This is a genomic window from Nocardioides sp. AN3 (genome assembly GCF_054653495.1).
Genome location: NZ_BAAIGC010000003.1, coordinates 1 through 110,966 on the forward strand (window position 1 = coordinate 1; position 110,966 = coordinate 110,966).

The window sequence follows — 110,966 nt, forward strand, 5'->3', positions numbered from 1 at the left end:
TGCTTGGCCGCGGCGTTCCTCGAGCGTGTAGGGCCGTCCGGTCTCGGGATCCTCGAATCCGATCGGGTCGGGCCGGTTGGGGTTGAGTAGGGCTTGCAGCATCCGTTCCAGCTTGATCCCGCTGAGCAGGGGCAGCTTGAACCGTCCCTGACTGCTCGCGGTGGTCTGGTCGTGGCCGAGGGTGAAGCAGGCCTGGCGGGCGGCCTTCTCCTCGGCGCGGGCGAGCTGTTCGGCCAGGCGTTCCTCGGCGCCGTCGGGGTCGATGACCTCCTCCACATGCGCCGCCAGGCGGCGCAGCGCGGCGGTGTCGTGGAGGTGGGCCTCCCCGGCCAAGAACTCCTCCGCCTGGACGCGTAGCCCTGGGTCGATCTCATCAGGGAGGGCGTCGACGGCCTCGGTGATCACCGCCGCCGAGGCGGCCGGGAACCCACCCGCCGTGAGTGCTTCCCGGGTCACCTGATGGGCCTCGAGGGCCTTCGCGAGCCTGACCTGGCGTTTCGCCTCCCCGGGGGCCAGCCGGACCTGGACCCGCAGCCAGGCCGGCAGGCTCACCGCCCCCTCGTGGGAGGCCAGATCGTTGAGGTCAGCCTGGGCCACCAGCCGCAACGTCAGCGCCTGCAACCGCGCCTGGGCGGCGTAGGCCTCGCGTAGCGACTCGGCCAGCTCCTGCTGGCTCAACGCCCAGACGGTGTCAGTACTGACCTCGTCCAACACCTCACCCAGCCGGCCCAGGAACCGGTGCACCTGATGCGACCGCGTCACAGCAGGCCGGCGAGGCGGTTCCGGAAAAGGAGAGGTCATCAGGGCTCCACGGACAGCAGACGGACAAGTCAGCAGATCGACGTGGAGGGACCGGCGAACCGGGCGATCTACCTCAATCGTACACCTGTTCGAACAGGACGCCAAGCACCTCTTCAGAGGTGTGCACGAGTGAACTGGAAGACGCCATCCACGTCGGCACGGCTCGCCTGTCCTCGGGCGACGAGCAGCTCGAGATGCGCCTTGGTCTCCATCGAGGCGAGCGCCGCGTTGAAATTGTCGAGCGTCGAGAACGCGTGCTCGTGTCGCGTCCACGACAGGTCGCCTGCGACGTCGTACGCCGAGCGTCCCTCACCGGACAGCGCCGCCAGGCACTGCGCGAGCCGCTCCTCGTGGAACTCCACGAGCTGGTCGACGCGGGCGTGCACCGACGGCGCGACCGGCCCATGGGCGGGCAGCAGTTTGAGGTCGGGCAACGCACGAAGCTTGGCGAGCGAGGCCATGAAGTCGCGCAGCGGCTGCGTCACAGCGGCCGGCTCGAAGCCGATCGACGGCGTGATGGTGGGCAGCACGTGGTCGCCCGCGAAGAGCAGGCCGGCGCCGCGCTCGGCGAAGACGTAGTGCCCCTGGGTGTGGCCGGGCGTGTGGATGGCGGCCAGCGTGCGCTCGCCGACCGGCACCTCGCGATCGCCCTCGAGCCAGGTGTCGGGGTAGCGGATCGCGGCTCGGTCGCGCCCGTCGTCGGCCGGGTCCCGGCCGATCGCTCGAGCGAGCTCGGCCGCTCCGCTCTGGCGCAGCTGCGCGGCCATCGGGAACTCGTCAGCAGCGGTCGACCCGAGCATCACGTCGAGCGTCGGCTTCTCCCCCAGCCCGAGCGTCACGTCGGCACCGACCTCGGTCCCCAGGGCCGCGGCGAGCGAGTAATGGTCCCGGTGGACGTGAGTGACGAGGAAGCGGCGGATGTCGGTGAAGCTGCGGCCGAGCTGGCGCAGGCCCTTCTCGAGCGCCTCCCGGCCCTCGGTGATCGCCCAGCCACCGTCGACCAGCGTCAGGCCCTCCTGGGTCTCGATGACGTAGACGTTGACCGCCTTCAGCCCGTCCATCGGCAGCGGCAGCGGGATCCGGTGGATCCCGTCGGCGACCTCGAAGGCGCCGGGGGCGGACCAGTGCTCGCCGGAGTCGGGGGAGATGGCGTACGCCGTCGGGGTGCTCATGCGTGCTCGCTCTCGTGTCGTCGGATGGTGTCGGCGGGCGACGTCGTCCGGTGCAGCCACAGCAGTCCGGCGATCGGGAGGATCGCCGGCACCCAGCCGTAGCCGCCGCCGTAGTCGGACCACACCGAGGCGTCGGGGAACCAGTCAGTCTTGATGAGCGACAGCGTCCCGATCACGACCACGCCACCGAGCTCGACCCCCAGCATCACGCGCGCGAGCTCGGGGCGACCGTGCGCCGCCCGGCGGATGGCGAACCACCCCGCGACGTAGGTCAGCGCGGCCACCAGCGAGAGGACGTACGCCACCGGCGCGACGTGGAACTTCGTGGCGATCTGGACGACCGCACGCGAGCCGGACGCCAGGATGAAGAGGGCGTAGACGGCCAGCAGGACCAGGTGCGGTCCTTGCCGGGGCTTCGAGTCGCTCACCGGGTCATCATGATCCTCACCGCGACGACGCCCGTCGCCAGGGCTGCCACCGCGACCACTCCGGAGGACCACGACCCCCGGTCCTCGCGCACGGAGCCCATCGCGATCGGGACGATCACGACGACCGCCGCGACATAGCCGAGGTGGGTCGTCAGCTCGTCCGGACGTCCCTCGGAGAGGGCGGCCAACGCGCCGACCGCCAGCACCACGGCCAGCAGCTCGAGCATCCACGCAAGCTGGTCGAGCCAACGGGGTCGAGGTGCCCGGAGAGCAACCCCGATGGCCGCCGCGACCGTGACGAGGAGCGCGTAGGCGACCACGATCCAGGCGATGGGGATCAGCGCGCCGGACATGGGAGCATCCTTGCCGATGACGTCCTTCGCCCCTGAACCGGCCGACGCCGCGCTCGTGAGCCGCCTGCGCGCGGCGGGGTGCGTCTTCGCCGAGGAGGAGGCGGCGCTGCTGCTTGCCGCCGCCGACTCCGCGGACGGCCTCGAGGCGCTCGCGGAGAGACGCGTCGCCGGCGAGCCGCTCGAGACGGTGCTCGGCTGGGCCGAGTTCGCCGGCATCCGGGTCACGTGCGCCAGCGGGGTCTTCGTGCCCCGGAGGCGGACCGAGCTGATGGTCAGGCTGGCGGCTGAGCTGCTGGGTGGGCAATTCCCCGACGGCGCCGGCGGGCGCGCCCTCGATCTGGGCTGCGGGACAGGGGCGATCGGGGCCGCGCTCGCCGCGCGGGCTCCGCAGCTCGAGGTCTGGGCGGTCGACATCGACCCGGACGCGGTGACCTGCGCGCGACTGAACCTCGGCGACGACCGCGTGCTGCAGGGCGATCTCTACGAGCCGCTGCCGGAGAGGCAGCGCTTCGACGTCATCCTCGCGAACGCGCCCTACGTGCCGACCGACGAGATCGCGCTGATGCCGCCTGAGGCCCGCGATCACGAGCACCGGGTGGCCCTCGACGGCGGTCCGGACGGCCTCGACGTGCAGCGGCGAGCGATCAGCGGCGCGACGGCCCGGCTGACGCCCCGTGGCGCGATCCTCGTCGAGACCGGTCGTCGGCAGGCTGCGACCTCGGCCGCGCTGATGCGCACGGCCGGCCTGACGACACGGGTCGAGACCGACGACGACATCGGCGCCACCGTCGTCGTCGGAACGCGCTGAGGCAGGTGACGAGGGATGACGGAGGTCGCCCACCCCCCACCAGTGGGCGACCTCCGCTCACAAGACGACGATCGCAGCTCTCCATGACGAGATCGCGTCAGACGACGGGCAGCACACCGGTCTCGTCGTACGCCGCCAGCGCGTCGGCGTACGGCGCCAGGTCGATGCCCTGGGCGGCCAGCCAGTCGTCGGAGTAGTAGGTGGTGGAGTAGCGATCGCCTCCGTCGCACAGCAGCGTCACGACGCTCCCGAAGTCACCGGCGGCGCGCATGCCCTCGATCACCTGCAGCGCCGCCCAGACGTTCGTGCCGGTCGACCCACCCACGAGGCGACCGAGCCGCTCGGAGACCCAGCGCATCGTGGCGATCGACGCGGCGTCGGGCACCCGCATCATGTCGTCGACGACCCCGCCGACGAAGGACGGCTCGACCCGCGGACGGCCGATGCCCTCGATCCGGGAGCCGGCGCCCGTCGCCGTGGAGACGTCCTGCTCCCAGCCGTCGTAGAACGCGGAGCCTTCGGGGTCGGCGACCAGGAGCCTGGTGGCGTGGCGACGGTAGTGGAGGTAGCGCCCGATCGTGGCGGACGTGCCGCCCGTGCCCGCCGAGACGACGATCCAGGCCGGGACCGGGTGGGGCTCCAAGCGCAGCTGGGAGAAGATCGACTCGGCGATGTTGTTGTTGCCCCGCCAGTCCGTCGCGCGCTCGGCGTAGGTGAACTGGTCCATGTAGTGGCCGCCGCACTCGGCGGCCAGCCGGCGGGCCTCGTCGTAGACGGCACCCGCCGAGTCGACGAAGTGACAGCGGCCGCCGTACCACTCGATGAGCGCGACCTTCTCCGGCGACGTCGAGCGCGGCATCACCGCGACGAAGGGCAGGCCGATGAGACGGGCGAAGTAGGCCTCCGAGACCGCGGTCGAGCCGGAGGAGGCCTCGACGACCGTGGACCCGGCGCGCAGCCAGCCGTTGCAGAGCGCGTAGAGGAAGAGCGAGCGAGCCAGCCGGTGCTTCAGGCTGCCGGTCGGGTGGACCGACTCGTCCTTGAGGTAGAGCGTCACGTGCGGCGTCGGCAGGGCGAGCACGTGCAGATGAGTGTCCGCGCTTCGGTTCGCGTCGGCTTCCACACGGCGGACCGCCTCGTCGATCCAGGCGCGATGGTCGGCGCGAAGCTGCGGCACGGCGGTCAGGATAGGCCGAGCAAGTCGACGCTTCGCTCGCGCATCTCGACCTTGCGGATCTTGCCGGTCACGGTCATGGGGAACTCGTCGACCACCAGCACGTAGCGCGGGATCTTGTAGTGGGCCAGCTTGCCCTCGGCGTACGCGCGGACGGCGTCGGCGTCGAGCGGCGCCGCCTCGGCCTTCATCCGGACCCAGGCGCACAGCTCCTCACCGAGGCGCTCGTCGGGCACGCCGACCACCTGGACGTCCTCGATGTCGGGGTGGCTGTAGAGGAACTCCTCGATCTCGCGCGGGTAGATGTTCTCGCCACCGCGAATGACCATGTCCTTGATCCGCCCGACGATGTTGCAGTAGCCGTCCTCGCGCATGACAGCGAGGTCGCCGGTGTGCATCCAGCCCTCGTCGTCGATCGCCTCCGCGGTCTTCTCAGGCTCGCCCCAGTAGCCCAGCATCACCGAGTAGCCGCGAGTGCAGAACTCGCCCGGCTCACCGCGCGGCACGCATCTGCCGGTCGCCAGGTCGACGATCTTGATCTCGACGTGCGGGGCGGCCCGGCCGATGGTGGCCGTACGCCGCTCGAGGTCGTCGTCGACCCGCGTCTGGCAGGAGACCGGCGAGGTCTCGGTCATGCCATAGGCGATGGAGACCTCGCCCATACCCATGTCGTTGACGCAGTGCTTCATCACCTCGACGGGGCAGATGGAGCCCGCCATGATGCCGGTGCGCAGGCTGGACAGGTCGTAGTCGGCGAAGTCAGCAAGGTTCTGCTCGGCGATGAACATCGTGGGGACGCCGTACAAGGCCGTGCAGCGCTCGTCCTGGACCGCCTTCAGCGTCGCGGCGGGGTCGAAGCCCGGCCCGGGGATGACCATCGTGGCGCCGTGCGTGGTGCAGCCGAGGTTCGCCATCACCATGCCGAAGCAGTGGTAGAACGGCACGGGGATGGCGAGCCGGTCGGCCTCGGTGAAGCCGATCGTCTCGGTCACGAAGTAGCCGTTGTTGAGGATGTTGCGGTGCGAGAGAGTCGCGCCCTTGGGGAAGCCGGTCGTGCCGGAGGTGTACTGGATGTTGATCGCGTCGAAGGGGTCCAGCGTCGCCATCCGCTCCGCCACGGCGCGCGGCGGCAGCTCGCGGCCCTGGTCGTTGAGCGCGCGCCAGCCGTCGGAGTCGATGTAGACGACCCGCTCGAGCGTCGGGCACTGGTCGGCGGTCTCGCGGATCATCGCCCGGTAGTCGCTCGTCTTGAACGAGCTCGCCGCCATCAGCAGCCGCATTCCGCTCTGGTTGGCGACATAGACGAACTCATGGGTGCGGTACGCCGGGTTGACGTTGACCAGGATCGCGCCGATCTTGGCGCAGGCGAACTGCACGATCGTCCACTCCGGACAGTTGGGCGCCCAGATCCCGACACGGTCGCCCTTCGCGACGCCCGCCGCGAGCAGACCCCGCGCCAGCCAGTTCACGGCGTCGTCGAGCTGCTGCCAGGTCCAGCGCCGACCCGACGGCACGTCGACGAGGGCCTCCCGATCACCGTAGGCCCGGACCGTGCGCTCGAAGTTGGCTCCGATCGTCTCCTCGAGCAACGCGAGGTCGGTCTCTCCGGCGGCGTACGACTCCATGGAGCATCTCTACCACCTCTGTGGCCCACGTCACAGGGACCCATCGACGTATGACCTCTGCCACATATCGGCCCCCGACGGCGGACCCGATTTGCCGCTCGGCACCTCGATGGCCGATACATGAAGGGTGGAGACACCTGTCGACGTTGTTCTCATCGGTGGCGGCATCATGAGCGCCACTCTGGGCACGCTCCTCCAGGAGCTCGAGCCGGCCTGGAGCATCAAGGTCCTCGAGCGACTCGACTCCCTCTCACTCGAGAGCTCGGGCCCGTGGAACAACGCCGGCACCGGCCACTCCGCCCTCTGCGAGCTCAACTACACCCCCCAGAACGACGACGGCAGCGTCGACATCTCGAAGGCGGTGCAGGTCAACGAGCAGTTCCAGGTCTCCCGCCAGCTGTGGTCCTTCCTCGTCGAGAGCGGGCGGATCCCGGACCCGTCGGCCTTCATCAACCCGATCCCCCACATGAGCTTCGTGTGGGGGGCCGACAACGTCGACTACCTGCGCCGGCGGTTCGAGGCCCTCGCCGCCCACCCGCTCTTCGCGGGGATGGAGTTCAGCGACGACCCGCAGGTCATCGCCCAGTGGGCACCGACCCTCATCGAGGGCCGCGACCTGTCCGTCCCCGTCGCCGCGACCTTCACCGAGACCGGCTCCGACGTCGACTTCGGCCGGCTCACCGAGATCCTCAGCGACTCCCTGGTCGCGCGGGGCGCCGACCTCGAGCTCGGCTCCGAGGTCCGCAAGGTCCAGCGCGACGCCGACGGCCTGTGGGAGGTCAGCGGGCGCCGCGTCGGCAGCGGCGAGCGGTTCGCCTACACGGCCCGGTTCGTCTTCGTCGGTGCGGGCGGCTTCGCGCTGCGCCTGCTCCAGGGCGCCAAGATCCCCGAGATCAAGGGCTTCGGCGGCTTCCCGGTCTCCGGTGAGTTCCTCCGCACGACCAAGCCGGAGCTCGTCAAGCAGCACCAGGCGAAGGTCTACGGCAAGGCGGCCGTCGGTGCGCCGCCGATGTCGGTCCCGCACCTCGACACCCGTTTCGTGGACGGCTCCCAGGCGCTGATGTTCGGGCCGTACGCCGGCTTCAGCCCCCGGTTCCTCAAGTTCGGCTCCTTCTTCGACCTCTTCGCCTCGATCCGGCTGCACAACATCTGGCCGATCCTCAAGGCCGGGCTGACCAACATCGGCCTGACGATCTACCTGATCCAGCAGCTCATCGCGCGGCCCTCGACGAAGTTCAAGGACCTGGTCGACTTCTTCCCGGAGGCGCAGCCGCAGGACTGGGAGAAGATCACCGCGGGCCAGCGCGTCCAGGTCATCCGGCCCAACGGCGTGCTGCAGTTCGGCACCGAGGTGATCACCGCCGCCGACGGCTCCATCGCCGGGCTGCTCGGCGCCTCGCCGGGGGCGTCGACCGCGACGCCCATCATGCTGCAGGTCCTCGAGCGCTGCTTCGCCGACCGCTGGGACGACTGGCAGCCCACGCTGCGCCAGCTCGTCCCGAGCTTCGGCGCCTCGCTCTCCGACGACCCCGACGCAGCCCAGCAGACGCTCGTGCGGACCGGGCGCGCGCTGGGGCTGGTGACTCCCGAGCAGCGCTCGCACGTCCGCTCGGCCTAGAGCGGCCGGGAACGGCCAGCCTCAGGCGGCGATCGGCTTGCCGTCGGGGGCGATGCTCTCGCGCAGCTTGCCGAGGATGCCGGCCAGCAGGCGCGAGACCTGCATCTGCGTGACACCGATCCGCTCGCCGATCTCGGCCTGCGTCAGGTCGTCGACGAAGCGCAGCCGCACGATCACCTGCTCGCGCTCGGTCAGCTTGCCGAGCGCCGGAGCGAGGAGGGCTCGGGCCTCGGCCACGGACAGGTCGGCGTCGTACTCCGGGAGGAGGTCGCCGAGGCTCGCGGCCTCCGGCTCCCCCGAGCTCACGGGCGCGTCGAGCGACAGCGGCGTGAAGCAGCCCTCCGCCGTCAGGGCCTCGACGACGTCGCTCTCGTCCACGCCGAGCTTCGTGGCGATCTCCGCCGGGGTCGGGACGCGGCCGCTGTCGTCGCGGAGCGTCTCGCGCATCCGCAGGACGCCGGTCTGCAGCTCCTGGATGCGGCGAGGCGGACGCACGGTCCAGCCGAGATCACGGAAGTGGCGCTTGATCTCGCCGCGGATGGTCGGCACGGCGTACGTCAGGAAGTCGTCGGCCTTGTCGCCGTCGAACTTGCGGGCAGCACGGACCAGGGCCAGGTAGGCGACCTGCTCGAGGTCCTCCAGCGGGATGCCCCGCCCGACGTAGCGACGCGCGATGGAGCGGGCGACACCGGTGTTCATGAGAATGACCTGCTCGATGAGGTCCTCGCGCTCGATACGCCGCGCACAGGTCGCCTCATCGAAGAGTCGTGTCGTCTCGCGGCGCCGGGTCTCTCGGGGCACATCGTGGTGGAGCGTCGCTGTGATCGTCATGCCTGAGTCGTCCCCGGCCCGAGGACCGCCGTAACCGCCACCCGGGCCTTTTGGCCCCTCCGGGTGGGGAATCAGCAGGCCCCACCCACCCTTGCGGGTGGGCACGCTGTGGACGTCCACAGCGTGCGCCGCCGTCGGGGGTCCGCATCGGTCTCCTCGAGTGTGTCGACGCGGGACGGTACCCCGGTGAGCGGAAGCGATATTCGCCGTCCCTTCGCGGACGCTAGTGCGGCGGACCGAGGGGGTCCGGCGGGGCGAAGCCGTGCTGCATGCACCAGGCGACCGCCTGGGCGCGCGAGGAGACGCCGATCTTCTTGTACGCCTGCCGGATGTGGCTCTTCAGGGTGTTGATCGTCAGGAAGAGCCGCTCGGAGATCTCCTGGTTCGACATGCCCTGGGTGACGAGGGAGAGCACCTCGACCTCGCGAGGCGAGAGCCCCGCCTCCTGGCCGATCCAGTCGACCTGCTCCTCCTGCGGCTTGCCGTCGGCGACGCGCTCGATGGCCGCGAGCAGCTCCGGCGCGTGCTTGCTCATCGAGACCCAGCCGTCGGCGCCGCGCGCCAAGGCGCGCGCACGCAGGTCCGGCCTCATGTCGCGGCTGTAGATGAGCACTTTGGCGTCGGTCTTCTGGATCAGGTGGTCCAGGTCGGCGCCGTCGGAGCGGTGCAGCCCGTGGCTGTCGTAGAGCACGACGTCGATGCCCTTGGCCTTGCTGTACACGCTGGCCATGGCGACGACTGTCACCCGGTCGGGGTAGTCCGCGAGCATGGCCGTCAGGCCACGCGCCACTACTTCCTGTCGGCTGACGATGGCGAGGCGGATGGGCTGCTCAGGCATTAGCGACATCCATGATGAAAGCGTGCCAGACGCGGTGAAGGAACGCGACAACCGCCTTTACTTTCGATTGCGACGGTCGACGATGCGGCGCATCTTGCCGACCGAGCGCTCGATCTCGTAGGGCTCCTTGACCTCGACGCCGACGGTGACGCCGATCGTCCGCTTGACGAGCTGCCGCACGTGGTCGGCCGCCGCGGTCGCCTCGGCGCTCGTCGCCTGCTCCGAGCGCTCGATGATCACGGTCATCGCGTCCATGTTGCCCTCGCGGGTGAGGACGCACTGGAAGTGCGGGGTCAGGGCGGGGACCTTGAGGACGAGCTCCTCGATCTGGGTCGGGAAGAGATTGACCCCGCGCAGGATGATCATGTCGTCGGTGCGCCCGGTGATCTTCTCGATCCGCCGCATGGGCCGCGCGGTGCCCGGCAGCAGCCGGGTGAGGTCGCGGGTGCGGTAGCGGATGACCGGCATGGCCTCCTTGGTCAGCGAGGTCAGCACCAGCTCGCCCTCCTCGCCGTCCGGGAGCACCTCGCCGGTCATCGGGTCGATGATCTCGGGGTAGAAGTGGTCCTCCCACACGTGCAGGCCGTCCTTGGTCTCCACGCACTCCTGCGCGACGCCGGGCCCGATGATCTCCGACAGGCCGTAGATGTCGACGGCGTGCATGTCGAGGCGCTCCTCCATCGCCACGCGCATCTCGTTCGTCCACGGCTCGGCACCGAAGATCCCCACCCGCAGCGAGCTGGCCCGCGGGTCGAGACCCTGGCGCTCCATCTCGTCGATGATGTTGAGCATGTAGGACGGCGTGACCATGATCAGGTCCGGCCGGAAGTCCGCGATGAGCTGCACCTGTCGCTCCGTCATCCCGCCGGAGACCGGGACCACCGTGCAGCCGAGCTTCTCGGCGCCGCCGTGCGCACCGAGCCCGCCGGTGAAGAGCCCGTAGCCGTAGGCGTTGTGGAGGATGTCACCCGGCCGTCCGCCGGCCGCACGGATGCTGCGGGCCACGACCGTCGCCCACACGTCCAGGTCGCCGCGGGTGTAGCCCACGACCGTCGGCTTGCCGGTCGTCCCGGACGAGGCATGGACCCGGACGACCTCCTGGCGCGGCACGGCGAACATGCCGAACGGGTAGTTCTCACGCAGGGTCGCCTTGCTCGTGAACGGCAGCCGCGCCAGGTCCGCGAGGTCGGTCACGTCGTCGGGGTGGACCTGGGCGGCCTCGAACGCCTTGCGATAGTGCTCGACGTGGTCGTAGGCGTGCCGCACGGACCACTGCAGCCGTTGCAGCTGCAGCGCCCGGAGCTCGTCGACGGAGGCGGTCTCGATCGGCTCCATGCCGTGGTCGGGTGGGATCGGGGCAGGCAACGTGACTCCCTGGGTCGGTTCGGGCGGGTGGTTCTCAGCGGCCGGCGAAGACCGGCCGTTCCTTGTGGAGGAAGGCCGCCACCGCGGCGGCGTGGTCCGCGGTCGAGCCGGCCCTGGCCTGCGCGGCTCCCTCGGCGGCGAGTGTGGCATCGAGATCGCGCGACCAGGTCTCGGTCAGCAGCCGCTTGCTCTCGGCGTACGCCGCGGTCGGCCCCGCCGCGAGCCGCTCGGCCAGCTTGGTGGCGGTGACCAGCGTGCTCCCCGGGCCGGAGACGTCGCAGTCGACGCCCCACTCGACCGCCTGGGCCGCCGTGAACGGCTCGGCGAGGAGGACGAGCCGGCGCGCACGGGCGTCCCCGACCGCACGCGGCAGGGTGTAGGAGAGGCCCGAGTCGCAGGTCAGGCCGATCGAGCTGAAAGCTGTGGCGAGGGTCGCGTCCGACGCGATGACGCGAAGGTCGCACGCGAGCGCGAACCCGAGACCGGCACCCACGCAGTTGCCCTCGATGGCGGCGACGACGGGCTTCGGCATCGTCGCCAGGCTGTGCACGATCGGTGCGTAGTGGTCTGCCACGGTGGCGAACGCGCTGGTCGCACCCGCCTGCAGTCCGTCGGCGTGCTCCTTGAGGTCCTGCCCGGCGCAGAAGTGCTCCCCGGCGCCCGTGAGGACCACGGCCCTCACCTCTGCGTCGGCGCCGACGTCGTCGAGGGCGTCACGAAGCGCGTCCTTGACCTCGGCGTTCAGCGAGTTGCGGCGCTCGGGGCGGTTGATCGTGACCGTGGCCACGGCGTCACGCCGCTCGACCAGCACAGAGTCCATGGATCCCTCTTCCGAATTCCTGACCTTTCGGTCAGTATTACAGCATGGGACGTTCCGCCGCTAGACCCAGCGCGCGTCCGTCGGTCCCCGTGTGGGAGCCTGCTGACATGACGACCGACGCCGCGCCCACGCCGCGACGCGGGCGCCCGGGCTACGACCAGGCGACCGTGCTCCGGCGCGCCGTCGACCTGTTCAACCGGCAGGGGTACGACGCCACGAGCATGGGCGACCTCGCGGCCGAGCTGGGCTTCACGAAGTCGGCGATCTACCACCACGTGCCGAGCAAGACCCACCTGCTCAAGGAGGCGCTCGACGAGGCGCTGGACAACCTCAGCGCCGTGCTCGACCGGGCCGATGCGGACCCGTCCGGGTCGGCGTACGAACGCCTGCGCGGCGCGGTCCAGGGCAGCATCGAGGTGCTCGTCGAGCACCTGCCGGCGGTGACGCTGCTGCTGCGCGTGCGCGGCAACGGCGAGGTCGAGCTCGACGCGCTCCGCCGCCGGCGCGTCATCGACGACCGTCTGGCCGAGCTGGTCCAGGCGGCGGTCGCCGAGGGTGCCGTGCGCGACGACGTCGACCCCGACCTCATCAGCAGGCTGCTCTTCGGCATGGTCAACTCACTCGTCGAGTGGGTGCGACCCGAGGGCAGGTACGACGCCCACCAGCTCGCCCAGGCGGTCGCGACCGTGGCCTTCGACGGACTGCGACGCTGATCGGTCAGGCTCTGGCGAGCGACCGGCTGCGGCCGCGGAACTCCGCGATCACCGTGTCGCCGCTGCGAACCGTGACGTCGTAGATCCCGGAGCGCTTGCGCCGAGCTCGCTCGACGGCGGTGGCGACGAGCACGTCACCGAGGCGCGCCGGCTCCAGGAAGTCGATCTCGAACCCGGACGCGACCGTGACCTCGCCGTAGGTGTTGCACGCGAGCGCGAAGGTGCTGTCGGCGAGCGTGGCGATCAGTCCGCCGTGGCACAGGGCGTGGCCGTTGACCATGTCGTCGCGGACGGCCATGACGACCTCAGCCAGGCCAGGTGCGATCGAGCGGATCTCCATGCCGAGCCCGCGACTCGCGGCGTCGTCGGCCCACATGGCCTCGGCCGAGGAGCGGGCGAGGTCGTCGGCGCTGTCGCCTGAGGAAGGCATCGGGCTCACCACCGGTAGAAGCCCTCACCGGTCTTGCGCCCCAGCTTGCCGGCCGCGACCTTCTCGCGAAGGACCGCCGGCGGCTCGAACCGCGGCCCGAGCTCGCGCGCCAGGTGCTCGGCGATGTCGAGTCGGACGTCGAGTCCGACGATGTCCGTCGTGCGCAGCGGCCCGACCGGGTGGCGGTAGCCGAGCGTCATCGCGGTGTCGATGTCCTCGGCACTCGCGACACCCTCCTCGAGCATCCGCATCGCCTCGAGCGCCAGCATCACCCCGAGCCGGCTCGACGCGAAGCCGGGCGAGTCGGTCACGGTGATCGCCGTCTTCCCGAGGTCGGCCACCCACTGCTGGGCACGCGTGACCAGCGCCGGGTCGGTGTGGGTCCCGACCACGATCTCGACGAGCGCGCTCGCCGGCACGGGGTTGAAGAAGTGCAACCCGATGAGCCGGCGCGGGTCGGCCAAGGTCGCGGTGAGCCAGTCGATCGAGAGCGAGCTGGTGTTGGTGGCGATGTCGGCGAGCGGGGCGACCTCCTCGATCCTCGCGAGCACGTCGGCCTTGAGCTCACGCACCTCCGGCACCGCCTCGACGACGAGCTCGGCGACGGAGAGGTCGTGCACCGACGTCGAGACGGCCAGCCGTCCGACCGAGGCGGAGGCGACGCCCCGCTCAGCGGCCTTGGCGAGACTCGCCTCGACCCGGCCACGGGCGGCCTCGGCGCTCTCGGCCGAGGCCTCGAGGACGATGACGTCGGCACCGGCCGACAGGAACGCGTGGGCGATGCCGGCGCCCATCCGGCCGCCGCCGTACACGCCGACGGTCTGCGGGAGACTGCTCACTTCTTCTCCTTCCGGCGCTCCAGGAACGCTGTCATCCGATCATGCTTCTCCGTCGTCTCGAAGAGCACCGCCTGGGCGATGTCGTCGATCATCGGGTGTGCCTCGCGCGGCGCATGGAACACGGCCTTCGTCAGTCGTACCGCCAGTGGCGCCTGTTGCGCGATCCGGTCGGCCCAGCGGTGACCGGCCGCGAGCAGCTCGTCGGGCTCGACGACCTCGTTGAGGAGCCGCACGGCGTGGGCCTCCGCGGCGTCGAGCACTCGGCCGGCGAGCAGGATCTCCTTCGCGACCGGCTCCCCGACCAGCTCGACGAGCCGCCAGGTCGCACCTGCTGCGGCGATGATGCCGAGGCCCGGCTCGGGGTTGCCGATGCGCGTGGTCGGCGTGCCGATCCGGAAGTCGCACGCGTAGGCGAGCTCTGCTCCGCCGCCGAGCGCGTAGCCCTCGACCAGCGCGATCGTCGGCATCGGCAGCCGCCGGATCCGGTCGAAGAGCCCCGAGTTGATCCCCCGGAGGGCGTCGTCGCGGCGCCGCTCACGGAGCTGGGCGATGTCGGCGCCCGCTGCGAAGGTGCCCCCGGAGCCGGTGAGCAACAGGATGCGAGGGTCGGTCTCCAGCGCGGTGCAGACGTCGTGCAGCTCGCTCACCATCGCCTGGTCGATGGCGTTGCGGACCTCCGGTCGGTCCAGGCGTGCGACGACGCGGTCGGCGCTCTCCTCGACCGAGATCGTGGCCGTCGGGGTGCTGCTCACGGGCGCTCCAGGAGCAGGGCGGCGCCCTGGCCGACCCCGACGCACATCGTGGCGAGCCCGCGATGGCCATCACCGCGCTCGAGCCTCCCGAGGAGGGTGAGCACGATGCGGGTGCCCGACGCCCCGAGCGGGTGGCCCAGCGCGATCGCACCCCCGTCGGCGTTGACGATGTCGAGGTCGAGAGCCAGGTCGCGGACACACGCCAGCGACTGCGAGGCGAACGCCTCGTTGAGCTCGACCGCGTTGAGGTCACCGACCTGCCAGCCGGCCCGGGCGAGCGCCTTCTGGGTGGCCGGGACCGGACCGATGCCCATGATCGCCGGCGCGACACCGGCGCTCGCGGCGGCCACGAGACGGGCGCGCGGCTGCAGCCCGTGCTCGGCCACGAAGCGCTCGCTGGCGACGACGACCGCGGCCGCCCCGTCGTTGAGCGAGCTGGAGTTGCCCGCGGTCACCACGCCGTCCGGCTTGTTGACCGGTCGCAGCCGGGCGAGGCGCTCGAGGCTGGTGTCGGCCCGGGGCCCCTCGTCGACGGCGACCTCACCGTCGGCGGTCGGGACCGCGACGATCTCATCGGCGAACCGCCCGTTCTTGATCGCCTCGACCGCCCGCTCGTGGGAGCGCAGTGCGAAGGCGTCGAGCTCCTCGCGGGTCAGCGACCACTGCTCGGCCACGCACTCGGCCGTCTGCGGCATCGACAACGTGGTCTCGGCGTCGAAGCGCGGGTTGGTGAAGCGCCACCCGATCGAGGTGTCGAAGGCCTCTCCCGGCTTCGCCCACGCGCGGTCCGGCTTCGCCTGGACCCACGGCGCACGCGTCATCGACTCCACGCCACCAGCCACGACCACGTCCGCATCACCGGCCGCGATCATCTGCCGGGCGGTCGCGATCGCGGTCAGCCCGGACGCACAGAGCCGGTTGACCGTGAAACCGGGCACCGCCTCCGGGAGCCCCGCGAGAAGCGCCGCCATCCGCGCGACGTTGCGGTTGTCCTCACCGGCCTGGTTGGCGGCGCCGAGGACGACCTCGTCGATGCGCTCGCGGTCGATGCCGGCGCGGCGTACGGCCTCCCCGACGACGAGCGCCGCCAGGTCGTCGGGCCGCACGCGGGCGAGCGCGCCGCCGTAGCGGCCGATCGGCGTGCGCGCTCCGGCCAGGATGAAGGACTCGGTCATGGCTCTCCTCAGGCTCAGGCGTCGAAGTCGACGGTGACGGTGTCGCTCACCGGGAAGGTCTGGCAGGTCAGCACGTATCCGGCCGCCACCTCGGACTCCTCGAGGGCGTAGTTGCGCACCATGTCGACCTCGCCCTGGTTGACGTGGGCGCGACAGGTGCCGCAGACGCCTCCCTTGCAGGCGAAGGGCAGGTCGGTGCGATGGGTCTGCGCGGAGTCGAGGATGCTCTGGGTCCGAGCCATCGGCGTGGTCGTGCTCCGGCCGTCGAGCACGACGGTCACCTCGCTCGTCACCCCCTCGAGACGGGGGTCCTCGTGGCGCAGCTGCGGCGGCGGCTCGTCGACGAAGAACAGCTCGAAGTGCACCCGCTCCGGCGCGACGCCGAGGGCGGTGAGCACTCCGCGGGCGTCCTCGATCATGCCGAGGGGACCGCACAGCCAGACGTGGTCGACCTCGTCGAGCGGGACCAGAAGCCTGAGGATCGTGCGCAGCCGGTCCGCGTCGAGCCGGCCGGAGAAGAGCTCGACGTCACGCGGCTCGCGCGAGAGCACGTGGACCAGGTCGAAGCTCGGACCGTGAAGGTTCTTCAGGTCGGCGAGCTCCTCGGCGAACATCACGGTGTTCGTCGTGCGGTTGCCGTAGAGCAGGGTGACCGACGCGTCCGGGTTCGCGAGCACCGTCGCCGCGATCGAGAGCATCGGCGTGACGCCGGAGCCGGCCGCGATGCACAGATGCCGTCCTCCGGCCCCCGGATCGGCCCGGAAGCTGCCGGACGGCGCCTGGACCTCGACAGCGTCGCCCGATCGCACCTCGTGCACCAGCCACGTCGAGAAGAGGCCGTCCGGGATCTCACGGACGCCGATCCGCGGCGCGCTGCCGGCCGGCGAGCAGATCGAGTAGGTCCGCCGGTGCTCGACGCCGTCGATCACCCGTCGCAGTGTCAGCGACTGCCCCGCGTCGAAGGCGTACACCTCACGCAGCTCTTCGGGCACGTCGAAGGTCACCGCGACGGCGTCTTCGGTGAGCCGCTCGACAGTGGACACCGTGAGCGTGTGGAACTCCGTCACCGTCCGTGGGCGCGCGGTCATGGTGGTCATGTCAGATCTCCTTGACGTGGTCGAACGGCTCCAGGCATGCGCGACAGCGGTAGAGCGCCTTGCAGGCGGTCGAGCCGAACTCGGACGTCAGGTCGACGTCGGCCGACCCGCATCGAGGACAGGTCACCTGGCGTCGTACGGGCCCGAGCGTCAGCGGGACCGGGCCGCTGCGCACCGGCGCCCGGCCCGGTGCGGAGATGCCGGCCTCGATGAGCGCGGCCCGGCCGCGGTCACTGATCTGGTCGGTCGTCCACGCGGGCTCGAGCGCCACCCGGACGCGGGCATCGGCGAAGCCCGCCTCGTTGAGGCTGCGGACCAGGTCGTCGCGCATCGTCGCCATGGCCGGGCAGCCGCTGTAGGTCGGCGTGATCGCGACCTCCACGCTGCCGTCCTCGTCGACCTCGACCGAACGCAGGACGCCGAGGTCGGCCAGCGTCAGCATCGGCAGCTCGGGGTCGGTGACCGTCTCCGCGACAGCGCGGGCGCGCTCGGCGAGGCCGGGTAGTCCGGGACGTTCCCCACGGTCTACCGGCGAGTAATGGTCGGAAGCGTCCCGGACTACCCCGGCTGGCGTCGCGCTGTCGCTGGTCGAGTAGCGCTCGCGAGGAACGAGCGACCGCGTATCGAGACCCATCACCACTGCCCCATCGGGTGCGCCCGTGCGACGACCTGCATCTCGGCGAGCAGCCGGCTGAGCGCCTCGGTGTGGAGCCCGTCGCGGCCCGTGCGGCCTTGGACACCCGCCAGTCCGGGGCGGTCCGGGCGATCGACGCCGGCGACGGCGAGGACCTGGTCGAGGACGGCGTCGGCCTCCTGTGCCGCCGAGGCCGGGTCGACCCCCACTCCGCTGGCGGCGATGTCGCGCTCGACGTCATGGGTCGCGAAGAGCTCAGGCCACAGCGGCATGAGCGCGTCCAGCGCCGCGAGGAGGCGCCGGCGCGACTCCTCGGTGCCGCCCGCGAGGGTGACGAACCAGCGACCCGCGAAGTCACGGTGGTAGGTCAGCTCCTTGACGCCCTTCGCAGCAACCGCGGCGAGGACGGCATCGCGACTGTGCGCCAACCGCTCGAACAGCGCGAGCCTCCACGTCGCGAACAGCAGAATGCGGACGACGACATGGGCGAAGTCGCCGTTCGGCACCTCGGTCAGGCGCACGTTGCGGAAGGCCTCCGCGTCGCGGAAGAACGCCAGGGCGTCCTCGTCAGGCACCGGCGAGCCCTCGGGGAGCGCCGGCACGACGGACGTGTCGGCGGCAGCGGCACGCGCCAGGAGGAGCCGCGCCTGACCGAGGAGGTCGAGGGCGATGTTCGCCAGCGCGATGTCCTCCTCGAGGTCGGGTGCTCGGCTGCACCACTCCGAGATGCGCTGGGAGAGCACGAGGGAGTCGTCGCCGAGCATCAGGCAGTACGACGCCAGGGCGGCGGCGTCGACGCCGTCGGGCACCGTCGTGTCGACACCTGCCAACGGGTCCTCGAAGTCGGTGCCGAAGGCCCAGTGCGCGTCGTTGACCAGCAGCCCGTCGTACGCGCTCTCGTGATCGTCGGGGGTGTGGGTGTGGATCTCAGTCATCAGCAGCTTTCGTTCGTCGAGCCATCGCCCGGCGACACCGGGGTCCCCGCGGTGTTGTTCGCCCAAGGAGCGAAGCGGGGAGGCGAAGAGCTCCGTGGGGTGGCTTCACATGTGGGGAACGTTGTCGGGGATGTCGTAGAACGTCGGGTGGCGGTAGACCTTGTCGCCCGAGGGGGCGAACAGCGGGTCCTTCTCGTCGGGGCTCGACGCGGTGATGTCGGAGGAGCGCACGACCCAGATCGAGACACCCTCGTTGCGGCGCGTGTAGACGTCGCGCGCATGCCGCAGCGCCATCTGGTCGTCCGGGGCGTGGAGCGATCCGACATGGACGTGGTTGAGGCCGCGCTTGCCGCGGACGAAGACCTCATACAGCGGCCACTCGGCCTTGACACCGGTCATCGGTCCTCCTCCCCTTCGATGGTCGAGTAGCCCGAGCCGCGAGGCGAGGGCGTCTCGAGACCACCGGCGGCGAAGGCCAGGGCGGCCTCGCGGACCCAGGCTCCGTCGTCGTACGCCTGGCGGCGGTGTGCCAGGCGTTGCTCGTTGCACGGCCCGTTGCCCTTGACCACGTCCCAGAACTCCTCCCAGTCGACCTCGCCGAAGTCGTAGGAGCCCCGCTCCTCGTTCCACCTGAGCTCGGGGTCCGGAAGGGTGACGCCGAGCAGCTCGGCCTGCGGCACGGTCATGTCGACCATGCGCTGACGCAGCTCGTCGTTGGTGTGGCGCTTGATGCCCCAGGCCATCGACCGCTCGGTGTTGGGCGAGTCGCCGTCCGGTGGGCCGAACATCATCAGCGCCGGCCACCAGAAGCGGTTGACGGACTCCTGCACCATCGCCCGCTGCTCATCGGTGCCGCGCATCATCGTCATCAGCAGCTCGTAGCCCTGCCGCTGGTGGAACGACTCCTCCTTGCAGATCCGGATCATCGCGCGGCCGTAGGGGCCGTACGACGTGCGGCACAGCGGCACCTGGTTGCAGATGGCGGCGCCGTCGACGAGCCAGCCGATCGTGCCGACGTCGGCGTAGGAGAGCGTGGGGTAGTTGAAGATCGAGGAGTACTTCTGCGCACCGCTCATCAGCTTCTGCGTGAGCTCCTCGCGGGACACGCCGAGGGTCTCGCAGGCGGAGTAGAGGTAGAGGCCGTGGCCGGCCTCGTCCTGGACCTTGGCGAGCAGGATCGCCTTGCGGCGCAACGACGGCGCCCGTCCGATCCAGTTGCCCTCGGGCTGCATCCCGATGATCTCGGAGTGTGCGTGCTGGGCGATCTGGCGCACCAGCGTCTTGCGGTAGTCCTCCGGCATCCAGTCGCGCGGCTCGATCCGGTCGTGGTGCGCGATGGTCGAGTCGAACGACGACTGCAGGTCGGCTTCGTCCACCCCTGCTGACACGGCTGTCATCCAAGCCTCCGGTCTCTGACGGGTATTTACTGACCGAGCGGTCTGTAATAGCGTGGCACACCGAGCGCCGACCTGGCAACGGGCAGGCAACATCCGCCCGGCTCGACGACCTTGACCTGCTTGACGGAAGGACTGACGTGAGCGAGATGCTGGAGAGCTACGCCGCCGGGCGCTGGTTCCGCGCCACCGACGACGGCGAGCCGCTGCTCGACGCCGTGACCGGCGAGGAGGTCGCCCGGATCTCGAGCCGCGGCCTCGACCTGGCCCAGATGGTCGAGCACGCGCGGACGGTCGGCGGCCCCGCCGTCCGAGCACTGACCTTCCACGAGCGTGCGGGCCTGCTCAAGCAGCTCGCCAAGCACCTCTCGGAGGAGAAGGACGAGCTCTACGCACTCTCCGCACGCACCGGCGCTACCCAGCGCGACTCGATGGTCGACATCGACGGCGGCTTCGGGACGCTCTTCTCCTACGCGAGCAAGGGCACCCGCGAGCTGCCCAACGACATCGTCGTCCTCGACGGGCCGCCCGAGCGGCTCGGTCGCGGCGGCACCTTCGTCGGACAGCACGTCTACACGTCGCGGCCGGGTGTGGCGGTCCAGATCAACGCGTTCAACTTCCCCGTGTGGGGCATGCTCGAGAAGCTCGCCCCCGCCTTCCTCGCCGGGCTTCCGTCGATCGTGAAGCCGGCCAGCCAGACGGCGTACCTCACCGAGGCGGTCGTCCGCCGGATCATCTCCTCAGGGATCCTGCCCGAGGGCTCGCTGCAGCTGCTCTGCGGCAGCGCCGGGTCGCTGCTCGACCACCTCGGCGTGCAGGACTCGGTCGCCTTCACCGGCTCCGCGCACACCGCGGGCATCCTGCGCACGCACCCCTCGGTCGTGCACGGCGGCCTGAGCCTGGGCGTCGAGGCCGACTCCCTCAACTGCTCCATCCTGGGACCCGACGTCAGCGCCGACGACCCCGAGTTCGACCTGTTCGTCAAGGGCGTCGTCGCGGAGATGACGGTCAAGGCCGGACAGAAGTGCACCGCGATCCGGCGCACCATCGTCCCGGCGGCGATCGCCGACCAGGTCGTCGAGGCGATCTCGGCACGGCTCGCGAAGATCACCGTCGGCGACCCCGCCGACGAGTCCGTCCGCATGGGCGCGCTGGCCTCGCTGGCGCAGCGCGACGAGGTGCGCAAGGCCGTCGAGGCGCTGCTGGCCTCGGCCGAGATCGTGTACGGCGACCCCGACCATGTCGACGTCGTGGGCGCTGATGCCGAGCACGGCGCGTTCATGGCGCCGGTCCTGCTGCGCGCCCGGCCGGGTGCCGTGGAGGCCCACGACGTGGAGCCGTTCGGCCCGGTCAGCACGGTCTTCACCTACGGCTCGCTCGACGAGGCGATCACCTTGGCCGCCCGCGGTCGCGGCAGCCTCGTCGGCTCGCTCGTCACCCACGACCCCGCCGTCGCCCGGGCAGTGACCCTCGGCCTGGCGCCGTGGCACGGTCGCATCCTCGTGCTGGACCGCGACGACGCCGGCGAGTCGACCGGCCACGGCTCGCCGCTCCCCGTGCTCGTGCACGGCGGCCCAGGACGGGCCGGTGGCGGCGAGGAGCTCGGCGGCATCCGGGGCGTCCTGCATCACATGCAGCGCACCGCGCTCCAGGGCTCACCCGACATGCTCACCGCGATCACCGGCCGCTGGACCACCGGGTCGCACCGCTCGGTCGCCGACGTGCATCCGTTCCGCAAGAGCCTTGCCGAGCTTCGGGTCGGCGACACGATCGAGAGCGCCCCGCGGACGGTGTCGCGGGCGGACATCGACCACTTCGCGGAGTTCACCGGTGACACGTTCTACGCCCACACCGACCCTGAGGCGGCCGCCGCCAACCCGCTGTTCGGCGGGATCGTCGCGCACGGCTACCTGGTCGTCTCCCTGGCCGCCGGGCTGTTCGTCGACCCCGACCCCGGCCCGGTGCTGGCCAACTTCGGCGTCGACAACCTGCGCTTCCTCACACCAGTCAAGGCGGACGACACGATCCGCGTGCAGCTGACGGTCAAGCAGATCACGCCGCGCACCTCCGCCGACTACGGCGAGGTCCGCTGGGACGCCACCGTCACCAACGCCGCCGGCGAGGCCGTTGCGACGTACGACGTCCTCACCCTCGTCGCCAAGACCTGGCCCCCAGCCTGACGCCGAACAGACGCAGATGGTCACGCATACGCCGGCGAGCAGACGCAGATGGTCACGCGAGCGCCGGTAGGCGGACGCAGATGGTCACGCCTCGGCGGTCATCTGCGTCTGCTCACCCAACCGGCGGCGGTCATCTGCGTCTGCTCGCGGCACCCACGGCGGTCATCTGCGTCTGCTCACCCAACCGGCGGCGGTCATCTGCGTCTGCTCGCGGAGGGTGAGCGGCACGTCGAGCCGCTCGCGGAGCTCGTCGATCTCGATGCCGAACGTCTCCCGCACGACGGCGCCCTCAGGGCCCACGTCGAAGACGGCGACGTCGGTGTAGACGCGACTGACGCACGCCACGCCGGTCAGCGGATAGGTGCACTGCGGCACCAGCTTGGGGCGACCCTGCTTGTCGAAGAGCGTCATCATCACGAAGACCTGCTTCGCACCGATGGCGAGGTCCATCGCGCCGCCGACCGCCGGAATGGCATCGGGGGCGCCGGTGTGCCAGTTGGCCAGGTCGCCGGCCGCCGACACCTGGAAGGCGCCGAGCACGCAGACGTCGAGGTGGCCGCCACGCATCATGGCGAAGGAGTCGGCGTGGTGGAAGTACGACGCCCCGGGCAGCTCCGTCACCGGGACCTTGCCCGCGTTGGTGAGGTCAGGGTCGATCTCGTCGCCGACCGCGGCCGGGCCCATGTTGAGCATGCCGTTCTCGGTGTGCAGCACCACGCCGGACCCTGCCGGCAGGTGGTCGGCGACCTTGGTCGGCTGCCCGATCCCGAGGTTGACGTACGCGCCGTGCGGGATGTCGCGGGCGACGACGGCGGCGAGCTCGTCGGGGGTCAACGCCATCAGCGCGCTCCTTGAACCGTGTAGTGGCGGGCGTCGACGCGGACGATCCGGTCGACGAAGATGCCGGGCGTGACGACCGCCTCCGGGTCGAGGTCACCCGTCGGGACAACCTCGTTCACCTGGACGATCGTCGTCGCGGCGGCCGTGGCCATGACCGGGCCGAAGTTGCGGGCCGTCTTGCGGTAGGCGAGGTTGCCCATGCCGTCGGCGCGGTGGGCTCCGACCAGGGCGTAGTCGCCCCTGATCGGAAACTCGAGGACGTAGTCTCGCCCGTCGATCGTGCGCTGCTCCTTGCCCTCGCCCAGCGGCGTGCCGACGGCGGTCGGCGAGAAGAACGCGCCGATGCCGGCGCCGGCGGCGCGCATCCGCTCGGCGAGGTTGCCCTGGGGCACGACCTCGAGCTCGACCCGGCCCGAGCGGTAGAGCTCGTCGAAGACGTAGGAGTCGCTCTGCCGGGGGAACGAGCACATCACCTTGCGGACCCGCCCGGCCTTGAGCAGAGCAGCGAGCCCGACCTCCCCGTTGCCGGCGTTGTTGGACACGATGGTCAGGTCCTTCGCGCCCTGACGGATCAGGCCGTCGATCAGGTCGAACGGCATGCCTGCGAGACCGAACCCGCCCACCAGGATCGTGCTGCCGTCCTCGATGCCCGCGACGGCCTCGTCGACGCTCTCGAGCAGCACCGCACGGCTCACGAGCCCGCCTCGGTGTTCTCCAGCACCACGGCCAGACCTTGGCCGACGCCGATGCAGATCGCGGCGACGCCCCAGCGCTCGCCGCGCTCGCGGAGCACCTTCGCCAACGTGCCCAGCACGCGGCCGCCGCTGGCACCGAGCGGGTGGCCGAGGGCGATCGCCCCGCCGCGGGTGTTGACGAGCTCCGCATCCTTCAGCCCCTGGGACAGCCACGCGTCGACGCAGACCAGCGACTGCACCGCGAACGCCTCGTTGAGCTCGACCGCGCCGACCTCGTTCCAGCTGATCCCGGCCCGGGCCAGCGCCCGGTTGGCCGCGTCCACCGGGGCGTAGCCGAAGTCCTGCGGGTCGAGCGCGAACGAGCCGCGGCCGGCGATCCGGGCCAGCGGCTCGAGACCGATCCGCTCCCGCGCTGTCTCGGAGCCGAGCAGGACCGCCGAGGCTCCGTCACTCAAGGGCGAGGCGTTGCCCGCGGTGATCGTCCCGTCCGGCCGGAAGCTCGGCTTGAGACCGGCCAGCGCGTCGAGCGAGGAGTCCGGCCGCACGCCCTCGTCGCGGGCCAGACCCTCGACGGGCGTGACGAGGTCGTCGTAGAAGCCGTCCTCCCAGGCCGCCGCCGCCAGTCGGTGGGAGCGCACGGCGAACTCGTCCTGGCGCTCGCGGCTGACGCCGTGCTTGTCTCGCAGCTGCTCGTTGGCCTCGCCGAGCGAGACCGTCCACTCCTTCGGCATCCGCGGGTTCACCAGTCGCCAGCCCAGCGTGGTCGAGACAGCCGTGACATCGGTGGCCGGGAAGCCCTTGGCCGGCTTCGGCAGCACCCATGGGGCGCGCGTCATCGACTCGACGCCACCGACGAGCACGATCTCGGCATCGCCCGTCTCGATCTGCCGCGAGGCGATCATGGCGGCGTCCAGACTCGAGCCGCAGAGCCGGTTGACCGTCGTGCCGGGCACGCTCGTCGGGAGGCCGGCAAGCAGAGCGGCCATCCGGCCGACGTTGCGGTTCTCCTCTCCAGCGCCGTTCGCGTTGCCCCACACGACCTCGTCGACCGCGCCGCGGTCGAGGCCGGGTGCCTTGGCGAGCAGCGCGTCGACCGCGGTGGCGGCGAGGTCGTCGGGCCGGATGCCGGCGAGGGCACCGTTGAACCTTCCGAACGGGGTGCGGACGGCGGCGTACACGAAAGCGCTCATGCTGACGACGTTAAGCGCCGTCAGCGATAGGGTGAAGTATCAATATCCGACACGATTCAGACGTCGCAAATATAGATAGGAAGATCGAGTGGAGCTGCGTCACCTGCGCTACTTCGTCGCGGTCGCGGAGGAGCGCCACTTCGGTCGGGCCGCCGAGCGCCTGCACATGGCGCAGCCGCCCCTCTCCCAGTCGATCCGGCAGCTCGAGAGCGAGCTCGGGGTCGTCCTCCTCCATCGCACCACCCGTCGGGTCGAGCTGACCGAGGCCGGCGTCGCCTACCTCGCGCGAGCCCGCTCGGTGCTCGCCGAGCTGGAGGATGCCTCACAAGAGGTACGACGCGTCGCCGCCGGCGCTGTCGGGCATCTGGCGATCGGCGGCGTCGGCTCAGCGACGTACAGCGTGCTCCCGGCCCTCTCACGCCACCTCGCCGCCGAGCTGCCGGGAGTCGACTTCGCCTTCCGCGGCGAGATGCTCGCGCCCGACCTGGTCGAGGCGCTCCGCCAGGGCGGGATCGACGTCGCACTACTGCGCTCGCCGGTCGCCGACCTCTCACTCACGGTAGCGCCGCTGCGCCGCGACCGGCTCGTCGTCGCGCTGCCCGCCGACCATCGCCTGGCCACTCGTCGCCAGGTGCGCGTCGCGGATCTGGCCGAGGTCGACCTGATCGTGCACTCGGCCGACCGTCGCTCGATGATGTACGACATCGTCATCAGGCTGTTCCGCGATGCGGGGATCGACCCCCACGTGCGACACGAGGTCGGCGAGACGTCGACCCTGGTGACCCTCGTGGCCGGCGGACTGGGTGTCGCCGTCGTGCCCGAGCCGGTGACGGCTCTGGCGCTGGACGGAGTCGTCTACCGACCGCTCGTCCGCCCCGCCGTCAGCATCGAGCTCGCGGTCGCTCACCGCACCGACCGGACCGAGCCACACCTGCTGCGAACCGTCGACGTCATCCGCGGGATGTTCTGAGGGGCTGCATGGGGGCTGTCCGAAGATCCCCAGCGACCGGCGTAACGAAGTCATCGCTCTGCACGTCCTAGTCGATGACCGGCCCCGGAGTGCTCCCGTGTCCGCTGACGGCCGGTCGGTCCCCAAGGGGTGTGGCTCTGCTGTGGGGGCGGAGCCACACCCCCTCCCGACCTCTCACGAGGACGACCAGCCGTAACAGCCGACGTGCAGCCGGCGTCTTGAGAACGTGACGACTCCTGACCCGCCAGGCGACCCCTCAGCGCAGCCGCTGACGCCGATCCTCCTGCGGCTCATCGAGGAGCGCTTGGTCCGGTCCGAGGCGCACGAGTTCGACCAGCCGCACATCGTCCTGGTCAGCGGCGTGGAGAGCGCGACCTATGAGGGTCCCTACCCCAACGCGATCAGCGCGCTGCTCGCCGCCGCCGACACGGAGGCCGAGCTGGCCGACGACGACCTGCGCGTCTCGATCGCCCCGTTGTGGGCGCCGCGGACGTCGTGAGGGACGTTGTCGGCCAGCCCAGGTGCGCAGCACTGGCAGATGGTCGCAGCGCCGACGTGCGGCGAGTTGCGACCATCCGCCACTCTCGACTGAGTGCTACCAGGCCACGCTGAGGTACTGCGTCTCGAGGTACTCCTCGATCCCCGCGCGGGCACCCTCGCGGCCGATGCCGCTCTGCTTGAACCCGCCGAAGGGCGCCGACGGGTCGGAGACCAGTCCTCGGTTGACGCCGACCATGCCGGCCTCGAGCGCCTCGCCGATCTTGAGCGCCTCGGCGAGCTCTCCGAAGACATACGCCGCGAGCCCGAACTCGGTGTCGTTCACGGTGGCGAGCAGCTCGTCGACGTCGTCCCAGACCACGATCGGTGCAACTGGACCGAAGATCTCCTGGCCAAGGAGCGGGTCGTCGACCGAGAGCCCGGTGAGCACGACCGGCGGGTAGAAGTGACCGCCCGCGTCGGGGATCGGTGCCTGATGGGCGATGACCGCACCGCGCTCGACCGCCTCATCGACCAGCCGGGTGACCCCGGCCAGCGCCTTGGCGGAGATGAGCGGGCCGACGTCGTTGCCGTCCGCGGCGGGACCGACGCGCAGCGCCTCGACGGCCGCGCCGAAGCGGGCGGTGAACTCGTCGGCCACGTCGGCGTGCACGTAGAGCCGGTTGGCCGCGGTGCAGGCCTGACCGCCGTTGCGGAACTTCGCGATCATGGCCCCTTCGACCGCGTCGGTGACGTCTGCGCTCGAGGTGACGACGAACGGCGCGTTCCCGCCCAGCTCCATCGAGGTGTTGACGACCCGGTCGGCTGCCTGGCGCAGCAGGATCCGGCCCACCCCGGTCGAGCCGGTGAAGGAGATCTTCCGCACCCGCGGGTCCTCGAGGAGCGCCGTGACGATGGCCGGCGCGTCGGTGCCGGGCACCACGTTGACCACGCCGTCGGGTACGCCGGCCTCGGCGATCAGCCGCGCGATGGCCAGGGCCGTCAGCGGCGTCTCGGCCGCCGGCTTGAGGACGACCGTGCACCCAGCCGCCAGCGCGGGCGCGATCTTCCGGGTCGCCATCGCCGCGGGGAAGTTCCACGGGGTCACGAGCGCGGCCACGCCGACCGGCTTGTGGGTCACGATCGTGCGCGTCCCGCCCGCCGGGGAGGAGCCGAAGTCGCCGTGGGGACGCACGGCCTCCTCGGCGTACCACCGGAAGAACTCCGCGGCATAGGTGACCTCGCCGCGGGCGTCGACCAGTGACTTGCCGTTCTCAGCCGCGATGAGCTCGGCGAGCTGGTCGGCGTCGCGCAGCATGAGGTCGCGGACGCCGCTGAGGAGCTCGCTGCGGGTGCGCGGCGGCACGGCCGCCCACGCCGGCAGCCGCTCGGCGGCTGCGTCGACGGCGGCCACCGCGTCGGCGGCGTCGGCGTCAGCCACCGAGGCGATCGTCTTGCCGGTCGCCGGGTCCTCGACGTCGAAGACGCCTGCGGAGCCAGGGCGCCACAAGCCGCCGATGAGGACGCCGCTCGCGGGCGCAAGCGCGGCGATGGTCGCGGACACGGCCTCGGCCGCGGCCAGGTTCTCGGCCAGATTCTCGGCCAGATTCTCAGGACGGGTGCTCAGGTCGGTCACGGGTAGAGGCCTCTCAGCTCATGTGCTCGGTAGACGCGCTCGACGGCCATGCAGGTCGCCGCGAGACGCAGGGTCAGCCGGCGATCGCCGGCATAGGCAAGGACGTCACCCCAGGCCCGGGTCATCCGGTCCACCAGACGCTGGTTGACCTCCTCCTCGCTCCACCAGTAGGACTGGTTGGCCTGCACCCACTCGAAGTAGGACACCACCACCCCACCAGCGTTCGCGAGGATGTCGGGCACCACCAGAACGCCCCGGGCCTCCAGGATCCGGTCGGCCTCCGCGGTCAAAGGACCATTCGCGCCCTCCACGATCACCTGAGCCCGAACATCGCCGGCGTTGCCACCGTGGATCACGCCCTCGACCGCCGCGGGCACGAGCAGGTCGACCTCGGCGGTCAACACCTCGGCGCCGTCGATCGGCTGGGCACCGGGGAACCCGACCACGCTGCCGGTCTCCTCCACATGCCGCTCCACGGCGGCCACGTCCAGACCCGACGCCTGGTAGATCGCGCCGTAGACATCGCTCACCGCGACGACCGAGACGCCCTCCTCGGCCAGGAACCGGGCCGCGCCACGACCCACCTTGCCGAAGCCCTGCACCGCCGCCCGGGCACCGGCGACCGGGATCCCCACATAGCGCAGCGCTTCCACCGCGATCGCCACCACACCACGCGACGTCGACGCGGCCCGACCCTGCGACCCGCCCAACGCGATCGGCTTCCCGGTGACGACACCCAACACCGTGTGGCCCTGGCCCACCGAGTAGGTGTCCATCATCCACGCCATGGTCTGCTCATCGGTGCCGATGTCGGGGGCCGGGATGTCGTGCTCGGGCCCGATCACCGGGGCGATCTCGGAGGTATAGCGCCGGGTGATCCGCTCCAGCTCCGCCGTGGAGTACTGACGCGGGTCGACCCGCACCCCACCTTTCGCACCCCCATAGGGCACATCCAGCAGGGCACACTTCCAGGTCATCCACATCGCCAGCGCGCGGACCTCATCCAGGTCCACCCGGGCATCGAACCGGACGCCGCCCTTGCCCGGGCCACGCGAGTAGTTGTGCTGCACGCGGTAGCCGCGCAGCACCTCGGTGGTGCCGTCATCGCGACGCAGCGGAATGCTCACGCTGATCTCCCGACGCGGCTCGGCCAGCATCGAGAAGACCGCCGGACCCAGCTCCAACGTCTCCACCGCGGCCGCCAACTGCTCGCGCGCGTCATCCAGGACGGTGCGCTCGACCTGGGTCGCGACCTCGTCGACGGCGGTCATCGGGCGTTCGCCAGACCATCGGCGATGATCGCGAGGCCCTCGTCGAGCAGCTCATCGGAGATGCTCAGCGGCGGGAGGAACCGGATGACGTTGCCCCACGTGCCGCAGGTCAGGGCGATGACGCCGTTGCTGTGGGCGTGGGACGCGACGGCCTTGGCGAGCGCACCGTCGGGCTTGCCGGTGGCCGGGTCGACGAACTCGGCCGCGATCATGGCGCCGCGGCCGCGCACGTCGCCGATCCGCGGGTCGGCGGCCTGCAGCTCGCGGAGCCGGCCGACGAGACGCTCCTCGATCTGCCGGGCGCGCTCGAGCAGGCCGTCGGAGTCGATGGTCTCGATGACGGCGAGGGCGGCGGCGCAGGCGAGGGGGTTGCCGCCGTACGTCCCGCCGAGCCCGCCGCCGTGGACGCTGTCCATGATCTCGGCGCGACCGGTGACCGCCGAGAGCGGGAGGCCGCCGGCGATGCCCTTCGCGCTGACGATGAGGTCGGGGACCACGCCGTCGTGCTCGACCGCGAACCAGGTGCCGGTGCGGCCGAAGCCTGCCTGCACCTCGTCGGCGACGAAGAGGGCGCCGTTGGTCTGGCACCACTCGGCGAGCGCGGCGAGGAAGCCCGGCGCCGGCACGATGAAGCCACCCTCGCCCTGGACGGGCTCGATGACGAGCGCCGCGACCTGGTCGGCGCCGACCTGTGCCTCGATGAGGGCGACCGCACGCTCGGCGGCGAGCTTGCCGTCGATCTCATCGGCGTCACGGAAGGGGTAGGACATCGGCGCGCGGTAGACCTCGCCGGCGAACGGACCGAAGCCCTTCTTGTAGGGCATGTTCTTCGCCGTCATCGCCATCGTGAGGTTCGTGCGGCCGTGGTAGGCGTGGTCGAACACGACGACGGCGTCACGGCCGGTGTGGGCGCGCGCGATCTTGACAGCGTTCTCGACGGCCTCGGAGCCGGAGTTGAACAGCGCCGAGCGCTTCTCGTGGTCGCCCGGCGTGAGCTCCGCCAGCTTCTCGGCGACGGCTACATAGCCCTCGTACGGCGTCACCATGAAGCAGGTGTGCGTGAACGCCGCGACCTGCGCGCTGACGGCCTCGACGACGCGGGGAGCGCTGCTGCCGACGGTGGTGACCGCGATGCCCGACCCGAGGTCGATCAGCCGGTTGCCGTCGACGTCCTCGACGATGCCGCCGTTGGCTCGCGTGGCGAAGACCGGCATGGTGGTGGCGACGCCGGGGCTCACCGCGGCCTGCTTGCGCTTCATCAGCTCGATCGACTTCGGGCCCGGGATCGCCGTGGCGAGGTGACGAGTCTGCTCCAGATCACTGCTCATGGAACCAGGGTGGGTCCCGATGACAGTTGATGTCCAAGACTTGTTCGGCACTATTCTCATGCTCTGTGAGCATCGATCTTCGCCTAATGCGCTACTTCGTCGCCACCGCGGACGCCGGCTCGGCCACGCGGGCGGCCGCCGAGCTGCACGTGACCCAGCCCGTGCTGTCCCGGCAGCTGCGTCAGCTGGAGCACCAGGTCGGGCTGCGGCTCTTCGAACGAGAGGGGCGCCGGTTGCGGCTCACCGCCGCCGCCGAGGACTTCCTCGGCGTCGCCCGAGGGCTGCTGAGCCACGCGAGCCAGGTCGAGCGCGCGGCCGAGGCGCTGGCCTCCGGCCGCCTCTCCGCGCTGCACCTGGCCGCGCCGACGACCACCCTGACCGACGTGCTGGCGCCGTTCCTCGCGACCCTCGGCGCCGACGACCCCCTGCCGATGGTGCGCGAGGTGGACCCGCGCGGCGCCGTGGCCGCCCTGCGCTCCGGCGCCGACCTCGCGCTCATCACCCGCCGCCCGCCCCGTTCGGTGGCCTCCCGGACGCTCGCCGTCCTGCCCGTGTGGGCCTACGTGCGCGGCGACGACGCCTGGGCGTCGCGCCGCGCGGTCCGGGTCGCCGAGCTCGCCGAGCGCCGGCTCGTCCTCCTCGCGCCGGACTTCACCCCGAGGGCGCTGCTGGACAGCGCCGTCGAGGCGGCCGGCGTCGGCTACGGCGACGTCGTCGAGGTCACCAACGCCCAGGTCGCCCAGGCCATCGCGGCCGCTGGGCGCGGTGTCGCCGTGGTCACCGACGACCCGCGCTTCGACCTGGTGCCGCTCCACATCGGGGGCCCGGCGGGGCCCGTTCAGATCCGCCTGTACGCCGCCTGGGACCCCCGCCACCACGCGGCCGACGCGCTCGCGGAGCTCGCCGACCGGCTGGCCGCGTTCTGCGTCGAGCGGTATGGACCCGAGGTCGCGCCGTGAGTGGCGCTGCCGGGGCCGATTCACTGTCAAGCGGGGTCTTTGTCGATGCGCAATGCCCACGTCTGATAATCGGCGACCGACCCGGAGACGGGCTCGAGGCCGGCGCGTAGACACGCGTACTGGCTCGCCAGATTCTGTCGATGGACCTTGCCGGCCAGGACCAGGGTCGTACAGCGTCGGACGTCCGCCTCCAGCTCCGCGAATCTGCGGATGACCGCGAAGGCTTCATCTGCCGTCACCCCTCCTTGCTGTCGAAGGCTCAAGCCGACGCCGAGGGCCTGGATGTTGGCGACGAGGAGGCTCGAGTCGTCGTCGTAGACGACATGTGCCGCAGCTCCGAGGGCGCCAGAGCCGACACGACCCACGAGCAGATCGTCGCCGTGACGGAGGTGCCGGTCTGCCGATCGAAGATGCCGCTGTGCCTCCCACTCCCACGGGCGTGGGTGAGGAAGTCGCCTCCCACGCGGAGTGCGGGGATGGTCGGTCGTGCAGGTGAATCCTTGGAGCTCTCGGGCGGTCTCCTTGGACTTGATCAGGTGCCAGTCGAGCTCTGAGTCGGTCAACGCTGCTCCGGCGACCGACCCTCACGGAAAGCCTGGGCCCACTCCGCAGCGCTCGAGCGAGTCGCAAGCACCTCTACGTACGCGTCCCCCGCCCCGTCGTCCGGTTCCGGAAAGTCGATCTCGTCGATGGGCACGTCGAGCGCCCAGGCGAGAACGCGCGGATCGGCGACTCCTTGCTCGACTCGGCCCGCCAGTGCGGACAACAGTCCAAGCGGAAAGCGTCGCGCCGAGGAGTCTCGCTCCCGGTTCGCAATCGGATCACCCCATTCGCCGCCCCCGAGAGAGTCGACATGGCTGCGCAGCAGCCGCTGAGTCGGTTGCCCCAACGCCTCGCGGATGTCCTCGTCAACGGGCAGGCGGAGGTCGCGCAGTCGCCGGCGTAGAACCTCGGTCGACACGCCCGACTCCCAGACGACAGTGGCGAGCTCCTTCCGAGTGAGCCGCGCCCACGCGGGCCCCGCCAGGAACGACTCAGGCAGGAGGAGCGACGCTGCAAATGTGTCCGCAGGCCGTTCATGACGTTCGGGGTGGGCGCCGTCGTCGTGGTGGCCGAGAGCCAGGTGGCCGATCTCGTGCGCCAGTGACCAGTTCGACCGGAACCAGTGGGGCGTCGAGGCAAGCAGGATGACGCCTCGCGCGCCGATGCGGAGTGAGTAGTCGGTCGAGACATCGGGCACGCGAATCACGTCGACGCCGAGCCACCGCTCGGCCACATCTGCGAACCCCCGGACGAACTCGGCCGGCAGCAACCGGCGCACCTCGTGGGGATCCGTCGGCAATGATGTCGACGCAGGCGGACCCTCGGGATAGGCCGTTCGGTAGGCACGGACGACGTTCTGCAAGATCTGCTCGTCGCGCTCGCGCCCGGGATTGACTCGCTGTCCCCGAAGCGGGTCCCACGCATGGCGGGCTGCGATGTCGACACGGAGAGGGTCGGAGGTCCCCGTGATCAGCCAATGGATGTCTGCGCCCAATGCATCGGCTATTCGAGCCAGCTCCAGTGGCGCGAAACCTCGTTGACCATTGAGCGCACGCGAGAGGGCGTCCGGGGGCATGCCGACGTCCGCCGCCAGTCGCCGCTGGCTTGAGCCCGGCGACATGCGCGACCGAATGCGCTCGCCGATGGCTTCCATCTGATCCTCCACCGTCAGCTCGCCCTCCTCGCGTTGGGATAATCCCAACACGAGGACTCTATCAAGCTCCGCCGACAGCAGGCGCGTGCGCCGCGACCGGCTAACGGACAGCGAGGACACCATCCTCTGCATCGACGAGGTGTCGACGGGCTGAGGCGCACCGCCCGAGCGTCGTGTGGCGGCAGGGCCGCCCTCAGCTCGCCGTACGGACCGGCGGCTCCGTCTTGGCGCGCACCTCGTCCTCGGTGACGTCGGGCGCGAGCTCGACGAGCTCGAGACCGTCAGGGGTCACGTCGAGCACGCACAGGTCGGTGATGATGCGCTGCACGACGCCTCGTCCGGTGAACGGCAGCGAGCACTCCTCGACGATCTTGTGGGAGCCGTCCTTCGCGACGTGCTCCATGAGGACGATGACCTTCTTCGCGCCGTGGACGAGGTCCATCGCGCCGCCCATGCCCTTGACCATCTTGCCGGGGATCATCCAGTTGGCGATGTCCCCGGCCGCGCTGACCTGCATCGCACCGAGGATCGCGGCGTCGATCTTGCCGCCGCGGATCATCCCGAAGCTCATCGAGGAGTCGAAGAAGCTCGCGCCCTTGCGGACCGTCACGGTCTCCTTGCCGGCGTTGATCAGGTCGGGGTCGACCTGGTCGTCGGTCGGGTAAGCGCCGGTGCCGAGGATGCCGTTCTCGGACTGGAGCACCAGCTCGACGTCGTCGCCGACATAGTTCGGCACCAGCGTCGGCAGCCCGATGCCGAGGTTGACGTAGTCGCCGTCCTTCAGCTCCTGGGCTGCTCGGGTCGCCATCTGCTCGCGGGTCCAGCTCACTGGGCACCTCCCTCGGTCGACGCAGCCGCACGAACGGTCCGCTTCTCGATCCGCTTCTCAGCGGCCTGCTCGGGCGTCAGCGCCACCACGCTGTGGACGTAGACCCCGGGCAGATGGACGTCGTTGGGGTTCAGCTCGCCTGGCTCGACAAGCTCCTCCACCTCCGCGATGGTGAACCGGCCGCACATGGCCGCGACCGGGTTGAAGTTGCGGGCGGCGTCCTTGAACACCAGGTTGCCGTGCCGGTCGCCCTTCCACGCGCGGACCAGGCCGAAGTCGGCGACGATCGCCCGCTCGAGCACGTACTCCAGCCCGTCGAACGTCTCAGTCGGCTTGGCGGGCGAGGCGATCTCGACGTTCCCGGAGGCGTCGTACTTCCACGGCATGCCGCCCTCGGCGACCTGCGTGCCGGTGCCGGTGCGCGTGTAGAACGCCGCGATGCCCGAGCCTCCCGCTCGCATCCGCTCCGCGAGCGTGCCCTGGGGTGTCAGCTCGACCTCGAGCTCGCCGGAGAGGTATTGCCGGGCGAACTCCTTGTTCTCCCCCACATAGGAGGCGACGACGCGGCGCAGGCGGTGCGCCGAGAGGAGGATGCCCAGGCCCCAGTCGTCGACGCCCGCGTTGTTCGAGACGACCTCGAGGTCGCGGGTGCCGGCGTCGTGGAGGGCACCGATGAGCACCGACGGGATGCCGCAGAGACCGAACCCGCCGACCGCCAGGGTGGCGCCGGACGGGATCACGGACACCGCGGCGTCTGCTGAGGAGACGACTTTGTCCATGCCGGAAGTGAAAGGGCTGCCGCCCGACACATCAAGCCCCTCGGCGGCATCTGCTCGGACGACAAACCCGCCACGGCGGTATCGTTCACTGAGTGAACACGCCGCCGGACGTCGTCGGACGCATCGGCCTCGTCCTCAAGAGCGTCTCGAGCGGCGAGCCGAACGGTCTCACCACGTCCGCCGTCGCCACGTCGGCCGGGCTCGCGCGACCCACCGTCCACCGGCTCCTCATGTCCCTGTGGCAGATCGGCCTCGTCGACCGCACCACCGAGGGCCTGTGGTCACTCGGCCCTGAGCTCTACCTGCTGGGGACGACGGCGGCGAGCCGGTACGACGTCACCGACGTCGCCCAGCCGTTCATCAAGCGACTATCGGAGACGACCGGCGAGAGCGCGTTCTTCTCGATCAGACGCGGCGACGAGACCGTCTGCCTGCTGCGGGAGGACGGCAGCTTCCCGATCCGCTCCCATGTCCTGCACGAGGGCATCCGCTTCCCGCTCGGCGTTGCGTCCGCCGGGCTGGCGATCCTCTCCTACCTCCCGGAGCCCGAGATCGAGCGCTACCTGGCGAGCGCCCCCCTCGAGGCGACGTACGGCTCGACGCACGCCGCCGACGCGGTCCGCGAGCGGATCCAGCGCACACGACGCCAGGGGTACGCCGTCAACCCCGGCCTGCTCGTCGAGGGCAGCTGGGGCATCGGCGCGGCCGTCTTCGACCAGCACGACCGACCGCGCTGGGCGGTCAGCCTCACCGGCATCGAGCAGCGCTTCAGCGCGGAGCGCCGGCGCCGGCTCGGGCCGCTGGCGCTGCAGACGGCGCACGAGATCGGGAAGGCGCTTCGCTGAGGCCGGTGGTCATCGCTCGCGCCGATGTCGGATCGCCGCACGACGCTCGGCGCGATACTGCTCGATGAGCTCGTCCTGCACCGGCGGCAACGGGCCCCCGGTCGCGTTGGCGAGGAAGAAGTCCGTCATGGCCGGGTTGCGCACGAGCACCGGGCCGTGGAGGTAGGTGCCGATGAGGTTCCCCTGGACGATGCCCTCGACATGGTCGTGCCCGCTGCCGATGCCGTGGACGACGGTGCCGAGCGGGAGGGCGCCCACCTCCAGGCGCGCGTCACCACGGTGGTTCTCGAACCCCTGCACCTCGCCCAGCAGAGGGGAGGAGAGTGCCACCTCCCCGACGGCTCGGCGTCCGCGCAGCCGACGGCAGGTCACCCCGAGCTGGCCCAGCCCCGGGACGATCGTGCCGTCGCGCTGCACGAAGGACTCCCCCAGGAGCTGCAGGCCGGCGCACACCCCGAGCACCGATGCCCCGCGGTCGATGCCATGGACGAGTCCAGGCTGCTCGCGAAGCAACGACATCGCCGCGGACATCGAGGCGTCCTCCGCACCACCGAGGATGTAGAGGTCGGCGGTCGCCGGGATGGCCTGGCCGGGTGCGACGTCGATGATCTCGGTGTCCAGACCGCGCAGACCGGCCCAGAAGCGGAACGCGAGCGCGTTGCCGCGATCGGCGTACAACCCCAGCAGGTCGGGGTAGATCACGATCACGGCGAGGTCAGGCAAGGTGGAGCTCCCGCCGCGCGGCCTGGAAGCAGGTGTAGGTGGCGACGAGGTCGACGTCGCCCGGAGGCAGCGCCCGGACGCCGTCGAGGACCGAGGCGACAGTCTGGTCGGGGTCGAGCCCGTCCAGGTGGAGGCGGGTGGCGAGGTCCGTCGCACGTGGTCCCGTCACCACGACCCGACGGCTCCGGAGACGCTCGAAGTCGACGTCGTAGAGCCACGAGGCGTCGCGACCGTCGACACCGTCGGCGCTGAAGGCGAGCAGTGTCGACGCGCCGTCGCGGAGCATGCCCAGGACGGCCTGCCAGCCGGCCGGGTTCTTCGCCAGGAGCAGGCGGACCCGTCGGCCGTCCACGGGTACGTCCCGGTAGCGACCCGCCACGTCGTGGACGCCCGCTGCGATGGCCGCCAGCGCGGTCTCGGCGGGGACCTGGCCGCGCACAGCCGCCACGGCCGTGGCCGCATTGGCCAGGTTCGCCTCGCCCGGAAGTGCGTCGTACGCCTGCAGCGGAGTGCCCTCGACGTGGATCAGGCCGGCGCGCACCTCGGTCGAGGGCCGAGGCCGGCGCAGGCCGCAGGAGGACGACCAGTCGCCGGCGCGATCGCGCAGGACGTCGTCGCAACGCGGGCAGAGGACCGAGTCGTGGACCCACCTCGGTCCTGCGCTGACATAGTCGGCGGCGGCGGCCTCGCTGGCCGCCCACACCACGGCCGGGTCGTCGGCGTTCGCCACGACGTGCGGCACCTGACGCATGGCGCGCCGCCACGCCTCGGCCAGGGGGAGGATCTCCGGCTTGCGGTGCAGCTGGTCGCGGCTGAGGTTCAGCAGGACCGCCCGCTGCGGTCTGAGCATGCGGACGGCCCACGGCACCCAGGCCTCGTCCACCTCCGCCACGATGTCGTCGCTCGTCGCCGTGGCGACGAGCCAGGCCAACCCGTGTGGCGTGTTGGCGCCGTCCGCGTTGGTCGAGACCGGCCCGTGGCGGCGCAACGCGGCCGCGATCATCGCCGTGGTCGTCGACTTGCCGTTGGTCCCGGACACGATCGTGATCCGATGGGAGCGCGCCTGGGCGGCCACATCGCGTGAGGCCAGTCGGAGGAGCACGGCGCCGCCGATGACGTGGCCGGACCCGCGGGTCAGCGTCCGCGAGAGCCAGGACGCGACCCGGGCCAGCCGCAGCGCCACCCGATAGCGGACCGAGGGAACCGGCATGCTCTCCATGACAGCACCCGATACCTGTCACGAGCCTGACTGCCGAAGACCTCTTCCCGGGGGACGAGGCCTCAACTGACCTCGCTGATCACGCGCGGCAGCGTGGGAGGCAGCTCGCGGGCGAGGTAGCCCAGCCGAGCGACCGAGCCTGCCAGCCGTTCCCCTGCGCGGGCGTGCAGGTAGGCCGCCCACACCGCCGCCTTGGCCGGCTCCTCACCGCGGGCGAGGAGTCCGGCAGCGATGCCGGCCTGGACGTCACCCGAGCCCGAGACTCCGAGGCCCGGGCCGCCCCCTTCGACGACCCACACCCGCCCGTCCGGTGCGGCGATGTGCTTGCCCTCTCCGCCCGCCACCACGACCGCGCCGGCGCGCTGCGCCAGCTCGAGGGCGGCTTCGGCCGTGCTCTCGGCGGTCTCGTCCTCCTCACGCTGCAGCATGAGCGCGAGCTCCTTGATGTTGGCGGTCACCACCGCGGCGCCCTCGAGGTGCGCGAGGCCGTCGGGATGCGCGGTGAGGTACGCCGTGCCGAGCGCGTCGATCGCCACCGGCCCCTCAACCCGCGGCAGGATCGCCGACAGAAGGGCGACAGCTGCGTCTGGGTCGGCGAGCCCCGGACCGAGCAGCAGCGCATCGGCTCCTGCGGCCGCCTCGACGATGGCCGGGGCTGCGGTCTGTGATACCGACCCGTCCTCGTCCTCGTCGAGCCCCAGCACCCGGGCCTCTGGGACCGCGACGCCGAGCGCAGCGGTCACCGAACGGGCGGTGGCGAGGACGAGCTTGCCGGCCCCTGATCTGAGCGCGGCCTCACCGGCGAGGCGGACGGCGCCCGGCGTCGTCGCACTGCCGCCCAGGACGAGCAACGTGCCGCGCGACTCCTTGCCCACGCCCGGCTCCGAGAGGGGCCACGAACGCAACCGCGCCGGGGTGACGACCTCAGGGGCCTTCGCGATCATGCGCTGTCCTCCTCCGTCACCACGGAGTGCTCCCCCACCGCTCGCGTGTCGGCGAACGTCTCCAGCTCGAACCCGTCTCCGGAGCAGCGGAATCGTGTGAAGGAGGCGTTGGGGATCTGCACCTCCCGGTCGATCTCGAGGAGGCGCTGCTCGTCGATGCCCTCGAGCACGTAGCGGAACGCCATGATCACGGCCTGGTGGCTGAAGACCCAGATGCGCTCACCGTCGTAGCCGTGTCCCAGATCGGCGAGGAAGCTGCGCACGCGGAGCACGACGTCGGCCCAGCTCTCGCCGCTGGGCGGCTGGTAGTAGAACTTCCCGAGCTTGTCCCGCCTCGCCGCCTCCTCGGGATACCGCGCGCGGATCCCCCGGCCCGTCAGCCCGTCGAGAATTCCGAGGTCCCGTTCCCGCACCCGCTCGTCGACGACCAGCGGCAGCTCGGTGTGTCCGAGGGCGACCCGAGCGGTCTCGGCCGCTCGGCGGTACGGCGAGGTCACGACCAGGGTCGGACGCCATTCCTGCGGGGCCTCCGCGAGCCATCGTCCGACGGCCTCGGCCTGGTCCCTGCCGAGCGGGGACAGCTCGACGTCCGCGTCGCGGTCGTGAAGGTCGAGCTCCTCCGATGCGGCGCTCCTGGCCGCCGCGTCGGCTCGGTTGCCCATGCTCTCGCCATGCCGGACCAACGTCAGGGAGTCCGGTCGCGTGCACCATCGTGGTTCCACGCCACTTCGTACCCAACGCCGCGCGCCAGGAACGTCTCTTGGTCGCGCTCGGGTCGGCGATCGGTTCTTGCATGCCAGAGGGCCGAATACAGTCCTTGGCATGCCAAGAGACATTCATAGATGAGCGTATTATGTGAAGTATTGACAGGGGGACTGTGGCGCACATAACGTCTTCTTGTATGCAAGGCGTTGGCAATCGTCATCGCGGCGCGTCACCATCGTTCAGTCGTCCGGAGGTCGAACTCATGAACCCTCAGCAACCATCACCCGGAGCACCCGTAGGCGGAGCCACCGACCTCCATTACCGCGACCGCGTGGCAGCGGTCGAGCCGTACGGTGTGGATGCCATCCCTGACTCCGAGCGGCACGGGCGCCCGGTCTCCCAGTTCTTCATCTGGTTCGCCGCGGGCATGAACTTCCCGATCATCGTGCTCGGCTTCATCGCCGTCAGCTTCGGGCTCTCGCTCACGTCGTCGGTCACCGCGATCCTCGCCGGGGCCTTCGCCGGCTCGCTCGTGATGGGCGTGATGTCGCGGATGGGTGGGCGACTCGGCGTCGCCCAGCAGATCCAGGCGCGCGGACCGCTCGGCTTCTTCGGCAACTTCGTGCCGGTCGCCTACGTCAACGTCTTCGCCGGCATCGGCTGGGCCGCCGTGACGGTCATCCTGGGGGCACAGGCCGCGCACGCGCTCGTCCCGGCGATCCCCTACTGGCTGGGCGCACTCGTGCTGGTGAGCCTCCAGCTGGTCGTGGCGGTCTACGGCTACAACATGATCCACTTCCTGGAGCGGATCCTCGCCGTCGTGCTGTTCGTCGGGTTCGCGATCATCAGCGTCGTCTCGGTCAGCCGCGGCTGGCAGGGCGGCTTCTCCACCAACTCCCACGCGGCGTGGTGGATCGGGGGCGTGGGCGGCTGGATCACGTTCGGTGGCTACTTCCTCTCGTTCCTCATCGCCTGGTGGCCCTTCGCCTCGGACTACTCCCGCTACCTGCCGGACAACGACAAGGTCAGCCGTGCGACGGGCTTCTGGACCTTCCTCGGCAACTTCGTCTCCCTCTCCTGGCTCGGCATCACAGGCGCGCTGCTCGGCAGCTCGGCCCAGGCCGGCGAGAGTCCCATCGAGGCGCTCGTGCGGATGACCGGCCCGTGGCACGTCGTCGCGCTGCTGGTCGTGATGATCTCCTCCTTCTCGCAGAACTTCCTCAACGTCTACGGGGGCGCCATCTCGGTCCAGACACTGCGCATCCCCGTGAGCCGTCGGACGGCCGTCATCGTGATCTGCGCGGTCGCCTACGTCATCAGCCTCTGGGCCTCGGCCGACTTCGAGGCGAAGTTCAAGAACTTCCTCTTCATGGGCGCCTACCTCATCGCTCCGTTCGGCGCGATCCTGATGCTCGACTACGTCTTCGGCCACCGGCACCAGCGGGCGCGCATCGCCGAGCTCTTCGACGCCACGCGCATTCTCGAGTGGGGCTTCGTCGCCTGGTTGGTCGGCGCCCTCGCCTCGGTCCCCTTCTGGAACCTGTCCTTCTACGTCGGCCCGATCGCCAAGGCCCACCCCGAATGGGGCGACCTGTCCTACTTCGTCGGCTTCGCCGTCGGGAGCGTGGCCTACCTGGCGACCTACCGGCTGCCCACCCTGTGGAAGCTGAAGGGACGCGAGGCCGCCGCGATGGCTCACTCGGGCACGGTCGGCGTGCAGAGCGCCGGCGGTCCGGACGATCAGGTCCTCCTCCGTCAGAGCTGAGCGGGGCGCCCGCTGATTCGGTCGCCGCTGAGTCGGTCGCCGCTGAGTCGGTCGCCGCTGAGTCGGTCGCCGCTGAGCGGCCCGACAGATCGGCCCTGGTCCCATCGGATCGGGGTCGATCTGCATATCCGAAGGAGGCTCGCCCTGCGAATCCGATGCGTCCTCTGGAGTCCCAGGGCACTCGTCTCCAAGCACGTCGGCGAGGGCGTGCTGGTGGGGCACGTCGACCGCGGCCGCAGCTACCGACGACGGCCAGGGACCACGGCCAGGGACCACGGCCAGGGGTCATCGGCCACCGGCACCCGGCCACCGGCCCGGGCCACGAACGACGACCGGGTCGCTGAACCACTTCCAGGTCACAGTCGATTGACTGTGACCTGGAATTGCTTCCCGGCATCGCTGTGCAGCGAGCGGCGTCGGCGTGTGGTCGAGGTGACACCGATCGGCCGACGGCGCGCGACGAGCAGCGCCCTGCAGCCCACACTGCGACACGGCGGCTCGGCGCTGCTACACGGCAGCCACGCCGCGGCCAGCGGACGGCCTGGAGCGGCCCGGGCCCGGAGCGCACGTGGCAGGTGCCCCGCGGGGACACACGCGCGGGCACCCGCGACAGGGCCACGCGCGAGCGCCAGCAGCTCCCGCGGCCGACCTCGGGACGCACTCAGGCGCGCAACGACGTCCCGACGAGCTCCGCGGCCGTCATCACCGTGATGAGCGGCGCGTTGGCGTGCATGAGCTCGAGCGCAGCGTGGTGAGCCGCGACGGTCGCGCCGGCACACGCATCGGCGACGACCGTCACGGAGCGGCCCGCGTCGGCCGCGCCGAAGGCGGTCGAGAGGACGCAGCACTCGGTCGCCACGCCACAGAGCACCAAGTCGGCGTCACCGACCACCTCGCGCAGCCGGTCGGTCCACTTGGAGAACGTCGGCTCGTCGACGACGGGCGCATCCGGCGTACGCCGCATCGAGAGGTCCCAACGCGGGTCGTCGGGCGGGATGCGGAACTCGGTCCACCGGTCGTAGTAGTCGCGCCAGGCGCCCTGCTCGGCCTCGTCCCGCACGAAGCGGGTGAACACCGTGCGGCCCGTGAACCGCGGTGCGAGGTCACCGATCACCTCCACGGCGGCATCGGCGCCCTCGGCGTACCAGCCGCTCGCGGGGTCGGTGAAGACGTGCTGGATGTCGACGACGACCAGCCAGGGCGAGGCGGCGGCCTCGGACATGGTGCCTCCTGGTGCAGGGGACGGGGTGAGCGTGAATGCTCCGCGGGTCGGGGCTCCGCGTGGGCGAGATCTGCGGAGATGCCACCAGCGCCCCGCACCGATCGCAGGATCGGCGCGGGGCGCGGGGGCGTAGGTCCAGTATCAGCGCCTCACTGGAAGGCGGGGACGACCTCGTTGACGAAGAGCTCGAGGGAGCGGCGCTTGTCCTCGTGGCTCATGCTGTTGTCGATCCAGAAGCTGAACTCGTCGATGCCGAGCTCCTCGTAGTAGCGCAGACGCTCGATGACCTCGGCCGGCGTGCCGATCATCGCCGTCTTGTGCAGCGACTCGGGCTCGAACTCGGGACGCTCGGCGAACTTCGACTCCGGGCTGGGCTCGAGGAAGCCGTCGGTCGGCGCCGTCTTGTTGCCGAACCAGGCGTCGAAGGTCCGGTAGAACTTCCCGATCGCCTCCGCGGCGGGCCGCCAACCGTCCGGGTCGTCCGCGGCGTGCACGTGGGTGTGGCGCAGCACCATGATCTCGGGCCGTCGCGTCACCTCGGGATGGTTCGCGATGGCGGTGTCGAACTTGCTCTTGAGATCGACGACCTCCTCGTCGCCCTTCATCAGCGGGGTCACCATCACGTTGCAGCCCTCGGCGACCGCGAAGTCGTGCGACGCGGGGTCGCGGGCGGCGATCCACATCGGCGGCGTCGGCTGCTGGATCGGCTTCGGGACGCTGGTCGACGTCGGGAACTGCCAGATCTCCCCGTCGTGGGCGTAGTCGCCCTGCCAGAGCTCGCGCACGGCCGGCACCAGCTCGCGCAGGTGATTGCCGCCGTCGGTGGCCGGGAGGCCGCCGAGCATGCGGTCGAACTCGAACTGGTAGGCACCCCGGGCGAGGCCGACCTCGGCGCGGCCGTTGCTGATCACGTCGAGGAGAGCCGTCTCACCCGCGACGCGGATGGGGTTCCAGAACGGCGCGATGATGGTCCCCGCACCCAGGCGGATCGTCGAGGTGCGCGCGGCCAGGTAGGCCAGCTGCGGCATGGGGCTCGGCGAGATCGTGTACTCCATCGCGTGGTGCTCGCCGATCCAGACGGTGCCGAACCCGCCCTGCTCCGCCATCAGCGTCAGCTCGACGAGGTTCTCCCAGAGCTGACGGTGGTCGACGCTGTCGTCCCAGCGCTCCATGTGCACGAACAATGAAAATCTCACGACTGCTCCTGTTCCTCGGGCTCCGACGCGACGGCCGTGCCGTTCGCCAGGTCCATCTCCTGCAGGGTGACGTCGCCCGTCGCCCAGTGTGTTCTGGCTACTTCGTTGACCACGATGCGGACGTGGTCGGGTCGTGCGCCCACGGTCTCGACCAGGGCAGAGTGCACACGGTGGATCATCGAGCGCAGCTGCACGTCGCTGCGTCCTGCGCCGATGGTGATCTCGACGTGGGGCATCTCAGCTCCGCATGACGAACGGGTCGGCGACCGCGTCCTCGCTGGTGTTGATCCAGACGCTCTTGAGGCGGGTGTACTCCTTGATCGTCTCGGTCCCGTGCTCGATGCCGACGCCGCTGGTCTTGAAGCCCTGGCGCGGCGACATGGGCGACATGGCCCGATAGGTGTTCACCCACACGGTGCCCGCCTCGAGGCGGGTCGCCATCCGGTGTGCCCGCGCCAGGTTCGTGGTCCAGACGCCTGCCGCGAGGCCGTACTCGGTGTCGTTGGCGAGCCGGACGACCTCCTCCTCGGAGTCGAACGGCATGATCGCGAGCACGGGGCCGAAGATCTCCTCGCGCACGACGCGCATGTCGTTGTTGACGTCGACGAGGATGGTCGGCTCGTAGAAGTAGCCGCCCAGGCCGCCGTCGGACGCGCGGCCGCCGGTCAGCACCTTCGCGCCCTCGTCGCGGCCGAGGTCGACGTACTGAGCGACCTTGTCCCGCTGGGTCTCGAAGGCGAGGGGCCCGAGCTCGGTCTCGTCCGCCAGCGGGTCACCGATCTTGATGCTCCGCGCACGGTCCGCGACGCGCTGGAGCAGCTCGTCGTAGACGGAGCGATGGGCGAAGACCCGGCTGCCGGCGATGCACGTCTGGCCGGCCGCGGCGAAGATGCCCGCGACGACGCCCATCGCGGCGTTGGCGATGTTCGCGTCCTCGAAGACGATGTTGGGCGACTTGCCGCCGAGCTCCAAGGTCGAGCCGATGAAGCGGCTCGCCGTAGCGGCGGCGATGCGCGACCCGGTCGCCGTGCTGCCGGTGAAGGAGATCTTGGCGAGGTCGGGGTGGTCGACGAGGGCCTGGCCGGCCTCGGCGCCGTACCCTGTCACGACATTGACCGCGCCGGGCGGGAAGCCCGCCTCGACCACCAGCTCAGCGAGGCGCAGGATCGTGGCCGAGGTGTACTCCGACGGCTTGATCACGACGGTGTTGCCGACCGCGAGGGCGGGCGCGACCTTGCTGGTCGTGAGGGTCAGCGGCGAGTTCCACGGCGTGATCGCTCCGACGACGCCGAGCGGCTCGCGCATCGTGTAGTTGAGGACCCGGCGGTCGGAGGTCGGGATGACCGCGCCCTCGATCTTGTCGGCCAGCCCCGCGTAGTAGTGGTAATACTCCGGAAGCGTCGCCAGCTGCCCCCGCATCTCGCGGAGCAGCTTGCCGTTGTCGGAGCTCTCCATGCGGGCGAGCTCCTCGGCGTTCTCCGCGATCAGGTCGCCGAGTCGACGCAGCAGGTGCCCGCGCTTGGTCTGGCTCAGATCGCGCCAGCGGGGGTCCTCGAAGGCGTTGCGCGCCTCGGCGACCGCGCGACGGACGTCCTCCGCGTTGCCACGGGCCGCCTCGTAGAGCGGCCGACCGGTCGCGGGGTTGTAGCTGACGAAGTAGTCGCCGGACGAGGGCGCGACGCGCTCGCCCGCAATGTAATGGTCGCGACGCGGCAGCGCGTCCGTGCTCTGCTCAGACATGGATCTGGTCTCCGATCAGTGCGGTGATCGCCGCAGCCAGGGCGCCGGGGCGCTCGAGCGGCAGCATGTGGCGGGTGTTCGGGACGATCTCGGCGCGGCAGCCGGGGATGGCCGCTGCGAGCCGGCGCGTCATCTCGGGCGTGGAGCCTGGATCGTCGGCACCGGTGATCGCGAGCGCCGGCGCCGAGATGCGGGCGAGCTCCGGGCCGACCTCGGCGTCGCCGGTGGCGAAGACGCGGTAGCAGCGCAGGAACGAGTCGCGGTCGTTGGCGGCCAGCGTGGCGCGGGTGCGCTCGACCCATGCCGCGCTCACGTCGCTGCCGATGAACCATCGGTCGATCGACGCCTCCGAGCTGGCCGCGAGGTCGCCCTCGGCGACCTCCAGGCGATGGAGTACGGCGGTCCGCTCGGCATCGGTACGCCGGCAGACCGAGCTGACCGAGGTGAGCGTCGCGACGAGCTCCGGACGGTGGATCGCGAGATGCTGCGCGACGAGCGCCCCGAGGGAGAACCCCACGAGGTGGGAGCCCTCCGGGACCTGGCCGGCGACCTGGCCGGCCAGGTCGGCGAGGGTCAGCCCCTCGGGGACCGGACCGCCGGCCCCGTGGCCGGGGAGGTCGAACGCCACGACATCGAACCGGTCGGCGAGGATCGAGGCGAGCGGCTCCCACACGGTGTGGTCGAGACCCACGCCGTGCAGGAGGACCAGCGTCGGCTTGCTCATCACGCTCACCGCTCGGATGTCACTGCTCGGTCGAGAGGGCGGCGAGTCGTTGTTGCGGCCGGCCCTGGGCGGCGGCCGCGAGTGCGACCACGATCTCGCCCGGGTGGGGCGCGTCCGCGATCCGGACCTCGAAGCTCTGGTGGTGCGAGCGGATCGTGGCGTCGGTGATGTGCTTGAGCGGGATGTCGAAGACGACGCCCGCGGGTCCCCGCTTCTCCACGGCCGGCAGCAGGGTCGTGGCATTGGCGGCGTCGCGGAAGTGGTTCCCGAACTTCAGCGTGTGGATGAGGGCCGAGCCGTGCTCGATCTCGCCGTCGAGGCCGACGATCGCGGCCTTCCCGTAGGCCTCGGCCTTGTCGCCGAGCGCGTCGAGGACCGCGGGGGCCAGGAGTGCGCCCAGGTCGGAGGCGTGGGCGTCGATGCCGGGAGCCAGGTCCTCGACGAAGCCCTGGCCGGCCCACGGGTTCTCGATGACGGCGGCCACCACGGCCACGCGCGCGGACGGCGAGACCGGACGGCCGCCCTCCTCGAAGAGCTCCTCGACGACGGTGACGATCTTGCGGATGTTCATGACAGGACAACCTCCACGTTGTTGCTGGTGACGTGCGGATCAGTGAGACGGTCGCCGATCCGCGCATGCGGACGAGGACCGGTGGAAGCGGCGGCGACGACGACGATCTCGTCGGGTCGCGGCCCGTCGGGCACGCGGGCCGTCACGGTCTGGTAGTGGCTACGGGTGGCGGCCGCGGTCTTGTGCCACAGCGGCACGACGAGGTGCTCGCCGGCGCCGGCGCGGGCGTCGGCGAAGCAGATGATGGACTCGCCGTCGAGGAACTCGCGCATCAGGTTGCCGAAGTACGGCGTGTGGATCAGCGCGCCCCCGTGCTCGATCTCACCCGCCGTGCCGACGATGGCGCCCTTGCCGAAGGCCTCGACCGCGTCCACGCCGCCGAGGGCGTCGCTCAATCGCTCGGTCATCAGGCGCGCCAGGACCGGAGCGATCCGGCGCGACATCGCCGAGAGGTCCGTGCTCGGGTCGGTCCCCCACCACGGGTTGCGGATGACGGCCGCGACGCTGGCCTGCTGCGCGGGCACGAGCGGCCGGCTGCCGGCCTCCGAGACGACGGCCTCGCGGTAGAGCACCAGCTTGCGGAGGCCGATGTCCGAGACCGCCGAATCCGTGATCGCTTCTTGCATGCCACAGAACACTAGTACGCCGTGTTGCACCTGGCAACCCCGCCTTTGAAACCAGCCAGTTCACGCTCAGTTCCGTGAGATTTACGCGAACTCTTGACCTGGGGCCGTGACATGCCTACCGTCATGTTGCATACCAGGAAGTGGAAAGGTGATGACGGTGGACGACGAGCGCCGGAAGCGGATCGAGCGGGTGTGGGGCGCAGCGTGGGACGAGGGCGACGTGACCGCCCTCGACGGCCTGATGTCCCAGCGCTACCTGCGGCACGGGAACGACGGAGCGCCCCTCGACCTGGCTGGCTTCAAGGCCTCGATCACGGCGACGCGGTCGGCGTTCCCCGACCTCGTCACCACCATCGACGAGATCGTCCTCGCCGACGATCGCGCGGCGATCCGCTGGCACAGCGTCGGGACGCATGAGGGCTCGCTGCTCGGCGTGCCCGCCACGGGCCGTCGTGTCGAGGTGAGCGGCGCGACCTTCGCGCGCTTCGAGGACGACCGGATCGTCGAGGAGCATGTGACGTGGGATCCCCGCGCCCTGCTCACTGCACTCGGCATCATCAGCGTTGGACAGGACTGAACCGCCATGACAGGAACCGCGACCATGACCCACCCGCTCCCCGACATCGACGTGATGAAGCAGGTCAACCGTCAGTTCGTCACCGGCGTGACCGTGGTGACCACGATGGACGGCGACACGCCGCGCGGCCTGGCGGTCAACGCCTTCTCGAGCATCTCGCTGGAGCCGCCCACCGTCATGGTGTGCGTCCAGCACACCTCCTCCACCCACGACGCCCTGTTCCGCGCGAGCCACCTTGCGATCAACATCCTCTCGGTCGCCCAGCTCGACGTCGTCTCGACGTTCGCCTCGAAGGCGACCGACAAGTTCGCCGCCCTCGACTGGGAGCCCGGACCCCACGGTGGCGCACCGCTGCTGCCGGGCTCCAGCGCCCAGATGGAGGTCGAGATCCGGGAGCGCCTCCGCGCCAGCACGCACAGCGTGTTCATCTGTCGTGTCGTCCACGCCGCCGTGACCGACAACGCACCGATGATCTACAGCGCGGGCAGGTTCTTCGACAGCCACGAGCTGCGTCCTCTGGGATGATCAACGTGACGACGAAGGGGAGTTGAGTGACTCAGGAAGCGACCAGCATCCAGGGCCGGGTGATCGCCGCCATGCGCACGCGGATCATCAACGGCGAGGTCGAGGCGGGCGCGGCGCTGTCCGAGCTCGCGCTCGCCGACGAGTTCGGCGTCAGCCGCACCCCGGTCCGTGAGGCGCTCAAGCAGCTCCAGACCGAGGGGCTCGTCGAGATCCGGCCTCGCGTGGGCACCTTCGTGACTGCCCCGTCACGTCGCGAGATCACCGAGCTCTTCGAGATCAAGGAGCTGCTCGAGGGCGCGGCCGCCCGCCTCCTCGCCCAGCGCGGCCAGGTCCCTGAGCTCGACGCCCTGCGCGACAATCTCGAGCAGGCCGACCGAGCGGTGAAGCGCGACGACCGGCTTCGGTATGCCGAGCTCGTGCACGACTTCCACGACCTGCTCATCCAGGGCTCGGACAACAGCAAGCTCGAGGCCCACTACCGGACGCTGATGAACCAGCTCGCCTATGCCCGGCTGGTCCAGACCTCCCTGGCCAGGCCCGGGCGCCCGCTCGAGTCCGACCGCGAGCATCACATGGTGCTCGATCTCATCCTGGCCAAGGACGGCGACAGTGCTGAGCGCGTCATGCGCGAGCACGTCCGCGCCAGCCGTCGCGCTCTTCTCGAAGGGCTGCCGACCAGCGGCGTCCTCCCCGGCCCCGGTGCGGGCGGCGGCGGGAACGGCGCTATCGGCCGGGCCTCACGCGCCATGCGGGACGTCCGCTACTGACGCCATGAGGTGATCGCGGCCTGCCGAGGAGAGCGCAGGCCGCGATCGGGTTGCCCACACCGGCGACGCCACTGCCCGGTGCGGCGCCTTGTCTCAGAGGTCGATGGGCCGCAGGACCCGGTTGATGGCGTGGGCGATCTGCTTGTTGCCCTTGTTGATGTCGACGGCGACGACACGGGGGTTGGGTGCGTCGGGGTCTTGGTCGACCAGTCGGATGGTGTGGCCGTGGATGCGCACGGTGATGGTGGGTCCGGCCGCGGTGGTGACGCTGGCGCCGTTGAGGGTGGCCACCTTGCGCGCGGTCAACGTCACGCCGGGGACGACGTGGTAGAGGAGGATCGCCTCGAGGGTGTCGACGTTGGCGACGTGGGTGATGGCCCGGAACGTGCCGCGCTCCGTGCGCGGCGCCCGGCCGGTCAGGTCACGCACGAGACGGCGGAAGGCGCGGTCGGTCGGGATGAACGCCGTCAGCCGCGTGTTGCCATCGGCCAGCACCTGGACGGGGCTGTTCGGCTTGGCGGCCAGGACCGTGGTGACGGCCTTCTCGAGGATGTCGAAGTCGTTCCAGTTGTGGTCGTAGCCCTTGTCGGCGGCCAGGACGGCAGCGAGGCTGCGATGGCCGAGGTGATGCGACGCGGTGGTGGCGCCGGCGGGCACGGCGCCGAGCGTGGCGCCGGCGAGGGTCGCGGCGATCAGGCCGACCAGACCGAGCCTGACCTGCTGCGTGAGGTGGTGACGCTGGTTCATCGTGCTGTCCCTCCGACTCGAAAGGCGAGCGCACAGCCCTCCGCTGCGCACTCTGGTGGTCGGTGCTGGTTCGGAGCAGGACAGGGATCCGGATGGGGACGCCGGGGCACCGGGGGTGGGCTCTATCTGTGGATGTCGGCGGAGGCCGATGTGGACGACTGGCATGCTCGCGCGCTGTCATCGGGAGCACGCGAGGTCATCGCCCCCGAGACCACCCCGTGGGGCACTCGACGGTCCCGCGTGCTCGACGCCGAGGGTCATGAGTGGAGCGCAGGCACCTACGCTCCGGGCCGAGCCGTCAGCGGTTGACGCCGGTCACCGCACGCACGCACACCGGGCAGGAGCGACCCGGCACGGTCCTGAACGGCTCCCAGCGCTTGTCCCAGTTCGAGGTGTCGCGCCCGCACGCCGAGAAGCGGGTTCCCACCTGCTTGGCATGAACCACAGGCTCCAGCCCTCGGCGCTCCGACAGCCGGCTCACCTTGTATTGGGTCGTCGCAAACCACCGCTCACCTGCGCCCATCTCTCTCGCCTTCCATGCCTCGCCCGGGTCAGATCCTGATGTAAGACGTAGTATCGTCTTTCAGAGACTGAGTCTCAAGACCCTGAGATGGAAAGATCACATCGTGGCCACAACACGCGATCGGCTCGTCGACGTCGCCTTCCGGCTCTTCGCCGAGCAGGGCTTCGAGCAGACCACCGTCGAGCAGCTGGCGCGCGAGGGCGGGGTGAGCCGCGCAACCTTCTTCCGGATGTTCGCCACGAAGGAAGCCGTGATCTTCCCCGACCACGACACCCTGCTCGCCGCCCTCGACGCAAGGCTGTCGGCGGCCGACGCCAGCTCGGCCATCTCCGCCCTGCATGAGGCCATCAGGCTGGTGCTTCGGCACTACATCGCCGAGGGGGCAACGGCGAGGGCCCGGTTCGCACTCACCCGCACGGTTCCCGCCCTCCGTGAGACCGAGCTGACCAGCACGCTGCGCTACGTGCGCTTGATTCGCAGCCACGTGATGCGCTGGCGGGCCCCGGACCCGTCGGCCACCGCCTTCGAACGCGTCCAGGCAGACCTGATCGCCAACGTCGTCGTCGCTGTCCACAACCGGATCCTGCGCGACTGGCTCAGGCAGATCGACGACGCCCCGGAGGACTCGCTCGATGCCGCGCTGCACGAGGCACTGGGCCGACTGTGGTCGGACCCGGCACCTTCCACGCAGGTCGTCGTACTCCGGACCGATCGTGACCTGACGGCCTTGATGCCGGAGCTCAAGCGCCTGATGGGCGACGGCAGCTAGCGCCTGCGGGACGTCATGCGGATGGTGCAACCGCTTGCTCGATCCGCATGACGTCCGCGACCGGCGGTCCCCGACCCGGGGCGGTCAGCTCTGATAGCTGAGATCGATGGCGACGCGCGGGTCGAGGGCGACGGTGCCTGGGTCGACGATGCACGAGCCACCGTCGACCGGCAGCACGGTCCCGTTGACGTACGACGCGGCGTCGGAGAGGAGCCAGGCGACGACTCGTGCGATCTCCGCGGGTCGAGCGGGCCGGCGTTGGGGGACGATCGCCGTCGCGAGCCGGTAGGCGTCGTCGGCACTGATCCCGCGCTCGGCAGCGAGCTCGGCCATCTCCATGTCGCCCATCTCGGTCGCCGTCCAGCCCGGGCACACGGCGTTGGCGCGCAGCCCGTGCCCGTGGTCGACCGCGAGCGACTGGGTGAGCATGAGGAGTCCGGCCTTGCTTGCGGAATAGGCCGCCATCCGCTCGCTGGCCCGCAGCGCGGCCACCGACGACACGGCGACCACCGCACCCCGCGCGGCCAGGAGGTGCGGCAGCGCGGCCCGCACGAGGAGGAAGGGCGAGGTGAGGTTGACCCGGATCGTCGCGGCCAAGAGGTCCGCCGACAACTCTCTGAGTTCATTCCCCAACATCTCCGACCACCTCACGCTTCTCGACGATCTGTCGCTCTCCATGAGATGACCGCCACCGCCTGTCGTGTGTCTCAACTTGAGAACCGGCTCGATGATCCACAACCAGCGGACCAGCTTCGGGCACTCGGCCCCGGATGCGGCTGAGCGCTTCCGGACGGGATCCTCGCGGCAAACTCATGTTTCCGCAGGTGAGGGTTTCCGTGGAGCCGCCTGTCAGAATCGAACTGCCGACCTATTCTGACCGATGCGGATAGACCCCTTGAGCGTGGCGGCGATGCAGATGTGCCGCTGACCTGCATCTTCTTCCTCTCAGTACGGCGCATTCAGGCCCACTCGGGCAGAAACAGGCGCGATGGGACTTCGTCGGGAAAAGTGGGAGTCGCGGCCTCACCCACGCCACCCGGCCCGACGTTCACGCGTACTCCGCGAGAGACGCGCGACGAGCCCACGTCTGGGTCCTCACCGAAATCGGAGGTCCATCTCGCCCGGGGACGACAGCTGAAGCAGGCTCGACACTCGCCGTGGCGCCGTGATCGCCACATCGGATGTTGGGCACCGCCGTCCGCGGACGCCACCGCCGTGAGAGGGCGAAGCCTGTACGGAGCGAAGGCCCTGGTCAGTGACACTCTTTCGCGGGGTGCTCGTTGCATTTCTGCGAATATTCGGCAAGCTCTGGCGGGACGCTCAACAGTCGAGCCCCGAGGCATGCGGCGTATCTACGGTCGACCACGCTTCAGGTCGTCGAGCTGGTCCGTACACGACACGCGGTCGAGGACTGTCGCCAGCCAGCGGATCGCGGACCTCTTGCGCGACCGCATCCCGAGTGGACAGCTCCCCCGGACACCCGGATCGAGCAGGACGAGCTCGCCGAGGAGCTCGCCGCCTGTCGGCCCCCGTTCGCGAGGCGTTGCGCATCCTCGAGTCAGCCGGCCCAGTGGCCCTCAAGGCCAACACCGGCGCCTGGGTTTCCCCTCCCCGGGTGGGCATCGCGCTTCGTCAGTGGGTGTCGGAGAAGATCTCCGGATGACGGGCGAGCTCTCGTCGGGTCCGTCGGATGTGTCCCTCGAGGGCCTGCTCGGCTCCGGTCACGTCATCGGCGCGCAGTGAGCTGGTGATCAGGTGATGTTCGTCGTGGATGACCCGCCTGGAGCGATCGTCGAGCCCTGTCGCGAAGGCACGGCGGTAGTGCTGCGTGGTGTTCCACAGGCGGTCGACCAGGTCACCCAACAGCGCCGTCTGCGCCGCGCTGTAGGAGCAGGTGGAACTCACGGTCCAGCCGGAGGAACTCCTCCACGTCGGCGGAGCGCTCGTCTACTCCGCCGTCCCCGAGGGCGCGATGCTGATCGATGTTCCGTCCCACCTCGAGCCTCGGCGCCGCGCACGGAGGTTACTCGCGGTCTTCAAACTGAGCAGCAGCATCGGCATCGAGGCCGATACCGCCCGGCACACTCGGGCGCATTCAGGACCTCGCCGTGGGCCGTCCTCCAAGGGACGTTTCCGCAGGTGAGACTGCCTTTTGACTCAAGCCGTCCTCAGGAATCGAACCGAAGACAACTCCTCGTCGAATGACGTAGCGATGCTGAGCGCCGCCTAGCCGCAATTGAGTCGCAGACCTTCGACCGGCAATCGCCACCCACCGCCACTTCATCAAGAACCGTGTAGTGGCGCTGGTCCTGGCCCCGCTCACTGCCCTCGGCGCGGCGGCTCTCAACCGAAGGCAGCGCGTCCCGCGGCACCGCCACGCCTCAGCGCCGACGCCTACACCCGCGGGAAAAGTAGGTGAAGAGTGGGCGTCACAGCCGAAGATAGAACGACCCCAACCTTGGGTGTGCGCAGGTCACGGCGCCGTTTCTGGAGCCGCCTGTCAGAATCGAACTGACGACCTACTCATTACCCATGCAGGTCAGGCCGCTGAGCGCGACCCGGCGGCAAATGTTGCGCTGACCTGCGGGGTCGCCTTCCCAGAGCGATGCGTTCGGGTGCGCTGAGGCGGGCGAAGGCGCGCTGAAGAGTGGGACTTCGTCGGGAAAAGTGGGACAAGAGTGAGAGTCGACTTTCTCGCCAAGGGGTCGGGGTGTCGCCGAATGTCGGCGGCGATCCGCACAGGTACGGACTCCACCCCGGCGCCGCGGCGGCACCCCCTCATCCACCCTTGGCCACCTCTTCGGCGGACCACCCACTCTGAGCGTCCCACCTCACCCCGGCAGAGTTCGACCTTCTGATCCGTAGGTCTAATCTGGGCGTCTCACAACGTCCAGATTCGGACGATTCACGCTCAGATCGCGCTTCCGTGGTCCGACGCGGTCCCACCTCGTGGGAGCCAATCTCAACCGTTTGGCTCCCAGTTTGGCTCCCAGCAGACCGCCCTGCGGGCGCTGGGAGCTCTTGGCACGGGACGGTTACCGCCGCCTAAGCCGCGGTTAGACCGTGAATCCGCCGTCCATGGTGTAAGAGGCGCCCGTGACCATCCCGGCCTCGTGCGAGGCCAACCACGACACGAGCCGACCTACCTCGACTGGCTCGATGAAGCGCTTGATCGCGTTGCGCAACATGAAGACTTGCTCCACGACCTCGTCCTCTGTGATGTTGTTGGTCCGCGCCTGGTCGCTGATCTGCTTGTCGACCAGTGGCGTACGGACGTAGGCCGGGTTGACGCAGTTGCTGGTGACGCCGAACGGGCCGCCCTCGAGGGCCGCGACCTTGGAGAGTCCCTCAAGGCCGTGTTTGGCTGCGACGTAGGCAGCCTTGTGCTTGCTGGCGCGCAACCCGTGCACGGACGAGACGTTGATGATCCGGCCGAAGCCGCGCTCGTACATGCCGGGAAGGGCAGCCCTGATGAGCAGGAACGGCGCCTCGACCATCAGACTCAGGATGCGGCGGAAGGCTTCCGGCGGGAACGCTTCGATGGGGCTCACGACCTGGATCCCGGCGTTGTTCACCAAGATGTCGATGTCGAGGGTGAGTTCTGTCAGCGCTGTGGGGTCGGTCAGGTCGACGACCCAGCTCTCGCCCTTGACCTCGATTGCGAGAGGTTCAGCAGCCTGAGCATCGATGTCAGCGATCGTGACATGGGCGCCACGCGCGGCAAGCTCGCGCACGCACGATTCCCCGATGCCCCTGGCGCCGCCCGTGACAAGGGCGCGCATGCCCGCGAGAGGATTGCACGGTGAGGTGGTCGTCATGAAGGGCCCCTGTCTGGTGTTGCTGGTCTTAGTGGTGGGTCTGCTGTTGGCCGGATGAGTTGGGTGCGTCCGATGACCGCCCGACCGACTTCGACCTGTTCCGCTCCCGCGTTACTTCGTCGTTTGGGTCACCTTTCCCGCGTAGGAGCCCTCTCCAGCGCGGGCCCGCGAATTGTAGGTTGGTAGCGTCAGACGGCGTTCGCGCCGACACACACTGACCATCGACACTTCCTTCTCGAAGGCTCGCTGGGTCGCCGCGGCGGAACAGGGCGAGGTGCGGGAGGGCACCGTGGGCCACCGCACGCCGAGCGCCTGCAACGAACCGGTGAGGTCGTTTCTGGGTCTGGATACGAAAACGATCAATGGTGAACTCGCCCGGACCACGAGGAGCCGTTGTAGTCACAACCGCTCGGCTGCCACGGACGACGGAGCCTCCGAGGGCTTCGTAGCTGCATCATCGGCACTTGCTTCGCGCATGGCGGACAGAAGCGCCACCTGCCTCCGATCACGACCCTCGGCAAGACTCGGGTAGCCGCTTGTGCCATAGGTCTGTTCGACCGCTTCGATCATCCGCTCAACGGACTCTGGGTCACGAGACGGCGCTCCTAGGACGTCCCACATCTTGCGCATGGGCTCACCGATGTGCGCGTCCATATGTCTGTAGCCCCCCTCCCCACCACCGAGATGCCAACCGAGGAACGGTCCGACTGTCGCCCAGCGAAGGCCAAGCGAGTTGGTGACAACACTGTCTAGCTCCGCCGGTGTGACCACGCCTTGCTCGACGAGATATATCGCCTCTCGAATGAGCGCATTCTGGAGCCGATTGCCGACGAACCCGCTGATTTCCTTTCGTTGAACGACGGGCACTCGATCCATCTGACGGTAGAAATCAACTGCTCGATCGACGACGTGCGCGTCGGTCCGCGCGCTCGGTACGACCTCGACTAGCGGCAGAATGTGAGGAGGATTGAACGGGTGTCCGATCAGCACCCGGCTTCCATCCGCAAGATGTTCGACGATTCTTGACGCGGGAAGTGCCGACGAAGACGACAGCAGCAAGGTTTCACTGCTCGTCAGGTCGATGAGTTGGCGGAACAGGTCCTGTTTCACGTCGATGCGTTCGGGACCGTTCTCCTGGACAATTTCCGCGTCGCGAACTGCCGACTTCAAATCGGGCGAGACCTGAACCTTGTCGAAGATTCGTGAAACGTCCAGCCCCTGGTCCGCGAGGTGAGGGCCAAACTCTTCGAGCGCTGCTTCGACGACGTTTGGGAGATCGGGGCGGGGGTCGAATATCGCGACCTGAACACCTTGGGCAGCAAAGAGTGCCGCCCAGGACAAGCCAATCGTTCCAGCGCCGACGACAGCCGCCTGCTCAACCTCATCAATATCCATATCCTCTTTTCCTCACTCGAAGATGGAGACCCTGCAGAAGCTGAGCGGAACGGTCCGAGCCCGTTCCACGCGGCGACGTCCGTCGAACTTCACCCAACGCGGTCAGCCGATTGGCGCGAGCTGGAGCCGAAGAGACGCCTCGAGATCTCCTCCCCAGGGAGCATGGCCAATGCCCAGGCGCCCGACCGCTCGGCGCAGGTTGTTGCGGTCAGGCCGAGTTCGCCCGCGGCGAACGCGAGCCGAGAGTCGTCCTCGCGCGCAACGCGTCGCAGGCCCGGCGTGCTCGTTGAACTCCACGACGATCACGTCGTGCCCGGCGCGGGCGCTGACGTCGGCGATGCCCGACCCCATCAGCCCACCGCCGACAACTGCCACGTTGTTTTGCACCTGCCTGTCCCTTCCTGTCCCACGCTTGGCCCGGCAGTGCGAGCGGTTCAATTGGTCCGATCGCCTTCAGCGAGCGCGAACCTCTGGATCCTTTTGGGCGAGGTCCTGGGCGGTGTCGACGTACGCCACTCAGCTGGACGTGACCCAATGTTCAGACCGAATCGAGTAGCCGTCAGGCTCAAGTCCGACGGACCCGAGCCTGACGGCAGCTTGCGGCGACCACATGAGACGAAACCTGTACTGGAACGCCGACAGCTCGCTCCAGTCCCAGCTTCGAGGGCTCATAGATCGCCGCCGTGGTGTGACACCCGATGACCAAAACCCGTCACGCGACATTCAGGCTCGCACTACGCCAGCGTCACAGTCCTCGTCGCCCGGGAAGCGAACGCTTGCAAGATCAACGTCGTCGGTGGCGCTCGAGAGATACGCGTCCTCGATATCGGCGAGTCTGTCGCGGATCTCGTCAGCAGTTCCCTCAAAGACCACCTCACCTCGTCGCATCACGTATGCGCGGTCAGCGACGTCCAACGCGGCCCTTGCGTGCTGTTCGACCAAGAGAACTCCGGCTCCGGCGTCTGCAGCACCTCGTACAGCCTGAAGCAGGCGGTCCACCACCAGGGGTGCCAACCCGAGCGACAGCTCGTCGGCCATCAGAACCTCGGGTTTGCTGGCGATGGCACGGCCCACAGCGAGCATCTGCTGCTGGCCCCCGGACAGGAGGCCTGCCTTCTTGTGGAGAACATCAACTAGCTCGGGGAAGAGCTCCAACGCATAGTGGTCAGCACCATCCGCAATCCTGAGATTCTCGGCCGTCGTCAGGTCCATGAACACCGAGCGCTCCTCCGGGACCAGCGTTAGACCGTGGCGAGCTCGCCACTCCACAGACCTCGTGGTGACGCCAGATTTCCAGCTGACTTCGCCGTTCATCATCGGCAATGCGCCGGCCAGAGCCAAGAGCGTTGTTGTCTTACCAGCTCCGTTGGGGCCAAGCAGTGCCACCACCTCCCCCGGTCGGACCTCGAGCGCGACGTCCCGGACCGCGGCCACGCCGCCGTATCCCGCTGAGAGTGACTTGGCGACCAATATCGGCCTAGCCGACCGAGCGGGACGCGGCGCTCGCGTTGCCCGCTCATCTGTCGATCGAGCCGGCAACAGGTTGCCCGCGCCATCCTCATGGGTTTCACCGAGGTATGCAGCAATCACGTCAGGTGAGGCCCGAATCTCTTCGGGCGTGCCTTCGGCAATGGTCTCTCCGAAGTTGATGACCGTGATGCGATCACAGACCGACATCACCAGGGGTAGGTCGTGCTCAACGAGGAGGACGCCGATGCCCCACTTTCGAGCGAGACCCTGAATGAGCGCGCCGAGCTCCTTGCTCTCATGCTCGTCAAGACCGGCAGCCGGCTCGTCCAGGAGCAGAATCGATGGCTTCATGGCAGCTGCGCGCGCAATGGCCAGCAGACGCCGGTGACCGTGGGACAGGTCCTCGGGCCTGCGATCGAGCTCGTCGGCCAGTCCCAGCTCCGTCAGTGCTGCGATCGCCGCGGGTGACAACGGTCGACGGCGCGGCCACAACAGATCCCGGATGCGGTCGCGCCAGCCCAGTCGATCCGAAGCGATACTGACGTGATCACGAACCGTCAGCGTCTCGAATAGTTCCAGGGACTGGAAGGACCGCCCCAGGCCTGCTCGCGCTCGCTGCCTTGGGGACCATCCGTCTACGGAGACGCCCCCGAGTGTGATCGAACCCGATTCACAGGGCGAGAAGCCCGTCGTCGCGTCCATGACGGTCGTCTTTCCTGCCCCGTTCGGGCCAATGAGGCCCGTGATGAATCCAGGTTCCACGACCAGCGACACGTCCTTGACTGCGACGACCTCTCCGAAGGTCACTCTCAGGTTGTCGATCCTGAGCGGCTTCGCAACCACGCGATCCGGGATGGACGGGTGCGCGGGCATCTCGTCATCTCGAGAGTTTCGCCGCCGGAGGAAGGGTAGCGTCAGCAGCGCAGCCGCATGATCAAGCGGTTTGCGCAGCCACAGGGCCGCAGAAAGGAAGACACCGTCCGGGTTCCGGATGATGACCACCAACGCACCAAGGGCCGCGAGCACCCCCAAGGTGATGGGAAACCCCAAGCCCCACCCAATGGTGAAGAGTTCCGTGCCGAACCACTTGGTGAGCAAGAGTGAACCCGCGCCGGCCGGATCGCTGAGTCCAGTGATCAGCGATGACGCCACGAAGGCAATACCGCCGATCACGCCGTTGACGACCAGACTGATGGAAGCCATGGAGCCGTACTGGGTGAACTGGATCGTCGCCGTCTGGAAAGCCAGCATCACGCCGCCAATGGCCGCGATCAATGAGGCGACCGCGAAGGCAAAGACCTTGACTCCGCCCACACTGATTCCGAGAGACGCGGCGGCACGTTCATTGCCGCGTACAGCGAGCAACTGACGTCCGGTGGCACTTCGACGGAGATTGGTCACGACAAGTGCCACCAGGACGAACGTCACGAGAGCGAGAACCCAATAGCGGCGCGGATAGATCAGTGGATCCAGATCGATACCCAGCAGGGACGGCGCACCGACCTGCGTTCCCGTCGTTCCGCCTGTGTAGTGCGAGTTGCTGAAGACGAGGTTGTCGATCACCACCGCCATACCGAGGGTCACGATTGCCAGGTTGACGCCACGCGTGCGCAAGGCAGGAAGGGCGATCAGAATCCCGACGATGACCGTCACGATCGCAGCAGCGAGAACCGCGAGCAGAAAGGGCACGGGCCCGCCGAGATCGATGCCGAGGATGCTCGTACCGGACGCCAGCCTCGCAGCGACGAACGCACCCACACCGGCTAGCGAATACTGCGCGAGCGACAACTGCCCGGCGTACCCAGTAACCACAACAAGCGACAAGGCGATCGTCGCAACGGCCAGGCTCTGCGTGCCGGCAAGCACCCAACCGAGGGGAGCCCCGGGGTATCCAATTGAGGCAAGCCCTGTTCCGAAGATGACCGCGAGCAGCACGCCCGGCGCGACGACGAGCCAGCGGACGCGGCCGGTGCCGGCGTGCGGCTGACGCTGGATGACAAAGCTGCGTGACGGAAGCGTCTCGCCCCTCGCAACCAGGACACCGATGATGACCAGAAAGGGTACTGAGGCCGCCCAACCGGGCTGGGTCAGAAACTCGGGCAACCAGGAAGCGTTGCTGTTGAGCAGAGTCTCGACTACGCCCATGGTGACACCGGTGATCCAGGTCAGCGGGAACGACTGGAACCGCCCGAGCAGCGCCGCCGCGAGCGCTGGGACCATGAGGAGGTTGAACTGCCCAACAGCAAGACCGGTAATCCCCACAAGGAGAAGACCTGAGAGCCCAGCCAGAGCACCGCCGATTGCCCAGTTCACTGTTCCGACGATGTGCGGCGAGCGTCCGAGCGTCGCCGCGGCCATCGGCTTCTCCGCAACGGCCCTCGTCACCAGGCCGAACCGGGTGAACTTGTACACGGCCCAGCAGACAGCGCTGACTGCGGCGCCGAGCAGGAACAGCCACATGCGGTCGGCAGTCACCTCAACGTCACTGCCGGCAGCGTTGGCAATCCACGCCACAGGCTCTTGCGGGAGCAGGGGGCGAACAAGGTAAGGGAAGTCCCCGTACTTGCCCGCCGCCAGCGCCAGGAGCAGCGCCGAAACTGCGAGGATGGCTACCACCCGGACGAGTGGCGTTGCGTCCGCCAGGCGACGCATCACTAGAAGGTAGGTGAGGGCGCCGATCACACTCGGCAGGATCACCCCGGCGCCCGCAGCTGCGATTGGGGACCAACCCGCACCCTGGGCCTCGTAGAAGGTGAAGGCACCAACCATCGCCATCGGCCCGACAGCGAAGTTCACTACTCCCGAGCCGCGGTAGACCAGGACCACACCCTGGCCCGCGAGGGCGTAGATTCCTCCGATGCCGAGTCCGATGAGGACGTACTGCAGAAACATCGACACGCTTCAGCCTTCGGGCGTCGCGACCGGTTCGCCGGTGTACGCGTTGAAGAAGTCAGCGTCACCGAAGGGGCCGAACTTGCCGTCCGTGACGACGCCATAGGTGACATCAGGGTTGAAGAGCCGCGTGATGCCGGGCTGTCCGGGCACGGGATCCGCGCTCGTCGTGGTTAGCGGGGGAATGATGCCGCCCATGTCGAACTGATCCAGTCCGTTCATGGCCTTCAAGACCGACGACGGATCGATGTCTCCCTTGATGTCTCCGGCGACACGTTCGAATGTCCACATCGCCATCCACGCCGCGAGGGAGTTCTCGTTGATCGCAAGCGACTTGTCGTAGCTGGCCATGTCTTCGCGGTACTTGGGCAATGCCGGTGCGGAGGTCGACAGCGAAGCCATCGTGTTCACAACGTGGAGGTTCTCGGCGTCAGGTCCGAGAGCTTGGATGGTCGAGTCGCTCACAAGTGTTCCGAGCGTGCTGATGTTTCCCTTGAAGCCCTGCGCCCGCACGCCCTTGATGAGGGATACCAGCTGCGGTCCCGGCGCCGCGACGAAGATTCCGTCGACGCCGCCGGCAACAGCCTGTGCGACGAACGGCGTGATGTCCACAGCCGTGGGTGCAACGTAGACGACGTCACCGACCTCGGCTCCGGCGCCTTCGATCCCGGCCTTGAGGATTCCGGTAGTGGTAGGGGCCTCGAGCGCGGCGGAGACCAGTGCGGAGATCTTGGTCGCCCCCGCGGTGCCAAGGAGGTTCATGGCCGCGCCCTGTGTGGCGACGGAGTTGGTGAGCCCGAACGCAACTGGACTGCCGCCGGCGACGTCGGTGTTGATGGTCGCGGCGATCACGGGAATTCCTGCCTTCGCGAGAACCGGGTAGATGCCCGGCTCCTCGGGGCCGGTCATCGTGCGCACTACGGCGACGACTCCGTCGGACACTGCCTTGCGAGCACACTGAGTTGCAGTGCTCACGTTGCCGGCGGTGTTGCAGACCTCCACCTCGACCTTGTGACCGTTGATGCCGCCATGCGCGTTGATGTACTTCGCCCGCGCCTCGACGCCACCCGGCGCCTCAGGGATCTTGAAGCCGATGGCGGGCGCCTCGAAAGTGCCCATCGTCATCACCTTGATCGTCGATGCCTTTCCACCCCCTCCGTCGGCGTCCGAGCTGCCACATGCAGTGACGAGCGCCAGCATCAGGCATGTCACCCCGGCAGATGCAGCGGTGCGGTTCATGTTCGGTTCCTTTCCAAAGGAATCAGTGAGGTGTGCCCGGAGCCGAGCTCTCTCGAGGCGCGAACGCCCAGCAGTCCCATGAGAGGCCGACACCCTGCGATCGGATGATCGGTCGTCCCACCGACTGATGCGCCACAATTTTCTGGAGACCAGACGGGTCGTTCCGTAGCGTGACAGACGTCACGCTTCCAGGTCAATGCTCCCTCACAGAATCTTTCTGACGATCAGAATTCGAGTCTCGTTTGACAGAATCCTTCGAGGACGCGACCATGAATGAGCCGCACCCTGCCGCCGCCAGTTCGTGCTCGCGCGCGCGGTCGCGGGACCTAGCCGAAGACCGGCGGGCGCCTGGCCAGCAAGCACCGACGCCTCTGAGCGAGTGAAGGAGACAGACATGTCGGATCAACCGATCGTTCTCACCAAGGATGTGAAGTGGGCGCGAGACGCGATGTCGGCCTACATGGACCGCTTCCTCGACGGCTCCGGCTTCACATTCACCGAGTGGTACGCCGTGAACATCCTCGCCAGGTCCGGGCCGACGGCGCGGTCAACGATGGCAGCTGACATGTCGACGAGCTTGCGGATTGCGAAGTCCGAAGCTCTGACGCTCCTCGACGATCTCGTGCTCAGGGGTGCACTGAAGGCAGTGACCGGCGCACCGGAAACGCTCGAGCTCACCACCCAATCGGAGGCGATCTACGCGCCTCTGCGCGAATGGGCGATCGGCATGCATCCGCGGGTGTACGAGGACATCTCAGAGGAGGAGATCGCCATCACCCACCGCGTGCTGACACTTCTAACGGCAAGGTTCGAGCACGAGTACGTAAACGTGCAGCAGCTGGCACAGTCCAGCGGTAGCGCTGGTTGAAGGTTGCCTGGTAGCCGCGATCTACCCCGCCTGTCGAGCGAAGGATCTGCTGCCACCGGGCACCGAGGGTTGCTAGCGCGCCGGGACGGTTCGCCCTGGCGCGTCGCATCGTGAGCACCACGTTGCAGCGTCGCCAGCCAGCGCGCGCACGGCTGTGGCTTGAACGCCACCCCGCCCAGGCCGATGTGCTACTTGCGGCCATCGTCTTCTGCATGACGCTGGATCCCCTTGTGGGTGGCTCGTCCGACCTTCGCTTCGATCTCGGTTGGCCGGCGTTCCTCCTCGTCGTTCCGGCGGCGTGCGCATGTCTGGTTGTGCGGCGGCGGCTTCCGTGGTGCGTTTGGGCAACGGCGACGGCCTTTGGCCTGGTGGGTGTTGCCCTGAGTCAGGGCCTGACGCCCGCGAGTTCACAAGACCTCAGCCACCATCCGCCTGGCCCTTCGCCATCCAGCTAGCGATCTGGGTGCGAGAGCTGAAGCCGAGCTTGGAGAGGATGTGGTCGACATGGGTTTCAGCCGTGCGCCGCGAGATGAAAAGGGTTGCAGCGATCTCGGCGTTGCTCATCCCAAGCGAGACCAGCTCCGCGACCTCGAGCTCTCGCTTGGTGAGGATCGAGCGTGCCCGACTACGTCGGTTCTGGCCGGTGCTACGGCCCGATGCGTAGGCGACCAGCTCGTCGAAGTCGGCGGCAGCACCGTTCGCGGCGGCGGCCTCGTATGCGTCTTGACCCATTCGTTCGACACAGGACTCAACGCACTGTTCGTGGAACTCGTGCAGGAAGCGGAAGCCCATCAACTGGCTGGCGCCGCTCGGGTTGCGCAATCCCGCCGTTCCGCCCAACAGAAAGGCCGCACGTTCGTGGTCTCCAACCGCAGCCGCTGCCCAGGCGAGGACCTCCATGCCCGTCGCGGCGTCGATGGGATCACCCTGGGACCAGAAGGATCGGATCGCCTCTCGAGCCTGAGTTGTCGCTCTCGAGATCTCGCCACTTCTTAGGAGCTCGATCGCCAAGCCCAGGTGGCCGTAGTGCGCGAGCCAGCGAGCGCCGTTGGCCTCGCACAGGGCCAGATACTCGGCGGCGGCCCGGCGCGCGAGCTCACCGTCGCCGGTCGCACTGCCGGTCCCGATGATGCGCGCCAATGCCAGGCTTTCGCCGAACGGGTCGTCCAGTGTCCGAAACGACTCCAAGGCGTCAGTCAACAGGCGCATCGCCTCGTCCAGGGCGCCCTCGGACAACGCTGCTTGGCCGCGGAAGACCTGCGCGTAGGCCTTGGCAGAAGCATCTCCCACCTGCGCGCCCTGCTCCTCAGCTTGTTCCAGCATCGCGCGCGCCGCCGCGTAGTCCCCCTGATAGAAGGCCAGCGAGCCGTTGGACCAGAGCGCCCGGGCGCGAAGTCCGTCACTCACCGCATCAGCGGCGAGCGTCCGATCCAACCACCGCCTCCCCTCGCTGAACTGCCCGAACATTCGCCACACGAACCACAGCGCGTTGGCCAGCCGGAGCCCTGCTTGCGCCTCGCCCGGGCGCGACAAGGAGAATCCCAGCGCTGCCCTCAGGTTCGGCTGCTCCAGGCGGATACGGTGCGACCACGCCAACCCCGCCTCGCTGAACCAGGCGGACTCCGCGCTCTCTGCGATCAGCGTGAAGTAGTCGCGGTGACGGACGCGGAACTCCTCGTCGCTGCCCGTCGTCGCCAGCCGTTCGACGCCGAAGGCCCTGACCGTTTCGAGCAGCCGATACCTGACCGTGGTTCCCTGCTCCTCACGTACCAGGACCGACTTGTCCACCAGCCCCGCAACCGCATCGAGCATCGCCAGCTCCGACAGGCCGTCTCCGGTGCACACGGCCTCGACAGCCTCGAGGTCGAACCCACCGGCGAAGACCGACGCTCTCGCCCACAGGACGGCCTCGGCCGGCGTACACAGCTGATAGCTCCAGTCCATCAACGCATGGAGTGTCTGCTGACGCGGCTGGGCCGCCCGGCTGCCCCAGTTGAGCAGCTGGAACCGTTCGTCCATCCGCGCCAAGATCTGCTCCGGCGACAAGGCGCGCAGCATGACGGCCGTCAGTTCAATCGCAAGCGGTAGTCCGTCGGCGCGAGCACACAATGCCGCCACAGCCGGAGCGTTGAGGTCGGTGAGCTCGAAGCCCGGCACCACGCTCCTGGCACGCGCGACGAACAGGCTCACCGCTTCGTTCAACGACAGCTCTGCCAGGGGCACCAGCTCGCCCCGGTCAGGAACCGGCAACGGAGCGAGCGTCAGAATCTGTTCGCCGGCAACGCGAAGCGAATGCCGACTCGTCGCCAACACGCGAACGTCGCGACACCGCTGCAACAGCGAGTCGACCAGAGCCGCGCACTGCTCCACCACGTGCTCGCAATTGTCCAACACCAAGAGCAGGTGCTTGTCCTCCAGATACTGCACCAGGCCTTCGGCCGGCGCCCCGCTCTGCTCCCGGACGTCCAAGACAGCAGCCACGCTCTGCACCAGCAGGGTCGGATCCGTCAGCGCAGCGAGGTCGACGAACCACGTGCCGTCACGGAACACACGGCGCACGTCGCTCGCCACCTGCAACGCGAGCCGCGTCTTGCCCACTCCACCAGGCCCGGTCAACGTCACCAACCGTGACTCCGAGAAGATCCGGCGAACATCGTCCTGCTCCGCCCGACGCCCGACGAACGCCGTGGCAGGCACGGGCAGGTTGCCCGCCACACGCGTCGTCGCCACCGTCGCCATCTCAACCCTCTTGTCCGTGATCCGCCCATTCTCACGTGATAGCCCGTCGCGGCCAACACACGAAGAGACAAGCTGCCTACTTCTCGCAGGCCCGCGCTCCAGCGGTGACGACGGTGTGGCAGTGGTGTAAGAGCCGGTCGAGCATGCCTGCGGTGGTGCGCTCGGGCAGGAACCGCCCCAGGATTCGAACGGCCAATGCGATGCGATTCCGAGGGATCGTCGTTCGTAGGCAGCCGCGACGAACCCGAAGAGCAGATGCGCGCCGGTGTCGTCCACCGACAGGCCTGCGCCGCGGCGCCGAACCATCGGACGACTCCTACGGCGCCCGGGCATGGACCCGCGTGACAGCCACCTTGAGCTCTAGACTTCGTTGGCGAGCCCGGCAGCGATGATCGCCAGTCTCAAGCTCGTTCCTCGTCTGCGCAGGCCTCGACCTGTGAGTCCTCGACCTGCGAGTCCTCGGATCAGACGGGCAGTTGACTGCGGCGAGCGGTTAGACAACGAGCTCCATCTGGACGGGCGGCACGGGGAGAAGGGCATGGAGAGCCGTCGGGGGGATCGTTAGTCAACCGACGACTGCGTCGCCATGACCTTCGCCCGAGCTTCGGCAACCGTGCTGATGTCCCACGGCTTTCCCACGCGCGTGGCGGGGTGGGTCCGCAGCATTCGGTGGGCAGAGACTGTGGCGATGTATCTGCCGGGCGACTCACTCATGGTCGTGAACGCAACGCCAACTGGGATCCTGACGAAGTCTCCAGGTTCAACGAATACGACACCATGCTGGGTAGTGAGTAAGCGGTGCCCGGACACCTGGTACTGAATCTCGTCCGCGTCACCGTGTCGCTCGTAGACCAAGCCCGGCGTCGGACCATAGTCCACCACTCCCACACGAGTGAGGTTGTCACGCCAGATCCAACGAGCAGTCGGAGGCTGCTCACCGTCGTGTTGGCCCTCCTCATCGAACCGGACCACGGCCAGTCGATCCTCGTGGGTAAGTGCGTCCTCCAGAATCAGTCGTTCATCAGCACGTTGCGCCACAATGACGTGTTCAGGCGCACCCAAGCAGTCCGTGAGCGCTTCGTTGACAACTGCCGCCACCCATCCCTCAAACGGAGGGACGAGGACCTGCCCGAACCTATCTGCCGGCTGCTGCTCTTCCATCCCGTCCGGCGTGTACCAGAGGATGTGAGACTCCTCGCGACCCCAGTTGTCATGGCAGACCCCGACCGGAAGACGGACAAAGTCTCCCGGGCGGAGCTCGACAGTTCCATGTTCACTCATGAGAGTCCGCTCGCCGCTGATTTGGTAGGACATCTCATCAACGTCGAGATTCCGGTGGAAGTGCGGCTGGCGGTTGTCCATCTGCTGCCACTCAATTCGAGCGCGAGGCGCCGCAAAGAGAACCTTGGGTGGGCCGAACTCCCCCGGGGTGTACGCAGGATCAATATGAATAACCTCGACCAGTTCGGTCGCGGTCGCCACCTCTCCAAATGGGCCAGCGACGGCCTTGGCGTACATCTGCGTCTCGTCACGCTGGAGGACTCGCACCGGCGCAGCGCCGTCGAATCGGTCGAGGTATTCGACTACATGGGTCATGCCATGGCTTCCTTCAGTCATCGCTGGACAGAGGGATGCCCAGACGGGGTACGGGGCGGGCCAACAGATATGCGACCGTGTTGTTGCCGTCACTGATGACGACCTCGGCCGCAGGCTCGTCCGGCCATCGTGGTTCACCACGCGATTTCTGTCAATCAGTTAGTGCATTCTGGTCTACAGAACCGTTGAAGATAGCGCGCACTGCCGCCAGCTGTGGGAGCCACCACCATCGTCGCTGGGCGCGAGGCACGGGACCTCACCGACTTTGGGCAAGCACCCGGCGTTGGGGGCGCCGAGTCGCGGGGGTTGGAAGTGACTGGCAAGTGAACTACCAGTGGGACGGCCACCCCGGCAAGACTCAGCCTGCGGACCTCGAAAGCGCAGCGCGCGCAGCTGTGAGGGCCGCCTCCGCCGCCCATTGACGCGGCATGCGGCGTAGGCCACCGTTGAAGACCTCCACGCCGATCCGAGGATCTTCCATTCGCGGGAGAAGCGCGGCAACGATCTCGGGCAGCTCAAGGCGACCCTCGCCCGGCAACAAGCGGTCAACCATCGGTCGGTATCCGCCCTGAGGGTTGCGCTCGGCCGCATCGTTGATCTGAATGGACATGATCTTTGCGTCGAGCGAGCTCAGGTCCTCAGCCCTCCCGCCGGAGCGATTGAAGTGCCAAGTGTCGAAAGTCAGTCCCAGGTTTGCGGCGCCGACCTCTTCGATCATGGAGGCGGTTGTAAACGCGTCAGGGAAACCGGTGCTTGGTATGAACTCGACCGCGATACGCAACCCTCGCTGCTCCGCGTTTTCGCAGATCCTGCCGAGCGTGTCGACCAACTCCGCGCGGTGCCCTGAGCCACCGAGGAAGTGAGCGATGCTGATCGTGGTTGCGCCGAGCGCTTCCGCTGCCGAATAGCACTCGTGCTCAGTGTGTTGCACCAGGGAGCGCCAAATCGGGTCGACGGTTCCCGGCTCAGGAATGCCGGGAAGTCCATGGGTGAATGGTTCGAGAACGGTCACCCTTGTGCCCGCTTCCAGCAACCGCTCGCGGAGCTCAGCGTCACGAAAGCCGTCTCGAAGCGAGAAGAAGTACAACTCTGGCGGGATGGTTAGAGCCGCGAATCCAGCTGCTCCCGCGATGTCGATGAGCTCGGGTAGCGCGACTCCCTGACACGTCCCCCAGCAAAGCTCAAAGGTTGAGTCCATTTCCTGGTCCTACTAGAAGTGTGCCGACGACGACTCGGGAAGAACCCCAGCCAGCGACAGAAAGGCCACTGAGGAGTGCACTGCACGGGTTCAGCCTCAGCGGCCTTTCGTCGCTCGCGTCGGAGCGGGCACAAGAACTAAAGGGTTCCTGCCGCCATCATCGCTTCGCGGATACGCGGCACTCCAGGCTTCAGCTCACCACCCGCTCGGGCCACCTTGAGAGCGCTACCCCACCAAGCAAGGTCGTCAAGAGCAATCCGAAGACAGACCTCCGTGACCGGGTCGTGGGGCGCGAGACCGTCGAATGCGGTCAAGACACTGGGGATCACCACAGCGTTGCGCAACGGCACCATCTCGGCCTCGATGGCGATCTGCCCAAGAGCTTGAACTGCTCGCACACCGGCGGCAACGCCCATGCTGTACCCGACAGTCGCCGCCGGCTTGTTCCGGAACCCATCGCTGCGCCACACGGTGTCGATCGCGTTCTTCAGCACGCCGGGGATGCTGTAGTTGTACTCGGGCGTTACGAACAGGTAGACGTCGCCGTCCTTGATGCGCTCGTTCCAGCCCTTGACGACCGGGGTCGAGTAGGAGGGGTCCGCCGGGTCTCCCAGGCTCTGAACAGTCTCAGCGAAAAGGGGCAGCTTCCACTCAACGAGATCAAGGACCTCCACCTCGAATGCGCCGTGATTCTTCGCGCGGTCGATGACCCAGGGCGCGACCAGGTCTGCGCTTCGCCCTTCTCGGATGCTGCCGATGATGATCTTCAACTTGAGCAACGTGCTCTCCTTCTACTGACAGTGGATGTCAGGTCCGACATCCGGGTTCTAGTCTTGGACGAAGTCGGCACCGACTCCGCCGGCTTGCATGGCATGCATGGTCTGCCCGAGGCGCACGTGGTCGGGATGTGTCCGATAAGCCTCGATCGCCTCCGCGGACGTCCCGCGGACGACAGCGACATGCGTGTAGCCCTGGGAAAATCGCGACTCGTTCTTTCCCGCCCAGATCTCTACGGATCCCGGAACCGCCTGGGCCGACAGATCCTTCAGAACCTGGTCGATCTCGGCTTCAGTCACCGAGTCCTTCCACTTGAAAAGGGCGATGTGTACCTGAGTCATTCTTGGTCTTCCTTTCAGAAGGTTGAGCGCGTTGCTGGAAAGCGTCGGTGAGCAAGTAGCGCCAATGTTTGGTCAACAGGGCTTCGCTGAGAGGCGAACCCTCGAGGGCTATGGCGATGCAGTCCCTTCGGCAGGGGGAATGATGCCGAAGGGACTGCACGCGACTTATGCGCGCCCGTCCCGAAGCAGCTGGTCGGCTTCGCGCAGCAGCTCATCGGCGTCGAGACGGGACCGCAATCCTGGGAACAGGGGCGCCTGTTTGAGTTGTTGAGCGATCCACGGATCGCCTACCCACATGAGACCCTCCAGCCAGGTGAGACCGACTCGCGCCAACTGGGTTCCTGTTCGTCGCAAGATGCCTTTCGGTAGCGGCATCTGAGTCGCCGCTCCAGAGGTGGGCACGAACTTGTGGGGCATGCGAACTCCGGACCGTGGACGACAGGATTACGCCATGTTGGCACGCGACGCTTGTTCTGGCAAGCAATATTGCGCGTCTGTTGTGCAGAATCTTGTAGTAGGCTGGCCTGGAGCGCTGCAGGTCAGCAGTCGCACTCTGCCGCGCCCACCCGTCGCCTCCCGGATGAACTGGGAGGCACGTTCGAGCAACCCGCAGAGGAACGCATGAGTGCACCCGGAGACGGCATCCCGTCCCTATACCCAGTGGAGTCTGTCGACCGCGCTCTGCGTTTGCTCTTGATGTTTCGGGACCATCCGAACCTCAGAATCGTTGACGCGGCGAAGGAACTGGGAGTCGCCAACTCGACCGTTCACCGTGCACTGGCGATGCTCGTGCAGAACGGGTTCGTCAGTAAGGACAGCGAGAGTCGGTCCTACGTGATGGGTGAAGTCCTTGTCGACCTTGGGATTCGCGCGAGGAGCAGCAACCCGGCTGACCTTGCTCGGCCAGCCATGACCGAGTTGGCTGCTCGGCTGAACGAGACGGTGGCCCTCGGTGTTCTCCGCGGGCGGCAAGTGCTGTTCGTGGCCGAGGTGGAGATTGACCGGACTGTGCGTGTGCGAAGCCAGCTCGGCACCCGCATTTCGGCCTTTCCATCCTCGGTGGGCCAGGTGCACCTAGCCGACTGGTCAGCGGATCGATTCCGCGAGGCATATCCAGACAACATCCTGCGCGACGAAGCAACAGGCCTAACGATGAGCCGCCGCGACTACGAGTCGATCCTGGCCGAGGTGCGTTCTAACGGACATGCGACCAACGTGCGCGTCGGTGAGTCGTCCTACGTCTCGATTGCGGTTCCGATCTCTCGCAACGGGCGGGTCGTGGCCGGCTTGGCCGCCGCCCTCCCGCTGCAGCGAGTGACGGACGATTGGTCGAGCACCGCGACAGGCGAGCTTCATCGGGCGGCGCGTCGAATTGAGGCGGAGGCCGGCCTCTGACGGTGAGCAGCTCGGTTTGCGCCCGCCTCCACAGCGCCGGCTGCGACGTCCCACCAGTGACTTGAGCCCCGCGACGGCGAGACGAGCCGAGAGACTGGATGCGTGATCTGCGGCTGTCTCAGAGGGGTTGGCGTGGAGAGAGCTGCCACAGAAGACCCGGATCCCAAGTCTCAGGTGGCCATGACTGCGCCCGTCTCCAAGAGCGACTTGAGGTCGCACAGAACCCATGCGTGTCCCCCGCCGGCGTTGGGGGCGTCCTTGACTCCCCCGACGACGGCCGCGATTTCCGGTGCACCATCGAGTTCGTGGGTGAGGCGCAGGAGGCAGACACCGGTGCCGAGGTCGATGATCTCGTGGGTGACCCGTGTTTCAGCTTCCTCGCCGACGTAGGTCAGAGGCATTCGGAAGGTCGTCACCAACCTGTGAGGCGCATCAGCCTCCAGCACCTCGCCGTCGGCGATAACACCCTCCATGGCGTGCCCGTCCTCGAGCATGCGAGCTCGAAACGCCGGGTTTGGCTCGACGTAGTACCGGCCGCCAGGACGCAACTCGTAGTTGGCCATGCTGCCGTAGCCATATCGGCTGGTCCATTCTGGCAGTGTCACGGCGTCCCAGATTGCTTGGGCTGATGATCGAATGAAGACTCGGTAGACCTGCGTTGCCTTGTCGCTCACTTCAGTTTCCCTCCTCGTTGGGGTATCTAGACGCTGTCGATGACGCGGGATGCTGGTCCCGGCAATTTGCGGAGACCGCAAGCATCACCTGTGCGGGCTTCTCGGTCATTGCAGGTGCGACCGCAGGAATGCTGCGGTCATCTCGAGGCTCGCTCGCTCGTCGAACCGCGCGTCCTCGTGCCCGGCGCCGCCCAACGTGATCAGTGTTGACATGGCACCGGCGCGAGTGAGGGCGTCGTGCAGTACCGCGGACTCGTGATAGATCGCCAACCGGTCGCGGTCCCCGTGCGCGATGAGGAAGGGGGGAGCGTCTCCGCGAACGTGGGTGAGTGGGCTTGCTTGCCGGGCCAGATCGATGTCGTCGGCTACATTCTCCAGCCCGAGGAAGCCCGCTTCGATTGTCGCGGGGCTGAGCCTCGTCTCAAGCTCGCTTCTGCTCGCCGAGGAGACCAGGTCTGCGGCGCCGGACCAAAAGACAACGCATTGAACGTCGGTGGACATCTCGCAGTGATCTCCCAGATCGCCTTCCAGGTCTGCGTCCCCTGACGTGAGCCCCGTCAGCGCTGCGAGGATCGCCCCCGCAGAAGAGCCCCACAGACCGATTCGGGACGCGTCGACACCCAGGCTCGCCGCATTTCCTCGAAGCCATCGGATGGCCGCCTTGATGTCATGGACCTGATCGGGAAAATGTCCGACGTCACGCAGTCGGTAGTTCACCGACGCCACGGCAAGGCCCAAGGATGCCACAGTCTGCGGCCTGTGCCCCGCATCGTCGCCCTTGTCCCCGACACGGAACCCGCCACCGTGGATGTAGATCGCGAGTGAGGGAACTGCCGGCGTCTCCGGCACGTAGAGGTCGAGCTGAAGCGAGTGCTCACCAGCATTGGCGTACTCAAGATCGCGAGTGATCGTGATGGCGGCCCTGTCCGTCGAAGCGTCTGCTGCACGGGTTCCTAAGGTCATCCTGCGTCTCCTCTAGAACTGTCGACGTCCTGAGGCCGACATGACTGATAGGGCGATCGTGTGAATTGGTGGCTCGCTCTTGATGCGTCCCGCCGTTGGAGGCGCAGCGACACCGGGCCGATCAGACGTCTTGCGACGGAGGGAGGGTTGGCTTGCCGTGGTGGCACCGCGTACGGGAGCGAGCAGAGTGCCACCACGGCAGTATCGGGGGCGGGCAGGAGGCCTGGTGGGCATCCGCGCTCGGTTGTCGACAGGGCTCATAGGTCAACCGTCGTCAGCGAACCCGTTGTGTCTCTCACGGGTCGACCACACCCCGACCTTGTTTACCCAGCCGCCAAGATTTGTGGAGGAGCTGACGTCCGGGCTGACGGTCACGACGCGCCTCGCAGCGTCCGGTGCTGCTCGCGTCAAGTCGAGGAGCACTCGGCCCAGTGCGGCTTGAGTCGTGGCATTCCCCGACGGCGTCCGGCCCATGTCAGTCGGAATGGCAGGGACAGGTTCGAACTCAGGTTCGTGTCGGCGCAGAAGCTGGGAGATGGCGTCGCACCAGACGGAGGCGTCGCTTCCTTCTGCGAACTTGCGCCACGGATCGTCCAGGTCGGTGCCGAGCCGGGCGGACAGGTCCCGCATCTGGTCGTCGGTGAGTAGCGACGAGTGGTTCTGGGGGTGGCCGCTTGACGCCAAACCGTAGCCCTTGACGGTGTAGGCGAACATGACGGTCGGCCTGGAGTCATCGATCGATTGGAACGCGTCGTCTAGTACACCGATGTCGTGCCCGCCCAGGTTCGAGATCGCTCGAAGGAGCGTCGAGTCGTCCAGAGAGGCGATGAGCTGTGCGATGGCCGGCGCGTGCGGGCCGTTCCCCGGGAGGCGACTTCGGAGCTGTTCAGCTGTGCACCGCAGCATCCGCTGATACTCCGGATTAGGCATGGTGTCGATCCGACCTCGAAGCTCGGCGCCGCCCGGTCGATCGAACAGTTCCTCGAGAAGGCGGCCGTACTTGAGGGTGGGGACCTGCCAGCCCGCTGCGGAGAACATTCCCTGCAACCTCTCGGCGGCAATGTTCGGGACCACCCGATCGAGGGACTGCCGGTTGAGATCGACGATCCAGACGACTTCACCCAGCTCCGCGACCATAGGGTCGAGGACGGCCTCCCAGACGGCTCCCTCGTCCAACTCCGCGTCGCCCACCAACGAGTACTGCCGCCCGGAGCCCGCATTGTCGACGACGCCGTTCACGTATCGGCGTGAGATCGCGCCCCAGATCGGGGCCGTAGCGCCGATCCCCACGGATCCGGTGGAGTAGTCCACAGGGTCGGGATCCTTTGACCGACTCGGGTAGCTCTGCAGCCCGCCGAACTCACGAAGCCTTGTCAGGTATGAGGCCTCGAGAGTTCCGAGAAGGTGGTTGATCGAGTGCAGGACTGGCGACGCATGCGGCTTGACCGAAACGCGGTCGCCTGGCCGCAGGTGCTTGAACCACAAGGTCGTCATGATCGACACCATTGATGCGCAGGATGCCTGATGACCGCCTACCTTGAGCCCAGAGGGGTTCGGACGGACGCGGTTCGCGTGGTGGACGATTCCACTCGACAACCAGAGCACACGGTCTTCGATCTCCCGTAGGACGTCGTACTCGACGTCGGGCGCCTGCCTGCTGATAGCCGAGTTCGTCACAAATCTTGCCTCTCTTTACGCAGTGATGCCGCCGGGGTGTCAGCAGCTCAAGTTCTTCAGACCCGTTTGTTCGGGTCGCGCACTGCCCCTTTGTCCGCCGAGGTAGCCATTCGGGCGTAGGCGCGTAGCGCGCGGGAGACGGGTCGGTCGCGTTCTCGCGGCTGCCAAGCGTTCTCGCGTGCGTTCATCTTGGCGCGGCGATCACGTAGTTCCTTGGCATCCACCAGGAGCTCCAGCTTGCGCTCGCGGACATCGATGACGACTTCGTCGCCGTCCTCCACGAGCGCGATGACACCGCCGCTCGCTGCCTCTGGCGACACGTGACCAACAGACAGTCCCGAGGTCGCCCCAGAGAAGCGGCCGTCAGTGATCAGCGCGCACACTCGCGCCATTCCAGTTCCCTTGAGGAACGCAGTGGGGTGCAGCATTTCTTGCATCCCTGGACCACCCGCCGGGCCTTCGTATCGCACCACCAAGACTTCGCCAGGTTGGATCGTCTTGCTCAGAATGACTGACACAGCCTCGTCTTGGCTCTCGACGACACGGGCCGGTCCGCGGAAGGTCCAGAGCTCCTCATCGACGCCAGCAGACTTGATGACTGCCCCGTGCTCGGCAAGATTTCCGCGGAGGACGGCCAGGCCTCCGTCCTTGGTGTAGGCGTTCGCGACGTCGCGAATGCACCCATGTTCGGCATCCGTGTCAAGGCTCGACCAGCGGTTCTGAGTCGAGAACGCCTGGGTTGTCCGGATCCCTCCGGGAGCGGCGTGGAACAGCTCGATCGCCTCGCGAGTCGGACTCTGGCTTCGGACGTCCCAGTCGGACAACCACTCTTCGAGTGAGCTCGAGTGGACACTGTGGACGTTGGTATCGAGAAGGTCGGCGCGGTAGAGCTCTCCGAGGAGAGCCGGGATGCCGCCGGCGCGGTGTACATCCTCCATGTGGTAATCCGAGTTCGGCGAGACCTTCGACAGGCAGGGCACCCGCCGACTGATCGCATCGATGTCGTCGAGCGTGAAGTCGATCTCGCCTTCCTGTGCGGCGGCCAGGATATGGAGCACTGTGTTCGTCGATCCCCCCATCGCCATATCGAGTGCGGTGGCGTTCGAGAACGCTGCTCGGGTTGCGATGTTCCGCGGGAGCACAGACGCGTCGTCGCTCTGGTACCAGCGCCTCGCGAGGTCAACGACGGTTCGACCCGCAGCTTCGAACAACTCTCGGCGAGCAGCATGGGTGGCCAGCGTCGATCCGTTCCCCGGCAGAGCGAGTCCGAGGGCCTCCGTCAGACAGTTCATCGAGTTCGCCGTGAACATGCCTGAACAGGAACCGCAGGTGGGGCACGCGGATCGTTCGATGTCCGACAGCCCTGCTGCGTCAACAGACTCGTTGGCCGATGCTGCGATAGCGGTGATCAGGTCCGTCGGCGCCTGAGCGACTCCATCGACGACTACAGCCTTGCCGGCCTCCATCGGACCACCTGAAACGAATACGACGGGGATGTTCAACCGGAGCGCCGCGTTGAGCATGCCGGGCGTGATCTTGTCGCAGTTCGAGATGCAGACGAGAGCGTCGGCGCAGTGTGCATTGACCATGTACTCGACTGCGTCGGAGATGATCTCTCGCGACGGCAGCGAATACAGCATCCCCGCGTGCCCCATCGCAATGCCGTCGTCGACAGCGATCGTGTGAAACTCGCGCGGAACGCCCCCTGCCGCACGTACGCCCTCGGCAACGATGTCGCCGAGGTCGCGGAGGTGGACGTGACCGGGCACGAACTGCGTATACGAGTTCGCGATGGCGACGATCGGCTTGCCGAAGTCGTCGTCCGTCATTCCTGTTGCGCGCCACAGTGCCCTAGCACCGGTGGCATTACGTCCCTGAGTGGTGGTGTCAGACCGCAGGCCCGGCATATCTGTCTCCCGACTCGTCGACCCGGCTATTTCTTGTTTCCAGACTAATCATTCTGGTGACAAGAATGCAAGGAAGTGGCGGGCCTGTCGAGCTGGGCCGGTACATTTGAGCGCCAGGACATCCCGGGGCCAGCAGGCACACTGCCGACAGCAAGCGCGCGCTCCACGCGTTCAACTCGAGGTGCCCTGCCCTACTTCTCGCCCGACGGCAACGGCTCGCCACTTCCGGCACACGTCAGGCGCGCGAACGCCGGAGGGCGGCGCGCAGTCCGCACCTGTCACCGACGGCAATCAGGTCACAGAGGCACGTCCGGGAGCTTGCGCCTTTCGTCCTCAGCACGAACTCCAGGCGGCTGGGCTAGTGCGGCGACCGCGCAACTGCGAACGAGACACAACTCGGGATTGCAAGCAGGAAGAGTCGGGCCGAGCCCCTGGGACCAATGGTCGGTCGACTGCGTTCTCACGCCCCGAAGCGAGACGGCTATTGGTCGATCGAGTCTAGTGGTTCGCGAAGCACTGCGTCCGCCGGGGACTCAGCTCATCGCACGGGCAGAGCGTCAGCTCGCGTCGTCCTCCTCGAACGAGAGCTCGATCCTCTTGGCCGTTTCAGTCAACTCGGTTGTCGCGCGTTCTTCCCAGTCGGCCTCGAGGCGCTGGGTCGGCAAGGCGACACCGAGGCCCGCGACGACCCGGCCGCCGCGCCGAACAGGCACCGCGATCGAGAGAAAACCAGCGTCGTCGAACGGCCGGTTCGTCGCGTAGCCCTTCTCACGAACCTCAGCGAGCGTCTTCTCCAATGCGCTCTTGGTCATCGACCTGCCGGAGTCTGCGTCGCGGATCGGACTGTTGGGATACAGCGACCCCAACTGGGGCGCGGTGTACTCCGCGAGGTGTACCCGACCGATCGACGAACTAAATGCCGGGACGCGCCTGCCGAGCGAACTGCGGACGTGGACCATTTGTTCACCTTCGACCTCGGCGATGAAGAGAACCTCACGACCGCGCAGGACTCCGAGCTCGATGGTCTCGTGCAGGCGAACCACAGCCTCCGTCATGAACGGACGGACACGATCCGAAATGTCCCAACCACTGAGCGCACGGATGCCGAGATCCACCAACACCTCGCCCATGACGTAGGCGCGGCTGCCATCGTCCTTCTTGACGAATCCGTACTCAAGAAGCATCGCCAGCGTTCGATGGACCGTCGAAGGTGCTACACCCAGCACCTTCGCAACGTCGACGATCCGGATACTGGGCTGATCCTGAAACATGAGGAGGAGCCGGAGCGCCCGGTCGACCGACTCGATCGGGTACTGGGGCCCCGTCTCGTTGCTGGGCCTCGATGCCATTGGTCCTCCGTCGGTCTCTCGCGTCGGCGCTCCCAGCCGACGGCTCCGAGCGTATCTCGAAGTCGGCTCGCGCCTGGTAGCGACCACACCTCAAAGCATGACGGTTGAGCACAGTGGGACGTTCCGGGACGGTCTCGTTTGAAAATCGGCAGTCGACCCTGAGACGCCGGCAGCTGCGGGCGCTCCTACCGCATCTCGAGGACCTTCGATCGAGCGCTGGCGACCTCCTGGATGTCCCATGGCTCGCCCACGCGTGTTGCCGGACAGTTCAGCCGCATCCGATTGAGGGAAAGTGTCGTGAGGTATCGCCCGGGGAGATCACTGATCGTGGTGAACGCGACGCCGACCGGGACGCGAACAAAGTCGCCAGGCTTGATGTTGACCACACCGTGCTGGGTGGCCAGCACACGGTTACCGGAGACCTGATACTGGATCTCATCCGCGTCGCTGTGTCGTACGTAGACGAGGCCAGGGGTGCGCCCGTAGTCGACCACTCCGACGCGAGTGAAGTCGTCACTCCAGATCCAACGGGCCTCGGTAGGGCGCGCGTCGTCACGAGGCCCATCCTGGTCCAACCGGACGACGGCCAGCCTGTCGTTGTGCGAGTGCGCGTCTTCTAGGATCAGACGCTCATCTGCACGCTGCGCGACGACAACGTGCTCGGGGGCCCCCAAGCAGTCGGTGAGGCCCTCGTTGACGATCGAGGCAGTCCAGCCCTCGAACGGCGGAATGAGGACCTGCCCAGTTCGGTCTGCGGGCTGCTCTTCCGTGGCGCCGGCGGGCGTGTACCAGAGCAGATGCGACTCCGCACGACCCCAATTGTCGTGGCAGACACCGACCGGAAGCCGAACGAAGTCTCCGGGACGGAGTTCGACCGTTCCGTGTTCACTCATGAGCGTCCGCTCGCCGCTGATCTGATACGACATCTCGTCGACGTCGAGATTGCGGTGGTAGAGCGGCTGGCGATTGTCCATCTGCTGCCATTCGATCCGGGCACGCGGCGCCTCGAAGAGCACCTTCGGCGGGACGAACTCGCCGGGCGTATAGGTGGGTGCGACGTGGATGACCTCCACGAGCTCGGTTGCAGTCGCGAGGTCACCGAACGGGCCTGCGACGGCCTTCTTGTACAGCTGAGTCTCATCACGCTGCAGCGCCCGCACTGGGGCGGCGCGGTCGAAGCGGTCAAGGAGCTCCACTACCTGGTTCATGTCGTGCCTTCCTACGGTCACGGGTGGACCGTTGCCATCCAGATGGGTTCCCTGCGGGCCAGCAGGGATGCAACCGCGTCGTTGACGTCGCTCAGGGGATACGTGTGCGTGATGAGATCGTCTGCGCGCACAACTCCCGAGCCAAGCAGGGCGAGCACCGCTTGCGCGTCGGTTCGGCTGCAATTGCGCGTTCCCACAATCCGATGACACGCAAAGAGGAGCGGCGCGAAAGCACCCATGGGCGCCTGGTTACCGCCCATGTGGACCAGAGTTCCTCCGTTCCGGAGTGCCGCAAGAACCTGGGCAGAGCCAGGTCCTTCCGGCAGAAAGTCGATGGCAGCGTCAGCTCCTTGCGGGAGTGCCTGACGAACCGCGGCCGTGAGACCACCGGACTCACCCCAGGTCGAGTCCAGCTGGTCCAGGCCGACCACGTCGATCAGACCTGGTGCCGTCTGACGTACGGCCTCCAGACGATCGCTCGATCGCCCCACGGCGAGCACACGTCGAACCCCAAAGAGCGGCGCCAGCCGCAACGTCGCCAGGCCCATGGCACCAGTCGCGGCGGTCACGACCAAGGTCGCACCGGGCCGGAGGTCCGCAAGCTTGAGTGCCCGTAGCGCGTTAGCGAGGTCGTGGACCTTCGACCCCACGTCGTAGTCGACGTTGGGTGGGAGAGGATCGACTAGCCAGGCCGGCACTCTGACGAATTCGGCGAGCCCGCCGGCGTGGTAGCGCTGGTACAACGGCATCGCGTCCGGGCCGAAGACGGCATGGCCGATCATCGCACTGGCGCTGCACATCTGCTCTCGATCAGTCAGACAGTACTCGCACGACCGGCAGGTCAGGTTCGGGTGCACGCGAACACGTTGACCAACTTCGAGCTCGTTGACCCCGGCGCCGAGCTCGACGACATCCCCTGCGATCTCGTGCCCGACAGCAGCAGGCAGAAGAGGCACCAGGCCGTGCTTCAGGACATGAAACAGGCCTGGGGCAAGTCCCGCCGCTCGCACACGGACGATGACCTCCCCGGGTCCGGCGTCGGGACGATCGATCTCCTCCAGCACCAAAGTGGCCTGGCCGGCGTGGGCACGCGCTGCGAGCATGGCGAAGTTCTCCTCTTTGAGTACATCTTCCGACTTAAGTTACGGCGCTCGAAGGCACCTAGAGATCGAGCCGCCCGAGAGGCTCGGCGACAACGTCGTTGCTGAGTACACCGAGGCCTTCGATCTCGACCTCGAGCACATCTCCAGCTGAGAGGAAGACCTGCGGGTCGCGTCGATAGCCGACTCCCGAGGGGGTACCGGTCAGGATGACGTCGCCAGGATTCAGCTCTGTGAATTCGGAGACGGTCGCGACCAGGGTTGGGATGTCGAAGATCATCCGCTCGGTGTTCGACGACTGCATGACCGCGCCGTTCAGGCGCATCTCGACGTTGAGGTTGGCAGGGTCAATCTCGTCCGGCGTCACGAGAATCGGGCCAAGTGGGGTCGAGTTGTCCCAGGCTTTTCCCTGCATCCACTGATGCGTCTTGTACTGGTAGTCACGCATGGTGATGTCGTTCGCGATCGTGTAGCCGAGGACGTGCTTCATCGCGCTATCGCGTCCGACACGCCTCGCCGTGTCTCCGATAACGACGGCCAGTTCTGCTTCGTAGTCGACCTGAGCGGACTCCGGCGGGAGCTGGACCGACTGCTGGTGCCCCACCAGGTTCGAGGCGAACTTGGGAAAGAGAACTGGATAGCTGGGCATATCGCGGCCGGCCTCCTCCACATGGGCGCGATAGTTCAACCCAACACACAGGATCTTCTCGGGCCGACATACGGGAGCGAACCGCGCGTCATTGAACGACACTCCGGGCACGTCGTCGAGCTCTGCGAGGCCCAGGGCCTCCGCCGAGGCGTTCGAGTCGAGAGCCGTGAACCCACGTAGCGGCTGGAGGGTGTCGTTCTCCAGTCGACACAGCCGCGTCGTTCCGTCAGGAAGCTCAATCGTCGCGTACCGCATCGTTACTCCACCGGCTGGTAAGCGTCGCCACTCTCGGCCAGAAGGCGTTCCGCCTCGGCCCAGATCTCGTCGACAGGCTGGTCGAGGTTGATCGACTTCCGGAACGGCTGTCGCACGTCGCGGTCGATCTTCAGGTATACCTCGTTGCGATTTCCCTCGGGGTCGAAGAAGTAGATGCCGAAGGCATTGCCGTGAGTGACTTCCTGCTGGACGGCCACGTTCTCTGACCGGAACTTGCCGTGGAAGTCGATGATGTCGTCGAGCGATTCGACGCGCCATGAGATCTGGTGCTGTTGCTTGGTGCCGAGTCCCGCCGTACGGCCCACCTGGAGAACGAACTCGTGGTGCTCTTCCTCCGGTCGGGCGCTGAAGAACACGATGCCCTTCTCGGGGTCCTCGTCAGTGACCGTCAGGCCGATGACTCGCTCATAGAAGTCACGCATCAGGTCGAGGTCATACACCCACAGTCCCGTGTGACCCAGCTCCACGATTGGCATGGCTTTCCCTTCTAGTTGCCCGTGCCGTCGGCACGGGGAATGGCGTGAAATGCGCGGCGGAAGTAGGTCACCGGGCCGATGTCGCCGACTCGCGTGTTTCGAACTCTGCCGATCAGGATGGTGTGATCGCCGGCCACATGCCGCGCCTCGAGGTCACAGTCGAGGGTGACGCTTGCATCCGGCAGGTCCGGCAGACCGCTCTCCGAGGCGACGAACTCGGAGCCGCCGAACTTGTCGGCACCCCGCGTGGCGAAGCGGATAGCGAGGTCAGTGTGCTCGGGAGGGATCACGTGGACCATCCACCGCGTTGTCGCGTCGAACACCGGGTGGCACTCAGCCGTGTGGGCGAGGCACACAAGGACGAGGGGTGGCTCCATCGACACAGAGCAGAACGAGGTCGCGGTGAAGCCCCACCACCGCCCATCCGCGTCAGTGGTCGTCACGATGGTGACACCGCTCGGGAACGCTGCCATGGCATCCCGGAAGCGTTCCTTCTCTGTCGGCATCGTCTGAACTGAGCTGCTCATGAGGTCTCCACGTTGTCGGTGGTCTGCCCGACCCTCGCGAACTGCAACGCGACGTCGGCGGTGTTCTCTGGGGTCGCCGACACGACCGGCGACAGGCGGGCAGACACGGAGTGGTCCTCGCGGACCAGCTCCGTCAGGACACCTATTGGCGCGGGCGCGGCGAATCGACCCAGGCCGTCGGCGGCCGCGGTGTGTCCCGCACGCCGACGGGCCACGCCGCCCCGACAGCACCGGGCGGACAGGTGCCATGGACATCTACACCGGTCGCCTTTGGCAACCATCGAGGGCAATGTCGGGTTGTAAGCGCACTGCTCCGCCGTCGCCGAGCGAACAAGGCCGGTGCGATGGTGGACGACGAACGCGATTGCTTCTGCTGTCGCGTGTCCGGCGGCCATGGTCAGATCGCCTTCGTTCTCGCGATGCTTACCGTCCACCACCTGCACCATTGGGCCGCGCAGAAGCTGATCCGTAGCGGCATCATCGGCCCGCGACGAGTGCTCGCGATCGGATTGCTTCATGTGGGTCTCCACTGTCAACAGGAAGGGCCCCGGGGCCCGGAAGTAGTGCGGTGCTTCAGGCGTTCGCGGTCGTAGCGGAGATCGCGACTCGGTTCGGATCTGCCTTGGGGATGACCTCGTTGGCGAACAGCTCGAGCGATCGTCGACCTGCTGAGTAGTCGAGGCCGCTGAACTGCGGAACGACCGTGAGCATCTCGATGCCCGACTCGACGATCTGGCTGGTCTGCTCGATGGCGTCGTCGACCGACCCGAAGATGAGGCACCCTCGATCAACGAGCTGCGTGAACGACGAGTCGACGTAGTCGCGCCAGCCTCGCTCGTGGTGGGCGTAGGCCTTGTCGTCGGTCTTGGGCCGGTCGGAGATCTGCTTGAGGAAGTGGGCCGACCTGGCCTCCAAGAGCTCTCGTGCGTTCTGCTCGGCCTCCTTGCGGGTCTCGGCGATGGCGATGGTCACCCCGTGGGAGAACTTGCCGACCGGCTCGTCGGGACGGACCGCGTTCCACGCCTCGTGATACTCGGACCGGTACACGACTGCGAGGTCGAGCGGAAGCAGCGTGGTCGCCGCGTGAGAACCAGTACGGGCAGCGCGAGTGATCGAGTTCGGGCTGACTGCCGCGGCCCACAGGGGCGGGTACGGGCGCTGAACGGCCGCCGGCGTCATCTTCTCGATCGAGCCGCTCCACCACTGCGACGAGAAGGTCGCGCTGTCAGTCGTCAGGAGCTCGATGAGCACGTCGAGTGAAGCATCGAACTGCTCTGAAGTCGTCTGCCGCTCCACGCCGTAGGCCTGCTGCTCGTGCCGAATGGCGCCACGACCCAGTCCAACCTCAAGCCGGCCGTTCGTGAGCTGGTCGAGCATGCGGATTTCCTCGGCAGCTCGCAGCGGATGGTGGTACGGGAGCACGGAGACCATGACGCCGAGTCGCAGGCTCGACGTCGTCTGACTCGCGGCAGCGATCAAGAGGTTCGGGGAGGGCGTGGTCGAGAGGTACCCATCCCCATGGTGCTCGGCAAAGAACCAGCCATCCATGCCGCCCTCTTCAGCGACGGACGCCAGATCCAGCATGTGCTTGTAGGTCTCCGAGTGGGCAACTCCCGGCTCTTCCTCACCGACAACAAATCCGTAGTACTCCACAGAAACCACCTATCTATCTACTGCGCGACGTGTGTGTCGACGCGAGTTCCATGTCCCTCGCCGTCTCTGAACCGAGAATTCCACTCCGATTATATTCTGTCAAGCACACCTTCGATTCTGCTCATCAGAATAGGCGTTACTGGCCGTCGGATCGTTCCGCTGAGCGCAAGCGGTAGATCGCCTCGTGGGCGACTGCTGCAACCGGCTCGCCGTTCGCAACCAGGAAGGCGTCCAGCTCTACGTAGTGGTGTCCCTTCCGGACCTCGTTGCGCTTCACAGTCGCTAGTGCGGTGAAGCGCGAGTCGACGCGAGCCGGTGCGAGACTTCTGAGACGGCTCCACGTGTGGATCCAGGGCCCCAGGACCACGTTCTCGTCGACCAGGCGATGGCACAGACGGAGCAGTAGCCCTGGCGGGACGATTCCGTGCTCCGCATACAACGAGTCGCCCTCATCGACCGCCGCCAGATAGGCAGCGGAATCGGCCCGAGAGATCTGGCGTGGCCCGATCGAGAGTCGGACGCCCGGAGCCAGCGATTCCTCATCCGCCGGCGGGAGGAGTCCTGGGGGTGGCGGCGGCACCGGCTGAAGGCCCGCCGGCGGCGAGGAGTCTTGCGCGGGGAGCGATGCCACTCCCTCGACGCACTGCACCCCATCCACCTCGGCAGACAGCTCGAGCCGGTCTCCACGCTCGAGCGCTGTGACGACCACGGGCGCGCCTTCATACACGGGCCTACGGAATCGAGCAGACAGTTCTCCGCGTTCGAACCAGTCGGGTCCGAAGTGCGCCAGTGGTACGCGAGCAAGGTGCTCGAACAGCTCGACGCCAGGAACGAGCGCTCCCGAGTAGCCGAGCTGTCGGGCCACCGCGCCGTCGTGAACCTTGTTCGCAGATCCGGTCGCAAAGTTGCGTGCGACGACAGTGACCGGAGAGATCAAAGTGGGCACTCCGGGGGAAACGCTGGAGGCCTGCGCTCAAGATGGGACGCGAGGCCCTCTCGAACCTCGGGGCCACCGAACCCCATCATCTCGAGGCCCAGCGATGCATCGAACGTGGGCCCGGCCTGACGCAGCCAGTTGTTCAGCGCGTACTTCGTCCAACGGATGGCCGACTGCGCTCCGCTCGCGAGCCGGACTGCGACATCGGCTGCCTTGGCATCGAGGTCAGCGTCGTCGACTGCGATAGACACCAGGCCGATTCGCTCGGCTTCGGCCCCGGTGAGCCTGTCGCACGTCAGCAGGTAGTACTTCGCCTTCGCCATACCGCACAGGAGTGGCCACACCATCGCAGCGTGGTCTCCGGCCGCCACACCCAGCCGAGTGTGGCCGTCAACAATCACGGCATCGCTGGCAACGATCGACACGTCCGCGAGGAGCCCGCAGACCAGACCTGCGCCTGCCGCCGGGCCTCGGATTGCACTCACAACCGGCTTGGAACAGTTGATGATGTTGTAGACGAGATCCCTCGTCTCCTTCCAGACCTGAGCTCGTGTCTGGAAGTCGTCGATGACTGCCTGCACCATCGTGAAGTCGCCGCCGGCCGAGAATGCCTTGCCTTCGCCGGTCAAGATGACGGCCGACACCTCGGGGTCACTGTCGATATCTCGCCAGATGTCGACGAGCTCGCCGTGCGCCGGCATGGTGATCGAGTTGAGCTTCCCGGGATTGTTCATGCGGATCCGAAGCACCCGGGCGAACGGCATGTCGACGAGGAGATGCTGGTATCGGGCGTACCGATCGGGGGTCGTCAGAGACTCCGTCATCGGCGGTCACGTCCTGCCCCAGAGAGGTCGCGCATGTCGATCAGCCGCTTCGGCTTGCCTTCGCGGCGCAGGTTGGCGAGATCATCGATCTCGCCGTTCTGCACAAGCTCGACGTCGACCTTCACTCCGAGGTCTTCCTTGAGCCTCTTGGCCAGGTGGTCCTTCAGCCCGGTCAGGTCCCGGACCCCGGGGAGCAGTTCGACCTTCACTGTCATCTCGTCGCGCGGGGCGCCGCCGGCCTCGCCCCGCTCGAGGATGCACACCCACTCACCCGACGTGCGCTCGTCGCTACGAACCGCAGTCAGGCATGCCATCGGGTAGAGGTTCACACCGCGGAGCTTCACCATGTCGTCGCTACGCCCGAGGAACTTGTCCATCCGACGGTAGGAGCTGCCGAGAACGGACGGCTGATCGGAGACGATCCGACCGAGGTCGCAGGTGTTGAAGCGGATCATCGGTGGGAGCCGGCGGTGGAGCATCGTCACCACGAGGTTCCCGACCTCTCCGTTCGGAACGGGTTCGCCGGTGTCCACGTCGCATACCTCGACGTAGATGGTGTCCTCCATCAGATAGAGCCCATCCTGCTCGGGCCCCTCGAACGCCCCCAGCCCCATCTCGTGGGTGCCGTAGATGTCGAGCACCGGGCATCCCCAGGCCTCCTCGAGACTCTGCCGGAGGAGGTTGTCAGTGTCAGGGCCGAGGAAGGACAGGATCGCCTTCGTCTTCAAGTCGTGGGGATCGCGCCCAAGCTCTTCCCGGGCGGTCTTTGCAAGGTGGAGCAGGTACTCGGGGAACGACACCCAGAGGTTCGTTCCGTAGTCGAAGGCCGTCTCCATCTGCTTGCGCGAGTTCGTGACGACGCCGCTGCCGGTCGTGAGAGGGCTGATACCGAGGTAGTGGTGGGCGGCCTGATAGAAGCCCCACCCGAGATTCGCCAGGCTGAGTGTTGCCGGGATCTGGAGGATGTCACCGGGTCCCCCACCTGCGAGATAGAGGCCGCGTGCGCACGTCAGGCCATTGAGTTCCCACTCAGCCGGGCCGTACAGCGTCGGACGTGGCTTCCCGGTGGTTCCGCCGCTCGTTTGGATCTTGACCGGCGAGCGAACGAGGTCCGCCTGGGAGATGTTGTGGATGTCGCCGAAGGGCGGGTACTGCTGCTGGCTGTTCTTGATGTCTTCGGACGAGAACGTCGGGAGCTTGCCGATGTCGTCGAGGCTTCGAATGTCGGCTGCTGACACTCCGACTGAACGCCAGAGCCGCTCGTAGAAGGGGTTGCCCGCGACGTCGTTCATCAGTTCGAGGAAGCGCTGGTTCTGGAGCTCTCGCACCCGCTCGGCCGGCCACTTGAAGACGGTTGACGCCCAGACGTCAGGAAGAGGGAACCTGCGGTAGAGCGCGTCGTAGTCGATCAAGTCGCGGTACAGCGGCAACCCGGTCGCAGGAAGGTCCGGGATCTCTCCGGTACTGGTTGTCATCAGTGGCTCTCCATCCCATGAATGTGCGGCGGCGCGCCTCTCCGCGACGACCGGCGATCGACCCTTCTCTCGGCCTCGCCCGTACATCGTGTGCAGGTGGGACAATTCTGTCAAGCGCATCATTGATTCTTACTACTAGAATTTCTCACCGAGCCTCGCCGCTTGGCGGGATGTCGTCGCGTTCCTAGACGAACGCCGGCTAGGTCGACCCATCACCGCGCACCTGAAGACCGCAACGCACACGGCGCCTTCAATCGCGGTGCGAGGAACAGGTGTCGTGTCGGCACCCCTCGACGATGAGACCGATCCGACGGACGGGCTTCTGGAGCGGACACGGCGGAACCTCTGTGCCGGCCGGATTGCCCACGAGGTGTCCCTCGATGCGGACCGCTGGCAGCTCGGACACACCGACCCGAGCGTGACCTTCCAGCACTACGTTGCCCACCGCACCATCGCTCCCGACGTGCGGCATGTCCTTGACCAGTTCTTCGGCGCGCTTTCGATCGTCGAGCCGTGCTAGCCGCGTCAACGGCCGCCAGAAACAGGCCCCGAGGCCGTCGCTCATGACACTGAGCGGCGGCCTCACCGTGCGGTCAGGCGACGCCTCTGCGCCGACGCGAACCGCGGGAAAAGTGGCTCTTGTGACGTACCTGTGGGTGGTTGGGCGAGCCTGAACGAGCCGCACGCCGCTTCCTGTCTAGGTTTCTGAGCTGTCTAGGAACAGGAACCAGGTGCACAGGAGAGCGGCGTGCGTGATGTCAGCCCATGGCGAGGTCTGCTCGGGGTCGAGCAGACGGTCATTTGAGCGGGTCGAGTTCGACGAGGACGCGGAGGTCGTGGTCGTTCACGTGCGGCCCAACAGCCGGCAGCGTGGCCGGTGCGGGCTGTGTCGCGACCGGTGTCCTGGCTACGACGCCGGCCCTGGCCGTCGCCGGTGGCGTTCGCTGGATCTGGGCACCACGATGACGGTGCTCGAGGCTGACACGCCGCGGGTGGAGTGCGGCCGGCTCCTGTTGTTCCTGGGGGGTTCGCGGAGGGCGCTCGAACCAGCGTTGCTCGGCTTCGTCGATCGTTGCTACCGCCTCCGCGACCAACGCGCGAAGCGACTCCCTCCATGCCGGAAGGTCTCGGGCAAGGGTGAACCACGTCAGCGAGCGGTTGATCTGGTCGTACTGGTGGGTCAGGAAGTTGCGGTTGGCAACGGCCAGCGCCCAAAGCACCCCATCCGGCTCGAGGACCTCCATCTTCGCGAGTCGGTTCGCAGCCTCCCCGATCTTCATCATCAGCGAGTCGCCGGCCTCTTGAATCAACGCATCCGCAAGATAGGCCCTCTCCCCACGGTCGACGACTTCGTCGACCCGATCGAGCCAACCCTGGATGTGCAGCAACTCCTTCGCGACCTTGCGATCCATCACAGGAGCACCGCCTCGCGACGGATGTCGTCATCAAGCTTCGGCGTCAGGCTGCCGTACGAGATCAGGTCGACCTCGCGGCCGAGCACGTCCTCGATCAAATGCTTGAAGGCGACGAACTCGAACGACGACGTGCCGGCGGCCGGCTCGACCAGCAGGTCGATGTCAGAGTCCGCCCGCGCTTGCCGACGCCCCACGGATCCGAAGACCGCGATTCGCGTGTAGCCGCGCTCGCCAGCAAGGGCCTTGAGGATCGGAGCCGCTGCATCGAGCAGCAGCTCGGGATGCACGCTCGCCAGCTCACTCGCGAACTTGAGCTGCTGGCTGACGGCCGGCTGCGTGATGCCGACCGAGGCAGCGATCTGACGCTGCGACATGCCCGTCGCCACCATCGCGCGCAACGCGAGCACACGACGCAGCCGCGCGACCTCCTCATCGCGCCGCGCATCGCGATACTCGGCCAGCAGCGTCATAAGGACACCTTATCGCGCATACCCCGGGCCAAACCGGACAGACGGTCAGTACAGCAATCAACTACTGCCCCTCAGCTGGCCCCTGTGATGGATTAGCGGACGCGCTGGTCCGTGCCCGCCACTGAGACCAGGCGCCCGACGGTGCAGCTGCCTGCGCCCGCACTCCTCGGTAGCCCGGGTCGGTCGACACAGGTTTCTCGCTGCGCGGGTGCTCGCGTATGGCGTGACCGTGGGGGCTCACGACAAGTGACCAACGGCAAGTGCTGTCCTCTGGGGAGCGGGCAGCAGCGTGTCTGGCCACCCTTGCCACAGCGACCGCTCACAACCTCAACCGAATAGGAGCGCGAGAACCTGGTCCACCGTCATCGCGACGAGATCGGTGGTGCCTTCGTGCCACGACACCTGCATCGCCCCGCACCGACGTGCACGGACGGGAAAAGTGGGACAGTGTTGGGACTTTCGGCCGTTCCGGTGCAATCAGGTGCATTCCGACGTGCGAATCAAAGCGCCCTCTTCCTGCGTTTCCGCAGGTCAAGCGCGGTTTTCCGGAGCCGCCTGTCAGAATCGAACTGACGACCTACTCATTACGAGTGAGTTGCTCTACCGACTGAGCTAAGGCGGCGTGCTTACCGGCCGGTGACCGGGCAACGCGGGAAGCATACCGACGACCCCGCCGGGCGACGAAACCGGCGGGGCCGTCGGGAGGCACGAGCGCGTCGAACGAGCGGCGCACCCGGCAGGCGACGTGACGTCGACGCCCACCGTTCGAGCCGACCAGCAGCGGGAACGGGAGGGTCAGGCGGCGACGGCGTCGGCCGTACGGCGGCCGGCGAGGCGGCCCGTGATCGTGGTCTGCTCGGCACCGCACCAGCAGGCGAAGCGAAGCTCGATGCCACTCGACGTGTTGGTCATGGAGATCAGCTGGCTCTCGAAGATGAGGTAGGTCGCCTCGCAGGCGGAGCAGTGGTGCGCGAACATGCTTCAATTCTCAACGAGCTCAACTCATAGAGGTAGCCTCTCTTTCCGAGGCCAGGCATAGGGTTGACCTATGCTTTCGCTGCATCAGTTCCGCTGCTTCCTGGCGACGTACGAGCTCGGCTCGCTCACCGCGGCGGCCGATGAGCTCGGCTACGCCCAGCCGTCGGTCTCCGAGCAGATCCGCAGCCTGGAGAAGACCCTGGGCGTCCAGCTGTTCCGACGGGTAGGGAGGGGCGTCGTTGCCACCACCGTCGCCGACGAGCTGCGCCCACACGCCGAGCGGACGCTCGCGGCGGCCAACGACGCGCGACGCGCCGTCCAGAGCGTGAAGCAGTTCGAGGCCGGCACGATCAGGTTCGGGATGTTCGGCTCCGCGCGGCTCTACTTCGGCGCTCAGCTGGTCGCCGACGTCCTCGCGCGCTATCCCGGCGTGCGGGTCGAGCTCATCGGGCAGAACTCCATCGCGGTGCACGAGGACCTGCGTCGAGGCCGGCTCGAGGTGGCGATGATCGCCGTCGCGAATCTCGAGAGCGAGGGCATGACGGTGACGCCGGTGGCCCGCGACGAGCTGGTCTACATCAGCGCCGACCCTGCCCACCTGGCGGCGCCCGTGACCGCGCACCGACTCTCGCTTGCCTCGCTGGTCATGCCCGAGACCACCTGGCGTCAAGTCGACTCGATCCGCACCCTCCTCCGGCGGATGCTCCATGAGGGCGGTCGCAACCCGACCACCCGGGTCGAGGTGGAGGACGTCGAGACGGCTGTTGAGCTGGTCGGCATGGGACTGGCCGACTCCGTCGTGCCCCGAGGTGCCGCCGAGCAGCTCCTGCCGCGGCTGGCACCACACGCCGGCTGGGTCTCACTTCGACCGAAGCTCTATGACACCTTCGCGATCGTGCACCGCGCCGACGCGACCCTCTCCCCGGCCGCGCAGCTGATGATCGAGCTCGCGACCGCACGCATGCAGGAGGTCGCCGAGGCTCTGTAGTCTTGCGCCTCCGCTTCGCTTTGGCGTGGGCCGCGACGCCCGCCAGGTCTCGCCTTCCTCCGCTCCGCTCGGTCGTTCCTCCCTCGCTCACTTCGTCCAGGCAAGACCGGCGCCGCGGCGATTCAGCACTTCACATCAGCACGCCAGCCCGTTGCGCGGCACCTTGCCGTCGATCAGATAGTCCTCGAGAGCGGAGTCGACGCAGGCGTTGCCGGAGTTGTACGCAGTGTGGCCGTCGCCGTCGCGGGTGATGAGCACGCCGGAGTCCAGCTCGGAGGCGAGGTTCTTCGCCCACTGCAGTGGAGTGGCGGGGTCGCGGGTGGTGCCGGTGACGACGATGGGAGCCGCGCCCTTCGCGTGCACCGCATGGGGCTTCGATGTCGTCGGCTCCTCCAGCCCCGAGCACGACGCGCCCATCCACGCGAAGGCCCGGCCGAAGGTCGGCGAGGCCGTCTCGAAGGCGGGGATGTCGGCCTTCACCTCGGCCGGCGTACGCCGCGCCCACGGGTCGTCCAGGCAGTTGATGGCGTAGATCGCCTCGGCGGAGTTGTTGTCGTAGGTGTCACCGGTGCGCTCGGCGTAGGCGTCCGCCAGCAGCATCACCGCAGTGCCGTCACCGGCGAAGGCCGACTTGAGGGCGGTGCTGAGCAGGAGCCAGTAGTCCCGGGAGTAGAGCGGCAGCGCCAGGCCCAGGAACGCGTCCCCCTCGGTCAGCTCACGCCCGTCCTTGGTGGGGAGCGGCCTGCTGTCGAGCTGGGAGAAGAACGACCGGATCCGGCCGGTGCCCTCATCGACCGTGGAGCCGAGGAAGCAGCCCGGCGACTTCGTGCAGTTCGCGACATAGGCACGCAGCGCGGTCTCGAAGCCGTGGGCCTGCTCGAGGTTCAGCTCGCGGGCCGGGAGCGCGGGATCGAGAGCGCCGTCCAGCACGAAGCGCCCGACGCGGGTGGGGAAGAGGTCGGCGTACGTCGCCCCCAGCTTGGTGCCGTACGACGCGCCGAAGTACGTCATCTTGGCCTCCCCGAGCGCCGCCCGGAGCACGTCCATGTCGCGGGCCGCCTCGGCGGTGGACACATGCGCGGCGATCTCGCCGGACCGCTTCGCGCAGCCGGCGCCCATCTGGTGGGCCGCGGTGAAGAAGCCCGACTCCTCCTGCGGGGTGTCGGGATCGGGGTCGGCCGCGAGGAACGCGGTCAGGTCTTTGTCGCTCAGGCAGTCGACCGGGTCGCTGGCTCCCGTGCCGCGCGGGTCGAAGCCGACGATGTCGTAGTGCGCGCGAAGCGGAGCACGGAAGGCGCGGGAGCTCGCCTCGGCGTAGTCCGTCCCCGGCGCGCCGGGGCCACCCGGGTTGACGACCATCGCGCCGATCCGCTTGCCGGTCGCCGGTGCGGAGAGGAGCGCGAGCCGGATCTTCTCACCGGAGGGATGCGCGTAGTCGAGCGGCACCTCGAGCGTCGCGCACCAGAACGACTTGCGGCACTTCGTCCAGTCGAGGTGCTGGTCGTAGAAGGGCTGCAGAGCGGCGTCGGGCGCCTCTCGAGCGCCGGTCTGCGCGGTCTGGGTCGGCGGTGCCGATCCGACCGGCGGTGAGGAGGTGGCCGAGCCGTGGTCGGACCGCAGCAGCGTGAGCGCGACCAGCCCTCCACCGCCGAGCACCAAGGCAAGCGCGAGCAGCAGTGCGACGAGGCGATTCACAGCGCCTCGTCGGAGGACCGAAGCGCGATCATCATCGACTCGAGCGCGAGCGCGGGCTGGACGTTGAACTCGAGCATCTGCTCCCGCGCCTCGAACACCGCGGCGATGCGCTGCACGTTCAGCTCCGGCGTCGAGCTGCGGACGATCCCCTGGATGTCCCGGCGCATGTCCTCGTTGACCAGCGCACCAGGAGCGCCGCTGGCCAGCGCGATGGCGTCGCGGTAGACGCTGACGAGGTCCATGAGGCCGCGGTCGACCACGTCGAGCACGCGCCGCTTGGCACGGGTCCTCTGGGAGTCCTCGAGCCGCTTGAGCGCCGGACCATACTCCCGGGGGCGACGGCCGCGCTCGACCACGCCGTACGCCGCGTCGAGGTCCGTCTTCTCCCGGGCGTCGAGCTCACTGGTGATGGCCTCCGCCTCGGCCTTCGCGACCTCGACCAGGCCCTCCGCAGCACGCATGCAGGCACCGAGACTGGTCAGCTTCGTCGGGATGCTCACGACGTCTCGGCGGCGGTTGCGGGTGGCCTCGTCTCGCGCCAGCGCTCGAGCACGGCCGATGTGACCCTGGCTGGCGCGGGCGGCGGACATCGCCAGTGCCTCGCCCACGCCGTCGCGAGCCCGGAGGAAGCCCGCGACCTCCTCGGTCGTCGGCGTCGACAGGGTGACCAGCCGGCAACGGGACCTGATGGTCGGCAGCAGGTCCTCGACCGTCGGCGCACACAGGATCCACACGGTGTGCGGAGTCGGCTCCTCGATCGCCTTGAGCAGCGCGTTGTTGGCCTGCTCGGTGAGGCGGTCGGCGTCCTCGACGATCATCACCTGCCAGCGGCGGCCGACCGGCGCGAGCGCCGAGCGACGGACCAGGTCGCGCACCTCGTCGACGCCGATGGAGAGCTTCTCGGTGCGCACGACGCTCACGTCGGCGTGACTTCCGGCCAGCACGGTGTGGCACTCGTGGCACACGCCGCAGCCGCCCTCCGGGCATTGCAGCGCCGCCGCGAAGGCGACCGCCGCGTTGGACCGGCCTGACCCCGGCGGACCGGTGAACAGCCACGCATGGGTCATGCCCCGACCGGCTGCCGCCGCGCGGAGCACCTCGATCGACCGACGTTGGCCGACGAGGGTGTTCCACACGGCACCTGCGGTGCCGGAGGGCGCGACGTGGGGCAGGGTGCTCATCGCGAGGCCTGCTCGAGCAGGGGCGAGAGGCGCTCGCGGATCGCCTTGGCGATCTCCTCCACCGGTGCTCGTGCGTCGAGCACGAGGTAGTGGTCGGGGTCGGCCTTCGCCATCGCGACGAACGCCTCCCGGACGCGCTCGTGGAACTCCAGCGACTCCCCCTCGATCCGGTCCCGGCCCTCGAAGCGACCCAGCCCCGCGGACGGCTCGAGGTCGAGGACCACGGTCAGATGGGGACGCAGGTCTCCGGTCGCCCAGCGGGCGACCTGCTCGACCTCTGCGACCGCCAGGGATCGACCGGCTCCCTGGTAGGCGAGCGTGGAGTCGACGTAGCGATCCGTGACGACGACCTGGCCGCGCGCGAGTGCCGGCAGCACCACGGTCTCGACATGCTCGGCCTTGTCGGCGGCGTAGATCAGCGCCTCGGTCTTGTCGTCCAGCTGCCCGGTCTCGGGGCTCAGCACGATGCGCCGCAGCTCCCGCCCGACCACGGTGTCCCCGGGCTCGAAGGTGAGGAGCACCGAGTAGCCCTCGGCCGTCAGCGCGTCGCGCAACAGCCGCGACTGGGTCGACTTGCCGGACCCCTCGCCGCCCTCGAAGCACACGAAGACGCCGCGCTCGGCGAAGACCCCGGGGAAGCTCACGCGGCCAACCTACGTGGTGGCATGGACAACGCCCTCTGCGCCACACCCCTGGGGATGACGACCACCCCGGTCGGAGCCACGCGGATCCTCACGCCTTCTTGGCCGCCTTCTTCGCGGTCTTCTTGGCGGGCGCCTTCTTGACCGTCGTCTTCTTCGCGCCCCGCTTGGTCGCCTTCTTCGCCGGACCCTTGGCGCGCTTCTCGGCAAGGAGCTCCGCGGCGCGCTCCAGCGTCATGGCGTCGACGGAGTCATCGCGTCGCAGGGTGGCGTTGAACTCGCCGTCGGTGACGTACTCCCCAAAGCGGCCGCTCTTGATGACCACCGGGTTGCCCGACACCGGGTCGTTGCCGAGCTCCTTGAGCGGCGCGGCGGCGGCCGCACGACCGCGCTGCTTGGGCTGGGCGTAGATGCGCAACGCCTCGTCGAGCGTGATCGTCAGCAGCTGGTCCTCGCTCGCCAACGAGCGCGAGTCGGTGCCCTTCTTCAGATACGGCCCGTAGCGACCGTTCTGCGCCGTGATCTCCTCGCCGTCCTCGCCCACGCCGACCACGCGCGGCAGCGTGAGCAGCTTGACCGCGTCGGCCAAGGTGATCGTGTCGAGGCTCATCGACTTGAACAGCGACCCGGTGCGCGCCTTCGCGCTCTTGGGGGCGTCCTCAGGGAGCAGCTCGGTCACGTAGGGCCCGAACCGGCCGTTCTTCGCCACGACCTCCAGCCCGGTCTCGGGGTGCCGGCCGAGGCGGACCTCCTCGCCGGCCGGGTTGGCGAGCAGCTCCTTCGCCTTCTCCACCGTCAGCTCGTCCGGCGGGAGGTCGTCGGGCACGTTGGCGCGCACCGCCAGCGGCGTCCCGTCATCCCCAGGGCCCTCGAGGTAGGGGCCGTACTTGCCGACCCGCAGCTGGATGCCGGTCTCCTCACCCCCGATCGGGTACGTCGCCAGCTCACGGGCATCGATCTCGCCCAGCCCCTCGACGAGTGCCTTGAGGCCCTCATGCCGGTCGGAGCCGAAGTAGAACTCGCCCAGCTCGTCCTGCCGGGTGCTGCGGCCACCGGCGATCTCGTCGAGCGCCCGCTCCATCGAGGCGGTGAAGTCGTAGTCGATCTGCCGCGGGAAGTGCTCCTTCAGCAGCCGCACCACCGAGAAGGCGATCCACGCCGGCACCAGCGCGGTGCCCTTCTTGTAGACATAGCCGCGGTTGAGGATCGTCCCGATGATCGAGGCGTACGTCGACGGGCGGCCGATCTCGCGGTCCTCGAGCTCCTTGATGAGCGTCGCCTCGGTGTAGCGCGCGGGCGGCTTCGTCTCGTGCCCCTGGGCCCGCAGTGTCGCGGCGGTGACGCGGTCGCCCTCGGAGAGGTTCGGCAGCCGGGTCTCGGCGTCGTCGCTGCTCTGGTCGGCGGAGTCGGTGCCCTCGACGTAGGCCTTGAGGAAGCCGTGGAACGTGATGACGCGGCCGCTCGCGGAGAAGACGACGTCCTCGCCGGTCGCCGCCGCTCCGCCGATCCGGATCGTCACCGACTGGCCAACGGCGTCCTTCATCTGCGAGGCGACGGTGCGCATCCAGATGAGCTCGTAGAGCCGGAACTGGTCACCGGTCAGCCCCGTCTGCGCGGGCGTCCGGAAGCTGTCACCAGCCGGGCGGATGGCCTCGTGCGCCTCCTGGGCGTTCTTGACCTTGCTCGCATACGTGCGGGGCGCGTCCGGCAGATACTCGCCGCCGTACAGCTCCTGGACCTGGCGCCGCGCCGCGGTGATGGCGGTGTCCGACAGGCTGATGCTGTCGGTACGCATGTAGGTGATGAAGCCGTTCTCGTAGAGCCGCTGCGCGACGCTCATCGTCACGCTCGCACTCATGCCGAGCTTGCGCGAGGCCTCCTGCTGCAGCGTCGTGGTCCGGAACGGCGCATACGGGCTGCGGCGGTAGGGCCGCGACTCGACCGTGCGGACGTCGTACGTCGTGTCTGCCAGCGCCGCGACGAGCGCCTCGGCCCGGGTGCGGTCGAGATGGACGACGCCGTCTCGGCCGGTGGTCGAGCCTGTCGAGACCTTCAGCTGGCCGTCCGGCCCGAAGCTGCTGCCGGAGGCGACGCGGGAGCCGTCGACGGTCCACAGCCGGGCCGGGAACATCCGCTGGTCGGCCGCACTGCCGGCGTCGAAGGTGCCGTCGATGTCCCAGTAGGAGGCGACCTTGAAGTCCATCCGCTCCTGCTCGCGGTCGACCACGAGCCGGGTCGCTACCGACTGCACGCGGCCTGCCGAGAGGCCGGAGGAGATCTTCTTCCACAGGACCGGCGAGACCTCGTAGCCGTAGAGACGGTCGAGGATGCGGCGGGTCTCCTGAGCCTCGACGAGGTCCATGTCGAGCTCACGTGGGTTCTCGGCGGCCGCCTGGATGGCCGACTTGGTGATCTCGTGGAAGACCATCCGCTTCACCGGGATGTTCTTCGGCTTCAGCTCGTCGAGGAGGTGCCAGGCGATCGCCTCTCCCTCGCGGTCCTCATCGGTGGCGAGGAAGAGCTCGTCGGCGTCCTTGAGCAGGCTCTTGAGCTTGGAGATGTGGCTCTTCTTGTCGCGCGGCACGACGTAGAACGGCTCGAAGCCGTTGTCGACGTCCACGGCGAGGCGGCCCCACGGCTTGTCCTTGATCTTGGCCGGGGTGTCGGCGGCACTCTGCGGGAGGTCGCGGATGTGGCCGATGGAGGACTCGACGACATACCCCTGGCCGAGGTACCCGCCGATGGTGCGGGCCTTCGCCGGGGACTCGACGATCACCAACTTGTGCGCCACTGCTGCTCTTCCTACTCGCTCTCGCCGGCCCCGTGCGGGGCCTCACGGCGGACCACGGTAGCGCCTGCTGTCCAGTCGCCCTCCGACGCCATCCACCACCTGAGCCTCACACGAGTGTCGGTGGAGGGGTGTTCGATGGTGTGCGGACGACGACTTCCACACCATCGGAGGTCACACAATGTACGACGAGATCGACTACCGGCTCGAGGACGAGCGCCACGGCTACTGCTTCGACTGCGCGTCGCTGGTGGAGCGCGCGCTCAAGATCATCGACCGCCTCGAGAGGGAGCTGCGGGAGCCTCGCACACCGGAGAAGAAGGAGCATGAGATCGCCCTGGAGTGGCTGGGCTCGGTCGTCGGGGGCGCCGGCGCCGTCGCCGACCTGGACGCCCGTCCACTGACCGTGGACGGCCTGGACCTCCCGCTCGTGGAGTCGCCTTCCGACCGAGAGCGCCTCGAGGCGGTCGCCGCGTTGCTGGACGCCGCGGCGGAGCGCTTCTTCGACGCCGAGATCGGGGTGGCGTTCAGGCGGGCGCTGCTGCGGCTGTGGGAGCTGGAGCCGCTGGTCGTGCTGGGCGCTCGTCCCTCGACGCAGGTGGCGGCGGGGATCTGTCACGCGCTTGCCTCGGCCAACGGCCTGGTCGGCACGAAGGGCGCGGTCCGCCAGTCATCGCTGCGGGAGTTCTTCACCGTCTCGCAGACGCCCTCGAACTACGCCGGACCCGTGACGCAGACGCTGCGCGGGTTCTGGCCCTGGCACGACATCTCGCGCCCCTGGATGTCGCAGCGGCAGCTTCCCGAGCTCTTGGCACTGGGGCACGCCGATCTGCTCACCGCCCGGGTTCGCGCTCAGCTCATCCGCGTGCGCGACCAGGCGGTCGCCGCGGCGCAGGTCGCTTCGTAGCCATGGCGTCAGCTCGCGACGACCAGGAACCCCTCGGCGACGAGCTCCTCGACGATGGGCTCGTACGTCGCCCGCGTGCTCGCCGGGTCCAGCTCGAGCAGCTGGCTGATGGCGTCGAGCAGGCGACCGAGAGGGAGATCACCGTCGCAGGCGCCCACCAAGGCGGCCGTCACGGTGTCGACCTGGCGCGCACGGCGCAGTCCGTGGTGCTGGCGCAGCACGACGGCGGTCGGGTCCTCGGCGCCGGGCGCTCCGACGGTCTCCTGCTGGACGTCGACGGGGAGCACCAGGCGCGACTCGGCGTCGACCTCTGCCCGGACGGCACGGCCCCACGCCTCGATCGCCGGCGCGATCGGCTGCTCGACGTCGTAGGGCCACTCGATCAGCTCACGCCGGGGCGTCTCCGCGCCGCTCTTGTGGAGGTTGATCCAGCCGAAGCCGACGCCCTCGATGCCCTGCTCCTCCATCCAGGAGAGCCAGGTGTCGTAGCGCAGCCGGTAGTCGTCGAGGTGACCGGTCCCGGTCGAGGGGTGGTGGCCGGAGTCCTTCAGCCAGAGCTCCACGTAGGCCGCCGGGTCGAGGACCTCGCGCTGCACCACGAACGCGTCGACCTCCTCGCTCATCCAGGACTCGAGACGCTCGTCCCACGGTGTGTCGCGGGCGATGATCCAGTTGGCGAGGATCTGGCACCAACCGTCGTCGTTGAGCCGCTCGGGGGCCGCGCGCACGATGTCCTCGACGACCCGGTCGCCCGGCAGGCCGGAGTCCCGGTAGACCAGGCGCTCGCCGGTGGCGGGAGAGATGACGAACGGCGGGTTTGTCGCGATGAGGTCGAAACGCTCGCCGCGCACCGGCTCGAAGAAGGAGCCCTCGCGCACCTCGATGTTGTGGCCCAGCTCGTTGAGGGCGGCGTTGAACCGTGTCATCCACAGCGCCCGGGTGTTGACGTCGGTGGCGACGACCTGTCCCGAGTGCGCCGCCAGGTGCAGCGCCTGCACGCCGCATCCGGTGCCCAGGTCGAGGCTGCGGCTGACCCGGTCGCGGATCGTGAGCTGGGCCAGGGAGGTGGAGGCCGGGCTGATGCCCAGCACGTAGTCGCTGCCCACCCGCTGCGGCGCGCCGTCCAGTCCGGGCGTCAAGTCGGAGACGACCCACAGGTTGCCGCCGGCGCCGCCCCCGTCGGTGCCGTAGGGCCGCACGTCCATGCGAGCCGCGACCTCCCCGACGGACTGCTCGAGCAGCCCCTCGACCGCCAGGCGGTCGACGAGCCGCGGAAGCGCCGCCTCCGCGTCCGCGAGCGGCACCGGCGTCTGCAGCAGGAAGAGCCGCACCAAGGTCTCGAGCGGGCTCCCCCCACGGGTCCGGCGCAGGCCCGGCGTCGTCTCGTTGCGACCCAGAGCCGCGTGAGCCAGCGGGCCGAGCAGCTCCGCGACCTCGTCATAGGTGAACCGGGCGGCAACCAGCGCCTCGCGGAGTCGGTGGGGAAGGTCGGTCAGGTCGCGCACCCGCGGCACAGTACCAATGGCTGTGCTTGATGGCGCTCGCTCCGCTCGCGCGTGCCGCGGCGCTCGTAACCCTCGCCTTCCCTCCCTGCACTCGGTCGTTCCTCCCTCGCTCCAGTCAGTCCAGGCGAGGGCGCGCCGCGGCCGGGGGACCGGCGCTGCGGCGTCGTGGTGACGGCTGCAGCGCCGGTCCGCAAGCGGGGACTTGCCCGGTCTAGCCCAATCCGCTGCCGACACCCGCCGAGACGGATTCGGGCTGGCCGTTGCTCTCGATCGCGACGGGGCGCCGCTTGGAGACGTAGACGGCCACGGCGATGCCGAGCGCTGCCGCGACGGCGATGAGGATCCGCAGCCAGTCCTGCGCGTCCTTGCCGTAGGACAGGTTCACGATCGCCGCGACGATGAGCAGGCTGACGAGGTTCATCACCTTGAGCAGCGGGTTGATCGCCGGGCCGGCGGTGTCCTTGAAGGGGTCGCCGACGGTGTCGCCGATGACCGTGGCGGCATGGGCGTCGGAGCCCTTGCCGCCGTGGTGACCGTCCTCGACCAGCTTCTTGGCGTTGTCCCACGCACCGCCGGAGTTGGCGAGGAAGACGGCCATCAGCGTGCCCGCGGCGATCGCACCGACGAGGAAGCCGGCCAGCGGCCCGATGCCGAGGCCGAAGCCGACCGCGACCGGGGCGAGGATCGCCAGGATGCCGGGGGTGGCCAGCTCACGGAGCGAGTCGCGGGTGACGATGTCGACGACGCGACCGTACTCCGGGCGGCCGGTGCCCTCCATGATGCCGGGGATCTCCCGGAACTGGCGGCGTACCTCGTAGACGACCGCGCCGGCCGCTCGCCCGACCGCGTTGATGGCGAGACCGGAGAAGAGGAAGACCACGCTGGCGCCCAGCAGAGCACCGACGAGCAGCTTCGGGTTGAACACGAGGAAGTCGGTGATGATGTGGCTCTGAGGCCGCCCACTGGCCTTCACATAGGCGTCGAAGGCGCTCTGGGTGTACGAGGCGAAGAGCGCGCTCGCGGCGAGCACAGCGGTCGCGATCGCGATGCCCTTGGTGATGGCCTTGGTCGTGTTGCCGACGGCGTCCAGCTCGGTGAGGATCTGCGCCCCCGCCTCCCCGACCTCGCCGGACATCTCGGCGATGCCCTGGGCGTTGTCCGAGACCGGGCCGAAGGTGTCCATCGCCACGATGACGCCGACGGTGGTCAGCAGACCGCAGCCGGCGAGCGAGACCGCGAAGAGGGCGAGCGAGGCGGTGCCACCGGCCAGCAGGGCGGCGCCGAAGACCGCGGCGCCGATGACGATCGCGGTGTAGACCGCCGACTCGAAGCCGACGGACAGACCGCTGAGGATCACGGTCGCGGCGCCCGTGAGGCTCGTGCGGCCCACGTCCTTGACCGGCCGGTGCTCGGTGCCGGTGAAGTAGCCGGTCAACGCGAGGATCGCGGCCGCGAGGACGACGCCGATCACGACGGCTCCGGCGGCGAGCACGCGCGGGCTGACGTCGGCCGAGGCCCCGGAGGCGCCGGTCAGGCCCGCCCAGTCACCCGGCAGATAGAGGAAGGCGGCGATGGCCGACCCGACGGCGCCGATGGCGGCGGAGATGTAGAAGGCCCGGTTGATGGTCCGCAGCCCGTTCTCGCCGACGCGCGGGCGGCAGAGGTACACGCCGACGACGGCCGTCAACGCCCCGATGGCGGGCACGATCAGCGGGAAGACGAGGCCCTTGTCCCCGAGCGCTTGGGAGCCCAGGATCAGGGCGGCGACGAGGGTGACGGCGTATGACTCGAAGAGGTCCGCCGCCATGCCGGCGCAGTCGCCCACGTTGTCGCCCACGTTGTCGGCGATGGTCGCGGCGTTGCGCGGGTCGTCCTCGGGGATGTTCTGCTCGACCTTGCCGACGAGGTCGGCTCCGACGTCGGCGGCCTTGGTGAAGATGCCGCCCCCGACACGCATGAACATGGCGAGCAGAGCCGCTCCGAAGCCGAAGCCCTCGAGGACGTGCGGCGCCTTGTCCTGGAAGACGATGACGACGACGCTGGCGCCGAGGAGCCCGAGGCCGACGGTCAGCATGCCGACGGTGGCGCCGGTGCGGAAGCCGATGGTCATGGCGGGCTCTCGGCCGGCGGTCTCCGCCGCGGCCGCGACACGCACGTTCGCCCGCACCGCGAGCGACATGCCGAGATAGCCCACTGTCGCGCTGAAGCCCGCGCCCAGGAGGAAGAAGATCGAGCGTCCGATGCGGACGCCGACGTCGTCGGCCGGCAGGGCGAAGAGCACCACGAAGGCGATGACGGCGAACACGGCGAGGGTCCGGAACTGGCGGCCGAGGTACGCCGCGGCGCCCTCCTCGACCGCTTGGGCGATCGTGGCCATCTTCTCGGTGCCGGTCGGCGCTGCGAGCACCTCGCGCCGGAACATGAATCCCAGCGCGAGGGCGGCGAGTGCGACCACCCCGACGATGACGACCAGGGCGAGATCGCCTCCGGATACTTCGACTTCGGACATGCGGTCCTCCTGCGAGCGGGTCGGTTCCCACCGCAGGTTATGTGACCCGGAGCACATGGGGAAGGATCACAGGCGAACAGCCGCGCGGAAAGTACGCCGTCCCGCGCGACAGGCGGCGTGGCGAACTGTCGGCCGGCGCCGTGAGGAGAGCCCCGACGGGCCCGGTGTCAGTGAGCCGCGATCGCCGCGTCGGAGGAGTCGTGGATGGCGAAGACCTTGGCGAGCCCGGTGATGCGGAAGATCTTGAGCAGCCGGTCCTGCGTGCACACCAGCTGGAGGCTGCCGTCGTGGGCGCGGACCTTCTTCAGGCCTCCGACGAGCACGCCGAGGCCGGTCGAGTCGAGGAACTCCACCGCCTCGAGGTCGATGACGAGGTCGTGGGCGCCTGCGGCCACGAGCTCGGTGATCTTGTCCCGGAGCTTGGGGGCCGTGTAGACGTCGATCTCACCACCGACCTCCACGATGGTCGTCCCATCGACCTCACGGGTCGCAAGGGTCAGGTCCACGTAACACTCCACAGTTGACGTCAGCTGAGACGATCGGATCCGGTCGCGCTCCAAGACCCACGATGTCCCGGCCGCTAGTCCGACCCAATGTAACCACGTCGGGGGAAGGCGCGCGCAAAACCGAGCAACAGGCATCTGGATCACGCCGCGCCGACCGCTCGTTGTCGGTGCCCTTTGCGAGAATGCAGGGGTGACGGCACCACCCCTGCACCACCCCCTGCACCACGACGTGCCGACCCTGCTGCACCGGCTCTCGGCCGTGCCGGGTCGCGAGGGTCGCCTCACCCATCTGGAGACGCTTCCACCGCGTGCGGCCGACGAGGTGGCGTGGCCGGGCTGGGCCGATCCGACCCTGGTCGAGGCGTTCCGCGCACGGGGCGTCGAGCGCCCCTGGCGCCACCAGGTCGTCGCGGCAGACGCCGCGTATACGGGCGCCCACGTCGTCCTCGCCACGGGCACCGCCTCCGGCAAGTCACTCGCCTACCAGCTGCCGGCGCTCACCGCCGTGCGCGAGCGGAGGGGACCGAAGGGCCAGCGCGGCGCCACCGTGCTCTACCTGGCCCCGACCAAGGCGCTCGCCCAGGACCAGCTGGCCCGCCTGCAGTCCTTGGGCACCGACGTCCGCGTCATGACGCATGACGGCGACAGCCCGCGCGAGCAGCGCGAGTGGACGCGGGCGTACGCCGAGTATGTCCTGACCAACCCCGACATGCTCCACCGCTCGCTGCTGCCGGGGCACAGCCGGTGGGCGTCGTTCCTGTCCTCGCTCGCCTACGTCGTCGTGGACGAGTGCCATCACTACCGCGGCGTCTTCGGGGCGCACGTCGCCCAGGTGCTGCGGCGGCTGCGACGGGTGGCAGCGTCGTACGGCGCGACGCCCACCTTCGTGCTGGCCTCGGCGACCGTCGCCGAGCCCGACACCGCGGGTCGCCGGCTGACCGGGCTCGACATGGTGCCGGTGACGACGGACGGCTCCCCGCGGGGCCGGATCTCGCTGGCCCTCTGGCAGCCACCGTTGACCGGTCACGCCGGCGAGAACGGCGCACCGGTGCGCCGGGCCGCCTCCTCCGAGACCGCCGACCTGCTCGCCGACCTCGTCTCCTCCGATGTGCGCACGCTCGCGTTCGTGCGGTCGCGCACCGGCGTCGAACAGGTCGCGCTGACCGCGGCGACGCTGCTGGCGGAGGTGGACCCCGAGCTGCCCCACCGCGTCGCGGCCTACCGCGGCGGCTACCTCCCCGAGGAGAGGCGCGAGCTCGAGCAGGCGCTGCGGTCGGGTCGTCTCCTCGGCATCGCGGCGACGAACGCCCTCGAGCTCGGGATCGACGTCAGCGGCCTCGACGCGGTGCTGATGGCCGGGTTCCCCGGCACGCGGGCGGCGCTGTGGCAGCAGGTCGGCCGAGCCGGTCGCGGTGCGCAGGACGCTCTCGGAGTGCTCATCGCGCGTGACGACCCTCTCGACACCTACCTCGTCACCCATCCCGACGCGCTCCTCGGCCGCCCTGTCGAGGCGACGGTCTTCGATCCCAGCAACCCCTACATCCTCGGGCCGCACCTGTGCGCCGCGGCCCAGGAGATCCCGCTCACCTCGGCGGACCTCGAGATGTTCGGGCCCACGGCCGAAGCCATCGTCGACTCGCTGGCGCAGGCCGGAGTGCTCCGCAAGCGCTCACGGGGCTGGTTCTGGACCGATCGTCGTCTGGCTGCCGACCTGGTCGACATCCGCTCGGCCGGGGGCAGCGCCGTGCAGCTCGTCGAGGCCTCCACCGGACGCGTGGTCGGCACGGTCGACGGGGCCCGGGCGCACAGCACCGCGCACACCGGAGCCGTCTACCTCCACCAGGGCGAGACGTGGCTGGTCGGATCGCTCGACCTCGACGGCGGCGTCGCGGCGATGGAGCGTGCCGATCCCGGCTACACGACGACCGCTCGGGAGACGACCGACATCAGCATCGTCGCCGAGCGCGAGCATGAGCGCTGGGGCGACTGCCGTCTCTCGTTCGGCGACGTGGACGTCACCCATCAGGTCGTGTCGTTCCTGCGCCGACGTCAGCCCGGCGGCGAGGTGATCGGCGAGGAGCCGCTGGACCTGCCGGAGCGGAGCCTGCGCACCAACGCGGTGTGGTGGACGGTGCCCGACCATGTGGTCGAGGGCGCCGGACTGGAGCCGGTCGACGTGCCCGGCTCCGCCCACGCCGCCGAGCACTGCTCGATCGGGCTCCTCCCGCTGGTGGCGACGTGTGACCGCTGGGACATCGGAGGAGTGTCGACGGCGGTCCATCCCGACACGGGGGTCCTCACGGTCTTCGTCTACGACGGCCATCCCGGCGGGGCCGGGTTCGCCGAGCGCGGCTTCCGCGCGGCCCGGGACTGGCTCGGTGCGACGCTCGAGACCATCGAGGCCTGCGAGTGCGACGACGGCTGTCCGTCGTGCGTGCAGTCCCCGAAGTGCGGCAACCAGAACAACCCGCTCGACAAGGCGGGAGCCGCTCGACTGCTGCGCGCCCTGCTGTCGGCATAGGGTCACCTCATGCTGGTCCTCGGCCTCGTCCTCATCGTCTTCGGCGTGCTCGCCGTCCTGGCCGGTCTGTTCACGGCCGGGGACCGTGGCGAGGCCAGCCTGCTCGGCATCCACGTCGGCGCGACGTCGGTCTTCCTCGTCGGACTCTTCGCCGGCCTGGCGATCCTGTCCGGCATCTGGCTGACCAAGCGCGGGACGAAGCGCGAGCTGCGGCATCGGCGGGATCAGAGGCGGCTCCAGGAGCTCTCGGCGAAGCTCGACGAGGTCGAGGCCGACCGCACACAGCGCCACCACGAGGGCAGCGAGAACGAGGCCTGAGCGGGTGTCGATGGCGCACGTCGTCGAGATCCACGTCGCACCGGGCCGCCGTCTGCCGACGAAGTCCGTGTCCGTGGTGACCGCCGAAGCGGGTCGCGGGCTGGTCGGTGACCGCTACCACGGGTCCAGGCATCGCCACGTGACGGTGCAGGCACGCGACGAGCTGGACCTGGCGGCGGCCGACCTCGGTGCGATCGTGCCGTCGGGCCTGACACGCCGCAACGTCACGGTCGACCGCGGCCCGCTCCCTGCTCGCCCCGGGGAGCGGATGCGCATCGGGGACGTCCTCCTCGAGGTCGTCCGCGTGGCGGCACCCTGCCGCCTGCTGGACGACAACATCGGACCCGGCGCAGCGGCGGCGCTGCGCCGTCGGGCGGGGACGGTCTTCCGGATCCTGGAGTCCGGGACGATCAGCGTCGGCGACGAGGTGGTCGACGTGCCGGTGGAGCCGAGCGGCTGACCCTCGGGCTCACCTCGGTCCTGCCCGCGCCTCGGCCACCAGGTCGCCGTGGCTGCCCAGCCAGCGGGGGCCGGTCACCGTCACGAGGACCCGGAGGTCGCCGCCCTCTGTGCTGCACCGGGAGAGCGAGGCGCCGTTGTCGGCCGCGACGCGGCCGGCCGCGGCGCACCCGTCCACGCCTTGACCGAGAGCGGCGGCGCCTGCCAGCGCGGACAGGTCTGCCGCCGCTTGAGCAGAGCGATGGTCGACGACCAGGGCGCTCGCGACGCTGAGTGCAGCCCCCACCAGGACGACCGTGCCCAGACAGGCCACAGCGAACGGCACCGCCGACCCCCGCTCCCGGCCCCTCACGACGACTCGCCCTCGCCCGCCGCGACGGCCCGGGCGTGGACCCTGACCGCCGGAAGGGAGCCGAAGATGCCGCCGGGGCCGCGCACCTGAGCCTGGGCGGTCACGACGATCCGTGCACCGGCTCCGCTGGTGGTCACCTGCGTGCCTGGCACGCCGACCCGGACGCCGCGCCCGATCGCCGCCTGTCGGTCATCACCCCGCGCCAGCGCACGCGCGGTCTCACGGACGGCGTCGACCGTCCGCACCTGGGCGGCACCGACGGACAGCAGCCAGACGAGGCCGAGGGTGACCGCGACGAGCATCGGGAGCACCATGACGAGCTCCGCGGTGGCTGCTCCCCGGTCGCGTCGGCTCCGAGGCGGCGCGGCAGCCGAATGCCGCAGCCTCGGACGAGCGCACGCGTCGGTGGCACACGAGTCCGCCCTCACAGTCCGAGGAGCTGCAGCACGTGGTCATAGAGCTTCTGCAGCAGCTCGTTGCCGAAGCCTCCGGTGAGCATCTTGTAGAGCAGGCCGGCGAGTCCGGCGCCGGCCGCGGTGCCGACGGCGTACTCCGCCGTGGTGATCCCGCGCTCCGAGCGTCGCGGGCATCGGGGACGACGTGACGACTGCATGGTGTCTCCTTCGGGTTCGGGGCCGCGACGCGGCGAGAGCTCGACGATGCCCGTCGAGACCGGCTCACGGCAGCCGCGGCGACCTCCGCTGTGGAGCATCAGGTCGGTCGGTCGCCGTGTGGACCGGATCGGGCGTGTCAGAGCCGCAGGGTGCTCAGGAGCCCTCCGACGAGCGGGACGATGCCGATGAGCAGGAACGACGGGAGCAGGCAGACGCCGAGCGGCACCGCCGCCTTCACTCCGACGCGGCGCGCGCGGTCCTCGGCCTCGGCGCGAGCCGCGCGCGCCAGCTCGTCGCCCAGACGCTCGATCGTCGTCACCACGCTCACACCGGATGACTGACCGCGGGCCAGCGCCCGCCCGAGCGGTGCCAGTGCCTGCTCCTCGCCCAGCGCCCGCCAGACGAGGACGGGGTCCGTGCCCAGCCGCAGTCGCGCCGCGGCACGCCGCAGATGGGCACCGGCCGGACCTGGCAGAGCGTCCGCGACCGCATGGGCCGCCTCCGCAGGTCCGGCACCGGCGGTGAGGGCCGCCGCGAGCAGTCGAGCCAGGTGCGGCAGCTCACGACGGAGCTCCTCGCGCTCGCGCCGTACGGCGGCGGGCTCTGCCGTGCTGATCGCGCGCCAGCATCCGGCTGCCGCCAGAGGTGCCGCGACCAGACCGGGCGTCCCGCCGAGAAGGACGAAGGCACCCACGCCGGCGAGCAGGCTGAGCGGAATCCGGTAGCGCGCCATCCAGTCGCTCTTGCCCTGCCGCTCGGTGACCCCACGAACGCGCACGGACGAGCGCGGTCGCGGCACGAGCACGACCGCGAGCGCGGCGAGCACCGCGGGGACCAGAACCTCGCTCATGAGCGCTCCACGGCACGCGCGATGGCCTCGATCCACCACAGCCCGAGCCAGCCGATCGCCAGCCCGGCCGCCAGGCACCCGAGCCCGACGGGCGTGTCGAGGAGGAAGGACCAGGGATCCCCGCCGACACCTGCGCCCATCGACAGGGCGGCCACCGGCAGCAGCGCGACGAGCCTGGCCGTGGCCCGGGCCGAGGCGAGCTCGCCGTCCACCACCCGACGTGTCGCCTGCTGAGCACGCAGGTCCAGCGCCACGCGGTCGACCGCAGACGCGAGGCCGTGGCCTGTGCGATGCGCGACCTGCCAGGCGGCCGCGACCCAGCGCAACCCCTCCGCGCCCGGCGTCGCCGCCGCCCGGCGCAGTGCCTGCGGGATGTCCGCGCCGATCCGTGCTGCCTCAGCCACCGCGGCGAGCACCGGCCAGTCGTGCGCTGCTCGGTGCAGCGCCTGACCGGAGGGCTGCCCTGCGGCGAGCTCGGCCGCGAGCTGCTCACAGACGCTGACGAGCGTCTCGGCGGAGCGAGCAGCCTCCAGACGAGCGGCCCGACGGCGCCACAGGACGACGGCGCCGGCACAGATGCCGACCGCGAGCGCTGCGAGCGCCAGGACCCGCGGCGGCGCCGCGAACGCCAGCGCCGCAAGGGCCAACAGCGGCAGGACAAGGCCTCGTCGTCCCCGCCCACCCGGGCGCGACCACGGAGCCGCCAGCAGGCTGGCCGCCCCTCCGGCGGCTGCGGAGGCGACCAGCCAGGGCGGCATCAGGAGCGCTCCAGGAGCGAGGACAGCCGTTCGCCTCCAGGACCCTCGTCGACTCTTCCGTCGGCGAAGCTCGCCGCCAGGTCCATCTCCACCAGGCCGTCGGGACGGCGGCGGGGCACGGCGACCTCGCTCAGCCGACGCCTGCCCTGCCGGTCCCTTCGGAGATGGACGACGACGTCGATTCCGGAGGCGAGCTGGCTGTGCGCCGCGTCGCGGGCGAGGCCTGCGGCGAGTGCCAGCGCCTCGACCCGTGCGGGCACGTCGCTCGCGGAGTTGGCGTGCAGGGTGCCGCAGCCGCCCTCGTGCCCGGTGTTGAGAGCCGCGAGCAGGTCGACGACCTCCCCACCTCTGACCTCCCCGACGACAAGTCGGTCGGGTCGCATTCGGAGGGCCTGTCGCACCAGGGTGCGCAGGTCGACCGCGCCCGCGCCCTCGATGTTCGGAGGCCTCGCCTCGAGGCCGACGACGTGGGGGTGGTCGGGCCGGAGCTCGGATGAGTCCTCCACCAGCACGAGGCGCTCCTCGGGCCGCACGAGACCGAGCAGGATCGCCAGCAGCGTCGTCTTCCCTGAGCCCGTGCCGCCCGTCACCAGGAAGGCCAGACGGGCGTCGACGAGGGCACGCAGGAGGGCGGCGCCGGCGCTCGGCATGGTGCCGGCCGCGACGAGCTCCTCCAGCGAGAAGGACCGGCGCGAGGGCACCCGCAGCGAGATGACCGTCCCCGGTCGGGCCAGCGGTGCGAGCACCGCGTGGAGGCGTGAGCCGTCGGGGAGCCTCAAGTCGACGTACGGCGCCGCGTCGTCCAGCCGACGACCACCCGCGGCGGCGAGCCGCTGCGCGAGGCGACGCACCGCTGGCTCGTCTGGGAAGCGGAGCTCGGAGGCCTCCAGGCCAGAGCCACGGTCGAGGAAGACCTGGTCGGCACCGTTGACGAGCACGTCGGTGACGCCGGGCAGTCGCAGCAGCGGCTCGAGGGGACCGGCACCGACGACGTCACGGCGGAGCAGCTCATAGACGCTCAGGACGGTGGCATCGCCGACCGGTCGTCCGGCCGCTCGCAGCGCCTCCGCCACGCGATGGGGCGTCAGATCCCCCGGGGTGCGGGCCAGCCACTCCCGGACCTCGTCGACGACCTGCGGCGCGAGCTCGACGGCGGCGCTCATGCAGCTGCCGGCATGTTGCTGAGGACCGCCCGTGCTGCGCGTCCGAGCGGACCACGCCGGGACCGCAGCGGACCCAGCCCGAGGTCGATCGACTCCGCCAGGCCGCGCTGATCGGCCATCGCCGCGATCAGCGGCAGCCCGACGGCATGGGCCACCGCCTCGGGCTCGGCCCCGACTCCGCGCACGACGACACGCAACCGGGACCGGTCGCCGAACCGCGTGACGAGCCGGCTCGCGGAGGCGATCCCCGTGAGCGAGGCCGCCACGACGAGCAGCACGCGGTCGCATCGGCTCACCAGCTCGTCGGTGACCCCATCGGCGGCGCGCGGCAGGTCCACGACGACGGTGTCGTGACCGCGGCGCGCGGCTGAGAGCACCTCGCGCACGGACGAGATCTGGAGGGGGCGGGGGTGGTCGCCGCTGCCCCAGGTCAGCACGGCGAGGTCGCCGTCTCTCGGCAGTCCCTCCCGCAGCGAGCGGGCGCTCAGGCGCCCAGCGGTCCGGCTGAGCTCGTCCCACCCGACCCCCGGCCTGTCCTCGAAGCCGAGGACGCGGTCGACGCCCGGACCGAGCGGGTCGGCGTCGAGGACCACCGTCGGACCTGCCCGGGACGAGAGCTGCGCGAGCGCACACGCGAAGGTCGTGGCGCCGGCACCGCCTGAGCCTGCCATCACCCCGACGGTCAGACCTCGAGCCCGACCGACATCGCCGACGTCGCCGAGCAGGGCCGCCAGCCACTCGGCGGAGGTCGGGAGCAGCACGACGCCTTCGGCGCCGACGGCCAGTGCCGTGCGGAACAGCTCATCGGGCGCGGTGCGCCACGCCACCACGTGGACACTGTCGCGGCGCGGTGGCGACGCCCGGGCCAGGTCGGGCGCGAGGTCGGCTCCGACCAGGACGACGGCCGCCGAGGACCAGCCGCGCAGCGCCGCCCCGACCTCGGTGGTCACATCCGGCGCGGTCCCGGCGGCGGCACAGAGGCGGACGAGCTCGTCGAGCAGCGTCTCGTCGGCGGTGACGAGGAGTGCGTGGGTCATGGAGCCGAGACTTCCGGCAACCGCCCAGCACGGCAGGTCGGCGAGCCGGCCGCTGTGGACCGGCCTGCGCTGACATACGCCTGTGGGCGACCTCTGGCCCCTTTAGAGTGGGCACCATGGCAAGCAGCCGGCAAGCGGCGTTCTTCGATCTCGACAAGACGATCATCGCCAAGTCGAGCACGCTGGCCTTCAGCAAGCCGTTCCAGGCCGGCGGCCTGATCTCCCGCAAGGCGCTGCTCCACAGCGTCTACTCGCAGTTCGTCTACGCGGTGGGCGGTGCCGACCACGACCAGATGGAGAAGATGCGCCGGTTCATGTCCGAGCTGGTCACCGGCTGGGACGCCGACACCGTCCGCGACATCGTCGCGGAGACCCTGCACAACATCGTGGACCCGCTGGTCTATGACGAGGCCGTCCACCTCATCGAGGAGCACAAGGCGGCGGGGCGCGACGTCGTCATCGTCTCGACCAGTGGCCAGGAGGTGGTCGAGCCGATCGGCGAGATGCTCGGCGCCGACCACGTCGTGGCCACGCGGATGAGCGTGGAGGACGGCCGCTACACCGGCGAGATCGTCTACTACGCCTACGCCGAGGAGAAGGCCCGGGCGATCCGTGCGCTCGCGGAGCAGCGCGGCTACGACCTCGACCAGTGCTACGCCTACAGCGACTCCTCGACCGACGTGCCGATGCTGGAGGCGGTCGGGCACCCGTTCGCCGTCAACCCGGACCGTGAGCTGCGCCGCGTCGCGACGGCACGGGACTGGCCGATCCTGGTCTTCACGAAGCCGGTCGCGCTCCGTGGCGGGATCCCGCTGCCCCCCGCGAAGCCCACCTTGGCCGCACTCGCGGTCGGCGGCGTGGTGGTCGCCGGCGGGGTGATCTGGGCGAGTGCGAAGAGGCGCCGGATCGGCGCCTGAGGCTCTCGTCGGCAGGGCTGCTGAGCCGGCCGCGCGCAGGGCCGCATGATGCCTCACGCGCGCCAGAAGTCAAGGCGCAGCGGGGCTTGAAGGGGCTCGCAAAGCGGCGTAGGAATATGAGTGAGAGAACT

109 protein-coding genes, 1 tRNA gene and 2 pseudogenes are annotated in these 110,966 nt (G+C 68.7%); 25 read left to right on the top strand and 87 right to left on the bottom strand.

Annotated elements, in window-relative coordinates; all coding sequences use genetic code 11:
* The 4 genes from ACYQ1K_RS04430 to ACYQ1K_RS04445 all read right to left on the bottom strand — a co-directional run.
* Window positions 1-801, bottom strand: an 801-nt coding sequence (locus ACYQ1K_RS04430) for a DUF222 domain-containing protein (protein WP_459981603.1), incomplete at its 3' end; no start/stop codon positions are given.
* A 113-nt stretch (window positions 802-914) separates the two neighbouring features.
* Window positions 915-1,973, bottom strand: a complete 1,059-nt coding sequence (locus tag ACYQ1K_RS04435; protein WP_459981604.1) for an MBL fold metallo-hydrolase — start codon at window positions 1,971-1,973, stop codon at window positions 915-917.
* Window positions 1,970-2,401: a hypothetical protein gene (locus ACYQ1K_RS04440; protein WP_459981605.1), complete on the bottom strand. Its 432-nt coding sequence runs from the start codon at window positions 2,399-2,401 to the stop codon at window positions 1,970-1,972. The genes ACYQ1K_RS04435 and ACYQ1K_RS04440 overlap by 4 nt, the downstream gene beginning before the upstream one ends.
* Window positions 2,398-2,754: a hypothetical protein gene (locus ACYQ1K_RS04445; protein WP_459981606.1), complete on the bottom strand. Its 357-nt coding sequence runs from the start codon at window positions 2,752-2,754 to the stop codon at window positions 2,398-2,400. Before ACYQ1K_RS04445 ends, ACYQ1K_RS04440 begins: the two co-directional genes overlap by 4 nt.
* 16 nt (window positions 2,755-2,770) lie before the next feature.
* Between ACYQ1K_RS04445 and ACYQ1K_RS04450 the strand changes: the two genes are divergently transcribed.
* Window positions 2,771-3,562, top strand: coding sequence for a putative protein N(5)-glutamine methyltransferase (locus ACYQ1K_RS04450; protein WP_459981607.1), 792 nt, complete (start codon window positions 2,771-2,773; stop codon window positions 3,560-3,562).
* A 97-nt stretch (window positions 3,563-3,659) separates the two neighbouring features.
* On the opposite strand, the gene cds1 is transcribed toward ACYQ1K_RS04450, so the two are convergent.
* A complete protein-coding gene (gene cds1 / locus ACYQ1K_RS04455; protein WP_459981608.1) occupies window positions 3,660-4,739 on the bottom strand; it encodes an L-cysteine desulfhydrase Cds1 in 1,080 nt (359 codons plus the stop codon).
* Window positions 4,740-4,744: 5 nt separating this feature from the next.
* Complete coding sequence (locus ACYQ1K_RS04460; protein ID WP_459981609.1) at window positions 4,745-6,361, bottom strand: AMP-binding protein; 1,617 nt, start codon at window positions 6,359-6,361, stop codon at window positions 4,745-4,747.
* Window positions 6,362-6,488: 127 nt separating this feature from the next.
* Here ACYQ1K_RS04460 and ACYQ1K_RS04465 point away from each other — a divergent pair, with 127 nt between their 5' ends.
* Window positions 6,489-7,979, top strand: a complete 1,491-nt coding sequence (locus ACYQ1K_RS04465) for a malate:quinone oxidoreductase (protein ID WP_459981610.1) — start codon at window positions 6,489-6,491, stop codon at window positions 7,977-7,979.
* A 21-nt stretch (window positions 7,980-8,000) separates the two neighbouring features.
* On the opposite strand, the gene ACYQ1K_RS04470 is transcribed toward ACYQ1K_RS04465, so the two are convergent.
* The 4 genes from ACYQ1K_RS04470 to ACYQ1K_RS04485 all read right to left on the bottom strand — a co-directional run bounded on the left by ACYQ1K_RS04470 (window position 8,001) and on the right by ACYQ1K_RS04485 (window position 11,833).
* Complete coding sequence (locus ACYQ1K_RS04470; protein WP_459981611.1) at window positions 8,001-8,810, bottom strand: sigma-70 family RNA polymerase sigma factor; 810 nt, start codon at window positions 8,808-8,810, stop codon at window positions 8,001-8,003.
* Between the two features lie 223 nt (window positions 8,811-9,033).
* Window positions 9,034-9,648, bottom strand: coding sequence for a response regulator transcription factor (locus ACYQ1K_RS04475; protein WP_459981612.1), 615 nt, complete (start codon window positions 9,646-9,648; stop codon window positions 9,034-9,036).
* 57 nt (window positions 9,649-9,705) lie between these two features.
* On the bottom strand, window positions 9,706-11,013 hold the full coding sequence (gene paaK, locus ACYQ1K_RS04480) for a phenylacetate--CoA ligase PaaK (RefSeq protein WP_459981613.1): 1,308 nt from the start codon (window positions 11,011-11,013) through the stop codon (window positions 9,706-9,708).
* A 34-nt stretch (window positions 11,014-11,047) separates the two neighbouring features.
* Window positions 11,048-11,833: an enoyl-CoA hydratase/isomerase family protein gene (locus tag ACYQ1K_RS04485; protein ID WP_459981614.1), complete on the bottom strand. Its 786-nt coding sequence runs from the start codon at window positions 11,831-11,833 to the stop codon at window positions 11,048-11,050.
* 107 nt (window positions 11,834-11,940) lie between these two features.
* On the opposite strand from ACYQ1K_RS04485, the gene ACYQ1K_RS04490 reads away from it, so the two are divergent.
* Window positions 11,941-12,546 carry a TetR/AcrR family transcriptional regulator gene (locus ACYQ1K_RS04490; protein ID WP_459981615.1) on the top strand — a complete coding sequence of 202 codons (606 nt, stop codon included), beginning with the start codon at window positions 11,941-11,943 and terminating at the stop codon, window positions 12,544-12,546.
* Window positions 12,547-12,550: 4 nt separating this feature from the next.
* Here the strand turns inward: ACYQ1K_RS04490 and paaI are convergent, their stop codons facing one another.
* From paaI to paaA, 9 genes are all read right to left on the bottom strand, one after another.
* Window positions 12,551-12,976 (bottom strand): hydroxyphenylacetyl-CoA thioesterase PaaI, encoded by a 426-nt coding sequence (gene paaI, locus ACYQ1K_RS04495; protein ID WP_459981616.1) that lies wholly within the window; start codon window positions 12,974-12,976, stop codon window positions 12,551-12,553.
* Window positions 12,977-12,981: 5 nt separating this feature from the next.
* Window positions 12,982-13,815 carry a 3-hydroxyacyl-CoA dehydrogenase family protein gene (locus tag ACYQ1K_RS04500; protein WP_459981617.1) on the bottom strand — a complete coding sequence of 278 codons (834 nt, stop codon included), beginning with the start codon at window positions 13,813-13,815 and terminating at the stop codon, window positions 12,982-12,984.
* Entirely contained in the window at window positions 13,812-14,567 is a 756-nt protein-coding gene (locus tag ACYQ1K_RS04505; RefSeq protein WP_459981618.1) for an enoyl-CoA hydratase/isomerase family protein, read from the bottom strand. The genes ACYQ1K_RS04500 and ACYQ1K_RS04505 overlap by 4 nt, the downstream gene beginning before the upstream one ends.
* Complete coding sequence (locus ACYQ1K_RS04510) at window positions 14,564-15,742, bottom strand: thiolase family protein (protein WP_459981619.1); 1,179 nt, start codon at window positions 15,740-15,742, stop codon at window positions 14,564-14,566. The genes ACYQ1K_RS04505 and ACYQ1K_RS04510 overlap by 4 nt, the downstream gene beginning before the upstream one ends.
* Window positions 15,743-15,756: 14 nt before the next feature.
* Complete coding sequence (gene paaE / locus ACYQ1K_RS04515; protein WP_459981620.1) at window positions 15,757-16,839, bottom strand: 1,2-phenylacetyl-CoA epoxidase subunit PaaE; 1,083 nt, start codon at window positions 16,837-16,839, stop codon at window positions 15,757-15,759.
* A 1-nt stretch (window position 16,840) separates the two neighbouring features.
* A complete protein-coding gene (gene paaD, locus ACYQ1K_RS04520; RefSeq protein ID WP_459981621.1) occupies window positions 16,841-17,473 on the bottom strand; it encodes a 1,2-phenylacetyl-CoA epoxidase subunit PaaD in 633 nt (210 codons plus the stop codon).
* Window positions 17,473-18,408, bottom strand: a complete 936-nt coding sequence (paaC, locus tag ACYQ1K_RS04525) for a 1,2-phenylacetyl-CoA epoxidase subunit PaaC (RefSeq protein ID WP_459981622.1) — start codon at window positions 18,406-18,408, stop codon at window positions 17,473-17,475. Before paaC ends, paaD begins: the two co-directional genes overlap by 1 nt.
* A gap of 105 nt (window positions 18,409-18,513) precedes the next feature.
* Window positions 18,514-18,807: a 1,2-phenylacetyl-CoA epoxidase subunit PaaB gene (paaB, locus tag ACYQ1K_RS04530; RefSeq protein WP_459981623.1), complete on the bottom strand. Its 294-nt coding sequence runs from the start codon at window positions 18,805-18,807 to the stop codon at window positions 18,514-18,516.
* Window positions 18,804-19,805: a 1,2-phenylacetyl-CoA epoxidase subunit PaaA gene (gene paaA / locus ACYQ1K_RS04535; RefSeq protein WP_459981624.1), complete on the bottom strand. Its 1,002-nt coding sequence runs from the start codon at window positions 19,803-19,805 to the stop codon at window positions 18,804-18,806. Before paaA ends, paaB begins: the two co-directional genes overlap by 4 nt.
* 146 nt (window positions 19,806-19,951) lie before the next feature.
* Between paaA and paaZ the strand changes: the two genes are divergently transcribed.
* The gene (gene paaZ, locus ACYQ1K_RS04540) at window positions 19,952-21,982 is read left to right on the top strand and encodes a phenylacetic acid degradation bifunctional protein PaaZ (protein ID WP_459981902.1); all 2,031 of its coding nucleotides are present in this window, start codon (window positions 19,952-19,954) and stop codon (window positions 21,980-21,982) included.
* Window positions 21,983-22,144: 162 nt separating this feature from the next.
* Here the strand turns inward: paaZ and ACYQ1K_RS04545 are convergent, their stop codons facing one another.
* The 3 genes from ACYQ1K_RS04545 to ACYQ1K_RS04555 are packed head-to-tail and all read right to left on the bottom strand — an operon-like array spanning window position 22,145 to window position 24,707.
* On the bottom strand, window positions 22,145-22,822 hold the full coding sequence (locus tag ACYQ1K_RS04545) for a 3-oxoacid CoA-transferase subunit B (protein ID WP_459981625.1): 678 nt from the start codon (window positions 22,820-22,822) through the stop codon (window positions 22,145-22,147).
* Window positions 22,822-23,517 carry a 3-oxoacid CoA-transferase subunit A gene (locus ACYQ1K_RS04550; protein WP_459981626.1) on the bottom strand — a complete coding sequence of 232 codons (696 nt, stop codon included), beginning with the start codon at window positions 23,515-23,517 and terminating at the stop codon, window positions 22,822-22,824. The genes ACYQ1K_RS04545 and ACYQ1K_RS04550 overlap by 1 nt, the downstream gene beginning before the upstream one ends.
* Window positions 23,514-24,707 (bottom strand): thiolase family protein, encoded by a 1,194-nt coding sequence (locus ACYQ1K_RS04555; RefSeq protein ID WP_459981627.1) that lies wholly within the window; start codon window positions 24,705-24,707, stop codon window positions 23,514-23,516. The genes ACYQ1K_RS04550 and ACYQ1K_RS04555 overlap by 4 nt, the downstream gene beginning before the upstream one ends.
* A gap of 88 nt (window positions 24,708-24,795) precedes the next feature.
* On the opposite strand from ACYQ1K_RS04555, the gene ACYQ1K_RS04560 reads away from it, so the two are divergent.
* Together ACYQ1K_RS04560 and ACYQ1K_RS04565 are read left to right on the top strand one after the other, a co-directional pair.
* Window positions 24,796-25,677, top strand: a complete 882-nt coding sequence (locus ACYQ1K_RS04560; RefSeq protein ID WP_459981628.1) for a LysR substrate-binding domain-containing protein — start codon at window positions 24,796-24,798, stop codon at window positions 25,675-25,677.
* Between the two features lie 226 nt (window positions 25,678-25,903).
* Window positions 25,904-26,176 (top strand): hypothetical protein, encoded by a 273-nt coding sequence (locus ACYQ1K_RS04565; RefSeq protein ID WP_459981629.1) that lies wholly within the window; start codon window positions 25,904-25,906, stop codon window positions 26,174-26,176.
* Window positions 26,177-26,272: 96 nt separating this feature from the next.
* On the opposite strand, the gene ACYQ1K_RS04570 is transcribed toward ACYQ1K_RS04565, so the two are convergent.
* The 3 genes from ACYQ1K_RS04570 to gabT form a co-directional block, all read right to left on the bottom strand.
* The gene (locus ACYQ1K_RS04570) at window positions 26,273-27,664 is read right to left on the bottom strand and encodes an NAD-dependent succinate-semialdehyde dehydrogenase (protein WP_459981903.1); all 1,392 of its coding nucleotides are present in this window, start codon (window positions 27,662-27,664) and stop codon (window positions 26,273-26,275) included.
* A 122-nt stretch (window positions 27,665-27,786) separates the two neighbouring features.
* Window positions 27,787-29,061 (bottom strand): Glu/Leu/Phe/Val family dehydrogenase, encoded by a 1,275-nt coding sequence (locus tag ACYQ1K_RS04575; protein WP_459981630.1) that lies wholly within the window; start codon window positions 29,059-29,061, stop codon window positions 27,787-27,789.
* The gene (gene gabT, locus ACYQ1K_RS04580) at window positions 29,058-30,389 is read right to left on the bottom strand and encodes a 4-aminobutyrate--2-oxoglutarate transaminase (RefSeq protein WP_459981631.1); all 1,332 of its coding nucleotides are present in this window, start codon (window positions 30,387-30,389) and stop codon (window positions 29,058-29,060) included. Before gabT ends, ACYQ1K_RS04575 begins: the two co-directional genes overlap by 4 nt.
* 65 nt (window positions 30,390-30,454) lie before the next feature.
* Here gabT and ACYQ1K_RS04585 point away from each other — a divergent pair, with 65 nt between their 5' ends.
* Complete coding sequence (locus ACYQ1K_RS04585) at window positions 30,455-31,348, top strand: LysR family transcriptional regulator (RefSeq protein WP_459981632.1); 894 nt, start codon at window positions 30,455-30,457, stop codon at window positions 31,346-31,348.
* A 26-nt stretch (window positions 31,349-31,374) separates the two neighbouring features.
* Here the strand turns inward: ACYQ1K_RS04585 and ACYQ1K_RS04590 are convergent, their stop codons facing one another.
* The 4 genes from ACYQ1K_RS04590 to ACYQ1K_RS04605 form a co-directional block, all read right to left on the bottom strand.
* Window positions 31,375-31,911: a hypothetical protein gene (locus ACYQ1K_RS04590; RefSeq protein WP_459981633.1), complete on the bottom strand. Its 537-nt coding sequence runs from the start codon at window positions 31,909-31,911 to the stop codon at window positions 31,375-31,377.
* Complete coding sequence (locus ACYQ1K_RS04595; RefSeq protein ID WP_459981634.1) at window positions 31,908-33,092, bottom strand: ImmA/IrrE family metallo-endopeptidase; 1,185 nt, start codon at window positions 33,090-33,092, stop codon at window positions 31,908-31,910. The genes ACYQ1K_RS04590 and ACYQ1K_RS04595 overlap by 4 nt, the downstream gene beginning before the upstream one ends.
* Before the next feature lie 145 nt (window positions 33,093-33,237).
* Complete coding sequence (locus tag ACYQ1K_RS04600) at window positions 33,238-33,873, bottom strand: CoA transferase subunit B (protein WP_459981635.1); 636 nt, start codon at window positions 33,871-33,873, stop codon at window positions 33,238-33,240.
* The gene (locus tag ACYQ1K_RS04605; protein WP_459981636.1) at window positions 33,870-34,652 is read right to left on the bottom strand and encodes a CoA transferase subunit A; all 783 of its coding nucleotides are present in this window, start codon (window positions 34,650-34,652) and stop codon (window positions 33,870-33,872) included. Before ACYQ1K_RS04605 ends, ACYQ1K_RS04600 begins: the two co-directional genes overlap by 4 nt.
* 92 nt (window positions 34,653-34,744) lie before the next feature.
* On the opposite strand from ACYQ1K_RS04605, the gene ACYQ1K_RS04610 reads away from it, so the two are divergent.
* The gene (locus tag ACYQ1K_RS04610) at window positions 34,745-35,497 is read left to right on the top strand and encodes an IclR family transcriptional regulator (protein ID WP_459981637.1); all 753 of its coding nucleotides are present in this window, start codon (window positions 34,745-34,747) and stop codon (window positions 35,495-35,497) included.
* A gap of 9 nt (window positions 35,498-35,506) precedes the next feature.
* On the opposite strand, the gene ACYQ1K_RS04615 is transcribed toward ACYQ1K_RS04610, so the two are convergent.
* From ACYQ1K_RS04615 to ACYQ1K_RS04630, 4 genes are all read right to left on the bottom strand, one after another.
* On the bottom strand, window positions 35,507-36,220 hold the full coding sequence (locus ACYQ1K_RS04615; RefSeq protein WP_459981638.1) for a type 1 glutamine amidotransferase: 714 nt from the start codon (window positions 36,218-36,220) through the stop codon (window positions 35,507-35,509).
* Window positions 36,213-37,439, bottom strand: coding sequence for a Mur ligase family protein (locus tag ACYQ1K_RS04620; protein ID WP_459981639.1), 1,227 nt, complete (start codon window positions 37,437-37,439; stop codon window positions 36,213-36,215). Before ACYQ1K_RS04620 ends, ACYQ1K_RS04615 begins: the two co-directional genes overlap by 8 nt.
* A 62-nt stretch (window positions 37,440-37,501) precedes the next feature.
* A complete protein-coding gene (locus tag ACYQ1K_RS04625; RefSeq protein ID WP_459981640.1) occupies window positions 37,502-38,383 on the bottom strand; it encodes an NAD(P)H-hydrate dehydratase in 882 nt (293 codons plus the stop codon).
* Complete coding sequence (locus ACYQ1K_RS04630) at window positions 38,380-39,219, bottom strand: histidine phosphatase family protein (protein WP_459981641.1); 840 nt, start codon at window positions 39,217-39,219, stop codon at window positions 38,380-38,382. The genes ACYQ1K_RS04625 and ACYQ1K_RS04630 overlap by 4 nt, the downstream gene beginning before the upstream one ends.
* Before the next feature lie 131 nt (window positions 39,220-39,350).
* On the opposite strand from ACYQ1K_RS04630, the gene ACYQ1K_RS04635 reads away from it, so the two are divergent.
* Window positions 39,351-40,853: a purine-cytosine permease family protein gene (locus ACYQ1K_RS04635; RefSeq protein ID WP_459981643.1), complete on the top strand. Its 1,503-nt coding sequence runs from the start codon at window positions 39,351-39,353 to the stop codon at window positions 40,851-40,853.
* 661 nt (window positions 40,854-41,514) lie between these two features.
* Here ACYQ1K_RS04635 and ACYQ1K_RS04640 read toward each other — a convergent pair.
* The 7 genes from ACYQ1K_RS04640 to ACYQ1K_RS04670 all read right to left on the bottom strand — a co-directional run bounded on the left by ACYQ1K_RS04640 (window position 41,515) and on the right by ACYQ1K_RS04670 (window position 46,932).
* Window positions 41,515-42,075: a cysteine hydrolase family protein gene (locus ACYQ1K_RS04640; protein ID WP_459981644.1), complete on the bottom strand. Its 561-nt coding sequence runs from the start codon at window positions 42,073-42,075 to the stop codon at window positions 41,515-41,517.
* Between the two features lie 149 nt (window positions 42,076-42,224).
* Complete coding sequence (locus ACYQ1K_RS04645) at window positions 42,225-43,271, bottom strand: LLM class flavin-dependent oxidoreductase (RefSeq protein ID WP_459981647.1); 1,047 nt, start codon at window positions 43,269-43,271, stop codon at window positions 42,225-42,227.
* Complete coding sequence (locus ACYQ1K_RS04650) at window positions 43,268-43,507, bottom strand: tautomerase family protein (protein ID WP_459981648.1); 240 nt, start codon at window positions 43,505-43,507, stop codon at window positions 43,268-43,270. The genes ACYQ1K_RS04645 and ACYQ1K_RS04650 overlap by 4 nt, the downstream gene beginning before the upstream one ends.
* Before the next feature lies 1 nt (window position 43,508).
* A complete protein-coding gene (locus tag ACYQ1K_RS04655; RefSeq protein WP_459981649.1) occupies window positions 43,509-45,011 on the bottom strand; it encodes an aldehyde dehydrogenase in 1,503 nt (500 codons plus the stop codon).
* Window positions 45,004-45,735, bottom strand: a complete 732-nt coding sequence (locus tag ACYQ1K_RS04660; protein ID WP_459981650.1) for an alpha/beta fold hydrolase — start codon at window positions 45,733-45,735, stop codon at window positions 45,004-45,006. Before ACYQ1K_RS04660 ends, ACYQ1K_RS04655 begins: the two co-directional genes overlap by 8 nt.
* 19 nt (window positions 45,736-45,754) lie before the next feature.
* Complete coding sequence (locus ACYQ1K_RS04665; RefSeq protein WP_459981651.1) at window positions 45,755-46,306, bottom strand: amino acid synthesis family protein; 552 nt, start codon at window positions 46,304-46,306, stop codon at window positions 45,755-45,757.
* On the bottom strand, window positions 46,303-46,932 hold the full coding sequence (locus tag ACYQ1K_RS04670) for an amino acid synthesis family protein (RefSeq protein WP_459981652.1): 630 nt from the start codon (window positions 46,930-46,932) through the stop codon (window positions 46,303-46,305). The genes ACYQ1K_RS04665 and ACYQ1K_RS04670 overlap by 4 nt, the downstream gene beginning before the upstream one ends.
* 157 nt (window positions 46,933-47,089) lie before the next feature.
* On the opposite strand from ACYQ1K_RS04670, the gene ACYQ1K_RS04675 reads away from it, so the two are divergent.
* From ACYQ1K_RS04675 to ACYQ1K_RS04685, 3 genes are read left to right on the top strand one after another with little or no spacing between them, the layout of a single operon-like run.
* Window positions 47,090-47,509 carry an ester cyclase gene (locus ACYQ1K_RS04675; protein ID WP_459981653.1) on the top strand — a complete coding sequence of 140 codons (420 nt, stop codon included), beginning with the start codon at window positions 47,090-47,092 and terminating at the stop codon, window positions 47,507-47,509.
* Between the two features lie 24 nt (window positions 47,510-47,533).
* Entirely contained in the window at window positions 47,534-48,034 is a 501-nt protein-coding gene (locus ACYQ1K_RS04680; protein WP_459981654.1) for a flavin reductase family protein, read from the top strand.
* A 26-nt stretch (window positions 48,035-48,060) separates the two neighbouring features.
* Window positions 48,061-48,801 (top strand): GntR family transcriptional regulator, encoded by a 741-nt coding sequence (locus ACYQ1K_RS04685; protein ID WP_459981655.1) that lies wholly within the window; start codon window positions 48,061-48,063, stop codon window positions 48,799-48,801.
* 93 nt (window positions 48,802-48,894) lie between these two features.
* On the opposite strand, the gene ACYQ1K_RS04690 is transcribed toward ACYQ1K_RS04685, so the two are convergent.
* Window positions 48,895-49,548, bottom strand: coding sequence for a fasciclin domain-containing protein (locus tag ACYQ1K_RS04690; RefSeq protein WP_459981656.1), 654 nt, complete (start codon window positions 49,546-49,548; stop codon window positions 48,895-48,897).
* Between ACYQ1K_RS04690 and ACYQ1K_RS04695 the strand changes: the two genes are divergently transcribed.
* On the top strand, window positions 49,429-49,857 hold the full coding sequence (locus ACYQ1K_RS04695; protein ID WP_459981657.1) for a VOC family protein: 429 nt from the start codon (window positions 49,429-49,431) through the stop codon (window positions 49,855-49,857). The two genes, ACYQ1K_RS04690 and ACYQ1K_RS04695, sit on opposite strands and share 120 nt — an antisense overlap.
* On the opposite strand, the gene ACYQ1K_RS04700 is transcribed toward ACYQ1K_RS04695, so the two are convergent.
* Window positions 49,847-50,071, bottom strand: a complete 225-nt coding sequence (locus tag ACYQ1K_RS04700; RefSeq protein ID WP_459981658.1) for a hypothetical protein — start codon at window positions 50,069-50,071, stop codon at window positions 49,847-49,849. The genes ACYQ1K_RS04695 and ACYQ1K_RS04700 overlap by 11 nt on opposite strands.
* Window positions 50,072-50,174: 103 nt before the next feature.
* Here ACYQ1K_RS04700 and ACYQ1K_RS04705 point away from each other — a divergent pair, with 103 nt between their 5' ends.
* Complete coding sequence (locus ACYQ1K_RS04705; protein ID WP_459981659.1) at window positions 50,175-50,840, top strand: TetR/AcrR family transcriptional regulator; 666 nt, start codon at window positions 50,175-50,177, stop codon at window positions 50,838-50,840.
* An 84-nt stretch (window positions 50,841-50,924) separates the two neighbouring features.
* Here the strand turns inward: ACYQ1K_RS04705 and ACYQ1K_RS04710 are convergent, their stop codons facing one another.
* The 7 genes from ACYQ1K_RS04710 to ACYQ1K_RS04740 all read right to left on the bottom strand — a co-directional run bounded on the left by ACYQ1K_RS04710 (window position 50,925) and on the right by ACYQ1K_RS04740 (window position 61,654).
* Complete coding sequence (locus ACYQ1K_RS04710) at window positions 50,925-51,476, bottom strand: SDR family NAD(P)-dependent oxidoreductase (RefSeq protein ID WP_459981660.1); 552 nt, start codon at window positions 51,474-51,476, stop codon at window positions 50,925-50,927.
* A 996-nt stretch (window positions 51,477-52,472) separates the two neighbouring features.
* Window positions 52,473-52,745 carry an FCD domain-containing protein gene (locus tag ACYQ1K_RS04715; protein ID WP_459981661.1) on the bottom strand — a complete coding sequence of 91 codons (273 nt, stop codon included), beginning with the start codon at window positions 52,743-52,745 and terminating at the stop codon, window positions 52,473-52,475.
* Between the two features lie 1,151 nt (window positions 52,746-53,896).
* A complete protein-coding gene (locus ACYQ1K_RS04720) occupies window positions 53,897-54,622 on the bottom strand; it encodes a 3-hydroxybutyrate dehydrogenase (protein ID WP_459981662.1) in 726 nt (241 codons plus the stop codon).
* 435 nt (window positions 54,623-55,057) lie between these two features.
* The gene (locus ACYQ1K_RS04725) at window positions 55,058-56,053 is read right to left on the bottom strand and encodes a 3-hydroxyacyl-CoA dehydrogenase NAD-binding domain-containing protein (RefSeq protein WP_459981663.1); all 996 of its coding nucleotides are present in this window, start codon (window positions 56,051-56,053) and stop codon (window positions 55,058-55,060) included.
* Window positions 56,054-56,155: 102 nt separating this feature from the next.
* The gene (locus ACYQ1K_RS04730; protein WP_459981904.1) at window positions 56,156-56,404 is read right to left on the bottom strand and encodes a hypothetical protein; all 249 of its coding nucleotides are present in this window, start codon (window positions 56,402-56,404) and stop codon (window positions 56,156-56,158) included.
* Window positions 56,405-56,776: 372 nt separating this feature from the next.
* A complete protein-coding gene (locus ACYQ1K_RS04735) occupies window positions 56,777-60,415 on the bottom strand; it encodes an ATP-binding cassette domain-containing protein (RefSeq protein ID WP_459981905.1) in 3,639 nt (1,212 codons plus the stop codon).
* A 9-nt stretch (window positions 60,416-60,424) separates the two neighbouring features.
* Entirely contained in the window at window positions 60,425-61,654 is a 1,230-nt protein-coding gene (locus tag ACYQ1K_RS04740; protein ID WP_459981664.1) for an ABC transporter substrate-binding protein, read from the bottom strand.
* A gap of 379 nt (window positions 61,655-62,033) precedes the next feature.
* Here ACYQ1K_RS04740 and ACYQ1K_RS04745 point away from each other — a divergent pair, with 379 nt between their 5' ends.
* Window positions 62,034-62,522 carry a hypothetical protein gene (locus ACYQ1K_RS04745; RefSeq protein ID WP_459981665.1) on the top strand — a complete coding sequence of 163 codons (489 nt, stop codon included), beginning with the start codon at window positions 62,034-62,036 and terminating at the stop codon, window positions 62,520-62,522.
* A gap of 110 nt (window positions 62,523-62,632) precedes the next feature.
* A complete protein-coding gene (locus tag ACYQ1K_RS04750) occupies window positions 62,633-62,977 on the top strand; it encodes a DUF7134 domain-containing protein (RefSeq protein ID WP_459981666.1) in 345 nt (114 codons plus the stop codon).
* Here ACYQ1K_RS04750 and ACYQ1K_RS04755 read toward each other — a convergent pair.
* The 5 genes from ACYQ1K_RS04755 to ACYQ1K_RS04775 form a co-directional block, all read right to left on the bottom strand.
* The gene (locus ACYQ1K_RS04755) at window positions 62,940-65,252 is read right to left on the bottom strand and encodes an ATP-binding protein (protein ID WP_459981667.1); all 2,313 of its coding nucleotides are present in this window, start codon (window positions 65,250-65,252) and stop codon (window positions 62,940-62,942) included. The genes ACYQ1K_RS04750 and ACYQ1K_RS04755 overlap by 38 nt on opposite strands.
* A gap of 570 nt (window positions 65,253-65,822) precedes the next feature.
* Complete coding sequence (locus ACYQ1K_RS04760) at window positions 65,823-66,857, bottom strand: hypothetical protein (protein WP_459981668.1); 1,035 nt, start codon at window positions 66,855-66,857, stop codon at window positions 65,823-65,825.
* Window positions 66,858-67,215: 358 nt separating this feature from the next.
* The gene (locus ACYQ1K_RS04765; RefSeq protein WP_459981669.1) at window positions 67,216-68,055 is read right to left on the bottom strand and encodes a sugar phosphate isomerase/epimerase family protein; all 840 of its coding nucleotides are present in this window, start codon (window positions 68,053-68,055) and stop codon (window positions 67,216-67,218) included.
* A gap of 137 nt (window positions 68,056-68,192) precedes the next feature.
* Window positions 68,193-68,834: an NADPH-dependent FMN reductase gene (locus tag ACYQ1K_RS04770; RefSeq protein WP_459981670.1), complete on the bottom strand. Its 642-nt coding sequence runs from the start codon at window positions 68,832-68,834 to the stop codon at window positions 68,193-68,195.
* Window positions 68,835-68,882: 48 nt separating this feature from the next.
* Window positions 68,883-69,173, bottom strand: coding sequence for a Dabb family protein (locus ACYQ1K_RS04775; RefSeq protein ID WP_459981671.1), 291 nt, complete (start codon window positions 69,171-69,173; stop codon window positions 68,883-68,885).
* A gap of 660 nt (window positions 69,174-69,833) precedes the next feature.
* On the opposite strand from ACYQ1K_RS04775, the gene ACYQ1K_RS04780 reads away from it, so the two are divergent.
* On the top strand, window positions 69,834-70,568 hold the full coding sequence (locus ACYQ1K_RS04780) for an IclR family transcriptional regulator (RefSeq protein ID WP_459981672.1): 735 nt from the start codon (window positions 69,834-69,836) through the stop codon (window positions 70,566-70,568).
* 170 nt (window positions 70,569-70,738) lie between these two features.
* Here the strand turns inward: ACYQ1K_RS04780 and ACYQ1K_RS04785 are convergent, their stop codons facing one another.
* The 15 genes from ACYQ1K_RS04785 to ACYQ1K_RS04855 all read right to left on the bottom strand — a co-directional run bounded on the left by ACYQ1K_RS04785 (window position 70,739) and on the right by ACYQ1K_RS04855 (window position 86,263).
* The gene (locus ACYQ1K_RS04785; RefSeq protein ID WP_459981673.1) at window positions 70,739-71,242 is read right to left on the bottom strand and encodes an SRPBCC domain-containing protein; all 504 of its coding nucleotides are present in this window, start codon (window positions 71,240-71,242) and stop codon (window positions 70,739-70,741) included.
* 105 nt (window positions 71,243-71,347) lie between these two features.
* On the bottom strand, window positions 71,348-72,205 hold the full coding sequence (locus tag ACYQ1K_RS04790; protein ID WP_459981674.1) for an alpha/beta hydrolase fold domain-containing protein: 858 nt from the start codon (window positions 72,203-72,205) through the stop codon (window positions 71,348-71,350).
* Window positions 72,206-72,469: 264 nt separating this feature from the next.
* Entirely contained in the window at window positions 72,470-73,699 is a 1,230-nt protein-coding gene (locus ACYQ1K_RS04795) for a thiamine pyrophosphate-dependent enzyme (protein WP_459981675.1), read from the bottom strand.
* A 239-nt stretch (window positions 73,700-73,938) separates the two neighbouring features.
* Window positions 73,939-75,789: a dihydroxy-acid dehydratase gene (gene ilvD, locus ACYQ1K_RS04800; protein ID WP_459981676.1), complete on the bottom strand. Its 1,851-nt coding sequence runs from the start codon at window positions 75,787-75,789 to the stop codon at window positions 73,939-73,941.
* 557 nt (window positions 75,790-76,346) lie between these two features.
* Window positions 76,347-77,138: an IclR family transcriptional regulator gene (locus tag ACYQ1K_RS04805; RefSeq protein WP_459981906.1), complete on the bottom strand. Its 792-nt coding sequence runs from the start codon at window positions 77,136-77,138 to the stop codon at window positions 76,347-76,349.
* A gap of 185 nt (window positions 77,139-77,323) precedes the next feature.
* Complete coding sequence (locus ACYQ1K_RS04810; protein WP_459981677.1) at window positions 77,324-78,346, bottom strand: hypothetical protein; 1,023 nt, start codon at window positions 78,344-78,346, stop codon at window positions 77,324-77,326.
* Between the two features lie 17 nt (window positions 78,347-78,363).
* Window positions 78,364-79,449 (bottom strand): alcohol dehydrogenase catalytic domain-containing protein, encoded by a 1,086-nt coding sequence (locus tag ACYQ1K_RS04815; protein WP_459981678.1) that lies wholly within the window; start codon window positions 79,447-79,449, stop codon window positions 78,364-78,366.
* Window positions 79,450-79,507: 58 nt separating this feature from the next.
* Window positions 79,508-80,350 (bottom strand): fumarylacetoacetate hydrolase family protein, encoded by an 843-nt coding sequence (locus ACYQ1K_RS04820; RefSeq protein WP_459981679.1) that lies wholly within the window; start codon window positions 80,348-80,350, stop codon window positions 79,508-79,510.
* Between the two features lie 2 nt (window positions 80,351-80,352).
* A complete protein-coding gene (locus ACYQ1K_RS04825) occupies window positions 80,353-80,847 on the bottom strand; it encodes a VOC family protein (RefSeq protein WP_459981680.1) in 495 nt (164 codons plus the stop codon).
* A gap of 11 nt (window positions 80,848-80,858) precedes the next feature.
* On the bottom strand, window positions 80,859-81,374 hold the full coding sequence (locus ACYQ1K_RS04830) for a flavin reductase family protein (protein WP_459981681.1): 516 nt from the start codon (window positions 81,372-81,374) through the stop codon (window positions 80,859-80,861).
* Complete coding sequence (locus ACYQ1K_RS04835) at window positions 81,371-81,892, bottom strand: 3,4-dihydroxy-2-butanone-4-phosphate synthase (RefSeq protein ID WP_459981682.1); 522 nt, start codon at window positions 81,890-81,892, stop codon at window positions 81,371-81,373. The genes ACYQ1K_RS04830 and ACYQ1K_RS04835 overlap by 4 nt, the downstream gene beginning before the upstream one ends.
* Window positions 81,893-81,947: 55 nt before the next feature.
* Complete coding sequence (locus ACYQ1K_RS04840) at window positions 81,948-83,027, bottom strand: LLM class flavin-dependent oxidoreductase (protein ID WP_459981683.1); 1,080 nt, start codon at window positions 83,025-83,027, stop codon at window positions 81,948-81,950.
* Window positions 83,028-83,163: 136 nt separating this feature from the next.
* Window positions 83,164-83,892, bottom strand: coding sequence for a hypothetical protein (locus ACYQ1K_RS04845; RefSeq protein ID WP_459981684.1), 729 nt, complete (start codon window positions 83,890-83,892; stop codon window positions 83,164-83,166).
* 68 nt (window positions 83,893-83,960) lie between these two features.
* Window positions 83,961-84,788: an enoyl-CoA hydratase/isomerase family protein gene (locus ACYQ1K_RS04850; protein WP_459981685.1), complete on the bottom strand. Its 828-nt coding sequence runs from the start codon at window positions 84,786-84,788 to the stop codon at window positions 83,961-83,963.
* Window positions 84,785-86,263, bottom strand: coding sequence for a phenylacetate--CoA ligase family protein (locus ACYQ1K_RS04855; protein WP_459981686.1), 1,479 nt, complete (start codon window positions 86,261-86,263; stop codon window positions 84,785-84,787). The genes ACYQ1K_RS04850 and ACYQ1K_RS04855 overlap by 4 nt, the downstream gene beginning before the upstream one ends.
* A 277-nt stretch (window positions 86,264-86,540) precedes the next feature.
* On the opposite strand from ACYQ1K_RS04855, the gene ACYQ1K_RS04860 reads away from it, so the two are divergent.
* Together ACYQ1K_RS04860 and ACYQ1K_RS04865 are read left to right on the top strand one after the other, a co-directional pair.
* Window positions 86,541-86,783, top strand: a complete 243-nt coding sequence (locus ACYQ1K_RS04860) for a hypothetical protein (RefSeq protein ID WP_459981687.1) — start codon at window positions 86,541-86,543, stop codon at window positions 86,781-86,783.
* A 228-nt stretch (window positions 86,784-87,011) separates the two neighbouring features.
* Window positions 87,012-87,264: pseudogene (locus ACYQ1K_RS04865) on the top strand (transposase family protein); the annotation flags it as partial.
* 105 nt (window positions 87,265-87,369) lie between these two features.
* Here ACYQ1K_RS04865 and ACYQ1K_RS04870 read toward each other — a convergent pair.
* The 4 genes and pseudogenes from ACYQ1K_RS04870 to ACYQ1K_RS04885 form a co-directional block, all read right to left on the bottom strand.
* A pseudogene (locus ACYQ1K_RS04870) lies at window positions 87,370-87,675 on the bottom strand (HepT-like ribonuclease domain-containing protein); the annotation flags it as partial.
* The gene (locus ACYQ1K_RS04875) at window positions 87,675-88,148 is read right to left on the bottom strand and encodes a nucleotidyltransferase domain-containing protein (protein WP_459981688.1); all 474 of its coding nucleotides are present in this window, start codon (window positions 88,146-88,148) and stop codon (window positions 87,675-87,677) included. The pseudogene ACYQ1K_RS04870 and the gene ACYQ1K_RS04875, both read right to left, overlap by 1 nt.
* Before the next feature lie 549 nt (window positions 88,149-88,697).
* Window positions 88,698-88,770: transfer RNA gene (locus ACYQ1K_RS04880), tRNA-Thr, on the bottom strand.
* A 173-nt stretch (window positions 88,771-88,943) separates the two neighbouring features.
* Window positions 88,944-89,126 (bottom strand): hypothetical protein, encoded by a 183-nt coding sequence (locus ACYQ1K_RS04885; RefSeq protein WP_459981689.1) that lies wholly within the window; start codon window positions 89,124-89,126, stop codon window positions 88,944-88,946.
* 70 nt (window positions 89,127-89,196) lie between these two features.
* Between ACYQ1K_RS04885 and ACYQ1K_RS04890 the strand changes: the two genes are divergently transcribed.
* Complete coding sequence (locus tag ACYQ1K_RS04890; RefSeq protein WP_459981690.1) at window positions 89,197-90,114, top strand: LysR family transcriptional regulator; 918 nt, start codon at window positions 89,197-89,199, stop codon at window positions 90,112-90,114.
* Window positions 90,115-90,249: 135 nt separating this feature from the next.
* On the opposite strand, the gene ACYQ1K_RS04895 is transcribed toward ACYQ1K_RS04890, so the two are convergent.
* The 4 genes from ACYQ1K_RS04895 to topA all read right to left on the bottom strand — a co-directional run bounded on the left by ACYQ1K_RS04895 (window position 90,250) and on the right by topA (window position 96,422).
* On the bottom strand, window positions 90,250-91,809 hold the full coding sequence (locus ACYQ1K_RS04895; RefSeq protein WP_459981691.1) for an alpha/beta hydrolase: 1,560 nt from the start codon (window positions 91,807-91,809) through the stop codon (window positions 90,250-90,252).
* Entirely contained in the window at window positions 91,806-92,990 is a 1,185-nt protein-coding gene (locus ACYQ1K_RS04900; protein WP_459981692.1) for a DNA polymerase III subunit delta', read from the bottom strand. The genes ACYQ1K_RS04895 and ACYQ1K_RS04900 overlap by 4 nt, the downstream gene beginning before the upstream one ends.
* Window positions 92,987-93,634, bottom strand: coding sequence for a dTMP kinase (tmk, locus tag ACYQ1K_RS04905; protein WP_459981693.1), 648 nt, complete (start codon window positions 93,632-93,634; stop codon window positions 92,987-92,989). Before tmk ends, ACYQ1K_RS04900 begins: the two co-directional genes overlap by 4 nt.
* Window positions 93,635-93,722: 88 nt before the next feature.
* Window positions 93,723-96,422, bottom strand: coding sequence for a type I DNA topoisomerase (gene topA / locus ACYQ1K_RS04910; protein ID WP_459981694.1), 2,700 nt, complete (start codon window positions 96,420-96,422; stop codon window positions 93,723-93,725).
* A gap of 178 nt (window positions 96,423-96,600) precedes the next feature.
* On the opposite strand from topA, the gene ACYQ1K_RS04915 reads away from it, so the two are divergent.
* A complete protein-coding gene (locus ACYQ1K_RS04915; RefSeq protein ID WP_459981695.1) occupies window positions 96,601-97,326 on the top strand; it encodes a hypothetical protein in 726 nt (241 codons plus the stop codon).
* Window positions 97,327-97,334: 8 nt separating this feature from the next.
* Here ACYQ1K_RS04915 and ACYQ1K_RS04920 read toward each other — a convergent pair whose 3' ends face one another.
* The 3 genes from ACYQ1K_RS04920 to ACYQ1K_RS04930 form a co-directional block, all read right to left on the bottom strand.
* On the bottom strand, window positions 97,335-98,831 hold the full coding sequence (locus ACYQ1K_RS04920; protein WP_459981696.1) for a DUF7059 domain-containing protein: 1,497 nt from the start codon (window positions 98,829-98,831) through the stop codon (window positions 97,335-97,337).
* Between the two features lie 211 nt (window positions 98,832-99,042).
* Window positions 99,043-101,340 carry a sodium-translocating pyrophosphatase gene (locus ACYQ1K_RS04925; RefSeq protein WP_459981697.1) on the bottom strand — a complete coding sequence of 766 codons (2,298 nt, stop codon included), beginning with the start codon at window positions 101,338-101,340 and terminating at the stop codon, window positions 99,043-99,045.
* A 167-nt stretch (window positions 101,341-101,507) separates the two neighbouring features.
* The gene (locus tag ACYQ1K_RS04930; protein WP_459981698.1) at window positions 101,508-101,846 is read right to left on the bottom strand and encodes an anti-sigma factor antagonist; all 339 of its coding nucleotides are present in this window, start codon (window positions 101,844-101,846) and stop codon (window positions 101,508-101,510) included.
* Window positions 101,847-102,036: 190 nt separating this feature from the next.
* Here ACYQ1K_RS04930 and ACYQ1K_RS04935 point away from each other — a divergent pair, with 190 nt between their 5' ends.
* The 3 genes from ACYQ1K_RS04935 to ACYQ1K_RS04945 are packed head-to-tail and all read left to right on the top strand — an operon-like array spanning window position 102,037 to window position 105,145.
* A complete protein-coding gene (locus ACYQ1K_RS04935) occupies window positions 102,037-104,367 on the top strand; it encodes a DEAD/DEAH box helicase (protein WP_459981699.1) in 2,331 nt (776 codons plus the stop codon).
* A 9-nt stretch (window positions 104,368-104,376) separates the two neighbouring features.
* The gene (locus tag ACYQ1K_RS04940) at window positions 104,377-104,685 is read left to right on the top strand and encodes a hypothetical protein (RefSeq protein ID WP_459981700.1); all 309 of its coding nucleotides are present in this window, start codon (window positions 104,377-104,379) and stop codon (window positions 104,683-104,685) included.
* A 10-nt stretch (window positions 104,686-104,695) separates the two neighbouring features.
* A complete protein-coding gene (locus ACYQ1K_RS04945; RefSeq protein ID WP_459981701.1) occupies window positions 104,696-105,145 on the top strand; it encodes an MOSC domain-containing protein in 450 nt (149 codons plus the stop codon).
* A gap of 9 nt (window positions 105,146-105,154) precedes the next feature.
* On the opposite strand, the gene ACYQ1K_RS04950 is transcribed toward ACYQ1K_RS04945, so the two are convergent.
* The 7 genes from ACYQ1K_RS04950 to ssd form a co-directional block, all read right to left on the bottom strand.
* On the bottom strand, window positions 105,155-105,496 hold the full coding sequence (locus ACYQ1K_RS04950; RefSeq protein WP_459981702.1) for an Rv3654c family TadE-like protein: 342 nt from the start codon (window positions 105,494-105,496) through the stop codon (window positions 105,155-105,157).
* Window positions 105,493-105,879: a TadE family type IV pilus minor pilin gene (locus ACYQ1K_RS04955; protein ID WP_459981907.1), complete on the bottom strand. Its 387-nt coding sequence runs from the start codon at window positions 105,877-105,879 to the stop codon at window positions 105,493-105,495. Before ACYQ1K_RS04955 ends, ACYQ1K_RS04950 begins: the two co-directional genes overlap by 4 nt.
* A gap of 41 nt (window positions 105,880-105,920) precedes the next feature.
* Window positions 105,921-106,109 carry a DUF4244 domain-containing protein gene (locus ACYQ1K_RS04960; RefSeq protein ID WP_459981703.1) on the bottom strand — a complete coding sequence of 63 codons (189 nt, stop codon included), beginning with the start codon at window positions 106,107-106,109 and terminating at the stop codon, window positions 105,921-105,923.
* A 137-nt stretch (window positions 106,110-106,246) separates the two neighbouring features.
* Window positions 106,247-106,960 (bottom strand): type II secretion system F family protein, encoded by a 714-nt coding sequence (locus tag ACYQ1K_RS04965; RefSeq protein WP_459981704.1) that lies wholly within the window; start codon window positions 106,958-106,960, stop codon window positions 106,247-106,249.
* The gene (locus ACYQ1K_RS04970) at window positions 106,957-107,718 is read right to left on the bottom strand and encodes a type II secretion system F family protein (RefSeq protein ID WP_459981705.1); all 762 of its coding nucleotides are present in this window, start codon (window positions 107,716-107,718) and stop codon (window positions 106,957-106,959) included. Before ACYQ1K_RS04970 ends, ACYQ1K_RS04965 begins: the two co-directional genes overlap by 4 nt.
* The gene (locus ACYQ1K_RS04975; RefSeq protein ID WP_459981706.1) at window positions 107,718-108,881 is read right to left on the bottom strand and encodes a TadA family conjugal transfer-associated ATPase; all 1,164 of its coding nucleotides are present in this window, start codon (window positions 108,879-108,881) and stop codon (window positions 107,718-107,720) included. Before ACYQ1K_RS04975 ends, ACYQ1K_RS04970 begins: the two co-directional genes overlap by 1 nt.
* Window positions 108,878-109,918 carry a septum site-determining protein Ssd gene (ssd, locus tag ACYQ1K_RS04980; protein ID WP_459981707.1) on the bottom strand — a complete coding sequence of 347 codons (1,041 nt, stop codon included), beginning with the start codon at window positions 109,916-109,918 and terminating at the stop codon, window positions 108,878-108,880. Before ssd ends, ACYQ1K_RS04975 begins: the two co-directional genes overlap by 4 nt.
* Before the next feature lie 116 nt (window positions 109,919-110,034).
* On the opposite strand from ssd, the gene ACYQ1K_RS04985 reads away from it, so the two are divergent.
* The gene (locus ACYQ1K_RS04985) at window positions 110,035-110,835 is read left to right on the top strand and encodes an HAD family hydrolase (protein ID WP_459981708.1); all 801 of its coding nucleotides are present in this window, start codon (window positions 110,035-110,037) and stop codon (window positions 110,833-110,835) included.
* Window positions 110,836-110,966 lie beyond the last annotated feature (131 nt).

What these genes read in the sequence shown, in the direction of transcription:
- ACYQ1K_RS04435 (WP_459981604.1), bottom strand. Translation starts at nt 1,973, where the DNA reads ATGAGCACCCCGACGGCGTACGCCATCTCCCCCGACTCCGGCGAGCAC.
- ACYQ1K_RS04445 (WP_459981606.1), bottom strand. Translation starts at nt 2,754, where the DNA reads ATGTCCGGCGCGCTGATCCCCATCGCCTGGATCGTGGTCGCCTACGCG.
- ACYQ1K_RS04450 (WP_459981607.1), top strand. Translation starts at nt 2,771, where the DNA reads ATGACGTCCTTCGCCCCTGAACCGGCCGACGCCGCGCTCGTGAGCCGC.
- ACYQ1K_RS04460 (WP_459981609.1), bottom strand. Translation starts at nt 6,361, where the DNA reads ATGGAGTCGTACGCCGCCGGAGAGACCGACCTCGCGTTGCTCGAGGAG.
- ACYQ1K_RS04470 (WP_459981611.1), bottom strand. Translation starts at nt 8,810, where the DNA reads ATGACGATCACAGCGACGCTCCACCACGATGTGCCCCGAGAGACCCGG.
- ACYQ1K_RS04475 (WP_459981612.1), bottom strand. Translation starts at nt 9,648, where the DNA reads ATGCCTGAGCAGCCCATCCGCCTCGCCATCGTCAGCCGACAGGAAGTA.
- ACYQ1K_RS04485 (WP_459981614.1), bottom strand. Translation starts at nt 11,833, where the DNA reads ATGGACTCTGTGCTGGTCGAGCGGCGTGACGCCGTGGCCACGGTCACG.
- ACYQ1K_RS04490 (WP_459981615.1), top strand. Translation starts at nt 11,941, where the DNA reads ATGACGACCGACGCCGCGCCCACGCCGCGACGCGGGCGCCCGGGCTAC.
- paaI (WP_459981616.1), bottom strand. Translation starts at nt 12,976, where the DNA reads ATGCCTTCCTCAGGCGACAGCGCCGACGACCTCGCCCGCTCCTCGGCC.
- ACYQ1K_RS04510 (WP_459981619.1), bottom strand. Translation starts at nt 15,742, where the DNA reads ATGACCGAGTCCTTCATCCTGGCCGGAGCGCGCACGCCGATCGGCCGC.
- paaE (WP_459981620.1), bottom strand. Translation starts at nt 16,839, where the DNA reads ATGACCACCATGACCGCGCGCCCACGGACGGTGACGGAGTTCCACACG.
- paaD (WP_459981621.1), bottom strand. Translation starts at nt 17,473, where the DNA reads ATGGGTCTCGATACGCGGTCGCTCGTTCCTCGCGAGCGCTACTCGACC.
- paaC (WP_459981622.1), bottom strand. Translation starts at nt 18,408, where the DNA reads ATGACTGAGATCCACACCCACACCCCCGACGATCACGAGAGCGCGTAC.
- paaB (WP_459981623.1), bottom strand. Translation starts at nt 18,807, where the DNA reads ATGACCGGTGTCAAGGCCGAGTGGCCGCTGTATGAGGTCTTCGTCCGC.
- paaA (WP_459981624.1), bottom strand. Translation starts at nt 19,805, where the DNA reads ATGACAGCCGTGTCAGCAGGGGTGGACGAAGCCGACCTGCAGTCGTCG.
- paaZ (WP_459981902.1), top strand. Translation starts at nt 19,952, where the DNA reads ATGCTGGAGAGCTACGCCGCCGGGCGCTGGTTCCGCGCCACCGACGAC.
- ACYQ1K_RS04545 (WP_459981625.1), bottom strand. Translation starts at nt 22,822, where the DNA reads ATGGCGTTGACCCCCGACGAGCTCGCCGCCGTCGTCGCCCGCGACATC.
- ACYQ1K_RS04555 (WP_459981627.1), bottom strand. Translation starts at nt 24,707, where the DNA reads ATGAGCGCTTTCGTGTACGCCGCCGTCCGCACCCCGTTCGGAAGGTTC.
- ACYQ1K_RS04575 (WP_459981630.1), bottom strand. Translation starts at nt 29,061, where the DNA reads ATGACCGCCGTCGACGAGGTCGCGACCCAGGTCGAGCGCACCGTCCTG.
- gabT (WP_459981631.1), bottom strand. Translation starts at nt 30,389, where the DNA reads ATGAGCAGTGATCTGGAGCAGACTCGTCACCTCGCCACGGCGATCCCG.
- ACYQ1K_RS04605 (WP_459981636.1), bottom strand. Translation starts at nt 34,652, where the DNA reads ATGGACAAAGTCGTCTCCTCAGCAGACGCCGCGGTGTCCGTGATCCCG.
- ACYQ1K_RS04620 (WP_459981639.1), bottom strand. Translation starts at nt 37,439, where the DNA reads ATGGAGAGCATGCCGGTTCCCTCGGTCCGCTATCGGGTGGCGCTGCGG.
- ACYQ1K_RS04625 (WP_459981640.1), bottom strand. Translation starts at nt 38,383, where the DNA reads ATGATCGCGAAGGCCCCTGAGGTCGTCACCCCGGCGCGGTTGCGTTCG.
- ACYQ1K_RS04630 (WP_459981641.1), bottom strand. Translation starts at nt 39,219, where the DNA reads ATGTCTCTTGGCATGCCAAGGACTGTATTCGGCCCTCTGGCATGCAAG.
- ACYQ1K_RS04635 (WP_459981643.1), top strand. Translation starts at nt 39,351, where the DNA reads ATGAACCCTCAGCAACCATCACCCGGAGCACCCGTAGGCGGAGCCACC.
- ACYQ1K_RS04640 (WP_459981644.1), bottom strand. Translation starts at nt 42,075, where the DNA reads ATGTCCGAGGCCGCCGCCTCGCCCTGGCTGGTCGTCGTCGACATCCAG.
- ACYQ1K_RS04650 (WP_459981648.1), bottom strand. Translation starts at nt 43,507, where the DNA reads ATGCCCCACGTCGAGATCACCATCGGCGCAGGACGCAGCGACGTGCAG.
- ACYQ1K_RS04655 (WP_459981649.1), bottom strand. Translation starts at nt 45,011, where the DNA reads ATGTCTGAGCAGAGCACGGACGCGCTGCCGCGTCGCGACCATTACATT.
- ACYQ1K_RS04660 (WP_459981650.1), bottom strand. Translation starts at nt 45,735, where the DNA reads ATGAGCAAGCCGACGCTGGTCCTCCTGCACGGCGTGGGTCTCGACCAC.
- ACYQ1K_RS04665 (WP_459981651.1), bottom strand. Translation starts at nt 46,306, where the DNA reads ATGAACATCCGCAAGATCGTCACCGTCGTCGAGGAGCTCTTCGAGGAG.
- ACYQ1K_RS04670 (WP_459981652.1), bottom strand. Translation starts at nt 46,932, where the DNA reads ATGCAAGAAGCGATCACGGATTCGGCGGTCTCGGACATCGGCCTCCGC.
- ACYQ1K_RS04680 (WP_459981654.1), top strand. Translation starts at nt 47,534, where the DNA reads ATGACCCACCCGCTCCCCGACATCGACGTGATGAAGCAGGTCAACCGT.
- ACYQ1K_RS04695 (WP_459981657.1), top strand. Translation starts at nt 49,429, where the DNA reads ATGCGACGCGGTGGTGGCGCCGGCGGGCACGGCGCCGAGCGTGGCGCC.
- ACYQ1K_RS04690 (WP_459981656.1), bottom strand. Translation starts at nt 49,548, where the DNA reads ATGAACCAGCGTCACCACCTCACGCAGCAGGTCAGGCTCGGTCTGGTC.
- ACYQ1K_RS04700 (WP_459981658.1), bottom strand. Translation starts at nt 50,071, where the DNA reads ATGGGCGCAGGTGAGCGGTGGTTTGCGACGACCCAATACAAGGTGAGC.
- ACYQ1K_RS04710 (WP_459981660.1), bottom strand. Translation starts at nt 51,476, where the DNA reads ATGTTGGGGAATGAACTCAGAGAGTTGTCGGCGGACCTCTTGGCCGCG.
- ACYQ1K_RS04720 (WP_459981662.1), bottom strand. Translation starts at nt 54,622, where the DNA reads ATGCGCGCCCTTGTCACGGGCGGCGCCAGGGGCATCGGGGAATCGTGC.
- ACYQ1K_RS04725 (WP_459981663.1), bottom strand. Translation starts at nt 56,053, where the DNA reads ATGGATATTGATGAGGTTGAGCAGGCGGCTGTCGTCGGCGCTGGAACG.
- ACYQ1K_RS04730 (WP_459981904.1), bottom strand. Translation starts at nt 56,404, where the DNA reads ATGGGGTCGGGCATCGCCGACGTCAGCGCCCGCGCCGGGCACGACGTG.
- ACYQ1K_RS04735 (WP_459981905.1), bottom strand. Translation starts at nt 60,415, where the DNA reads ATGTTTCTGCAGTACGTCCTCATCGGACTCGGCATCGGAGGAATCTAC.
- ACYQ1K_RS04740 (WP_459981664.1), bottom strand. Translation starts at nt 61,654, where the DNA reads ATGAACCGCACCGCTGCATCTGCCGGGGTGACATGCCTGATGCTGGCG.
- ACYQ1K_RS04760 (WP_459981668.1), bottom strand. Translation starts at nt 66,857, where the DNA reads ATGACCCATGTAGTCGAATACCTCGACCGATTCGACGGCGCTGCGCCG.
- ACYQ1K_RS04765 (WP_459981669.1), bottom strand. Translation starts at nt 68,055, where the DNA reads ATGGACTCAACCTTTGAGCTTTGCTGGGGGACGTGTCAGGGAGTCGCG.
- ACYQ1K_RS04775 (WP_459981671.1), bottom strand. Translation starts at nt 69,173, where the DNA reads ATGACTCAGGTACACATCGCCCTTTTCAAGTGGAAGGACTCGGTGACT.
- ACYQ1K_RS04790 (WP_459981674.1), bottom strand. Translation starts at nt 72,205, where the DNA reads ATGACCTTAGGAACCCGTGCAGCAGACGCTTCGACGGACAGGGCCGCC.
- ACYQ1K_RS04795 (WP_459981675.1), bottom strand. Translation starts at nt 73,699, where the DNA reads ATGACGACCTTGTGGTTCAAGCACCTGCGGCCAGGCGACCGCGTTTCG.
- ilvD (WP_459981676.1), bottom strand. Translation starts at nt 75,789, where the DNA reads ATGCCGGGCCTGCGGTCTGACACCACCACTCAGGGACGTAATGCCACC.
- ACYQ1K_RS04805 (WP_459981906.1), bottom strand. Translation starts at nt 77,138, where the DNA reads ATGGCATCGAGGCCCAGCAACGAGACGGGGCCCCAGTACCCGATCGAG.
- ACYQ1K_RS04810 (WP_459981677.1), bottom strand. Translation starts at nt 78,346, where the DNA reads ATGAACCAGGTAGTGGAGCTCCTTGACCGCTTCGACCGCGCCGCCCCA.
- ACYQ1K_RS04815 (WP_459981678.1), bottom strand. Translation starts at nt 79,449, where the DNA reads ATGCTCGCAGCGCGTGCCCACGCCGGCCAGGCCACTTTGGTGCTGGAG.
- ACYQ1K_RS04820 (WP_459981679.1), bottom strand. Translation starts at nt 80,350, where the DNA reads ATGCGGTACGCGACGATTGAGCTTCCTGACGGAACGACGCGGCTGTGT.
- ACYQ1K_RS04825 (WP_459981680.1), bottom strand. Translation starts at nt 80,847, where the DNA reads ATGCCAATCGTGGAGCTGGGTCACACGGGACTGTGGGTGTATGACCTC.
- ACYQ1K_RS04830 (WP_459981681.1), bottom strand. Translation starts at nt 81,374, where the DNA reads ATGAGCAGCTCAGTTCAGACGATGCCGACAGAGAAGGAACGCTTCCGG.
- ACYQ1K_RS04835 (WP_459981682.1), bottom strand. Translation starts at nt 81,892, where the DNA reads ATGAAGCAATCCGATCGCGAGCACTCGTCGCGGGCCGATGATGCCGCT.
- ACYQ1K_RS04850 (WP_459981685.1), bottom strand. Translation starts at nt 84,788, where the DNA reads ATGACGGAGTCTCTGACGACCCCCGATCGGTACGCCCGATACCAGCAT.
- ACYQ1K_RS04855 (WP_459981686.1), bottom strand. Translation starts at nt 86,263, where the DNA reads ATGACAACCAGTACCGGAGAGATCCCGGACCTTCCTGCGACCGGGTTG.
- ACYQ1K_RS04875 (WP_459981688.1), bottom strand. Translation starts at nt 88,148, where the DNA reads ATGACGCTGCTGGCCGAGTATCGCGATGCGCGGCGCGATGAGGAGGTC.
- ACYQ1K_RS04885 (WP_459981689.1), bottom strand. Translation starts at nt 89,126, where the DNA reads ATGTTCGCGCACCACTGCTCCGCCTGCGAGGCGACCTACCTCATCTTC.
- ACYQ1K_RS04890 (WP_459981690.1), top strand. Translation starts at nt 89,197, where the DNA reads ATGCTTTCGCTGCATCAGTTCCGCTGCTTCCTGGCGACGTACGAGCTC.
- ACYQ1K_RS04900 (WP_459981692.1), bottom strand. Translation starts at nt 92,990, where the DNA reads ATGAGCACCCTGCCCCACGTCGCGCCCTCCGGCACCGCAGGTGCCGTG.
- ACYQ1K_RS04915 (WP_459981695.1), top strand. Translation starts at nt 96,601, where the DNA reads ATGTACGACGAGATCGACTACCGGCTCGAGGACGAGCGCCACGGCTAC.
- ACYQ1K_RS04925 (WP_459981697.1), bottom strand. Translation starts at nt 101,340, where the DNA reads ATGTCCGAAGTCGAAGTATCCGGAGGCGATCTCGCCCTGGTCGTCATC.
- ACYQ1K_RS04940 (WP_459981700.1), top strand. Translation starts at nt 104,377, where the DNA reads ATGCTGGTCCTCGGCCTCGTCCTCATCGTCTTCGGCGTGCTCGCCGTC.
- ACYQ1K_RS04945 (WP_459981701.1), top strand. Translation starts at nt 104,696, where the DNA reads ATGGCGCACGTCGTCGAGATCCACGTCGCACCGGGCCGCCGTCTGCCG.
- ACYQ1K_RS04960 (WP_459981703.1), bottom strand. Translation starts at nt 106,109, where the DNA reads ATGCAGTCGTCACGTCGTCCCCGATGCCCGCGACGCTCGGAGCGCGGG.
- ACYQ1K_RS04965 (WP_459981704.1), bottom strand. Translation starts at nt 106,960, where the DNA reads ATGAGCGAGGTTCTGGTCCCCGCGGTGCTCGCCGCGCTCGCGGTCGTG.
- ACYQ1K_RS04970 (WP_459981705.1), bottom strand. Translation starts at nt 107,718, where the DNA reads ATGCCGCCCTGGCTGGTCGCCTCCGCAGCCGCCGGAGGGGCGGCCAGC.
- ACYQ1K_RS04975 (WP_459981706.1), bottom strand. Translation starts at nt 108,881, where the DNA reads ATGAGCGCCGCCGTCGAGCTCGCGCCGCAGGTCGTCGACGAGGTCCGG.
- ssd (WP_459981707.1), bottom strand. Translation starts at nt 109,918, where the DNA reads ATGACCCACGCACTCCTCGTCACCGCCGACGAGACGCTGCTCGACGAG.
- ACYQ1K_RS04985 (WP_459981708.1), top strand. Translation starts at nt 110,035, where the DNA reads ATGGCAAGCAGCCGGCAAGCGGCGTTCTTCGATCTCGACAAGACGATC.